Below are 110,412 nucleotides of genomic sequence, written 5' to 3'. Positions count from 1 at the left end.
TGCCCGGGGCGAAGGGGGCGGGGGCGTCGTAGCCGAGCCCGGTGCGCTCGACGATGCGGCGCACCAGCGAGAAGCCGTTCGAATGCACGCCGGAGGAGGGCAGGCCGATCGCCACGTCGCCCGGGGCGATGCCCGGCCGCGGCAGCAGCGTGCCGCGCTCGGCCGCGCCGACGGCGAAGCCGGCGAGGTCGTAATCGGCGCCGTCGTAGAGGCCGGGCATCTCCGCGGTCTCGCCGCCGATCAGGGCGCAGCCCGCCTGCCGGCAGCCCTCGGCGATGCCGCGCACGATGTCGGCGCCGACGCCCGGCACCAGCTTGGCCGTGGCGTAATAGTCGAGGAAGAACAGGGGCTCGGCGCCCTGAACGATGATGTCGTTCACGCACATCGCCACGAGGTCGATGCCGATCGTGTCGTGGCGCCCGGTCAGGATGGCGATCTTCACCTTGGTGCCGACGCCGTCATTGGCGGCGACCAGGATCGGATCCTTGAAGCCCGCCGCCTTGAGGTCGAACAGGCCGCCGAAGCCGCCGATCTCCGCATCCGCGCCCGGCCGGCGCGTGGACCGCACCAGCGGCTTGATCGTCTCGACCATCGCGTTGCCGGCATCGATGTCGACGCCCGCCTGCGCGTAGGTCAGCCCCGTCCCGTCCTGCGCCGTCATCACTGTCCCATTGTCCGGCTGTCGTCGATCCTGCGCCTTCCGCTGCCACATCGCGGCCGGAATGACCACCACCTCCCGCGCCGGGCCACGGCCTCATCCGCCGCGCGCGACGAAGATTCCCGCGAAAAGCACCACCGTCGGGCCTGCCCCGCCACCGGCCCCGCCTCCACGCGAAGCGCGGCCGGTGCCTTGACCGGCGCCCCCGCGCTTCCCACTCTCCCCCGCGACGGACGGGGGCAGAAGGGGACTCGATGCGCGGGCGGGCAATCATCGGGCTCTCGGTCCTCGCGGTCCTCGTCTTCCTGCTCTACGCCCTGCGCGAGGTCATCCTGCCCTTCGCGGCGGGGCTCGCCCTGGCCTATCTGCTCGATCCCCTGGCCGACCGGCTGGAGCGCCTCGGCCTCGGGCGGCTCGCCGCCACGCTGCTGATCCTGGCCGCCTTCGTCGTCGGCTTCGTGGTGCTCCTCATCATCGTGGTGCCCCTGGTCGCGGGCCAGATCGCCGGGCTGGTCAACGCCCTGCCGGGGATGGTGTCGAAGCTCCAGGGCATCCTGGTCGAGCGGGCCGGGCCGCTCCTCCAGAGGATCGGCGGCAGCGACGTGGTCAGCGAGCTGCAATCCTCGGTGGGCACCCTGGTGGGGCAGGGGGGCACCTGGTTCCTGGCCTTCCTGAAATCGGTCTGGTCGGGCAGCCAGACCCTGATCTCGATCGCCTCGCTGCTGGTGGTGACGCCGGTCGTCGCCTTCTACCTGCTGCACGACTGGGACCGGATGATCGCGGCCCTCGACCGCTGGGTGCCGCCCCGCCACCGCCCGACCGTGCGCCGGCTCGCGGGCGAGATCGACGGGGCGGTGACGGGCTTCGTGCGCGGGCAGACCCTGGTCTGCCTCATCCTCGGCAGCTTCTACGCGGTGGGCCTGTTCTTCGTCGGGCTGAATTTCGGCGTGCTGATCGGGATGATCGCGGGCTTCCTCACCTTCATCCCCTATGTCGGCACCCTGACCGGCTTCCTGCTCTCCATCGGCGTCGCCCTGGTGCAATGGTGGCCCAGCGGCGACTGGCTGCAGATCGGGCTCACCTTCGGCGTCTTCGTGGTCGGCCAGTTCCTCGAAGGCAACATCATCTCGCCCAAGCTGGTGGGCGATTCGGTCGGCCTGCATCCGGTCTGGCTGATGTTCGCCCTGCTCGCCTTCGGCTCCCTGTTCGGCTTCCTCGGCCTGCTGATCGCCGTGCCCATCGCCGCCTCGATCGGCGTGATCGTGCGCTTCGGCGTGGAGCGCTACCTGCAGAGCCGGCTCTATCTCGAGGGGGACTCGCCGGTGCTGCTGCCGGAGCGCGAGGTGTGACGGGGCCGGGGACGACCGGCCTGCGGCTCCTCACCTACAACATCCGCCATTGCCGGGGCACGGATGGCCGGGTCGATCCCGACCGGGTCGCGGCGGTGATCGCCGACGCGAGACCCGACGTGGTGGCCCTGCAGGAGGTCGATGTCGGCCGGGCCCGCACCGGCGGGCACGACCAGGCCGAGACCCTCGCCCGCATCCTGCGGATGACGCACCATTTCCACCCGGCCCTGCATGTGGAGGAGGAGCGCTACGGCGACGCGATCCTGACCGCCTTGCCCTCGCGCCTCGTGCGGGCGGGGGCGCTGCCGGGGCTGCACCGGCGGCCCGGCCTGGAGCCGCGGGGGGCGCTCTGGATCGAGATCGCCACCGCGGCCGGCCCGGTGCAGGTGCTCACCACCCATCTCGGCCTGCTCGGCGGCGAGCGGATCGCCCAGGCCGAGGAACTGCTCGGGCCGGACTGGCTCGGCGCGCCCGCCTGCCGGGGGCCGACCGTGCTGCTCGGCGACTTCAACGCGACGCGCTGGTCGCGGGCCTATCGCCGCCTGACCGGCCGGCTCGACGATGCCGGGCGCCTTGCCGGCAACCGCGGGGAGGCGACCTTCCCGAGCCGCTGCCCGATCCTGCGGATCGACCACGTCTTCGTGGGCGGCGGCCTCGGCGTGGGACGGGTGCGGGTGCTGCGGGGGCGGGGGCCGCGCCGGGCCTCCGACCACCTGCCGCTCCTGGCGGAGATCCGCGTCCCCGCCTCGGCGCGCCCCGCCGCCGCGGTGGCGGCGGGCGGGACGGTGACGGCCTCCGGCGGTCAGGCCGCCTGACGGGCCGGAGACGAGCGCGGCCAGGTCGGGCTTGGGCCCGCTCGGGTGCACGGGGAGGCGGGCCCGCTGACCCCCGTCTGACGGGGAGAGCCTAATCCGGCGCCCGGCGCAGGGCCTGCGGGCGGCGCCAGGGCCGCCAGGCATCGGCGGCCCCGACGGGATCGCCGAGATGCCAGCCCTCGACGAAGCGCGCCAGCGGCCCGCGCCGGGAGGGGACCACCCGGCAGAGCCGCCCGGGCGCGGCCGCGAGGCGGTCGTCGAGCACCTGCCTCAGGCTGCCCCGCGCGGCGACGGCGGCGGAGAAGGCGTCGCGTTCCAGGCCCGCATGATGGGCGAGCAGGCCGTGCAGCACCTGCGTGATCCGCGCTGCGCCCTCCGGGATCTCGAGGGCGAGGTCGCATTCGGTGTCGTAGCCCAGGGAGCGGTTGTTCAGGTTGGTCGAGCCGACGCGCAGGATCCGGTCGTCGAAGATCGCGACCTTGGAATGCATCAGGATCGGCCGGGACCGGGCGGTGTGCGGCGAGACGATGCGCAGGCGGTCGAAGCGGTCGGCCCGGCGCAGGCGCAGGATCAGGCCGCGGCGGGCGCTGTCCATGGTGAGCCGGTCGAAGGCGTTGGGGCTGTGCTCGGAGACGACGACGACCACCTCCGGCCCGTCCGGCTCGGCGAGCCGCGCGGCCAGCGCCGCGCCGATGGCCGGCGCCGTGAAGTACTGGTTCTCGAGATAGATCACCCGCCGGGCGGCGGCGATCGCTGCCTGGTAGAGCGCCGCGCTCTCGCGCAGGGCCGGGCGCCCGCCGCAGGCCGGCACGGTGCGCGCCACGGCGACCGCGACATCCTCCAGGGCCGGGGCGAGCCCCTCCGGCCAGGGATCGCCCCCGGGGCCGGGCGGCACGGCCGGGGCCAGGACCTCGCCGGTGCCCTCCTGCCAGCGCTGCCGGGCGAGGGCGGCGAGCAGCCGGGCGGCCGGCCCGTCCACCGCCATCATCACGTCGTGCCGGGGCGGATAGCCCTCGCCGCTGGGCAGGCGCCGGCGGGCGTCGCGGTCGCGATGGGCCGGCGTGTCCCAGCGGTTGGCCTCGAAGTCGCTGCCGCCGCAGAAGGCGAGGCGGTCGTCGATCAGCAGGATCTTCTGGTGCTGGCAGGCGCCGAAGGGCAGGCTCGCATCGGGCCGGTAGTCGATGCCGGGGCCGAGCAGGGCGCGGATTCGGTCCGGCTTCATCTCGTTGCCGAGGGAGAAGGCCCAGGGCATCCGCCAGATCAGCAGGCGGATCGCCAGCTCCGGCCGCGCGGCCTTCAGGCCCTGCAGGAAGGCCGCCAGGGTCTCCTGCCCGGCCGCGCCCTCCGCGTCGGGCGTCAGGCGCACCCGCGGATCGAGGCTCCAGCCGATCAGGGTGATGGAGGCGCGCGCCCGCAGCATCGCCGCACGGGCGGCCCGGAAATAGGCCGCCCCGTCATGGAGCAGGGCGACCCGCCCGGCCCGCGCCATGCGCCAGCAGGTCTCGCCGGGCCGCAGGATCCCGATCGGCCCGGCCGGCCCTTCGGCGAAGAGGTCGTGCTCCATCCTCATGCCCGCGCCCCGATCGCCCGGGCCCGCAGCTTGGCCTGGACCCGCCGCCGGGTCAGCATCACCGCCGCGACCGTGGCCGCGAGCCCGAGGCCGAGCATCAGCCAGTGGGTCGGCTCGTCGCTGCCGGCGGCGCGGCCGATCACGCCGAGATAGACGCAGACCACGGTGCCCGGCAGCATCCCCACCATGGTGGAGACGAGATAGGCCCCCGTCGTGATCCCGGTCGCCCCGAGCGCGTAGTTCTGCGCGTTGAAGGGCACGAAGGGGCTGAGCCGCATCAGGGTGAGGAGCCGCCAGTCGCCGTCCCCCACCGCCTCGAGGGTGGCGCGCAGCGCCGGCTTGCGCGCCACCAGGCGGCGCACCCGCTCGCGGAAGAGGTGGCGCCCCGCCACGAAGGCGAGCCAGGAGGCGAGGGTGGCCGAAGCGAGCGTGATCGGCAGCGCCCACCAGCCGAAGGCCAGGGCCCCGGCGATGGTCAGCGGCGTGCAGGGGATCACGAGCAGGGTCGCGGCCACGAAGAGGCCGGCATAGACCGCCGGCCCGAGGGGGCCGAGCCCCCGGGCCCAGTGGCCGAAGGCCCGGAACCACTCCTCGACCGGGAGCAGGAACCAGGCGGCGAGCGTTGCGGCGACGGCGGCCCCCACGAGCAGCCCGTATCGAAGGTCGTCGCCGGCCAATCGCACACTCCAGACGGGAAGATTTCTGAATCTTTCGCTCTCTCGGCGTCTGTCAACGCATCGGACCGCAAGCTTGGCACCGATCAGGGGGTACGGGTGAATTGCGCGGAACGCGCGGCTCGGCGGGCTCGAAATCTTCACCGCCCGAGATGTATGATTCGCCCATGCGCGAAATCGCCCTCCCGAAGCAGCTCGCCTTCGAGCTGCCCCTCGATCCCCGCTACGGCCGGGAGGATTTCCTGGTCAGCCCCTCGAACGAGGTCGCCTATGGCCTGATCGAGGCCTGGCCCGACTGGCCCGACACCGTGTTCCTGCTCTCCGGCCCGCCCGGCAGCGGCAAGAGCCATCTCGCCTCGATCTGGGCGAGCCGCGCCCGGGCCTGGACGGTCACCGCCGCGGAGGTGAGCGCGGGCCGGGTCACGCATCTGATCTCCAACGGCGCCCTGGTGATCGAGGATGTGGACCGGCCGGAGGGCCGCGACGAGGCCGCCCTGTTCCATCTGCTCAACCTCGCCCGGGAGCGGCGCTGCCCGGTGCTGCTCACCGCGGGCGGCCCCGTGGACGGCTTCGGCCTGCAGGTGCCGGATCTGCGCTCGCGGCTGCGGCTCGCCCCCGGCGCCAGCATCCTGCCCCCCGACGACGCGCTGCTGCGGGCGGTGATCGTGAAGCTCTTCGTCGACCGCCAGCTCGTGGTCGACCTGCGCGTGATCGATGCCCTCGCCCTGCGGATCGACCGTTCCCTCGCCCGTGCCCGGGAGGTGGTGGCCGAGCTCGACCGGGACGCCCTGCAGCGCCGCCGCCGCATCACCCGGCCCCTGGCCCTCGACGTGCTCGCCCGGCTCCCCGGCGCGGTCGCCGCCGACGAGGATCCCGATGACGGAGAGTAAGCCCCGACCCGCCGCGCCGGGCGGAGGTTTACGAACAGGGAACACCGTCACGAAAACGTCAAACGGCACGGCGGCGCCTGTGCTAGGGAGCCGCCCCCGCAGGCGGAAGACCGGAGGATCGGCGTTGCAGGACACGGAAGCGGATGCGCCCTTGAACGAGAGGGAGACCGCCGAGGTCGAGGAGACGAGCCTCGCCACCGAGCGTGGCGTGCGCAGCGAGACCGCCCGCGCCCGCACGGCCCGGGCCGCGCGCATCCTCGCCGCCGAGAAGGCCGCCGAGCCCGCTCCCGCCACGGCGGAGCGCGGCACCGCCGGGGAGGCCGCCCGCGAGCCGGTGATCGAAGCGGGGCGCCATCTGCGCCACTCGCCCGAGCGCTTCGTGAACCGCGAATTGTCCTGGCTCCAGTTCAACCGCCGGGTGCTGGAGGAGGCCTCCAACCCGAATCACCCGCTGCTCGAGCAGCTGCGCTTCCTCTCGATCTCGGCGAACAATCTCGACGAGTTCTTCATGGTGCGCGTGGCCGGCCTGCACGACCAGGTCCGGGCCGGGCTGACCGTGCCCTCCCAGGACGGCCTCTCCCCCTCCGAGCAGCTCGCCCGCATCGCCAGCGAGGTCTCCCGCCTGGCCCTCGACCAGCAGGAGCGCTGGCGCAGCCTGCGCGTCGACCTGCAGGGCGCCGGCATCGAGCTCGTCGATCCGAACGACCTCTCCGAGGCCCATGCCGCCTGGCTCGACGACTACTTCCTGCAGCACGTGTTGCCGGTGCTGACCCCGCTGGCCATCGACCCGGCCCATCCCTTCCCCTTCATCCCGAATCTTGGCTCGACCGTCGCGCTGATGCTGTCGCGGCCCCGGGACGGGCGCACCCTGCGGGCGCTGATCCGCCTGCCGGCCCTGCTGGAGCGCTTCGTGCGCCTTCCGGAGGTGGAGGGCGACCCCACCGCCCGCTTCCTCGCCATCGAGCAGGTGATCGTGAAGTTCGTCGGCCGGCTCTTCCCCGGCTACACGGTGAAGGGGCAAGGCGCCTTCCGCGTCGTGCGCGATTCCGATCTCGAGATCGAGGAGGAGGCCGAGGACCTCGTCCTGCATTTCGAATCCGCCCTGAAGCGGCGCCGGCGCGGCGTCGTCATCCGCCTGGAGATCGAGGCGGGCATGGCGGAGGAGCTGCGCGCCTTCGTGATCGACGAGCTGGAGATCGCCGCCGACGCGGTCTTCCTGGTGGAGGGCATGCTCGCGCTCAACGAGCTCTCCCAGATCGTCGGGATCGACCGGGCCGACCTCAAGTTCAAGCCCTACAACCCGCGCTTCCCCGAGCGCATCCGCGAATCCGGCGGCGACGTCTTCGCGGCGATCCGCCAGAAGGACTTCATCGTCCACCACCCCTACGAGTCCTTCGACTCGGTGGTGCAGTTCCTGGCCCAGGCCGCCCGCGACCCGAACGTGGTCGCGATCAAGCAGACGCTCTACCGCACCTCCTCCAACTCGCCGATCGTGGCGGCTTTGGCCGAGGCCGCGGAGGCCGGCAAGTCGGTCACCGCCCTCGTCGAGCTGAAGGCCCGCTTCGACGAGGAGGCCAATATCCGCTGGGCGCGCAACCTCGAGAAGGCGGGCGCGCAGGTGGTGTTCGGCTTCGTCGAGCTGAAGACCCACGCCAAGCTGTCGATGGTGGTACGCCGCGAGGGCGACCGTCTCGTCACCTACTGCCACGTGGGCACGGGCAACTATCACCCGATCACCGCGCGCATCTACACGGACCTGTCCTTCTTCACCGCCGACCCGGCCATCGCCCGGGACGTGTCGCGCATCTTCAACTTCATCACCGGCTACGCCGAGCCGGCCGAGCTCGAGCGCATGTCGGTCTCGCCGCTCACCCTGAAGGCGAAGCTGCTGCAGCATATCGAGGACGAGATCCTGCATGCCCGGGCCGGGCGGCCGGCGGCGATCTGGATCAAGTGCAACTCGCTGGTCGACCCGCAGATCATCGACGCGCTCTACGATGCCAGCGCGGAGGGCGTGCAGATCGACTGCGTGGTGCGCGGCATCTGCTGCCTCCGGCCCGGCATCCCCGGCCTGTCGGAGACGATCCGGGTGAAGTCGATCGTCGGGCGCTTCCTGGAGCACGGGCGCATCTACGCCTTCGGCAACGGCGCCGGCCTGCCCCACCCCAAGGCCATCGTCTACATCTCCTCCGCCGACCTGATGAGCCGCAACCTCGACCGGCGCGTCGAGGCGCTGCTGCCGATCCTCAATCCGACCGTGCATCAGCAGGTGCTCGACCAGATCATGCTCGCCAATCTCCTCGACAACCGGCAGAGCTGGCGTGTACTGGCGTCGGGCGCCAGCGAACGGATCATCCCCGCCGAGGGCGAAGAGCCGTTCAACGCGCACAAGTACTTCATGACGAATCCGAGCCTGTCCGGGCGCGGCAAGTCGTCGAAGAAGTCGAGCCCCCGCGCGCTCAGCCGCCGTGCGCAGCGCGCCTGATCCAACGGCGAGGCGGACCATGGCAGCCGACGCGACCCGCAGGCGTGACGCCCGCCTGCCCTGCGGCCCCCTCCTCGGCTAGGCCATGCCCATGGGACAGACCCGCCCCCACCTCGCCCTCGCCCATCTTTCCGAAGAGCCGGCCGCCTTGCGCATCGCTCCCGTCGCGATTGTCGATATCGGTTCCAACTCGGTCCGCCTCGTCGCCTATGACGGGCTCACGCGGGCCCCCGCCCCGCTCTACAACGAGAAAGTGCTGTGCGGCCTGGGCCGCAACGTGCTCTCGACGGGCCGCCTGAACGGGGAGGCGGTGAAGCGGGCGCTCGCGGCGCTGGCCCGCTTCCGGGTGCTGTGCGACACGATGAAGGTCGGGCAGCTCTTCGTGCTCGCCACCGCCGCCGCCCGCGACGCGGAGAACGGGCCCGCCTTCATCGAGGCGGCGGAGGCCGCGATCGGCTGCCCCATCGAGCTGCTCTCCGGCCGGCGCGAGGCCGAGCTCTCGGCCCTCGGCGTCGTCTCCGGCTTCCACGCCCCGGACGGGGTGGTGGGCGATATGGGCGGCGGCTCCCTGGAGCTCGTCGACGTGCGCGGCGCCACGGTGGGGCAGGGGGTGACGATGCCGCTCGGCGGCCTCGCCCTGCAGGACCTCTCCGGCGGCTCCCTCAAGAAGGCCGCCAAGATCGTCCGCGAGAACCTGAAGAAGGCCGAGCCGCAGCTCGAGACCCTGCGCGGGCGCTCCTTCTACGCGGTGGGCGGCACCTGGCGGGCGCTGGCCCGGCTGCACATGGCCGCCCGCGGCTATCCGCTCCACGTCATGCACGGCTACAGCGTCGAGCCCTCGGACGAATTGAGCTTCCTGGAGATCGTCGAGCGGGTCGATGCCGCCCAGCTCCAGGACGTGGACGCCATCTCCGAGGCGCGCCGGCCGCTGCTCGCCTACGGCGCCGTGGTGCTGGAGGAGATCATCCGGGCCGGGCGCCCGCGGGAGGTGGCGATCTCGGCCACCGGCGTGCGCGAGGGCCTGCTCTACGAGCGGCTCGACCGGGATGCCCGCGCCCTCGACACCCTGATCGTCTCCGCGCAGGAGCTGAACCGCCAGCGCGCGCGCTCCCCGGGCCACGGCGAGGAGCTGCGGGCCTGGACCGACGCCTTCGTCGCCACCCTCGACGGGCCGGAGACCGCCGACGAGCGCCGCCTGCGCCACGCCGCCTGCCTGCTCTCGGACATCAGCTGGCGCGCCCATCCCGATTACCGGGGCGAGCAGGGCCTCAACGTCATCGCCAACGCCACCTTCACCGGCATCGACCATCCGGGCCGGGCCTATCTCGCCCTGTCCGGCTTCTTCCGGCACGAGGGCATCGCCCCGGAAAAGGCGAGCGCGACCCTGCGCGCCATGGCCGGCCCCCGCCTGTTCGAGCGGGCGCGGCTGATCGGCGGCCTCCTGCGGGTCGCCTTCCCGATCTCCGCCGGGATGGAGGGGACCCTGAGCCGCATCCAGCTGACGATCGAGGACGGCAAGGTGGTCCTGCGCCTGCCCGCGGAATGGCGCGCCCTCTCCGGCGAGCGCCTGCTCAACCGGGTGCGGGGCCTCGGCCGCGTGGTCGGCCTGGACGGACGCGTCGACATCGCGTGAATCGGCATCGCGTGAGCGGCGGGGCTGCCCCGCCGCCTCGCGCGATGATTTTGAATAATCCGAAAATTCGAACAGCTTCGCGCATTTCTCTCAGAACGAATTGCAAGGTCGCGCGTTCAGCGAGCGCACAATGCTCGGCCCGGGACCCCACGCTCCCGGCCGCCGGCATTCGGGCGCTCCGGGGGCGCGATCCCGCCCCTCCGGCCGCCCGGTCCTGACGATCCGACTGGGAGTTCGTTCTTTGGCTGTCTCAACACCCCTCGCCCCGGCCGCGGAGACGCGCCTGCCCCTGATGCATTCGGTCTCCTGGGGAGCCATCTTCGCCGGCGCGGCGACGGCCCTCGTCGCGCAGATCGTCATCAACCTCGCCGGCGTCGGGCTCGGCCTGTCCGCCCTCGACGTGGACGGCGGCGGCAATCCGAGCGCCGGCACCGCCTCCCTCGCGGCGGCGGGCTGGTGGGTCGGCTCGGGCATCGTCGCGGCGCTGATCGGCGGCTACCTGGCCGGGCGCCTCTCCGGCCGCCCCTCGGCCTCGACCGCGGCCTATCACGGCCTCGTCTCCTGGGCGGTGACGACGCTCTTCGTGCTTTACCTCCTGACCTCGGCCTTGAGCGGCCTCGTCGGCGGCGCCTTCGGCACCCTCGGCAGCGTGCTGGGCGGAGCCGGCCAGGCGGTCGGCGGGACGGTGCAGACGGCGGCCCAGGCCGCGGCCCCCTCCCTGTCCAAGATCTCGAACCCGATCGAGAGCATCGAGCAGCAGGTGCGCCAGCAGGCCGCCGGCCAGGATCCGCAGGCCGCCCGCGACGCCGCGGTGAGCGCCATCCGCGCCCTGCTGACCGGCGACCAGGCCCAGAAGCAGCAGGCCGAGGACCGGGCCGCCGACGCCCTCGCCAAGGCCCAGAACATCCCGGTCGATCAGGCCAAGACCCAGATCCAGACCTACGAGAAGCAGTACGCGCAGGCCCTGGCCGACGCCAAGCAGAAGGCCAAGGCCACGGCCGAGGAGACCCGCCGCGCCGCCGCGCAGGGCGCCCTCTACGCCGCCCTCGCCCTGGTGCTCGGCGCGCTGGCCGCCTTCTTCGGCGGCTTCCTGGGCACGGTGCGCAGGCTCCACGCCTGAGAGCGCCCCGCCTCACGCCCCGTCACGCTGCGCGCAGCCCCCGGATCCCGGATCCGGGGGCTGTCGCGTCTCAGGCGGTTTCCGCAACGGGCATCGCCTCCGGCAGGCGTGACGCCGGCGAGGCCGTCGCGAACAGCGCATCGAGCCGCGCCCGCTCCGCCCGCTCGTTCGGCAGCCAGAGCGCCGCCGCGAGATAGATCGCGAGATTGACGACGAGCCCGACGAAGCCGGAGGTCAGCCCGTAGGCCCAGGGGATGCCGACCGGATAGAGCCCCTGCAGCAGGGCGACCGTGACGATGCCCGCGACCATGCCGGCGAGTGCCCCCGCCGCGGTGCCGAGACGGGAGAAGATGCCGAGATAGAGCGGCACCGCGATCTGCACCATCACCTGGAACGCGAACAGGGCGATCGAGAACAGGGAGGGCAGGGGCAGGCAGGCGATCAGCGCCGAGATCCCGGTGATCGCCGCCATCGCCCCTTGCGAGACGCGCACCAGCCCGTGCTCGCTCAAGGCCCGGTAGGGGGCGACCACGTCGTTGGCGATCTGCGCGCCCATCGACTGCACGGTGGCGTCGATATTGCCCATGGAGGCGGCGAAGACCACGACGCCGGCGAAGGCCAGCAGGGGCACGCCGCCGGCCGCGCGGTTGAGGGTGAACCAGGCGGTCTCCGGACTCGCCAGCACGTCCGGGCGGGTCGAGGCGAGCAGGGCCAGGAAGCCGAGGCTCGTCACGAAGACCAGGGCGAGGGGCGCGCAATAGGCCGAGGAGCGCTTCACCGCCTCGATGCCCGAGCCGGTATAGAGCCGGATGAACAGGTCCGGCCAGCACAGGGAGCAGAGGAGCGGCAGCAGGGTCAGGGAGAAGAACAGCAGCGGCTGGTCCGTGCCCAGATCCGGCAGGGCGAGCTTCTCGGCGGGCAGCGCGTCGAGGGAGGCGCCGGTGGCGAAGAGCCAGACGATCAGCCCGATCATCAGGGCGCTGCCGGCGAGATAGGCCACAGCGCCCTGGAAGACGTCGGAGATGACGATGCCGCGCATGCCCATGCGGATCGTCCAGACCTGGCGCACCGACATCACCACGACCCCGAGCACCACGGCGGCGGTGAAGCCGAGATACCCGAGGGACAGGGCGTGGAACACCGCCCCCAGGGACTGCATGCCGAGCACCATCCAGGGAAACAGCCCGAGCACGCCGATCAGCGCAGCGACGACGCGGATGCCGCGCGAGCGGTAGCGCAGGGCCATCAGGTCGGGCTGGGTCTTGAGGTCGTGGGTCGCGCCCCAGGTCCAGACCCGGGCGGCCATCAGATACATCACCACCGGGGCGAGCAGCGTCGAGACGCCGAGGCCGACCACGCCGCTGCCGACGATGAAGCCGAAGGCGCCGAGGAAGACCGTGCCCGGCTGGTAGGTGTTGAAGAAGGCCATGGCCTGGAAGAAGCCGCCGAAGGAGCGGCCGGCCACGGTGAAATCGGAAAAGTCCCGGTCGGCGACGTAGGAGCGCTGCAGGATCAGCACGACCAGGGCGAAGAACAGCGCCAGGGCGCCGTAGGTGACGAGGAGGCCCATGCTCAGGCCTCCCGCCGCTCGGCGAGATAGGCGGCGACCGTGCTCGCGGCGATGAACAGGCTCGTGCCCCAGAGATAGGCGAGCACCGGCGGCAGGCCGAGGACGGGGGCGGCCCCGTTCAGGCGCCAGTGCAGGGGCGGGGCCAGCGCCAGCACCACGTCGAGGGCGAACCAGAGCCGGAGGAATCCGGGCAGGCGGGCGGGCATCGGCGGTCTCCTCACGGTGTCGAGACCGGGGAGGATCGGCGGCGCGCGCGGCCCCCGCACGGGCAGCGCGCCCGGAAGAGGCCGGGCAATTTGCCCGAGCGCCGCGATCGGCGCTTGCCAAGCCCGCACGGCCCGGCTCCAACTTCCCCGAAAGAGACCGGGAGGACCGCGCCGATGCGCCTGCTCGCCCACCTGATCCTGCGCCTCGTCGGCGTGGTGCTGCTCTGCCTCGCCTGCGCGATCGGCTGGATCGTCTACGAGGCGGACCGGGGCATCCGGGCGGAGACCCAGGCCTCCGCCGCGCGGGTGACCCGCGACCTCGCCAATCTCTACTGGCGCGACCTGCTCTGGCGCGACGGGCTCGACCGCCGCACGATCCTGCCGCGGCCGGACTGGCAGACGGTCTCGACCCTGCGGGTCGTCTCCCCGGGCATCTGCGTCACCTTCGCGGTTCAGGGCCGCGACCCCGCTCCCCTGTGCAGCCAGGTCGAGGGCCTCGGCGCGGCGCCGCCGGACTGGTTCGCCACCCTCTACGGCGCCGCCTTCGGCGCGCATCCCGCGGTGAGCCTGCCGCTCACCGTGCGCCAGCGCCGGGCCGGCACGGTGAGCGCCGCGCCGGACCGGGACGCCGCCCTGCGCCAGGTCTGGGGGCAGGTGCGCATCGTGGTCGGCCTCGCCGGCGCCATGGCGGCGGGCATCGCGCTGCTCGCCGCGCTCCTGATCGGGCAGGCGGTGATGCCGGCCCGGACGATCGTGCGGGCCCTGCGCCGGCTGGAGACGGGGGATTACGCCGCGCGCCTGCCGCGCTTCGCCGGGGAGGAGTTCCGGCACATCGCCCGCGCCGTGGAGGACCTCGCCGAGCGGCTGGCCCGCACCACGGCCGAGCGGGCGGCGCTGACCAAGCGCCTGTTCCAGGTGCAGGAGGAGGAGCGCCGGGCGCTCGCCCGCGATCTGCACGACGAGTTCGGTCAATGCCTCACCGCCAGCGCGGCGCTGGCCGCGGCGATCGAGGCGGGCGCCGAGGAAGGGCGGCCGGACCTCGCCGCCCAGGCCCGCTCGATCTCCCGGGTCACCGCACGGATGATGGGCAGCCTGAAGGAGGCACTGGCCCGGCTGCGCAGCCAGGATCTCGACGAGCTCGGCCTGGAGGCGAGCCTCGCCCAGCTCGTCGCCGGCTGGAACGCCCGCGACGCCAAGCGCTCGGTCTACCGCCTGGACGTGGCCGGCAATCTCGGCGCGGTGCCGGCGCAGGCGGCCCTGAGCGTCTACCGCATCGCCCAGGAATGCCTGACCAACGCCGCCCGCCACGGCCGGCCGCGGGCGGACGGGCGCCCGGCGGAGGTGCGGCTGCGGGTGGAGCATGCGGGCCAGGGCCTGCCCCAGATCCGCCTCACCGTCGAGGACGAGGGCGGCGGCGACCCGGCCCGGGTCGAGGGCGGGGGCGGCCACGGCATCCTCGGCATCCGCGAGCGCATCGCGGCGCTCGGCGGCTCGCTCGCCATCGGCCGGGCCGAGCGCGGCCTGCGCATCGCCGCCATCATCCCGCTGGCCGGCCCCCGGCTGGTGCCCCAGGTCGCCGCCGCGTGAGGCCGGAGCGATGAGCCTCGCGATCCTCCTCGTCGACGACCATCCGGTGGTGCGCGAGGGCTACCGCCTGCTCCTGGAGCGCCAGCCCGGCTACCGGGTGGTGGCGGAGGCCGAGGACGCGGCCGGTGCCTACCGCGCCTACAAGGCGGCCAAGCCCGACCTCGTCGTCATGGACATCGCCATGCCCGGCCCGAGCGGGATCGAGGCCCTGCGCCACATCCGGCAATGGGACCCGCAGGCCCGCATCCTCGTCTTCAGCATGCATGGCGGCGCGGCCTTCGCCCTCAAGGCCTTCGAGGCCGGCGCCTCCGGCTACGTGACCAAGAGCAGCGCGCCCTCCGAGCTGGTGCGGGCGGTGGCCACCGTCGCCCGGGGCGGACGGGCGCTCAGCGAGGACATCGCCCGCGAGATCGCCGCCGACCGCCTGTCGAGCGGCTACGACGCGATCCGCGACCTCGGCCCCCGGGAGGTCGAGATCCTGCGCCTGGTCGCCTCCGGCCAGACCAGCGACCGCATCGCCCGGGCGCTCAACCTCAGCCAGAAGACGGTGCAGAACTACCATTACGCCATCAAGGCCAAGATCGGCGCCCGCACCGACGCCCATCTCGTCTGGCTCGCCATCGGCGCCGGCCTCCTGGCGATCGAGCCGGCGCCGTGAGGGCGCAGCCCCATCCCCCTCCGGTCGATCCCTTCGGGAGGGCGGAGGGGGGCTTCGCTCAAGGGCCGCGCCGGTTTGCCGTTTCGCTCGCGTCCGAGCGGAATCGGCCTCACTCGCCCTCGGCCCGCTCCAGGGTGACGATGCTGCGGGTCTCCCCGTGCTGGGCCCAGTTCGGCATGATCCGCCAGGGGGTCAGCACGCGCAGGCGCTTGCCGTCGAGGGTGAAGCGGCGGGTCTGGGCGGTGCCGACCCAGGCCGGGTTCCAGGCCACGTCGAGCTTGGCCGTCCAGCTGTCGCCCTCGGTGGTGAAGGTGCCCGTATAGGCGACCATGGTGTCGAGGAGCTTCGCCCGCCCGGCCTCGTCGCCGGCCGGCTTGCGGCCCTCGCCGGTGAGATTGAAGAACACCCGGCCCTCCGGCGTGAAATAGGCGTAGCCGGTCGGGTGCTCGCCCATCACCGGCTCGGTCTTGCCGGTCTCCTTCACCTCCACGACGTAGGAGACGAGCTTCCACAGCCCGGTGAGCCGCGCATCCCCCGCCGCCAGGGCCGGCCCCGGAAGCAGCGCGAGCGCCACAAGCGCCGCGGCGCCACGGCTGATCGTCCTCGTCATCGACAGTTCCCCGTTCCCACCGCCTCCCGTCGGGCGGTGAGGCATGATGGACCGGACGCGGGACAAGTCATCGACCGGACGTGACAATCCGGCCCGGTCTGTCGGCGCTTCGAGCCCGGCAGGGCAGGGGACGAGGAGAATACACGGCGACGGCTTCCCGCATCCGGAAGCGGCCTCACTCCTGCGGCGGATCGACGAGGTCGGTCAGCACGTCGAAGGGCACGAGCACTTCGTTGGAGACCCTGTACACGAAGCGCGTCCCCCGCCGGTTGACGATGTCGATGATCTGGGCGGGGACGCCGCGGCGGATCAGGAAGGCATCCGTCGGCACATCGATCAGCGCCGCCTCGAGATCGTAGCCGAACAGCACCAGCCGCTCGCTCCGCGCCCGGATGTCGGAGCGCGCATGGAAGCCGAGGGTGCTCCCCTTCGGCGCCAGGCGGCGCGTCCCGCCCATCAGCACGACGATGCAGCCGCTGTCGCAGGTCTCGCCCGCCACCACCGTGGCGCCGGGGCGCTGCTCGATGGCGAGGGCCGCCTCCAGCGCCTCGCCGGCGAGGCCGCCGGGGCTGTCGATCTCGATCCGCACCGGGTCGGGCGCCCGGTCGAGGGCCTGTCGCATCGCCCGGCCGAAGCCGCGGCCGATCACGCCCCTGACCACGATCCGCGACGGATCGGGCCCGGTCTCGATCGTGTAGGCCTCCGCCCCGAAGGCGGTGGCGTCCTGCGGCAGCAGCGCGGTCGCGCCGATCAGGCCGCCGCCCAGCAGGACGGCGCACATCACGGCGACGCCCGTCCCCAGGCGGAGGGCCCGCGCCGCTCCCGGCCGGCCCCGCAGGCGCGCCGCGCAGAGGCGGCCGAGGCGGCACAGGGCGAGGGCCACCGCGACGATCACCAGGGCCTCGCCGACCAGGGCCGCGCGCGGCAGCCAGGTCGCGGCCGGCGCGACTGCCTCGGCGAAGGCGACGAGGCTGCCCATCCGCAAGCCCGCGAAGACCATCGCGCCGAAGGCGAGGGCCGCGACGGCCAGGGCGAGCAGGGGAGGCCGGGTGGCGCGGTCACCGTCGAGGAGCGGCGTCCGTTCGAGCGCCGCCCAGGCGCCGGTCTGCGCCGACCAGACCGGATCCGCGCACCAGATCCGGCCGCGGCGCAGCAGCGCCCGGATCTCCGCGGCGAGGAAAGGCCCCTCGGGCTGCCCGTCCGGCCCGATCCGCCACCAGACACCTTCGTTCGTCATCGCAGCAGGGCCGTGATCTGGAGGAGGGCGAGGGGAAGGATGACGGCGAGCCAGAGCGCGACGGCCCAGTCCCGCGGACGGTGATGCACCGTCAGGGCCTGGGCCTCGTCCCAGGCCGTGCGGCCCGTCTTCGTCAGGCGCCGATAGGCCAGCGCCGTGGCCACCCCGTCGAGGACGGGCAGGCCGACCGCCTGCCCCCGCAGCGCGACGGAGAGCTCCCGGCGCAGGGCCGTGCCGCGATCGATCCGCCGCCCGTCCCGCAGCACGCGGAGGCCGAGCAGCGCCTTGCCGGGCGTCGCGCCGAACCGGACCAGGAGCTCGGCATTCAGCGGGATCGCCAGAACGAGCGCCGCGAACCCGATGAGGAAGCCGCCGGCCTTCGTGCCCGCGAAGGCCTTCAGCGCCGCGAAGCGATCGGGGCCGAGCAGCACCGACACCGCCAGGAGCAGGAGCAGCAGACAGACCGCAGCGAGGTTGAGGTCGAGGAGGCGGGCCGCATAGCGCCGCCAGGGATGGGGGCTCGTGTCCCGGAAATCGAGGCGGGCCGGCAGGCTGTCCGGCGGCGGCGGCCGCTGGAACAGGGCGGGCAGGAGCTCACCGGCCGGGCTGCCCGCCGTCCCGCCCGGCGGGACGAGCAGGGTGTCGGGCCCGATGCGTTTCTCGCGGACGCCGCGCGGCAGGTCGTCCGCATCGAGGGGGGCGGCAGGGCCGGCCTCCGCGAAGGCCCAGGCGGCGCCGGTCACGGCCGGCCCGGCGCCAGGACGGGATCCCTACCGAACGCGGAGCCTGCGCGAAGCATGATCGACCGATTCGCTTTTCGAGGGCGGGACCTCAGCTTATTGCAGCGCACACAAGCGGCAAGCCGGAGTCTGCGCGGATCCCGCCCCGAAGCCTCGGATTACTCCGAGATCGGCCCCGCCCCCGGCTCGGCAGCGTCGGTCAGGAGGGCGGTGTCGCTCGCCTGGGCCTCCACCACCGCCGCCGCCGTGACATTGACGATGCCGCGGGCCGTCACCGAGGGGGTGAGGATGTGGGCGGGCTTGGCCGGGCCGATCAGCAGCGGGCCGACCGGCAGGGCATCGGCCAGCACCTTGGCGAACTGGAAGGAGATGTTGGCCGAGTCGAGGTTGGGGAAGATCAGCACGTTGGCCGCTCCCTTCAGGTTCGAATTCGGCAGCACCCGGTCGCGGATCAGCTCGGACAGGGCACAATCGGCCTGCATCTCGCCCTCCGCCTGGAGCTGGGGCGCGCGGGTATGGATCAGGTCGAGGGCGCTGCGCATCTTGCGGGCCGACTCGCTGTCCGACTGGCCGAAATCCGAGTGGCTGAGCAGCGCGATCTTCGGCGTCAGCCCGAAGCGGGTGACGTGGTCGGCGCAGGCGACGGCCACGTCCGCGATCTCCTCCGCCGAGGGGTTCGGGCGGACATGGGTGTCGGCGAGGAAATAGGCCCCCTTCTTCGTCACGATCAGGCTCATCGCGGCGAAGTCGAGCACGCCCGGGCTCAGGCCGATGATGTCGCGGATCACCCGCAGGCGCGTCTCGAACCGGCCCTCCAGGCCGCAGATCAGGGCATCCGCCTCGCCGCGGCGCACGGCCAGGGCGCCGATCACCGTGTTGTTGGTGCGCACCAGGGTGCGGGCGAGATCCGGGGTGATGCCGCGCCGGCCGGCGACCTCGAGATAGGTCGCGACATAGGCGCGGTAGCGGGGATCGTCCTCGGGATCGATCAGGTCGAAATGCTCGCCCTGGCGCAGGGACAGGCCGAAGCGCTTGATCCGGGTCTCGATCACCCGGGGACGGCCGACCAGGATGGGCTTGGCCACCCCGTCCTCGACCACCACCTGCGCCGCGCGCAGCACGCGCTCGTCCTCGCCCTCGGCGTAGATGACCCGCTTCGGGGCCTCCTTCGCCTTGGAGAAGAGCGGCTTCATGATGAAGCCGGAGCGGTGCACGAAGCGGTCGAGCGACTCGGTATAGGCCTGGATGTTCTCGAGCGGGCGCCCGGCGACGCCGGACTCCATCGCGGCCTTGGCCACGGCGGGGGCGATGCGCAGGATCAGGCGCGGGTCGAACGGGCTCGGGATCAGGGAGCGGGGGCCGAAGGGTCGGGCCTCGCCGCCATAGGCGCGGGCGACCACGTCCGAGGGCGTCTCGCGGGCGAGCGCGGCGATCGCCTTCACGGCCGCCTTCTTCATCTCCTCGTTGATCTTGCTCGCGCCGACATCGAGCGCGCCGCGGAAGATGTAGGGGAAGCAGAGGACGTTGTTGACCTGGTTCGGGAAGTCCGAGCGCCCGGTGCAGATCATCGCGTCCGGGCGGGCCTTCTCGGCGAGATCGGGCATGATCTCCGGATAGGGGTTGGCGAGCGCCATGATCAGCGGCTTCTCGGCCATCTTCTCCAGGTATTCGGGCTTGAGCACGCCGCCCGCCGAGAGGCCGATGAAGATGTCGGCCCCGGGGATCACCTCGGCCAGCGTCCGTGCCTCGGTCTCCTTGGCATAGACGTTCTTCCAGCGGTCCATCAGCTCGGGCCGGCCCTTGTAGACCACGCCCTTGATGTCGGTGACCGTGATGTTCTCGACCCGGGCGCCGAGGGAGACGAGCAGGTTGAGGCAGGCCAGCGCCGCCGCGCCCGCGCCGGAGGTGACGATCTTGGCGTCCTCCAGCTTCTTGCCCGCGAACTCGAGGCCGTTGAGCACCGCGGCCGCAACGATGATCGCCGTGCCGTGCTGGTCGTCGTGGAAGACCGGGATGTTCATCCGCTCCCGGCAGCGCTCCTCCACCTCGAAGCACTCGGGGGCCTTGATGTCCTCCAGGTTGATGCCGCCGAAGGTCGGCTCCAGGGCGCAGACGACGTCGACGAGCTTGTCGACCTCCTTCTCGTTCACCTCGATGTCGAACACGTCGATGCCGGCGAACTTCTTGAAGAGGACGGCCTTGCCCTCCATCACCGGCTTCGAGGCCAGCGGGCCGATATCGCCGAGGCCGAGCACGGCGGTGCCGTTCGAGAGCACGGCCACCAGGTTCTGGCGGATGGTGAGGGTCGCGGCCTCCTGCGGGTCGTCGTGGATCGCCATGCAGGCGGCGGCCACCCCCGGGGAATAGGCGAGGGCGAGGTCGCGCTGGTTGCCCAGGGGCTTCGTCGCCTGGATCTCGAGCTTCCCGGGCTTCGGCAGGCGGTGGTAGACGAGCGCGCCGGATTTCAGGTCCTCGGACATGTTTTCGGCCATCGCTTCGGCATCCTCTCCGGGTCGTGCGCCTGCGCCGGCCCTGCGCTCAAGGCGGGACCCGCATCGTTGAAGGCTCTGTTGCAACGCCTGAAGCGGGGGCGCAACCCGCACAACGAGACGCGGCGGCATCTCGAAAAACTCGCCAAGCGCTGGAATTTCTCAATCGGCGCTTATTCTTACGGCCGTCCGAAGGTGCGTTTCCCCGAATCGGGGCGCCGCCTGACGATCGGCCGCTATTGTTCCATCGCCGACAAGGTCGAGATCCTGCTCGGCGGCGACCACCGCCTGGACTGGGTCTCGACCTATCCCTTCGCGGCGATGCGCGGGCTCTGGCCGGAGGCGCAGGCGCCCGAGGATTACCATGCCTCCCGGGGCGACGTGACGATCGGGAACGACGTCTGGCTCGGCTCGGGCTGCATGATCCTGTCCGGCGTCACCATCGGCCACGGCGCCGTGGTGGCGGCCCGGGCCGTCGTCACCCGCGACGTGCCGGCCTATGCGGTGGTGGCCGGCAACCCCGCCCGGGTGGTGCGGATGCGCTTCGACCCGGCGACGGTGGCGGCCCTGGTCGAGACGGCCTGGTGGGCGTTTCCGCACGAGACGGTGACGCGCTGGGTCCCGCTGCTCCAGAGCGGACGGGTGGAGGAGGTCGTCGCGGCGGCGCGGGCGGCGAGGGCAACGTAAGAGCCTGGCCTGCGGGGCGCCGTCACGCGCCCCTCATCTCATGCCGCGGCTTTCCAGGGATCGACGACTCTCACCCCGGCGGCCTCGAACGGGCTCGTGTCGCGGCTGGCGACGATGAAGCCCCGTGCCGCGGCGATGGCCGCGATGTGGCCGTCTGCCTGGGCAATTGCCCGTCCCGCCGTCTTCGCCTGTGCCATGAAGTCCGCGTAATGCCGCGCGGCATCGAGGTCGAAGGGAAGCACGCGACCGGCAAAGGCAGGCAGCACCTCCCGCTCCAGCCGATCCCGATAGGTCCTCTGCCGCTTGCCGGCCGACATCACCGCGATGCCGAGACGGAGTTCGGCAACGGTGACGGCCGAGAGGTAGAGGGTCTCGACGACCTGGGCATCGATCCAAGCCCGCACGGCGGGATCGGGCACCACCCTCCACAATTCGGAAATGACGTTGGTGTCGAGGACGATCATTCGAAGCGGAGCGGCTCGACCGGCTTCCTGTCGCGAAGCTGATCGAAATTCTCCGCCTCTTCCTCCGACAAGGGTCCGGCCTCGCGGGCGATGGAGGTCAGCAGCGAACCGAGTTTCAGGCGGCCTTCGGGCTTGGCCGCCTGCTCGAGGATGTCCCGGATCTCGGCCTCGGTGCTGCGCCCGTGCCGCGCGGCCCGGACCCGCAGCGCACGGTGGACGTCCTCGGGAATATTGCGAATGGTGACGGAGCGCATCGATGGCATCCCGGCGCGAGGACAGCCATGCCATCATAGCAGCCGATCGATATCAAGATCGCGACGCCTGCCCCCGAGCGGCATTGCCCGTCCGGCTCGATTGCCGTAACCGGCCGGCTCGTCCGCCAGGAAGTCACGCCGCCATGTCCGACACGCCCCCCGACCGCCTCTCGGTGAACCCGAACAGCCCCTTCTACGACGAGGCCGCGCTGGCCCGCGGGGTCGGCATCCGCTTCAAGGGCGTCGAGAAGACCAATGTCGAGGAATATTGCGTCAGCGAGGGCTGGGTGCGCCTCTCCGCCGGCAAGGCCCTCGACCGGGCCGGCAACCCGATGACGGTGAAGCTGAAGGGCAGCGTCGAGCCCTATTTCCGGGACGATTCCGCGGAGGCCTGATCGGCCGGCGCGCTCCTTCGGAGCCGCATCGCCGAAAAATCGCGGATCGCGGCGGCGACCATCGCCGCGACCTGCGGCGCGGTCTTGGGCGTGCGCAGGATCAGGCTCGCCAGCACCTCGGGATGGCCGCGCCGCTGCTTCGGCCGGCGCGCATGGTTCGAGACGCGCAGGGACCAGTCCTCGCCGGGGCGGGTCAGGTAGAGGCTGTCGCCGCGCTCGTTGCAGGCGGCGAGGGCGAAGCCCTCGGCTTCGAGGAGGCGCAGGGCCAGCGCCCGCGCGGCCTCCGGGGACAGGGCGCTCACGGGCCTCGCCTCACGGCCCGGCCGGCTCGATCGTGCCGAGGGTGCGCCGGCCCATGGCGCGGGCCTTGATCCGCAGGGCCGGCTTCTCGACCGCATACCAGGACAGGGCCGCGACGAGCAGGGCGAGGACCAGCGAGGGCCCGAGCAGGACGGAGGCGGACAGGGCCGGGACCAGGGCGTGCAGCGTCTGCTGGATCGGCCAGCCGTAGAGATAGACCCCGTAGGAGAGGTCTGCCGGCGGGTCGAGGAGGGCGCGGCCGAGGAAGGGCGCGAGGCCGAGCCAGATCGCCGCGTAGCTCTCCGCCAGGAACAGGGTCGCCCGGTAGAACGGCGTTCCCTGGAGCAGCGGGGCGAGGGCGAGCAGGAGCAGGGGCCAGGCGACGAGCCGGACCCTGGCGCGCCAGAGATAGAGGGCGGCGCCCGCGGCGAAGATCAAGGGCAGGCGCAGGCTCGTCTCGATGTGCTTGGGAAGGTCCGGATGGGCGATCTCGGCCCCGACGAGCCCCAGGGCGAGGCCAGCCGCCAGCAGGGCCACGGGCCAGCGGGCCCTGAACGCGCCGAGGAGCCCCGCGGCGAGCACGCCGCAATAGCAGATCACCTCGTATTTCAGGGTCCAGACCGTGCCGAGGGGGCTGCGATAGGGATTGCCCTCGAACACCCCCGGCAGGGCGGTGTTGCTCTTGAGGCTGAGGAGGGTGCCGGTGAGGAAGCGGCGCAGGTCCGGCGCGGCGAGGTACTCGCCCACCGGCAGCCGCGTCAGGGCGGGGCCGAGGACGAGGCCGGCGACGAGCGTCGCCGCCACCAGGCCCGGCAGGATGCGCAAAGCCCGGGCGAAGACGTAGTCGCGCCAGCCCCGCCGGTCGAAGCTCATGGTGACGAGGAAGCCCGAGACGGCGAAGAAGCCGTTCACCGCATGCTCGCCGAGGGTGAAGCCGGTGGAGCGCGCCAGGGGTTCGTCGAGGCCGATCCCCGTGGTCACGCTGAAGGCGTGGGAGACGACGACGGCGAGCGCCAGGGCGAGGCGCAGGGCGGAGAAGCCGTTATGCGGCCGGGCGAGCGCCTCCGCGACGGTCTCAGCGCGCATGGTCGAGCCCCTCCCGGGCCAGCGCCCCCCGGCCGCGCAGGGCCGCCAGCGCCCCGGCCGCCGAGCCGCCGTAGCGCTCCATGCCGGCCCGCCGCAGCACCAGCGCCGAGAGCGCGGCCTTGGGCGCGTTGACCGCGAGCATGCCGAGGCTCGGGTCCGGCAGCCCGTATTTGCGCGACACGTAGGCCCGCGACCAGGCCTGATGCCAGCGGCTGCGGAAGACCCGGCCGGGCTCCGGCGCCGAGGAGCGCCCGCGCCCGTGCAGGGCCACCGCCCCGTGGACATGGACCAAAGCGCGCCCCGCCTCCGCCACCCGCCGGCAGAGGTCGTCGTCCTCGTAGAACAGGAAGATCGCCTCGTCGAAGCCGCCGAGATCGAGGAAGAAGGCGCGCTCCGCCATCAGGCAGGCGCCGGACAGGAAGGGCGCGCAGGCATCGCCCTCGGGATAGGCCCGAACCCCCTTCGGGTTGGTGAGGTAGGGGGCGAGCAGGGAGCGCGGCTGGTAGAAGAAACGCCCGTCCGGCTCGTGGATGCGCGGGGCCAGCAGCCCGGCATCGGGCCAGGCGGCCGCGGCGGCGCGGAGGGCGGCGGCGGCGCCCGGCTGCAGCACGAGATCCGGGTTCAGGATGAGGACGTGGCTCGCCCCCTCGGCGGCGCGCACGCCGCGATTGTTGGCCCGGCCATAGCCCTCGTTGCGGTCGTTGCGGATCACCCGCGCGCCGTGCGCCCGCGCCACCGCCACCGAGCCGTCGCGGCTCGCATTGTCGACGACGATGGCCGGGATCTCTTCGCGGGCGAGGGCGCCGAGGCAGTCCGGCAGGACCTCGGCGCTGTCATGGGCGACGACGATGGCGGTGAGGGACATGCCGGGGTCTCCTGGCCGCACCGGTCGATCCCTCCCCCTTCCGGGGCTCTCGGGGTCAGGCTCTGCGCCGTGCTGGATGGAGCGCCTCTCCTCGCCCCCGGGCGAGGGGGAGGAAAGGCCCGCCGGGATCGAACCGGTCGACCGGAACCGCGGGGGAGGGCTTCCGGGACTACCCCTTCTTCTCGGGCAGGTTCAGGCGGATATGCAGCTCGCGCAGCTGCTTCGGGGTCGCCTCGGAGGGCGCGCCCATCATCAGGTCCTCGGCGCGCTGGTTCATCGGGTAGAGCACGACCTCGCGGATGTTGGGCTCGTGGCAGAGCAGCATCACGATGCGGTCGACGCCGGGCGCGATGCCGCCGTGGGGCGGGGCGCCCATGCGCAGGGCGTTCAGCATGCCGCCGAACTTCGCCTCGAGCACGTCACGTCCGTAGCCGGCGATGGCGAAGGCCTTCTCCATCACGTCGGGGCGATGGTTCCGGATCGCGCCCGAGGAGAGCTCGATGCCGTTGCAGACGATGTCGTACTGGAACGCCTTGATGCCGAGGATCTTTTCCGCGTCCTCCTCGCCGAGGGCCAGGAAGGCGTCCCGGTCGAAATTCGGCATCGAGAACGGGTTGTGGGAGAAGTCGATCCGCTTCTCGTCCTCGTTCCACTCGTACATCGGGAAGTCGGTGATCCAGCAGAAGGCGAACTGGTCCTTGTCGCAGAGGCCCAGATCGTCGCCGATGCGGATGCGGGCCTTGCCGGCGAGCGCCGCCGCCTTGGCCTCGGGGCCGGCGGCGAAGAACACCGCGTCGCCCGCCTTGGCGCCGGCCTTGGCCGCGATCCGGGCCTGGATCTCCGCGGGGATGAACTTGGCGATCGGGCCCTTGCCGGTAAGCTGGCCGCCCTCCTCCTCGAAGACGACGTAGCCGAGCCCCGGGGCGCCCTCGGAGCGCGCCCAGTCGTTGAGCTTGTCGAAGAAGGAGCGGGGCTGGCTGGCCGCGCCGGTGGCGGGGATCGCGCGGACCACGCCGCCCGACTTGATCACGCCCTTGAACGCCTTGAACTCGACCGCGTCCTCGCCGAACTCGTCCGTCACGTCGGCGATGATGAGGGGGTTGCGCAGGTCCGGCTTGTCGACGCCGTATTTCAGCATGGCCTCGGCATAGGGGATGCGCGGGAATGCCTTGGTCACCCGCCAGCCGTCGGCGAATTCCTCGAACACGCCGCGCAAAACCGGCTCCACCGCCTGGAACACGTCCTCCTGCGTGACGAAGCTCATCTCGATATCGAGCTGGTAGAACTCGCCCGGGGAGCGGTCGGCGCGGGCATCCTCGTCGCGGAAGCAGGGCGCGATCTGGAAGTAGCGGTCGAAGCCCGCGATCATCGTCAGCTGCTTGAACTGCTGCGGGGCCTGCGGCAGCGCGTAGAACTTGCCGGGGTGGACGCGGGAGGGGACCAGATAGTCGCGCGCGCCCTCGGGGCTCGACGCGGTCAGGATCGGCGTCTGGAACTCGAAGAAGCCGCCCTCGCGCATGCGGCGGCGGAGCGAGTCGATGATCGCGCCGCGCTTCATGATGTTGGCGTGCAGCTTCTCCCGGCGCAGGTCCAGGAAGCGGTACTTGAGCCGCGTCTCCTCCGGATATTCCTGGTCGCCGAAGACCGGCAGGGGCAGTTCGCCCGCGGGGCCGAGCACCTCGATCTCGTCGAGATAGACCTCGATCTGGCCGGTCGGCAGCTCCGGGTTCTCGGTGCCGGCGGGGCGCTGGCGCACGCGGCCGTCGAGGCGGATCACCCATTCCGAGCGCACGGTCTCGGCGAGCGGGAAGGCCTTGGAATCGGAATCCACCACGCACTGCGTCAGGCCGTAATGATCGCGCAGGTCGATGAACAGCACGCCGCCATGGTCGCGGATGCGGTGGCACCAGCCGGAGAGGCGGACGGTCTGCCCGACATCGGACGGGCGGAGCGCCCCGCAGGTGTGGGAACGGTAACGGTGCATGACGGGCTCTCGGAAACGAGGCCGGCACCATTCACGGGAGGGCGGGCAAGTCAACCGGCAAGTCAACCCAGAGCTTCGGAGCAGACTTGCGGAGGGCCTCCCGCCGGGCGGCCGAGGCGGCGCCCGGGCCGGCGGAGGAGGGGGTCGGAAGACGACGGCCACGCTTGTGACAGAGGATGAGAATCCCCATATCAAGCGCATGAAATTCCACGATTTTCTCGACGTCTCCGGGCTGCCGTCCCCCGGTGCCCGCGCCGCCCCGGCGGGCTGGCAGGCTCTCCCCCTCGAAGGCCTCTTCGAGATCGTCTACGAGGATTCCCGCGGCGCCTGGAGCACGCGCCTCCTCGACGCGCGCGAGCTCAAGCTCGGGCCGGGGCGCACCCTGCTCGGCGGCATCGACCGGCGCCACGGGCTCTACCGGGGCCTGCGGGCGGACCGGATCCGCCGCCTGGTCGAGCCGGAGACCGGGACGCGGCTGGAGACGGGCATCCTCGACTGGCTGCTCGCCCGGGCCCGGGCCCAGCGCCGCCGCCGGAAGCCTGCCGCGCCCCCGCAGGCGCCGGCGCGGCAGGCTGCGTGAGAGACATGACGAATTCCGGTGATCGCTGCGCGCAAACCTCGCGACGGCGCGAAACCTTCGGTATAGCCGGGGCATGAATCTGATCTCGACCACGCAGGCCCTGGCGGAAGCCTGTGCAGGTTTCGCCGCCCAGCCCTTCGTGACCGTCGACACGGAGTTCATGCGCGAGACGACCTATTATCCCAAGCTCTGCCTGATCCAGATGGCGGGGCCGGACGGGTCGGCCGCCCTGGTGGACCCGCTGGCGCCGGGCATCGACCTCAAGCCCTTCGTGGACCTGATGGCGCATGAGGGCACCGTGAAGGTGTTCCACTCGGCCCGGCAGGATCTCGAGATCGTCTGGATGCTGGGCGGGCTGCTGCCGCACCCGTTCTTCGACACGCAGGTCGCGGCCATGGTCTGCGGCTACGGGGATTCGGTCTCCTACGAGCAGCTCGTCAACGACCTGGCCAAGGCCAAGATCGACAAGTCCTCCCGTTTCACCGACTGGTCGCGCCGCCCCCTCACCGACGCGCAGCTGGAATACGCGCTCTCCGACGTCACCCATCTCGTGAAGATCTACGAGGTGCTCGCCGGCGAGCTGCTGCGGACCGACCGCGGCCTCTGGCTCGACGAGGAGATGGCGGTGCTGACCTCGCCCGACACCTACCGGGCCGATCCCGCCGATGCCTGGAAGCGCCTCTCCGGCCGCCTGCGCAAGCCGCGGGAGATCGCGGTGCTGATGGAGGTCGCCGGCTGGCGCGAGGCGGAGGCCCAGGGCCGCAACGTGCCCCGCGGGCGCATCCTCAAGGACGAGGCGGTGATCGACATCGCCTCCAGCCTGCCCCGCAGCGTCGAGGCGCTCGGGCGCCTGCGCAGCATCCCGGCGGGCTTCGAGCGCTCGCGCACGGGCAGCGAGATCCTCGCCGCGGTGGAGCGCGGCATGGCGCGGGACCTCGCCGGCATCCGCATGCCGGAGCGCGGCCGGGCCCGGGGCAACAACGGCGCCGTGACCGAGCTCCTGAAGGTGCTGCTCAAGGCGGTGGCTGAGGCCGAGGGCGTCGCGCCCAAGATCATCGCCACGGTGGACGACCTCGAGGCGGTGGCCGACGACGACGCGGCCGACGTGCCGCTGCTGCACGGCTGGCGCCGCACCCTGTTCGGCGAGAAGGCCCTCGCCCTCAAGGCGGGGCGGCTCGCGCTCTCGACCGAACGGGGCAAGGTGGTGGTGCGGGAGCTGGCCTGATCCGGGGCCGCCTCAGGCGGCCGCGGCCGGCGGCCCGCCGAGGCTGAAGTGCTTCTTCACCGGCCTCCGCACGTCCCAGGTGCCGGAAAAACCCGCGGGCGTCACGAAGGCGTCGCCGGCCCGGTAGGTCTTGGCCCGGCCGTCCCCGTCGGTGACCACCACCTCGCCCTCCAGGATGTGCACGAACTCGTCCTGCTCGAAATCGATGCGCCACTTGCCCGGCTGGCAGGTCCAGATGCCCGCCGAGACGCTGCCATCCGCGTTCCGGTAGACGAAGCTGACCGTCTGGGCCGGATCGCCGGAGAGGATGCGCGCCGGCTCGGGCCGGTAGGGCCGGCACGGGGGCGGGGCGTCGGCGAAATCGACGGTGCCCCTGTCCTGGCCGAGCCCCGGCATCAGGCGCCCCGCCGCGCGCAGGCCCACCCCGCCGAACAGGGCCAGCACCGGCGCGCCGAACATGTGCAGCAACCGGGCGATCTCCATCGCATCCCTCCCTCGCGAACCGTCCGAAACCGGCGCGGTCCCGAGGCCGCCCGACAGAACAAGGACGATCCCGGACAGGGACGCATTCCGCGGCATGGCGCGGGACGTCGAAAGACGGTTAAGGCGCGGGACGAAGCGGGCCGCGCCCGCGGTCAGGCCGCCTGCAGCCGCCGGATCTCGTGGATCGCCGCGCGCCGGGTCGCGTGCAGGCGCTCGACCAGCGCGCCGTAATCGGCCCCCGAGACGCAGGCGGTCTCGACCTCGCGGCAGAGCTGCGCCAGTTCCCGGAAGCCGAGCAGGCCGGTCGCCGAGACCATGGCATGGGCGCCGTAGGCGAGGAGCGCGCGATCGGGCAGGGCGCCCTCCTCGCCGAGGCGCTTCTGCAATTCCTCCGCGAGGGTGCCGAGCAGGCGGTTGACCTGCTCCCGCCCCATCATCTCGGCCACCTCGTCGAAGACGCCGCGATCGAGCTGGCTGCGCGGCGCGGAGGCCGCTTCGGGCCGCTTCAGCGCCCAGCGCGCGACGATGGCGTGGAGGGCGTCGCGCTTGAACGGCTTGCCGATATGGTCCTGCATGCCGGCCTCGCGGATCGCCGCGATCTCCTCCGGCAGCACGTTCGCCGTCATCGCGACGATGGGGAGGCCGGCGCTCGGATGGGCCAAGGCGCGGATGGCGCGGGTCGCCGCCATGCCGTTCATGCCGGGCATCTGCACGTCCATCAGGACGAGGTCGTAGGCGCGCGCCTGCACCGCGGCGATCGCCGCGGCGCCGCTCGCGGCGACGTCGACCCGGTGCCCGGCGAGTTCGAGGACCGCCAGCGCCAGTTCCTGGTTCAGGGGATTGTCCTCGACGAGGAGCAGGCGGCGGCATGCCGGCGCCGTGGCCCGTCCCGAGGCGGCGGGCGCGGCCAGCGCGCGCGCCGCGAGCGGCAGGGCGAGCTCGAACCAGAAGGTCGAGCCCCGGCCCTCGCAGCTGTCGACGCCGATCCGGCCGCCCATCCGCTCGATCAGCCGCTTGGAGATGGCGAGGCCGAGGCCGGTGCCGCCATATTCCCGCTGGATGGTGCCGTCGACCTGGCTGAAGCGCTCGAAGAGCAGGTGCTGCTTGGCCGCGGGCACGCCGATGCCGGTATCCTGCACGCAGAAGCGCAGCCACGCCCGGCCGTCCCCGTCGCCCGCGGCGGTGGCGGAGAGCAGGACGCCGCCCGCGGGCGTGAACTTGATGGCGTTGTTGAGCAGGTTCAGCAGCACCTGGCGCAGCCGGTCCCGGTCGCCGAGGAAGCCGGCGGTGTGGAGGGCGGGGTCGATCTCGACCCGGGCGGTCAGGTCGAGCCCCTTGCGCTCGGCCCCGGTGCGCACGATCGCCGCCGCCTCGTCGACGAGCTTGCCGAGGGCGAAGGGCTCGCAGACGAGGTCGATCCGGCCGGCCTCGACCCGCGAGAAGTCGAGGATGTCGTTGACGATGGTGAGCAGGGCGGAGCCCGCCGCCTGGATGCGCTCGCCGTGGCGGCGCACCGCCTCCGAGAGGCCGGGCTCCTCCAGCAGGAGGTCGGTATAGCCGAGGATGCCGTTCAGGGGCGTGCGGATCTCGTGGCTCATCGTGGCCAGGAAGTCGGATTTGGCGCGGCTCGCCGCCTCGGCGACGGCTTGGGCCGCCTGCGCCTCGCGGGTGCGCGCGGCGACCCGCTCGGCCAGCGTCGCGTTCAGGTCGCGCAGGTCGCGCTCCGCCGCCTCCCGCCGGGTGTCGTCGCGCAGGGTCAGCACGGCGCCGACCTGGGCGCCGGCCCCGTCCCGCAGGGGCTGCGCCGAGCCGATGGCCAGCACCTCGGTGCCGTCCGGGCGCAGGATGCGCCAGCGGGCATCCCGCACGGTCTCGCCCCGCACCGCGCGGGCGAGGGGCAGGTCGAGGGGTGGGTAGAGCCGGCCGTCCTCGGTGTAGAGGTGGTAGGTGTCGCTATAGGCGTCGGGCTCGACGTCGAGGCGCAGGACGCCGTGGATCGCCGCGGCGGCCTCGTTGACGAAGGAGATGCTGCCGGCCCCGTCGGTGACGATCACGCCCTCGGCGAGCTGCCCGAGGATGGCGGCGTGCCGCGCGGCGGCCTCCTGCGCCCCGGCGGCGTTGGCCTCGTAGAGCTTCAGATGGGCGACGACGACGCTCGCCATGTCCTGCAATTGCCGGCGCTCGGCCTCGGAGAAGCGGCGGGGCCGGGTGTCGATGACGCAGAGCGTGCCCAGGCGCAGGCCGGGCGCGAGGCTGAGGGGCGCGCCCGCGTAGAACCGGAGATGGGGCGCCCCCGTCACCAGCGGGTTGTCGGCGAAGCGCGGATCCGCCTGCGCGTCCTCGATCACCAGGACCTCGTCCGCGAGGATCGTGTGGGCGCAGAGGGCGACCTCCCGGGGATCGCCGTCGCCGCTCACGCCGCATTTCGCCTTGAACCATTGCCGGTCCGCGTCGACCAGCGTCACCGTGGCGATCGGAACCGAGAACAGGGCCGCCACCGTCCGGCAGACCGCGTCGAAATGCGGTTCCGGCGGCGTGCCGAGGATGCGCAGGCTGCGCAGCACCGCGAGCCGTTCAGCCTCGTTGGGCGGGAGGGGGGCCATGCAGGAAATGTCCCGGAACAATCGGCGGCGATCGCGGCGGCGGCGATTCGGTTCTTAACGAGGACAACTTACCGTCGCGTGAAGCGGCCGACACGCGCCAACCAGATCCGGCGAGGCCGGAGGCGCGGGACCCCAGATGGCAATCTCAGGTATTTTCACTCGCAAAGAATCTCGGGTCGACGCGCCAATAGATACGATTTCCAGTTGTCATTCCGGTCGTCGCGTCAGGCCGCTCTGCGCCGCTCCGGATAGAGGGCGAGCAAGCCTTCTGCGCTGGCCGGGCAGACGCCGCGCTCGGTGATGATGCCGGTGACGAGGCGGGCCGGCGTCACGTCGAAGGCCGGGTTCGCCACGGGGCTGCCGGGAGAGACCACCTGGATCGTGGCGAAGCCGCCCCCGTCGAGCCGGCCGGTGAGGTGGGTGACCTCCCGGGCCGCGCGCTCCTCGATCGGGATCCCGGCGACGCCATCGTCGAGGGTCCAGTCGATCGTCGAGAAGGGCAGGGCGGCGTAGAAGGGCACGGCGTTGTCGCGGGCGGCGAGGGCCTTCAGATAGGTGCCGATCTTGTTGCAGACGTCGCCCGAGGCCGTGGTCCGGTCCGAGCCGACGATGCAGGCATCGATCTCGCCGTGCTGCATCAGGTGGCCGCCGGCATTGTCGGCGATCACGGTGTGGGGCACCCCGTGGGCGTTGAGCTCGAAGGCGGTGAGCGCCGCGCCCTGGTTGCGGGGCCGGGTCTCGTCCACGAAGACATGGACCGGCACGCCGGCATCGTGGGCCACGTAGATCGGCGCCAGGGCGGTGCCCCAGTCGACGGTGGCGAGCCAGCCGGCATTGCAATGGGTCAGCACGTTGATCCGCCCGCCCTTCGCCTGCGCGAGTTCGGCGAGGAGCCGGGCGCCGTGCTCGCCGATGGCGCGGCAGCTCGCCACGTCCTCCTCGGCGATGCGGCCGGCCTCGGCATAGGCATGGGCGGCGCGCTGGCCCGGGGGGAGGGGGCGGAGATGGGCCGCGACCCGGTCGAGGGCCCAGCGCAGGTTGATCGCAGTCGGGCGGGTGGCCGTCAGCGTCGCCACCGCCTGGTCGAGCCCGGCATCGGAGGCGTCGGCGCGCAGGGCCAGGGCCAGCCCGTAGGCGGCGGTGACGCCGATCAGCGGGGCGCCGCGCACCACCATGGTGCGGATCGCATCCGCCGCCTCCTCCAGGGTGGCGAGGCGCTTCAGTTCGAAGGCGAAGGGCAGGCGGGTCTGGTCGATCACCTGGACCGAGACGCCGTCGGCATCGGGAAAGATGGTGCGGTAGGGGGTGCCGTCGATCTTCATGGGGCGGGTGTCGCACGAAGCGTCCGGGCGGGCCAGTCCCGCGCCGCCGCGCCCCGCCCGTCCCGGTCGCCACGTCCTCCCATGCCGGCTGCACGCTGTGCTGGTGCTTCCCCGGTCGGGGAGCCGGAAAGTCAGTCCTCGGCGAGGGCGGGCCGATCTATTGTGGAAGAACCGCCCGGCCTCTGCCATACAGCCAAGAATTGTATCATTCTGGAACGGCCGCCCGCGAGGACAGGCTCGCCCCACGGCTGAGAAGGAGGACGCCGCGATGTCGGACCATCTCGAGGATGTCAAGAAATACGCGAAGAAGCCGGTCAACGAGGCCGCCGTGGCCGGCCTGGAGAAGACGTACCGACTCGTCCTGTCGAAGCCCGACACGCGCTATGTCGCCTGCTCCGACAAGGCGGAGCTGGAGACCGTGCGCAAGAACTTCCTGGAGAAGAAGCTCGGCCTGTCCGGCGACGGCCTCGACGCCTCGATCAAGTCCGTCTGCGAGGCGATGAAGGCGAGCCGGGCCAAGTCGCGGCTCACCTTCTACTACCTGCTCGCCGAGCATCACGGGAAGCTCGACGCCCTCGCCTGACGCGCCGTCCCGGGGGCGGTGCCCGCCGCCCCCGCGCGCTCAGCGGGTGACCCGCTCGACGAAGACGTCGATATAGGCGTCCGGCGCGAGGCCGAGCAGGTCGCGGACATTGCCCGGCAGGTCGCACATCAGCGCCTGCATCGTCGGCCCCTGCGCGGCGAGCCCGGGCAGGGACGAATCGGACACGACGTAGAGACCCGCCGCCTCGTCCCAGGCGCAGCGAACGGTGACACGGCATCCCATCATGGCCTGCTCGGGCTCGGGGGTGGGGGCAGCCGGCGCGGCCTCGGTCGCGCCGTCGGGCTCGGGCCGGCCATCGGGGCCGGCGGCGGGCGCCGTGCGCGGCTCAGAACTGGACGGGTCGAACACGCTTCACCTGCGGGATCGCCTCGATCGCCTTGAGCACGTCGCCGGAGACGGGCCCGTCCACCGCCACGAAGGCGATGGCGTTGCCGCCCTCCGCCTCGCGGCCGAGGGCGAAGGTCGCGACGTTGACGCCGGCCTCGCCCAGCACCGAGCCGAAGCGGCCGATGAAGCCCGGCTTGTCGTGGTTGCGCACGTAGAGCATGTGCGGCGCGAAGGCGGCGTCGATGTCGATGCCGCGGACCTCGATGACCCGGGGCTTGCCGTCGTGGAAGACGGTGCCGGCGGCGTCCCGCGGCATGTCCTCGGCATCGACGGTGATGCGCACGACCGATTCGTAGTCGCTCGCCCCGCCCTCGCGCTTGACCTCCTCGACGACGATGCCCCGCTCCTTCGCGATCACCGGCGCGGAGACCATGTTCACGTCCTGGAGGATCGGGCGCAGCACGCCGGTCACCGCCGCGGAGGTGAGCGCCCGGGTGTTCATGGCCGCGACCGTGCCCTCGTAGGTGATGCGGATGCCCTTGATCGGCGCCTCGGTGAGCTGGCCGAGGAAGGAGCCGAGCTTTTCGCAGAGCGCGACGAAGGGCTTGAGCCGGGGCGCCTCCTCCGCCGAGATCGAGGGGAAGTTGATCGCGTTGGTGATGGCGCCCGAGAGCAGGTAATCGGCCATCTGCTCGGCGACCTGCAGGGCCACGTTCTCCTGCGCCTCGGAGGTCGAGGCGCCGAGATGGGGCGTGCAGATCACGTTGGGGTGGCCGAAGAGCGGGTTCTCGGTGGCCGGCTCGGTCACGAACACGTCGAAGGCCGCCCCCGCCACGTGCCCGGATTCGAGCGCCGCGCGCAGGGCGACCTCGTCCACGAGGCCGCCGCGGGCGCAATTGACGATGCGCACGCCGCGCTTCGTCTTGGCGAGGTTCTCGGCCGAGAGGATGTTGCGTGTCTTGTCCGTCATCGGCACGTGCAGGGTGATGATGTCGGCCCGGGCCAGCAGCGGGTCGAGCTCCACCTTCTCGACGCCGATCTCCAGCGCCCGCTCCGGAGTGAGGTAGGGGTCGTAGGCGATCACCTTCAGCTTCAGGCCGATCGCCCGCTCGGCGACGATGGCGCCGATATTGCCGCAGCCGATCACGCCGAGGGTCTTGCCGGTGAGCTCGACGCCCATGAACCGGTTCTTCTCCCACTTGCCGGCCTGGGTGGAGGCGTCGGCCTGCGGGATCTGGCGGGCGAGCGCGAACATCATGGCGATGGCGTGCTCGGCGGTGGTGATGGAATTGCCGAAGGGCGTGTTCATCACGATCACGCCGCGCGCCGTCGCGGCCGGCACGTCGACATTGTCGACGCCGATGCCGGCGCGGCCGATCACCTTGAGGTTGGCGGCCTCCGCCAGCAGCTTGGCGGTCGCCTTGGTGGCCGAGCGGATGGCGAGGCCATCGTACCGGCCGATGACCTTGGCCAGCGCCTCCTTGTCCTTGCCGAGGTCCGGCTGGAAGTCGACGTCGATGCCGCGATCCCGGAAGATCTGCACGGCGGCGTCGGAGAGGGCGTCGGAGATGAGGACTTTGGGTTGAGCCATGGGGGCACCTGTCGGGCAGGCGCGCAGGATCTCTGGCCATTCACGGGCGCGACCGGTCGCAACGGTACGGAGGGACCGGCGGATCGCTGAACGCGCAGGCAGATAAGGAAACGGCCGGTCACGCGGGACCGGCCGTCGAGATCACGGGACGATCAGGCCGCCGCGGCGGCGAGCGCCGCCTTTTCCTGGGCGAAGGCCCAGTCGAGCCAGGGCGTGAGCGCCGCGAGGTCCGAGGCCTCCACCGTGGCGCCGCACCAGATCCGCAGGCCGGCCGGGGCGTCGCGATAGGCCCCGAAGTCGAAGGCGACGCCCTCGTTCTCCAGGCGCGAGACGATGCCCGCGGCGACCTTCTTGACCACCGCGTCGCCCTTGGCGAGGACGTCCGGATCCGTGAGCACGAGGCAGACGCCCGTGTTCGAATAGGTCGACGGGTCCACCGCGAGATGGCCGATCCAGGGGGTGCGGGCGACCCAGTCGTGGATCACCTTGGCATTGGCGTCCGCACGGGCGTGCAGGGCGTCGAGGCCGCCGATGGACTGGCCCCACTTGAGGGTGTCGAGATAGTCCTCGACCGCGATCATCGAGGGCGTGTTGATGGTGTCGCCCTTGAAGATGCCCTCGATCAGCTTGCCGTCCTTGGCGAGGCGGAAGACCTTCGGGATCGGCCAGGCCGGCGTATGGCTCTCGATGCGCGCCACGGCGCGGGGCGAGAGGATCAGCATGCCGTGCGCGGCCTCGCCGCCCATCACCTTCTGCCAGGAATAGGTGACGACATCGAGCTTGTCCCACGGCAGCGGCATCGCGAAGGCGGCCGAGGTCGCGTCGCAGATGGTGACGCCCTCGCGGTCGTCGGCGATCCAGTCGCTGTGCGGGATCTTCACGCCGGCGGTGGTGCCGTTCCAGGTGAAGACGACGTCGTTGTGCTTGGTGTCGATCGCGTCCAGCGCCGGCAGGATGCCGTGCTCGGTGGTGCGCACGATCGGCTCGATCTTCAGCTCGGTGAGGGCGTCGGTGACCCACTCGGCCCCGAAGGAATCCCAGGCCATGACCTCGACGGGCTTCGGGCCGAGCATCGACCACATCGCCATCTCGACGGCGCCGGTATCCGAGCCGGGAACGATGCCGATGCGGTAATCGGCGGGCACGCGCAGGACCTTGCGGGTCAGCTCGATGGCCTCGGCGAGCTTGGCCTTGCCGGCGGCGGAGCGGTGCGAGCGGCCGAGGGCGGCGCCGGACAGGGCGTCGAGGGTCCAGCCGGGACGCTTGGTCGTGGGGCCGGACGAGAAATTGGGCACGCGCGGGCGCGCGGTGGGCTTCTGAGCCGTCATGTCAACCATCCTTCCAGATGAGCGCCTCCCGTTGGGGGGAGGTGTCCCGCCGCGGGGAATGACGGATCGCGCGGCGGAACGCAAGGACTTTTCGACACCACCGCAGGACGCCGGCACATCAATAGAGCGCCAGTAGAAGAGTGTTCTTTGCTTCCGCCGCCCGAGAACACACGCTCAGGTTACATCACGATCCGTTGAGGCCCCGTTCCCTCCGCAGCGCCTCTCCGCGGCCCCGGGGCGAGAAGAACCGCGCGCAGCGCGGTCGAGGGGGGGAAGGCGGCGCCTACCGCTCGTCGCCGCCCAGCAGATCCGGGCGTCGCTCGCGCGTGATCCGCTCGGCCTCCGCCTGGCGCCAGCGGGCGATGGCGGCGTGGTTGCCGCCCATCAGCACCGCGGGGATGGCGCGGCCCTCCCAGTCCCGCGGCCGGGTGTAGTGGGGGTATTCGAGGCGCCCGCCCTCGAAGCTCTCCTCGACCCCGGATTCGTGCTTGCCCATCACCCCGGGCAGCAGGCGCACGCAGGCATCCATCAGCACCAGGGCCGCGATCTCGCCGCCGGAGAGCACGTAGTCGCCGATCGAGACCTCCTCCAGGCCGCGCCCCTCGATCACCCGCTCGTCGACGCCCTCGAAGCGCCCGCACACGATCACCACGCCCGGCCCCGCGCCGAGGGCGCGCACCCGCGCCTGCGTCAGCGGCGTACCGCGGGGCGACATCAGCAGGCGGGGGCGGGGATCGCCCGGGGGCGCGGCGGCGTCGATGGCCGGCCCGAGCACGTCGCAGCGCAGCACCATGCCGGCGCCGCCCCCGGCGGGCGTGTCGTCCACGCTGCGGTGCCGGCCGAGGCCGTGCTCGCGGATCTGGCGCGCCTCCAGGCTCCAGGCGCCGCGGGCGAGCGCGTCGCCCGACAGCGACAGGCCGAGGGGCCCGGGAAACATCTCCGGATAGAGGGTCAGGACGGTGGCCCGCCAGGGTGAGGCCGCACCGGGCAGAGGGCTGTCGCGCATGCCGCTTGATGACGGGGCCGGCCGGTCCGGTCAACGCAGCCGTGACCGGGGCGCGGCACGATGCGGCCTCCGCCGGATCCGGGATGGCCGGCGGCTCGGCCGCTTCGGCGTCTCTCCTGGGGAGGGACCGGGGCGCCTTTACCGAATGGGAACGGGCGCAACGTCACGTAGCGGGCAGTTCCTGCTCCGATCGATCCTGCGATGTTCCTCAGCTTCTGGCTCAACCAACCGGTCTGGTTGATGTTCACCCTCCTGACGGGGGGCTTCCTGGCGTTCTGCGGGCTCCTGATCCTGCTCACCGTCCTTCCCCGGACGCGGTCCGTCATTCGTCGGGTCGCGCCCGGCATCGTGCCGACCTACATCAGCATCATTCCCGTGCTGCTCTCCCTGCTGACCGGCTTCGTCGCCAGCGATGCCTGGGAGCGCCAGCGTCAGGCGGGGCGCGTGGTTCTGGCCGAGCGGACCCACGCCTTCGCCATCTTCGATCTGAGCATCGCCGCGGCGCCGGACATGAGCCAGCTGCGCGCCCAGCTCTTCGCCTATCTCGATGCGGTGGTGAAGGACGAATGGCCGTCCATGGCCAAGACCGGGGCCGCCTCGCCCCTGGCGGGCGACGCCATCGGCCGCCTGCTCCAGGCGGCGGCGGCGCCGGGCATCGCCGCGGAGGCGGGCCAGGCCACCCATGCGGCCCTGCTCGAAGCGGTGATGCAGCTGCGCTCGGCCCGGAGCGAGCGTCTGGCGCTGAGCGCCGCCCGGAGCGACGAGACCAAGTGGCTGACCCTGCTGGTCCTGGCCGCGCTGACGCTGACGGCGCTCGCCCTGGTCCATTGGGAATCCCCGCTGGCGCAGACCGCGACGCTCGCCCTGTTCTCCATCGCGATCGTGACCACGCTCGGGGTGATCGCGCTGCACGAGCGTCCCTTCGACGGGCCGCTGGCGCTGTCCTCCGATCCGATCCGGCTCGCCCACGTCACGATGGTCTCGCACGGCCCCTGACCGGCCGCCCGGGGGGCCGGCGGCCCGAGGCAGGGTCAGGCCGGCTCGTCGGCGGGCTTCGGCCCGGGCGGGGCGAAGAGATCGTCGGGCGCGGCGACCACGACATGGCCCTCGGCCAGCGCCAGCACCGGCACGAAGGCCTTGGTGAAGGGCAGGAGCGCGGTGGCGCCGCCGGATGCGGGACGGATCTCCAAAAGGTCGCCGCCGCCATAATTCGGCACGGCGACGATGGTGCCGAGGGTCGCGCCGCCGCCGTCGCGGACGGACAGGCCGATCAGGTCGGCGAGGAAGACCTCGTCCTCATCCGCCGCCGCGCCGAGGCGCGCCCGGGGAATGGCGAGGGTGACGCGGTTCAGGGCTTCCGCGCCCGTGCGGTCGGAGACGCCCTTCACCCGGGCGATCAGCAGGTCGGCGGCGCTGCCCGGGGCGGGGCGGACCTCCGCGAGCTCGAGCGTGCGCCCGTCGGAGGCGTGCAGGGGGCCGTAGCCCGCGATGGCGAGGGGATCGCCGGTATAGGATTTCAGCCGCACCTCGCCGTGCAGCCCGTGCGGCCGGCCGAACTCGCCGAGCAGGACGAGGCCCGGATCGGAGGAGGCGGGCGGTGGGGCCTTCGCGGCTTTGGCGGCGTCCGGCTTTCGGGCCGAGGTGACGGCCTCGGGGCCGAGCGGCTCGGGCCGCGCGGGTCCGCGCGATGAGGATCCGGGGCGGCGGGCCATGCGGTGCCTGTCGATCTCCGCGAAAGAAATGCCCTCCCCCCGGGCGGGGGAGGGCAGCCCTCCCCATAAGGGGGAGGGGGGGACGGATCAGGCCGCGGCGTCTTCGGCCGGGGCGGCGGCCTTCTCGGCGCGCTTGGCGGCACGCTCCTTGGCCTTGTCGCCGGGCTCGGCCTTCTTCGGGTTGTTGCGGGCCGGGCGCTTGGCCAGGCCGGCGGCGTCGAGGAAGCGCAGGACGCGGTCGGTCGGCTGGGCGCCCTTGGCGAGCCAGGACTGGATCTTCTCGTTGTCGAGCACGATGCGGGCCGGATCGTCCTTGGCCTTCATCGGATCGTAGGCGCCGACCTTCTCGATGAAGCGGCCGTCGCGCGGGGCGCGGGCGTCGGCGACGACGATGCGGTAATAGGGGCGCTTCTTGGCGCCGCCGCGGGTGAGGCGGATCTTGAGGGACATCTAGTCTTTCCTTTCGGTCTGTTTCTGGAGATCGGCGTTCAACGCGATCGTCTGGTGGTGCCGGATGACTTCCCGCACCACGAAGGCGAGGAATTTTTCGGCGAAATCGGGGTCGAGCTTGGCCTCGACCGCGAGATTCCTCAGGCGTTTGACCTGACGCGCCTCCCGGTCCGGATCGGAGGGAGGCAGGCCCTTGCGGGCCTTCAGCTCGCCGACCCGCTGCGTGCAGCGGAAGCGCTCGGCGAGCAGATGGATCAGCGCGGCATCGAAATTGTCGATGCTGTCGCGCAGGCGGGCGAGCTCGGGGTCGACCCCTTGTGCGGAGAGGATCGTCATTTCTTCTTGCCCGGCAGGAAGCCGCTCAGGCCCGGCAGCTTCGGCGCGCCGAGGCCCGGAAGGCCCGGCATCTTGCCCCCGCCGAGGCCCGGCGGCATCGGCGGCAGCTTGCCGCCGAACTGCTTCTCGATCTGCGCGATCTGCTCCGGCGTCGGCTCGGGCATGCCCGGGGGCAGCTTCATGCCGCCCGGCAAGCCGCCGGGCATGCCGCCGCCGAGACCGAACATGTTGCCGAGCGCCTGGCCGATGCCGCCGCGCTTGCCCGAGCCCATCGCCTTCATCATGTCGGCCATGGTCCGGTGCATCTTGAGGAGCTTGTTGATCTCCTCGACCTTCACGCCGGCGCCCGCCGCGATGCGCTTCTTGCGGCTGTTCTTGAGGAGGTCGGGGTTCCTGCGCTCCTGCGGCGTCATCGAGGAGATGATCGCCCGCTGGCGCTTGAACATCTTCTCGTCGAGATTGGCGCCCTCGACCTGCTTCTTGATCTGGCCCATGCCGGGCAGCATGCCCATCAGGCCGCCGATGCCGCCCATCTTCTCCATCTGGGCGAGCTGCATGGACAGGTCCTCGAGGTCGAACTTGCCCTTGCGCATCTTCTCGGCGGTGCGCATCGCCTGCTCGGCGTCGATGGTCTCCGCCGCCTTCTCGACGAGGGAGACGATGTCGCCCATGCCGAGGATGCGGTTGGCCACGCGCGCCGGGTGGAACTCCTCCAGGGCGTCGACCTTCTCGCCGACGCCGACGAGCTTGATCGGCTTGCCGGTGACCGCGCGCATGGAGAGCGCCGCGCCGCCGCGGGAATCGCCGTCCATGCGGGTGAGCACGATGCCGGTGACGCCGATGCGGCTGTCGAAGGCGCGGGCGGTGTTGACCGCGTCCTGGCCGGTCAGCGCGTCGGCGACGAGGAGCACCTCGTGCGGGTTGGTCGCCGCCTTCACCTCGGCGGCCTCGGCCATCAGGGCCTCGTCCACCGTGGTGCGGCCGGCGGTGTCGAGCATCACCACGTCGAAGCCGCCGAGGCGGGCCGCCTCCATGGCGCGCCGGGCGATCTGCACCGCCGACTGGCCGGCGACGATCGGCAGGCTCTCGACCTCGACCTGCCGGGCCAGGACCGCGAGCTGCTCCATCGCCGCGGGGCGGCGCGTGTCGAGGGAGGCGAGCAGGACGCGGCGGCGGTCGCGCTGGTTGAGGCGCCGGGCGATCTTGGCGGTGGTGGTGGTCTTGCCCGAGCCCTGCAGGCCGACCATCAGGATGGCGACGGGGGCGGGGGCATTGAGGTCGACGACGCTCGCCTCGGTGCCGAGCATGGCCACGAGCTCGTCGTTGACGATCTTCACGACCATCTGGCCGGGGGTCACCGACTTGAGCACGGTGGCGCCCACGGCCTTCTCGCGGACCTTGTCCGTGAAGCCGCGCACCACCTCCAGGGCCACGTCCGCCTCGAGCAGGGCGCGGCGCACCTCGCGCATGGCGGCGGTGACGTCGGCCTCGGTCAGCGCGCCGCGGCGCGTCAGCCCGGAGAGGATGCCGGAAAGGCGGTCGGACAGGCCTTCGAACATGCGGTCTCGCCCGTCCCTACTGGTGGAGGCCGGCCTTGAGGACGCGGCGTGCCCGCAGCGCGTCCTCGAAGCCGGCGATGGCCCGGGCGAACTTGTCCCGGCATTCGGGATTGCAGAAGCCCACGACGGCGCCGTTGTAGAGGGTGAGCGAATCCGCGGCGATCGGCTTGCCCGACCACGGGCACAGCTCGTTCACCGCATCCTCGATGCGCAACGCCGTCGCGTTGTGGGCCGTCTCGGTCTTGGCAGGCGCCATGCGGGCTCACCTCGGGTTTTTCCGCGGATCACGCCAACGCGAAGCACGCCCGAGGGCGCGGACGCGCTGTCGGGCGTTGACCTCCGGCCCCTCGGACCGGTCGGCGGCTCGCATGACGATGAATCGTCGGAATGTGGAGGGCGGCGTTAAGCCGGGGACGGGCGCAAGTCAAGGGAGGGCGCGGCGGCGCGACCCGGCTCCGGGGGCGGCCGGGGCCTGCCGCCCCGGCGCGCGCGCCGGACCGCCGCGGTGCGGGAGGAGACCAGCCTCGGCCCCGACATTTGCGGCGCCCGGTGCCCGATGCTTGGATGAGCCCGGCCGCGCCGAATCGGCCGCGCGAGGGAGAAGCCGTCATGGCCACCAAGAACGCCGAGACCGCCAAGAACACGATCTGCCTGTGGTACGACAAGGAGGCCGAGGCGGCCGCCCGGTTCTACGTCGAGACCTTCCCCGACAGCGCGATGGGAGCCGTCCATCGCGCCCCGACCGACTTCCCGTCCGGGCGGGCGGGCGACGTGCTCACGGTCGCGTTCACCGTGGCCGGCATCCCGTGCCTCGGCCTGAACGGCGGCACGGCCTTCCGGCACAGCGAGGCCTTCTCCTTCCAGATCGCCACGGACGACCAGGCGGAGACGGACCGCCTCTGGCACGCCATCGTCGACCATGGCGGCCAGGAGAGCGCCTGCGGCTGGTGCAAGGACCGCTGGGGCATCTCGTGGCAGATCACGCCGCGGGTTCTCACCGACGCCCTGGCGGCGGGGGGCGAGGAGGCGAAACGGGCCTTCACGGCCATGATGACCATGCGAAAGATCGACGTCGCCGCGATCGAGGCGGCCCGCCGCGGGTGAGGATCGGTCTCTAGCCCCGGGGCCCTCCGTCACGCCCCGTCCGGGTCGCGCACGAAGAGCAGCCCGGCCAGGACGAGGGCCGGCACGAGGGCGCACCAGAACGACCAGGCGGCGACGGCGAACGCCCCCGCCAGGGCCCCCGACGCGAAGGCCAGCACCGCCGAGAGCGTCCGCCGCAGCCGGGCGCCGGCCTGATCGCCGAGGCGCACGCCGCAGAGGCGATCGGTCAGGTCGATCACGGCCTGGGTGACGTTGACGGTCATGACGGTCGTCGCCGCCAGGTGGCCGATGACCAGGCGGCCGATCCCGTTCTGGATCCCCATGGCGGCGACGCCGAGCATGCCCACGGCGATCGCCCGTGCGCCGTCCGGCGAGCCGAGGGGAGACAGGGCCATGCCCGCGACCGCGAAGGCGACCAGGACCGCGGCCTCGAGCGCCAGCAGGGGCCGCAGCGGCGGCGTCCCGGTGCGCTCCAGGAGGCGCGTGATCAGCCGGGTGGCGGCCACGGCCAGGACGAAGACGGGCAGGGCGAGCAGCTTGGCGAGGACCCCCGTCGAGGCGGAGACGAGTTCCGCGCCGATCAGGACGAAGTTGCCGGTCACATGCGCGGTGAACAGGCCGGTCAGGGCGATGAAGGCCGCGGCGTCCACGAAACCCGCGACGAACGACAGTCCGACGCCGATCAGGACATCCCGGTTCGCGGGAAGGGGCATGGCGTGTCGGTCTCCTCGCCGGCCCGGCGCCGACGGCGCGCGGATCGCATGACGCGCCCCACCCTCGCGGAAAGGCCGCGGCTGCGCGATACCGGCACCGCCCGCGACGCGCCAGCGGAGACGGGGGCGTCCGGCCCCGATGCGATTCCTCGATGAGGCACCCGCCCCGAAGCCGGAGCGGCACGGGAGCCGGAACGGGCGACCGACGATCACGAAGGCGCGGGACAGGGCGTCGGCAGGACCACCGGGCCATTGTATTAACTTATATCAATTATTTCGGCGGCTCAAGAAAATCGGAGCAGCTCTTAGGAATGTTTTCTATTCGATTTCGTGTGATTGCGGCCCTGGGCGGCTTGTTCGCCGCCCTGGCCCTCACCGCAGGACTTGGCTGGTACGCTTCCAGCACGGCCAATCGCGGCATGGACACCATCTACGCCGATCGCGTGGTTCCGCTGCGAGATTTGAAAATCGTTGCCGACATGTACGCGGTGAACATTGTCGACACCTCGCACAAGGTGCGTAACGGCAACATCCCATGGCCGGCGGGCCTCAAGGCCGTCGCGGAGGCGCAGGTCCGCATCAAGCGGAAATGGGCCGAATACGTCGACACGGCCATGGGCGACGAGGAAAAGGAGCGCGCGCAGACGGCGAAGAACGCCATGTCCACCGCCGACATCGACGTGGATCGCCTACTGACCATCCTGAAGGACAAGGATGACGCGGCCCTCGACCACTTCGTGAAGGCGAACCTCTATCAGGCCATCGATCCCGTGAGCGAGGCCATCAGCCAGCTCATCGACCTGCAGATCAAGGAGGCGGACGCGGTCCACGGCCACAGCTCCGCCGCCTACAGAGTGGCGGAGGCCATCGGTCTCTGTGCGCTCGTCTTCGGCCTGGTGGCCGCCGGCTTCGCCTTGACGACGATGGTGAGGGGGGTGCTCGCTCCGCTCTCGGCCATCACCGCGATGATGCGCCGCCTCGCCACCGGCGACGTGACCCAGGCGGTTCCCGGCATCGGCCGGCGCGACGAGATCGGCGACATGGCGGCCTCCGTGCAGGTCTTCAAGGACAACATCGTCCGGACGCGGCAACTGGAGGCGGAGACGGCCCTGGCCCGCGCCTCGGCGGAGGAGCAGCGCAAGGCCGCCCTGCGCCAGATGGCCGACGGCTTCGAGGCCGCGGTCGGCGGCGTCATCGGCATGGTCTCCTCCTCGGCGACCGAGCTTCACGCCACCGCCCGGACCATGAGCGCCACGGCAACCGAGACGGCCACCCAATCGACCACGGTCGCCGCCGCCGCCGAGCAGGCCGCCGGCAACGTCGGCACCGTGGCCGCGGCGGCCGAGCAATTGGGCACCTCGGTCCAGGAGGTCGGCCGACAGGTCGCCGGCTCGGCCGAGCTGGCGCAGCGGGCCGTGCGCGAGGCCGATCAGACCGGCGCGCTGGTGCAGGCGCTGCGGTCCGCCGTGTCGCGCATCGGCGACGTGGTCGGGCTGATCTCGGACATCGCCGGCCAGACCAACCTGCTGGCGCTGAACGCCACGATCGAGGCCGCCCGCGCCGGCAGTGCGGGCAAGGGATTCGCCGTGGTGGCCTCGGAGGTGAAGGCCCTGGCGGAGCAGACCGAGAAGGCCACCGGCGAGATCGCCGGGCAGATCCATCAGATCCAGGCCTCGACCGGCGAGGCCGCGGCGTCGATCGCCGGCATCACCGGGCGGATCCGCGAGATCAGCGACGTGGCGACCTCGATCGCGGCGGCGGTGGAGGAGCAGGGTGCGGCCACCCAGGAGATCGTGCGCAACGTCAGCCAGGCGGCGCAGGGCACGGGGGAGGTACGGCACAACATCGCCGGCGTCGCGGGGGCCGCGGAGGAAACGGGCGCAGCGGCCAGCCAGGTGCTCGGAGCCGCCTCGGAGCTGTCGCGGCAATCCGAGCATCTGGCGGCCGAAGTCGGACGCTTCCTCGCCACCGTCCGGGCGGCCTGAGGCGGGGCCGGCGACGCCCGTCCCTGCGGGAAGCGCGTCGCCGCGCGCCCTGCGCTTCAGCGCCGGATCAGCACGACCCCGCCGATCAGCAGCGCCACGCCGATCAGGCGGGGCAGGTCGATCGCGCGCTGGGTGAGGCCGAACAGCCCGAAATGGTCGAAGGCGATCGAGGCGAGCATCTGGCCGGTCACCAGCAGGGCGAGGAAGGTCGCCGCGCCGAGCTTGGGCACCAGCAGGATCGCGAGCCCGATGAAGAGCGTGCCGAAGGCGCCGCCGGCCCAGGCCCACCAGGGCACCCGCGCGGCCACGCTCGCCGAGGGGAGGGGATCGCGCAGGGCCAGCGCCAGGGCGGACATGCAGAGGACGCCGACGAAATAGCTCGCGAAGCCCGCCCAGGTCGCCGAGTCGAGGCTCTCCTTGAGGCTGGAATTGAGCACCTGCTGCGTCACGACGCTCGCCCCCGCCAGCAGGGCGAGCAGCATGTAGGGCATGGCGCTGAGCATCACGGATCCTTCCCGGGCCGTTCCGGAATCGGGTCCCGGGCCGGCCGCGGAAGGCCATGCCCGGATTTCGGACAGGGTCAAGCGGGCGCCTCCTCCGGGGGCGGCACCGGGCCTCGCAACTCCGTTAACCTTTACCGATCGTTAAGCATGTTCGGGCGAGATGCGGCCATCTGATCCGAGGACGCCGCCATGTCGGAACCCGCCCGCCAGCACCCCGCGCCGGACAGCGCCCCCCGCTCCCCCGGCGCGCCGGGGCCCCTGCGCGACTGGCTCGCCGCCATGCGGGCGGCGGCGGCCGAGCAGCGCGACGCCGCCCAGGCCGCGCCCTCCCCGGCCAAGCCGCAGCCGCCCGCCCGCGAGATCGGCATGGCCGAATCCGGTTTCGGCGGGGAGCCCGTGCAGAGCCGGGCGCCGCGCCGCGTCATCCCGCCGGCGGCCGAGGCGGAGCCGGAGCCCGACGACGAAATCTCCGAGCTGATGGCCGAGAACATGCTGCTGAAGGCGCGCCTGCGCCTGGAGGCGGAGCGCCAGGACGAGCTGCAGCGCATCCTGGCCCAGGAGATCCGCGAGCTGCGCCAGCACGTCCAGGACGAGATCGCCAAGCTCGACGGCCTGCGCGCCGAGCGCGACCTCTGGATGGCCCGCTGCGAGGCCCTCGCCACGCCGCTGTTCCAGCCGGGGCCGAAGCGCTGAGCCCCGCCCGGCTTCCACGGCACAGCTGAAAGACCGAAGGGCCGCCCCGGTGGGGGCGGCCCTTCCATTGTCGAACCGTGTTCGTCCGACGAAACCTGCCGTGATCCTGCGAATGCGTCAGGCGCACACGCCGGAGGCAACGGTCCAGGTCTTGGTCGCCGGCGACGGCTGATGACAATGAGACACTGGATCACCTCCTTTCGTTCGTTGCGGGAGACCCCAAGGTAGGCAGCCTTTCGCGTCTGCGAAAGGGCGCCGGCTGCGCCCTCTCGCCGCAATGCACAGCCGGCTCGGCATCACGCCCCGGCGGGGGCGGGCAAGGCCGCCGGGTCGGGCCGCCGGCCCACGAACAGCGCCATCAGCGCCGCCACGAGGCAGAGCAGCCCCGCCGAGACGAAGGCGGCGAAGTAGTCGCCGGTGCCGGTGCGGATCGTCCCCGCCCCCCAGGCCGCGAGCGCCGCGCCGACCTGATGCGCGGCCGCGATCCAGCCGAACATCAGCGCGGCGTTCTCCTCGCCGAAGCTCTTGCCCGCGAGCGCCACGGTGGGCGGCACGGTCGCGATCCAGTCGAGCCCGTAGAACACGGCGAAGAGCGACAGGCCGTAGAACGACACGTCGAAGGAATAGGGCAGGAACATCAGCGAGAGCCCGCGCAGGCCGTAATACCAGGCGAGGAGCTTGCGGGCGTCGAAGCGGTCGGTGAGCCAGCCCGAGGCGGTGGTGCCGACGAGGTCGCACAGGCCCATCAGGGCGAGCAGCCCGGCCGCCGTCACCTCCGGGATGCCGTGATCGATGCAGGCCGGGATCAGATGCGTGCCGACGAGGCCGTTGGTCGAGGCGCCGCAGACGAAGAAGGTGCCGGCGAGCAGCCAGAAATCCCGGGAGCGCAGGCCCAGGGCGAGGCCCTGGAGCGCCCGCCGGGCCGGGTTCCCGGCGGCGGCGGGGGGCGGCTGCAGCTGCGTCTCGCCGTAGCGCGGCAGGCCGAGATCCGACGGCCGGTCCCGCATCAGCCAGGCGACAGGCAGCACCAGGGCCAGAGCCGCCCCGGCCACGGCGAAGGACACCGCCCGCCAGCCCTGGCTCACCACGAGCTGGGCCAGCACCGGCAGGAAGACGAGCTGCCCGGTGGCGCTGCTCGCGGTGAGCAGGCCGATCACCAGCCCGCGATGGCGGACGAACCAGCGATTGGCCACGGTGGCGCCGAGGACATTGGCGACCATGCCCGTGCCGAGGCCGACCACCAGCCCCCAGAGCAGCACCATCTGCCAGGGCGCGCGCATGAAGGCGGTGGCGGCGGTGCCGGCGGCGAGCAGGAGGAGCGCACCGCAGACCGCCCGGCGCAGGCCGAAGCGCTCCATCAGCGCCACGGCGAAGGGCCCGACCATGCCGTAGAGGAAGATGTTGACGGCGATGGCGAAGCTGATCGTGGCCGTCGACCAGCCGAATTCCCGCTCCAGGGGCACGATCAGCACGCCCGGGGTGGCGCGCAGGCCCGCCCCGACCAGCAGCACCAGGAAGGTCATGCCCGCCATGATCCATCCGTAATGGATCGGGCCGCGGGGTCTCTGCATGGCAACGTCTCCTGCGATGGTCCCGGCGCTCTGTCCGGCACGCTTCGGCACTGTCTTCCACAATCCTGGCGGGCAGCTGCGGGCATATACCCGCTTCACGGCCCGCGAAACCGGTCGGGCGGGGCGGTTCAGGGCGCCTCCATCGCGCCGACGCCCTCCACGAGCACCCGGACCGCCGCTGGCGGCAGCCGCCCGGCGAGATCCGCCTGCGTGGCCCGCCAGGCGGGGGTGGCGGCCGCCAGGGCGTCGCGGCCGGCCTGGGTCAGGTGGACGACCCGCACGCGCTGGTCCCTCTCCCCCACCTCCAGCCGCACGAGGCCGCGCCGCTCCAGCGGGTCGAGGTTGCGGCCCATGGTCGAACGGTCGAGGGCCGCCTCCTCCGCCAGCCGCGTCACCGGCACCGGGCCGAGGCGGGTGAGGATGCGCAGGAGCGAGAACTGGGTGATGCGCAGGCCCGAGGGACGCAGGGCCTCGTCATAGGCCGCCGTGACCACGCGGGTCAGCCGCCGCAGCTGGGTGCAGACGCAGGGACCGTCGATGGCGCGCTCGGACGACATGATTTACGTGCATATACCCTTTTCCGCGCGCCGCAAGGGGTCGGAGCGCTCGTCGGCACCACCCGTGTCCCGGCCGCGCCGGCCCAAGCGCCCGCCTATTCGCCCAGTGGAGCGGCGCGTGATCGGGTGTGACGCAGCACCTAACTTCCGTTCAGGCTCGTGCATGACATTCGTGTCGGCAAAACACCGCCGACACCAAGACGAACAAGAGAAAAACAGATAAATTTTTAAGTAACCAATCGGAAACGATCTTCGCATCTGACAGAACAGCGAAGAGAAACGCTTCCGTAATAGATACAGCTTATCAGACAAACACAGACCAGACACACCCTATTCGAAGGAGCCGTACATGTCTCAGGAAACCTATCCGCTCGACGATGCCGCCCTGGACGCCGTGTCCGCCGCCGGCGGCCACTGGGTCGTCAATGCCAAGGGCATCGGACAGTGGCACTACAACGACGTCGTCGCCTCGGGGAACAACGTCAAGTGCGCGGCTTCGGGCGAGAGCGGCTCCAGCTCCGTGCGATCCGAGATCCGCGGCAACCAGCGGTACGTGTTCGGCTACGACACCGCCAAGGGCGGAGAGTACCTCAAGGGTGTCCGCCCGGTCTGACCGATCACCCCTCGGATCGGCGAACCGGACTCTTCCTCCAACGAACATCCCCCAACCGAAGATCAGTCAAAGGAGATCATCATGTCCCAGGAAACCTACCCGCTCGACGATGCCGCCCTGGACGCCGTGTCCGCCGCCGGCGGCCACTGGGTCGTCAATGCCAAGGGCATCGGACAGTGGCACTACAACGACGTCGTCGCCTCGGGGAACAACGTCAAGTGCGCGGCTTCGGGCGAGAGCGGCTCCAGCTCCGTGCGATCCGAGATCCGCGGCAACCAGCGGTACGTGTTCGGCTACGACACCGCCAAGGGCGGAGAGTACCTCAAGGGTGTCCGCCCGGTCTGACCGATCACCGCCTCCGAACGGAGAATCCGAGCCGCGTCCGATCGCCTAGGGCGGGGGCGGCTCCGGCATGAGGGACCGCCGGCACGGCGGTCCAAAGACGAGGGAGACGTCACGTGATGCGTAGGGTCCCGGTCGCCGTCCTGTTGCTGCTGTCCGTCTCGGCCGCCGCCGCGCGCGATCACGGCTGCAGCGACAGGGCCCAGAAGGGCAAGGTCGCCCAGGCAAGCTCGCACTACAGCAAGTCCTACCTGGACGAGCATCTCGCGGTGCGCGGCAACGGGGATTGCCTGGTCGCCAAGCCGGCCGACAGGCTGACGCGGGGCTATACCACCAACACGGGAAGTTACGTCCTGCCGCATTACTCCACCAATCCGGGCGGCGACCCGCCCGGCGCGTCCCAGGGCGGCTTCATGCCCGGCATGGCCTCGGGGGGCCTGCGCAACGAGGGCAATCCCTTCGTCGGAACCCTGGGCACCCGCCGCTGACCGGCGGCTAGGACTCGAGGCGGAGCGGGCGAAGCCCCTTCGCCGCATTTCGGTTCCGGGCCGGAGGCGGCTAGACAGGCCTTCCGCGGTTCCCGCCCACCCGACGCGATGCCCAGTCCACAGACCGTCTTCACGATCTCCCCCGGCGTGCCGTTCCTGCCGGCCCTGGCCGACGCCCTGCTCGACGGGCGGCTGGTGGGGCCGGTCGGGACGGATCCCCTCGCCCTCGCGGGCGTGACCCTCTACCTGCCGACCCGGCGGGCGGCCCGGGCCTTCGGGGCGGTGCTGTCGCGGCGCCTGCCGGGGCGGGCCGCCCTGCTGCCGCGGATGATCCCGCTGGGCGAGGCGGACGAGGCGGAGTTCGACCTCGCCGCGAACCCGCTGCTCGAAACCGCCGAGGACGTGCTCCACCCGCCGATCCCGCCCCTGGAGCGCCGGCTGATCCTCGCCCGCCTCGTCCAGCGCTGGGCGGAGGAGGTCGACCGCCGCCTGCTGCCCATCGACGACGACGTGCCCTTCCTGGTGCCCTCCTCACCGGCGGACGCGATCGGGCTCGCGGGCGATCTCGAACGGCTCATGGACGCGCTGACCGTCGAGGGCCTGCCCTGGGAGGAGATCGGCGCCGCGGTCGAGGCGGAGCATTCCCGCTATTTCGGCCTCACCCTCGACTTCCTGAAGATCGCCGCCGAGTACTGGCCGAAGATCCTGCACGAGCGCTCCCTGAGCGATCCGGTCTCCCGGGCCCGCGCCCTGATCCTGGCGGAGGCCGAGCGCCTGCGGCGGGAGCGGCCCGGGGATCCGGTGATCGTGGCGGGCTCGACCGGCTCCGTGCCGGCGACCGCCCGGCTGATCGCGGCCATCGCCGCCCTGCCGCGGGGCGCCGTGGTCCTGCCCGGGCTCGATCTCGGCCTCGACGCGACCGGCTGGGACGCCATCGAGACGGGGGAGGGGGAGTCCCGCGAGATCGCCCATGGCCATCCCCAGGCGATCCTGCACCGCCTGCTCGGCCCCGGCTGCCTCGGCCTCGACCGGAGCGCGGTGACGCCGCTCGGCGCCCCCGATGCCCGGGGCGCCGCCCGGGAGCGCATCCTGTCCGAGGCCCTGCGCCCGGCCGACACCACGGATGCCTGGGCCGAGTTCGACGCGGCGGCGCGGGAACGGCTCGCCGGCGAGGGCCTGGCCGGGCTCGCCGTGGTGGAGGCGACCGACGAGCGCGAGGAGGCCCTGATCATCGCGCTGGCCCTGCGCGAGACCCTGGAGGACCCGCAGGCCTGCGCCGCCCTCGTCACCCCCGACCGGGGGCTGGCCCTGCGCGTCTCCGCGGAACTCGCCCGCTGGGGGCTGCGCGCCGAGGACACGGCCGGGGAGGGCCTCGCCCGCAGCCCGGCCGGACGCCTCGCCCGGCTCGCGGCGGAGCTCGCCGCCGAGCCGGCGCCCGCGCGGGTGCTGGCGCTGCTCGCCCATCCCGATGTCCGGCTCGGCCTGACCCGCAGCGCGGTCCTGCGCGGGGCTGCGGCCCTGGAGATCGGGGCGTTGCGGGGGCCGGCCCCGAAGCCGGGCTTTGCCGGGATGCGGGCCGCCGTGGCCGGGGAGCGGGAGGCGCAGGGCCGGGTGCCCCGGGCCAAGCGCCGGCTCACGGCCCTGGACTGGGACCTCGCCGCGGAGCTGGTCGACCGGCTGGAGGCGGCCTTCGCGGGCTTCGCCGACGATCCCGCCCAGACCTGCAACCTCGTGGCGGTGGCCGGCGCCCACCGCGTCACCTGCGACCGGCTGCTCGACGGGCCGGAGCCGGTGGAGGATCCCTCCCTCGATTGCCTCGACGCCCTGTTCGACGAGCTGGCGCTCGCGGGCGAGGAGGCCCTGCCCGGCCGCTTCGGCGACTATCCGGCCTTCTTCACCGCGCTCACCCGCGAGCGGATCGTGCCCTGCGCCCAGCGCGACGCCCATCCCCGCCTGCGCATCCTCGGCCTCCTGGAAGCGCGGCTCCTCGGCTTCGACCGGGTGGTGCTCGGCGGCCTCGACGAGGGCGTCTGGCCGATGGCCGCCAGCACCGACGCCTTCCTCAACCGCCCGATGCGCGAGCGCGTCGGCCTCAACCCGCCCGAGCGGCGCATCGGCCAGAGCGCCCACGACTTCGTCCAGGCCCTGGGCTGCCGCGACGCGGTGATCACCCGCGCCGCCAAGCGGGAAGGGGCCCCGACCGTGCCCTCGCGGTTCCTGCAGCGCCTGCGCGCCTTCGTCGGGCCGGCTTCGTGGGACGGGGTTCTTCAGGCAGGGCTTTCGCTGAGGCGCCTCGGAGCCGGTCTCGAAGCCGCTTCGGAGCCGGCTCCGAGGCGCTCGAGCCAGCCGAAGCCGAAACCGGACCCGGCGCTCTTCCCGCGCAGACTCAGCGTCACCGAGATCGAGACCCTGGTGCGCGACCCCTACGCGATCTTCGCCAAGCACGTGCTCGGGCTCGAAGCCCTGGAGCCGCTCGCCGCCCCGCCCGGCGCGAGCGAGCGCGGCACCCTGATCCACGCGATCCTCGGCGCCTTCTGCGAGGCCTATCCCGGCGCCCTTCCCGATCGCGACAAGGCCCGCCTCGCCCTGGCCGAGATCGCCGCCAACGCCTTCGGCGACCTCTCCGACACCTATCCCGAGCTCTATGCGGAGTGGTTCCCGCGCTACGAGCGCATGGCCGAGCATTTCCTGGCCTGGGAGGCGGAGCGGCGCGGGCAGCTCGCCGCCGTGCACACGGAGCTCTCCGGGCGCTGGACCATCCCCCTCGGCCAGGAGACCTTCACCCTGACCGCCCGGGCCGACCGGATCGAGGCGCGCCGGGACGGCGGCTTCTGCATCGTCGACTACAAGACCGGCCAACCCCCGAGCAACAAAGAGGTTTTCGCGGGCTTCGCGCCGCAGCTCACCCTGGAGGCGGCGATGCTGATGCAGGGGGGCTTCCCCGGCCTCAAGGCGGCGGAGGTGCCGGACCTGCTCTACGTCCACGCCTCGGGGGGCCGGAAGCCCTTCGAGCCCGCCGAGCTGAAGCCGCCCCGGGGCGAGGCGCGCACCCTCGTCGAGATCGTCGCCGAGCATCAGGCGCGGCTGCGCGGCCTGATCGCCCGCTTCCTCACCGGCGAGGCGGCCTATACCTCGCGGCCCTACGCCAAATACGCCAAGCGCTATTCCGACTACGACCACCTCGCCCGGGTGAAGGAATGGTCGCTCGCCGGAGACGGGGAGGGGGAGGCCTGAGCCATGTGCGGCCGCTACGTCATCGCCCAGGCGCCGGAGACCTACCGGGCCTTCTACGGCTATCCCGAGCGGCCGAACTTCCCGGCCCGCTACAACGTGGCCCCGACCCAGCCGGTGCCGGTGGTGACCGCCGACCACGGCGCCCGCCACATCCGCCTGGTCCGCTGGGGCTTCTGGCCAGCCTGGCTCAAGGACCCGCGGGACTTCCCACTCGTGATCAACGCCCGGGTCGAGACCCTGCGCGAGAAACCCACCTTCCGCGGCGCCCTGCGCCACCGCCGCTGCATCTTCCTCGCCGACGGATTCTACGAATGGCGGCGGGACGGGCAGGGCAAAACCGCCGTGAAGACGCCCTTCGCGATCCGCCGGGCCGACGGCGCCCCGATGGCGCTGGCCGGATTGTGGGAGCCCTGGATGGGGGCGGACGGCTCGGAGGTCGACACCGCGGCCATCGTCACCTGCGGCGCCAACGGCACCCTCGCCGCGATCCACCACCGCATGCCGGCGATCCTCTCGCCGGAGGGCGTCGCCGCCTGGCTCGATACCGACCATGTCGACGGGGGCGCGGCGGCCGCCCTGTGCCGGCCCTGCCCGGATGAATGGCTCACCCTCGACGCGGTCAGCGACCGCGTCAACAGCGTGCGCAACGACGATCCCGATCTCCTCACCCCCGTGGGCACGCCGCAGCCCGAGCCGGCGAAGCGGGCCGACGCGCAGGGGCCGGCCCGCTCCAGCGACGAGGACGCGCAGGGCCGGCTGTTCTGATCCCCCGCGTCAGGCCGGCGTGAAGCGCAGCGGGAAGGCGCCGGGACGGAACACCACCTTGCGCGGGGCGAAGCGCCAGAGCCGCTCGGCGCCCGCGACCCGCCCGATCTCCGGCCCGTCGAGGACTACGTCCGCCTCGCCCGTCATCTGGACGAGGTCGCCGGTGGTGAAATCGGCGAAGACCAGTCCCGCCCGGGGGTTCGCCAGCATGTTGCCCAGCGTGTTGAAGAAGCGGTTGCCGGGATAATCGGGGACCGTGAGCATCCCGTCCTCGTCGATCCGCACGAAGCCGGCCGGACCGCCGCGATGGGAGACGTCCACCTGCCGGCGCCCGTCCTCCCGGTCGAGAGAACTCGCCACGAAGAAGGTCTCGGCCGCAGCCACGATCGCCCGGGCCGGCCCTTCGAGGCGCTCCGAGAGCGTAGGGCCGGGCCTCGCATCCCCTGCATCCGGCGCGGGCCGGCCCAGCCGCGGACGGATGTATTGCGGGCAATTCCCGAAGCTCTCCGCCACGGACACGTCGAAACCCCGGGCATCGCGGCGCCGGAGCGTGCCGTTGAGGCGGTTGCGGCGGCGCGTGGCGAGGTCGATGCCGAGGAGCCCCACGGCCGCCCCGTCCTCGAGCCCGGCCTCGGCCGGATCGGCGGGGTCGCGCGTCAGCGCGGCGTGCAGGTGGAGCGGATCGGGCGACCGGAGGAAGCCGGGCTCGCCGGCCCGCAGGCTCGCCCAGACGTCGCCAGCCGGATCCACCGCCCCGAGCACCACGAAGGAGAGCAGGGAATAGAAGTCCCGGTGCTGCGGGATCAGGTGATCGCGGATCACCCGCGGGCCGATCTCGGCCATGCGCTCCGCCACGCCGGCGCTGCGCTGGATCGCGCGCTCGCCCCGATGCCAGGGAGCGGCCTGCGCCGCCTCGGGGATCATCGCTCGGCCTCCCTGGCGGCGTTCAGGCCCACCGCGCTCTTCGGGAAGGGCTCGAAGCCGGGCAGCGCCTCGACACGGGACAGCCAGCCGCGGACATGGGCGTAGGGGGCCAAGTCGACATTCCCCTCCGGCGCGGCGGCGACGTAGCTGTAGGCCGCCACGTCGGCGATGGTCGGGTGATCGGCGGCGAGCCAGTCGCGGCCGGCGAGCTCCGCCTCGATCAGGCGCAGGATGGCATGGGAGCGCGCGATCACCTCCTCCGGGTCGAAGGAGGCGCCGAACAGGGTGACGAGGCGGGCCGCGCAGGGACCGAAGGCGATCTGGCCCGCGGCCACGGAGAGCCAACGCTGCACCCGGGCCGCCCTGACCGGATCCTCCGGCAGCCAGTCGGTCCGGCCGAGCTTCCTGGCCAGATAGACCAGGATCGCGTTCGAATCCGGGACGACGGTGCCATCGTCGTCGAGGACAGGCACCTGCCCGAAGGGATTGATCCTCAGGAAGGCGGGCGCCTTGTGCGCGCCCGCCGCGACGTCGACCTCGACCCGCTCGTAGGGCAGGCCGAGCAGCGACAGGAACAGGCGGGCCCGGTGGGCATGGCCCGACAGGGTGAGATCGTAGAGCTTCACGGGGTCGTCCTCCGGGATCCGGCCGGCCCGATCGCCGGTCTCGGACCACTCAAATCCTTTCCTTCCACCGGGAGAACCGGCATTCTCGGCAATCGACTGTTCCGTTGAACGGAACAATCGTGGGAAAGAGGGCAGGGCGAGATGGACCGCTGGCAGGCGATGCGGGTCTTCCTGCGCGTTGCGGAGAGCGGCGGCTTCGCGAGCGCGGCGCGCGCCCTCGCCCTGAGTCCGCCGGCGGTGACCCGCGCCGTCGCCGCACTGGAGGACACGATCGGGACGCGCCTCCTCACCCGGACCACGCGCTCGGTGAAGCTCACCGAAGCCGGCGCCCGCTACCTGGAGGATTGCCGGAGGATCCTGGGGGAAATCGAGGAGGCGGAGGCCGCCGCCGCGGGCTCCTACCGGCAGCCGACGGGCCTGCTCACCGTGACGGCCCCGGTCCAGTTCGGCCGGATCCACGTGCTTCCGATCCTCACCGCGTATCTCGCGCAGCACGAGGGCGTGACGGCGCGCGCCCTCTTCCTCGACCGCATCGTCAACATGCTCGAAGACGGCGCCGATGTCGGGGTGCGGATCGGGCATCTGCCCGATTCCGGGCTCAGCGCGATCCGCGTCGGCCGCGTGCGCCAGGTGGTCTGCGCGGCGCCGGCCTATCTCGACCGGTATAGCGCACCGGATACGCCGCACGCCCTGCAGGACCACACCATCATCGCCTCGACCAACCTCTCCGCCACCCCAGAATGGCGCTTCGGCCGGGAGCGCAGGACGAGCGTAGCTTTGCGCCCGCGCCTGATCTGCAGCACCATCGACGCGGCGCTCGCCGCGGCCCTGGACGGGCAGGGCATCGCCCGCCTCCTGTCCTATCAGGTCGCCCCCGCCGTGGCGGAGGGGCGCTTGCGGCTCCTGCTCACCGACTACGAGGAAGAGCCACGGCCCGTCCATGTCGTGAGTCCGGAGGGACGGCGGGCACCGGCCAAGACGCGCGCTTTCATCGATCTCGCCGTGGAGCGGCTGCGCGCCAATCCGTGGATCAATCCCGAGGGGTAGAGCTCAACGGCGGACCTTGCCCGCCGTCAGCGAACGCCCGCGTCCGGCGGGCGGGCGGCGGAAGAAGCCGACCATCTCGACATGGGCGGAATAGCGGAACTGATCGACCGGCACGACCCGCTCCAGGCGATAGCCACCCTCAACAAGGGTTGCGGCATCCCGGGCGAAGGTGCCCGCATCGCAGGACACGCCGACGACGAGGGGAACCTTGGATTCGGCGAGCCGGGCCGCCTGGGCCTGAGCGCCGGCCCGGGGGGGATCGAACACCACGGCGTCGAAGCGGTCGAGCTCCAGCGGCAGGAGCGGTCGACGGAACAGGTCGCGCCGCTCGGTGGTGATCCGGCGCAGGCCCTGCGACGCCCGGAAAGCGCGGTCGAGGGCCGCGAGCGGGGCGGCCTCCCCCTCGACCGCATGCACCTCATGCGCTCGGGCGAGGGCGAGGGCGAAGGGGCCGCAGCCGGAAAACAGGTCGGCGACACGCTTCACGCGCTTGTCCAGCGCCGCCAGGACCAGCTCGGTCAGCGCCGCCTCGCCCGCCTCCGTCGCCTGCAGGAAGCCGCCGGGAGGCGGCACCACCGCCGCTCCGCTGGAGGCAAGCACGGGCGGCCGGCGCTCGACGACGATGTCGCCGTGGAGCGAGAGGCGGGCGAGGTCGAGCTCGGCGGCAAGCCGGGTCAGGGCGGCCCGGACACCCTCGTCGACGGGACCATGACCGCGGATGTCGATATCGAGGCCGGCACGGCTCGCCGTCGCCTGCACATCGAGGGGCTTGGCGCCGCGCCCGAGCGGCACGGCGAGCGCCTCCGCGACGGCCGGCGCCCGATGCAGGGCCGGCACCGTGATGGGGCAGTGGTCGATCGGCACCAGGTCATGGCTGCGGGCCGCCATCAGGCCGGCCCGGGCCGCGCCCTCGATGCGACGCACATGGAGAATCAGCCGGCGCCGTCCCGCCCCGTGGGCGTCGCGGAGCGAGGCGAGATCCGTCTCCAGGCCGGCTTGGCCCAACGCCCTCGCCACGCCCTCCTGCTTCCAGGCCGCATAGGGCTCGGAAGCGAGATGCTGCATCACGCAGCCGCCGCAGCGCGCATAATAGGGGCAGAAAGGCGCGACGCGCTCGGGCGACGCGCTTTCGATGGCAAGGAGCCGGGCGCGGTTCCCGGCCCGTTCGATGCGCACGTGCTCCCCCGGCAGAGCCCCGGGTATGGCGAGCCCCTCCGCGGCAAGTCCGTCACCGCGGATGCCGAGACGGTCGATTACCACGATGTCCGGGTCGGCTTGGGGATCAGACATGGGAGAGTTTGCGGGCACCGATCAGGAATTCACGATTGCCGTCCCCCCCCTCCACGGGAGAGGGGATCAGGCCGAGGATCTGGAAGCCAAGCCCTTCGATGAAGCGGCGGATCTCCGCGCATACCGCGGCATGCACCGCCTCGTCGCGCACGATCCCGCCGCGGCCGATCCGCTCGCGGCCTGCCTCGAATTGCGGCTTGATCAGCGCGACGAGAGCCGCCCCGGGGGCGCTCAGGGCGGCGAGCGCCGGTAGCACCAGCCGCAGGGAGATGAAACTCACATCGACGCTGACGAGGGCGGCTGCGAATCCCACGGTCTCGCCAGAGAGGGCACGCAGGTCCGTGCCCTCCAGGCTCATCACGCGGGAATCGGCGCGCAGGCTGGGGTGAAGCTGATCCCGCCCCACATCGACCGCGACGACCCGGATCGCGCCCCGGCGCAGCATCACATCGGTGAAACCACCGGTCGAGGCGCCGGCATCGAGGCAAGCGAGCCCGGCCGGGTCGATGCCGAAGGCGTCGAGCGCAGCGGCGAGCTTGAGGCCGCCGCGGGACACGTAAGGATGGGGGGCGTGCGCCTCGATCCGAGCCTCGAGGGGCAGCAGGTCGGATGCCCGCACGACCGTGCGGCCGTCGGCAGCCACGAGACCCGCCTCGATCGCGGCCTGCGCCCGCGCCCGGCTCTCGAAGAAACCGCGCTCGACCAGAAGCCGGTCGGCGCGCTGGCGCTCGCGCGTCATCGTCGATCGTTCACTGTCTCGGGTGGTGGGGCGCCATCGTCCTCGGCCCTGCCCCTGGGCTAGGATCGGCCGGAACCTACCTAAACCATCGCGGAGAGGAGTGTCAGCCCGTGAGAGAACTCGCCATCATCCCCGTTGCCCTCGGTCTTGCGGTCGCAAGCGTTGCGGGGCCCGCCTCGGCCCAGGACAAGGAAGCGGCGGCGCCCGCCGTGCCACAGACCTACGAGAGCCCGGTCACCAACGGCAAGGGCGAGACCATCGGCAAGATCGCCATCCGCGACGGCGCCAATACCCTGGTGCTCCGCGTGACGATTCAGCCCGGCGGCCTGCCTCCGGGCTGGCACGGCATCCATTTCCATGCGGTCGGCGACTGTTCGGACACGGAGAAGTTCGAGAAGTCGAAAGCGCATGTGAACCACGACCAGAGCAAACATGGCTTGCTCAACCCGGATGGCCCGGACGAGGGCGACCTGCCCAACATCTATGCGGCGGCAGACGGCTCGGTGAACGCGGAAGTGTCGAGCGAGACGCCGCTGACCGGTGAGGGCGGCCTGAAGGACGCCGACGGCTCGGCCCTGATCATCCATGCCAACGAGGATGATCACAACACCCAGCCCATCGGAGGCGCCGGCCCGCGCATCGGCTGCGCAGTGATCAAGTAGGCCGCCGAGGCCGTACCCGAATAAACGAAAGGGCCGGCCGCTCATGCGGCCGGCCCTTTTCTCATAAGGCCCCTTGCGGGGCCGGGCGGCTCAGCGGCCGGAGTGGAGGCGCTCGCCGCGCGGGGCGCGGACGGTACCGGTGGCGATGCCGTCGTCGTAGCCGCGGGCAGCGACGCCCGGCAGCAGGCCACCATTGGCCTCGGCCAGGTTCGGGAGGGCGGCACGGCCCTGAAGGCCGCCCGGGGCCACAGCCGGAGCGATGCCGGCGGGAGCGTTGTAGCTCTGAGCGAAAGCGGTGGCGCCGGACAGTCCGAGGGCGAGGCCAAGGGCAGCGGCGGTGAGCGTGCGTGCGGTCATGATAGCATTCCGTTGGCGGGATCGAGCGCCGCATGAATGCGGCTCAGGTTGCCCGTCATGTTGTCTAGTTGGGCAGGAATGCCTTTTCAATCAACAGGTTCCGCACGTTTTCTATGCAGTTTCACAGCAATATAAGCACAAATAAGACAAAATTCTTACAACCAACCATTCGGACGAGACAACCGAGCGCCAGAATGTGAGGTTTTTCAGTCACTTCAAGACATGCATCTGCGTCATGCCGCAGAAAGTGGCAATCCGCACGCAGGCGAGGGTGAGCGTGCGATTCCGCACGCCGAGGCGAAAACGCGAGTGACACCAATGCGTTCTTGCGCGCAGACCGACCGCGCTGCGCTGCCTACCAAGCAGCGGATTCCCCATCCAGAGCCTCGTAGGACGGCGCCTCCGCACGCAGGCGGCGGCCGTTGGTGAGGATGAGGCGGTTGGCGTGCGGACGGGCCAGCACCTCGTTGAGGGTGCGTGCGGCCAAGAGGATAAGGTCTGCCGGCCCCCCCTCGCGCACGGAGCCGGCTTCGAGGCCCATGATGGCGGCCGGGAGGGGGCCGACCATCGCCGGCGCGTCGGCGAAGGGGTGGTCGAGATGCAGGATCCGCACGCCCATGCGGAAGGTGTCGAGCACGTCGTGATCGCCGTAGGCGTAGAAGGCGTCGCGGCAATTGTCCCCGGCGATGGCCACCGGCACCCCGGCCGCCTTCAGCTCCTGCACCGGGGCGACGCCGCGCCAGCGCGGGGTGCGGCCGCGGCTGCGGTCCTGGAGATACAGGTTCACCGTGGGCAGGGTGACGATGCGCAGGCCGGCCTGCGCCACCAGGGCGATGGTGGCGGCCGCGGTCTCCGGATCCTGCACGGCGAGGCTGCAGCAATGCCCGCAGGTCACGCGGCCCTCGTAGCCGTTGCGCAGCACCGCCCGGGCGATCGCCGCCAGCGAGGCGGCCTGGGGATCGCCGGTCTCGTCGACATGGAGATCCACGTCGAGATCGCGCTCCCGGGCGAGGCGGAAGAGATCGTCGAGGAGCCCGTCCATCTCGTCGAGCGCCTGCCCGTGCAGGCCGCCGGTCGGCCGGGTGACGCCGCCGATCAGGCCGCCCGATTCGGCGATGAGGTCGGCGAGCCGGATGCCGTAGGGGGTGGCATAGGCGTCGATCGGGGTGAGGCCGACGCCCTGCAGGGTGATCCGGCCGGCCCAGGCGTCGCGCATCTCGCGGAACACGCCCCAGGTCACCGCCGCCTGGTCGCGGGAGGAGCCCTCGCCCGCCCCGCTCTCCTGGCTGTCGAGATGGGTGCGGATCGCCGCCACGCCGTGGGCCTCGGCGCAGGCGAGGCCGAATTCCATGCGCCGGCGCAGATCCTCCGCGGTCCAGTAGCGGGTGCGGTCCGCGGTGGTGGCGTCGCGCGCGCCCGGGAAATCGCCGTCCGGGTTCGGCGTGCGCGCCACCGTATGGCCCTTGTCGAGATGGGTGTGCACGTCGATCAGGCGCGGCCAGGCCTGGCGCCCCTTCAGGTCGAAGGCGGGCAAGTCCGCGGGCCCATGGCCCGCGGGAACGATCCGGGCGAGCTTCCCGTCCGCCACGACGAGGTCGAGGAGGGGGCTCCCGTCCGCGTCGGTCGCAGCACCCTCGGGCACGCCGCCGGGCAGGAAGACGCCCGGAACGCGGGCATTGCGCAGGAGATAGGCCGCAGCGTCGGGCAGCATCGTGGGTTCGGGTCCTTGATGGGTAGAAGAGGGGGTCAGTCGACCGCGCTGTGCTTCTCGAAGGCCGCCTCGAGGCGGCTCGCCAAGAGATGCGCAGGCCCGTCCAGGGAGGCGCGGGCGCGCTGGGACAGGGTCACCTTCTGGGTGATGGCGGCGGCGTCCGAGAGGGGCGTGAAGGCCAGCACCCCGCGGCGGATCTCCTCGCCGACATCGGACAGGTTCACGAAGGTGATGTGCGGCGGCGTCTGGGCGAGCCGCTTCATCAGCTCGATGGAATTGGTCTCGACGGCGGGGGTGAAGGTCGCGCCCTGCGGCACCAGCATCTCTAGCACGTCGCGCAGGGTCATGGAGCGGTCGGCCGTGACGATCGGGTATTCGAGGCAATCGGTCATGCGCACGTGGAAGCGCCCGTTGAGGGGATGCTCGGGCGCCATCACCGCGCCGAGCCGGTGCTCGAACTCGGCGATCCGGTGGAGGCGGGGATTGGGCGGCATGCGGTAGGCGAGCGCCAGATCCGCCTCGCCCGCGAGCACGGCCTGCACGATGTCGTCCACCGGCAGCACCGCGACCTTGACCACGATGCGGGGATTGGTCTCGCGGAACTCGCGGATCACGCCGGCCAGCACCCCCGCGGCGAGGCTCGCCATGGTCGCGACCGTCACCTCGCCGCGGGTCAGGCCCTTGAGGGAGGCGACCTGGGCGAGGACGCGGTCGTGCTCCTTCAGGGTCTCGCGCACGTGGCGCATCAGCACCTCGCCGGCGGCGGTGAGGCGAAGGCCCCGGGGGAGACGTTCGAAGAGCGGCGTGCCCATCTCCTCCTCCAGCGCGAGGATCTGACGGTTGATCGCGCTGGAGGCCACGTTGAGGCGGGTCGCCGCCCGCCGGATGGAGCCGCTGCGGGCGACCTCGTCGAGGTAGCCGAGCAGGCGATGATGCAACATGGACCCTCGCGACCCTCGTCCCGCCTTCCGGCGATGTGCTGCGACATCCGCGCGACCGTCCCGCGAGGCGGATATCGACCAAGCCCGCGTCTCTCGTGAACGCCAAGCCCCCGCGCAGGCCCTTAGCAGGGACCTTGCCAATCTCGGATCCGCATCACCGACGGCCGTCGCGCCCGCTTTTTGAGAACGCTTCGAAGAGAGCGTCTAACCCCTTGCGGCATCGAGCTTGTGCAAACGCCCGGAGCCGCATCAGCGACCTCAAAACGCGCACACGCCGTCCGAAAAACGGTGCTTTCCAAGCAGCGATACGGCCGCCACCGTTCGGGCATCGACTCGGCACGGCCTGTGCGTCCGAAGGGCAGGCGGCAATGTCCGGGCTATGGGGGTTCCACATGCGGGCGTTCGGTTATCCTCGGCCTTCTGATGCGGTGCGGTCCCGTCCGGGCCGGCGCGTTCTGCTGGCCGGCTTCGCCTCCGTCGCCGCGCTAACCCTGGCCGGCCCGGCCTCGGCGGCAGAGAAGATCGTGTTCCTCACGAGCTGGTACGCCCAGGCCGAGCATGGCGGCTTCTACCAGGCCAAGGCGACGGGCCTGTACGAGAAGGCGGGCCTCGACGTCGAGATCCGCATGGGCGGCCCGCAGGTCAACGGCATGCAGCTCCTGCTCGCCGGCGAGGCCGACGCGATCATGGGCTTCGACTTCCAGGTCCTCCAGGCGGTCGAGAAGGGCCTGCCGGCGGTCACCGTCGCCGCCTCCTTCCAGTACGACCTCCAGGGCATGATGACCCACGAGGACGTGAAGAGCCTGGCCGGGGTCAAGGACAAGACCATCCTGGTCGCGGGCTCGGGCATGACCTCCTGGTGGCCCTGGCTGAAGAAGAAGTACGCGCTCTCCGACGCGCAGGTGAAGGCCTATACCTTCAACCTGCAGCCCTTCTTCGCCGACAAGACCGTCGTCCAGCAGGCCTATCCCTCCTCCGAGCCGTTCCAGGCGCAGGAGAAGGGCGTGCCGGTGAACTTCTACCTCTTCGCGAAGGACGGCTATCCGCCCTACGGCACCACGATCGTCACCACCCGCAAGCTGATCGAGTCCAAGCCCGACGCGATGCGCAAGTTCGTGGCCGCCTCGATGGAGGGCTGGAAGAGCTACATGGCCGATCCGGCGCCGGGCAACGCGCTGATCAAGAAGGACAACCCGAAGATGACCGACGGCCAGATCGCCTTCGGCATCGCCAAGCTGAAGGAACTCAAGGTGCTCGGCGGCGACGCCAACGTCCCGATCGGCACCATGACCGAGGCCCGTTGGAAGACCAGCTACAACTACCTCGTCGAAGCCGGCCTGCTGAAGCCCGAGACCGACTGGAAGAAGGCCTTCAGCCTCGCCTTCATGCCCGTCCTGACCGCAAAGGCCGAGTGAGGACCCCGATGGCGGCGCTCGCCCGATCCTCCTCGCCGCGGCCCATGGAGGCGATCCCGCCCCAGCCGGCGCCCGAACGGATGAACCGGCCGGCCGCCAACGCCGCGCCGGCAGTGGAAGTGCTGTCCGCGGAAAAGGTCTTCCCGGACGGCACCCGCGGCCTGGCTCCGGTCAGCCTGACCGTGCGCGAGGGGGAGTTCATCTCGCTGATCGGCCCCTCGGGCTGCGGCAAGAGTACCCTGCTCTCCCTCATCGCCAACCTCGCCGAGCCGAGCGACGGCCGCCTGCTGTGGTGGCGCGGCGGCTTCGACGGGGTCGGTGCCGAGGGCCGGCGCATGTCGGTGGTGTTCCAGGATGCCACCCTGATGCCCTGGCTGCGCATCGCCTCGAACGTGCGCCTGCCCCTCGACCTCGCGGGGACGAAGAAGGCGGATTCCGCCCCCCGGGTCCAGGCCGCGCTGGAGATGGTCGGCCTCGGCCAGCAGGGCCGGAAATATCCGCGCCAGCTCTCGGGCGGCATGCGCATGCGCGCGGCCATCGCCCGCGGCCTCGTCACCGAGCCGAACCTGCTGCTCATGGACGAGCCCTTCGGGGCGCTCGACGAGTTCACCCGCAACAAGCTCGATTCCGACCTCGTCGACCTGTGGTGGCGGCGCTCGCTCACCGTGCTGTTCGTGACCCACTCGATCTACGAGGCGGTGTTCCTCTCGACCCGCATCGTGGTGATGGCGGCCCGGCCGGGCCGGATCTTCGCCGAGATGACCATCGACGAGCCCCATCCCCGCGGCGACGCCTTCCGGCGCAGCCCGCGCTTCGCCGAATATTGCCAGCGGCTCTCCAGCCTCCTGACCGAGGCCTCCCTCGCCAGCGACCCGGCGAGCGCCGCCGCCCCGGAGGCCGAGGCATGACTCCGCTGTCCAAGAATCCCCGCTTCCAGGCGGTGATGCCGCCGGTCGTGGTCGGGCTCTGCGTGCTCGGCCTGTGGGAGGCCCTGTGCCGCGGCTTCGCGATCCCGGAATACCTGTTCCCGGCGCCCAGCGTGATCGCGGCCTCGCTCGTCCAGAACGGGCCGGACCTGATGCACGCCCTGTGGAGCACGATCCGCGTGACGCTGATCGCCTTCGCCCTCTCCACGGTGCTCGGCACCCTGATCGCCTTCCTGTTCGTGCAGAGCCGCTTCATCGAGCGCGGCTTTTTCCCCTACGCGGTGATGCTGCAGGTCACCCCCGTGGTGGCGGTGGCCCCGCTCATCATCATCCTGGTGCGCGACACCCAGATCGCCCTCGTGATCTGCGCGACCATCATCGCGATCTTCCCGATGATCTCGAACACGACGGTGGGCCTGCGCAGCGTCGATCCGGGCCTCGTCAACCTGATGCGGGTCTACCGGGCCAACCGCCTGCAGACGCTCCTGCGCCTGCGCATCCCGAGCGCCCTCGGCTATTTCTTCGCGGGGCTGCGCATCTCCTCGGGCCTGGCGCTGATCGGCGCCGTCGTGGCGGAATTCGTGGCCGGCACCGGCGGGCGCAGTGCGGGGCTCGCCTACGAGATCCTTCAGGCCGGTTTCCAGCTCGACATTCCCCGGATGTTCGCCGCGCTCTCGCTGATCACCGCGGCCGGCATCCTCCTCTTCCTCGCCATGAGCGGACTGAGCCGCCTCGCGCTCGGCTCGTGGGGGGATCCCGAGCGGGCCTGAGCGGCCCGCCCGTGCCAGGACGCGCCCCCGCCCACCGATCGACGGGGCGCGCCTCTCAACCACCGCATGCCGGAGGGCTTCACGCCGGGCATCATCGAAGGAGACTTCCATGCTGACGACTCGTCAGAAGCTCTGGCGCCATTACTGGTACGCGACCCTGCGCATCGAGGAGCTGAAGGAGGGGCCGAAGCCCTTCACCCTGATGGGCGAGAAGATCGTGCTGTTCCTCGACGGGAACGGCGAGCCGGCGGCGATGATGGACCGCTGCTGCCACCGCACCGCCAAGCTCTCCAAGGGCTGGTGCGACAACGGCCTGATCGTGTGCGGCTATCACGGCTGGGCCTATGACCGGCACGGCGCCCTCGCCCGCATCCCCCAGTTCAACCCGGACCAGGTGGTGCCGCGGCTCGCCGTGAAGGCCTATCACTGCACGGAGCGCTACGGCTACGCCTGGGTCTGCCTGGAGGAGCCCCGCGCGGCGATCCCCGAGATCCCCGAGGACACGATGCCCGGCTACCGGCGCATCCAGCAGTTCCACGACGTGTGGAAGACCTCGCCCCTGCGCCTGATGGAGAACTCCTTCGACAACGCGCATTTCGCCTTCGTGCACAAGAACACGTTCGGGCAGATCGACCAGCCGATCCCGGAAAAATACGAGATCACCGAGACCGATTACGGCTTCGAGGCGGAGACGATCATCACCATCGCCAACCCGCCGATGGCCCACCGCATCTCCGGCACCACCGAGCCGACCACCAAGCGCCACATGCGCAACAAGTGGTTCATGCCGTTCTGCCGCCGGCTCGACATCGCGTATCCGTCGGGGCTGCGGCACATCATCTTCAACTCGGCGACGCCGATCGACGACGGCACCATCCGGCTCGCGCAGATCCTCTACCGCAACGATTCGGAGGCGGACTGCTCGACGCAGGAGCTGATCGCCTGGGACGCGGCGATCATCGAGGAGGATCGCGACATCCTCGAATCGACCGATCCGGACGCGACCGTCGACATGAGCCGCAAGGTCGAGAGCCACATGCCCTCCGACCGCCCGGGCATGATCATGCGCCGGCGCCTGCTCGCCCTCCTGCGGGAGCACGGCGAGGACGAGGTCTCGGAGGCGGTGCCCGCCGTCTCGGTACCCGTCGCCCCGACCCTGACGCCCCACGAGCAGATGGTCTGACGCGCGCTTCCCGCCCCGTTCCCGGGACCCCGGCCGGTTGCCGGGGTCTCCCGCACCCTGCCTCTCACCCCCCTGGAGATCCCCCTCGATGCCTGCTGCCGTCCCCTCCGCCGCTCGCCGCGCCCGGCGAACGAGCCGCCTCCTCGCGGCGCTCGCGGTGGCGACAGGGCTCGCCGCCTCGCCGGCCCGCGCCCTGGAGAAGGTCAGCTTCGGCCTCAACTGGGTGCCGGAGGCGGAGCATTGCGGCTTCTTCCAGGCCAAGGCCCGGGGCTATTACGAGGCGGCGGGGCTCGACGTGGAGCTCAAGCCCGGCAACCCGAACGTGAACATGCCGCTCCTCGTCGCCTCGGGCGAGGTGAACATGGGCATGGGCTCGAGCTTCACCACGCTCAACCTCGTCGCCAAGGGCGTGAAGGCGCGCACCGTCGCCTCCTTCTTCCAGAAGGACCCGCAGACCCTCGTCGCCCATGCCGGCCAGGGCGTGGCGACGCTGCAGGACCTCAAGGGCAAGCCGATCATGATCGGCGGGTTCTCGCGCAACGAGTTCTGGCAGTTCCTGAAGGCGGCCTACGGCTTCGACGACGGGCAGCTGCGGCCCTACGCCTATTCCGCCGCGCCCTTCCTCGCCGACAAGAAGGCGGTGCAGCAGGGCTACATCACCGACGACGCGGCGACCCTCGGCAAGGTCCTGCCCGAGCCGCCGGTCTCGATCCTGCTCGCCGATTACGGCTACAACAATTACGCGACCACGGTCTTCGCCACCGACGCCTATCTCGACACCCACAAGAAGACCGTGCAGGCCTTCCTGGATGCGAGCCGCAAGGGCTGGACCGAGTGCATGAGCGGCGACTACGCGCCGGCCATGAAGGCGGTGCTCGACCTCGTGCCGACCGGCGGCGAGGAGCTGTTCCACTTCAAGGTGGACCAGATGAAGAAGCGCGGCCTCGTCGAGGGCGGCGACGCGGAGACCCTTGGCATCGGCGCCATGACCGATGCGCGCTGGAAGTCCTTCTTCGACGTGATGGTCAAGGCCGGCATCTACCCGGCCTCCCTCGACGTCACCAAGGCCTACACCCTCGAGTTCATCGGCAAGAAGTAGACCCGGAGAGGCCGAAGATGGACCTGCCGATCGTCGACATCGCCCCCTTCCTGCATGGGGACGCCGCCGCGCGGCGCTCGGTCGGTCGCGCCTTCGGCCACGCCTTCGAGACGACGGGCTTCGCCGTGGTCACCGGCCACGGCGTGCCCGAGCGGCTCGCCACCGAGCTCTACGGGGCGATGAAGCGCTACTTCGCCCAGGACCTCGCGGCGAAGCTGAAGGACATGCCGCCGGAGAAGACCAAGGGGCGGGGCTACCTGCCCATGGGCATCGAGAGCGTCGCCAAGACGCTCCGGGGCGAGACGCCGCCGGATCTCTGCGAGGCCTTGGTCTTCTCCGCGCCCCACCGCGAGGGCCGGGGCGGGCGCCCCAATCTCTGGCCGGAGGAACCGCCGGAGCTCGCCGCCCTCGTCGCGGCCTGGCGGGACGAGATTTTGGGCCTGTCCGCCCGGCTGACCCAGCTCTCGGCGCTGGCGCTCGACCTGCCGGAGGACCATTTCGCGCCCTTCTTCGCGGACCCGGCCCTGGTGCTGCGCTTCGTCCACTATCCCGACCAGCCGGAGCCCCCGGCCCCGGGCCAGCTGCGCTACGGTGCGCATCACGATTACGGCGGGCTGACCATCCTGCGCCAGGACGCGGCGCCCGGCGGCCTGGAGGTCGCCGACCGCGACGGCACCTGGCACGAGGCCCGGGTCGTGCCGGATTCCTTCGTGATCAATGTCGGGGACCTGATGTCCCGCTGGACCAACGGCCGCTGGCGCTCGACCCTGCACCGGGTCTCGAACCCGGACCGGTCGCTCACCGGCTCCACGGCGCGCCTGTCCATGGTCGCCTTCACGGGGCCGAACGAGGAATCCGAGGTGGCCTGCCTGCCGAGCTGCTGCGACGCGGCGCATCCCGCCCGGTTCGAGCCGGTGAAGGCCGGCGACTACATCATGGCCAAGCTGGCCGCCTCGATGGACCTGACGGCCTGCCCCGCCTCCCCGAAACCGGGTGCGTGACGGGGCGCGAGGCGCCTGTCTTGCATCGCCCGTCCCGAAAGCCGCCCCCCTTCCGGGACGATGGGCGACACCCGCGGCGCGGCCGTGAGCCCGGCCCGCACCTTCCGACGAAGAGCCATAGCCTATGACCCGCCATCCCTCCTCTGAAGCCCTGGCCGCCCTGCGCAGCGAGCTCGCCGGCCGCGTCGCCCTCGTGGAGGAGCCCTCCCGGGTCCGGAAGCGCTCGCGGGACTTCTTCTGGTACTCGCCGGTGCTCAACGCCCAGCTCAACGGCCTGTCCGCGGATGTCGTGGTCGAGGCGGGAAGCGAGGCGGACGTGATCGCGGTGGCCTCGGCCTGCGCCCGCCACGGCGTGCCCCTGACCGTGCGCGGCGGCGGCACCGGCAATTACGGTCAGGCGGTGCCGCTCCAGGGCGGCGTGCTCCTCGACACGAGCGGGCTCGCCACCATCGAATGGCAGCGGGACGGGGCGGTGCGCACCGGCCCCGGCATCAAGATGAACCGGCTCGACGCGGAACTCGCCCCCGGGGGCGAGGAGATCCGCATGCATCCCTCCACCAAGCGCACCGCCACCATCGGCGGCTTCATCGCCGGGGGCTCGGGGGGCATCGGCTCGGTGAATTACGGGCAGCTGCGCGAGCGCGGCAACATTCGCGCCGCGCGGGTGGTGACCCTGGAGGCGGAACCGAAGGTGCTGGAGCTGACCGGCGACCGCGTCCACGGGGTCGCCCATGCCTACGGCACCACCGGCATCATCACCGCGCTGGAGATGCCCCTCGCCCCCGCCCGCCCCTGGATCGACGTGATCGTCGCCTTCGACGACTTCCTCGCCGCCGCGGAATGCGGCCTGGCGGTCGGGCGCGATGCCGCGATCGGCAAGAAGCTGATCACCCCGATCGCCTGGCCGCTGCCGCAATGGTTCACGGGCCTCAAGGCCTATTGCCCCGAGGGCCAGGCGATCCTGATCGCGATGATCGCGGAGGACACGCTGCCCGCCTTCCGGGCGCGGGTCGCCGAGGCCGGCGGGCGCATCACCCTGGAGACGCCGCTGGACGACGGCCCCGGCAGCGTGCCGCTCTACGAGTACACCTGGAACCACAGCACCCTGCAGGTGCTCAAGACCGACCGCAGCTGGACCTACCTGCAGAGCCTGCATCCGGCCGAGGGGCTGATGGAGAGCGTCGCCGCGATGGCCGCGCGCTTCCCCGGCGAGATCGTGCCGCATCTCGAACTCATCGAGTTCGCCGGCAAGCTCACCTATGCCGGCATCCCGCTCCTGAAATTCACCACCGAGGAGCGGCTGAACGCGATCATCGCCGAGCACGAGGCGAGCGGCGTCTGGATCGCCAATCCCCATGTCTACACGCTGGAGGACGGCACGAGGCACAAGCGGGCGGAGACCGACCAGCTCGGCTTCAAGCGGCTCACCGACCCGGCCGGCCTGATGAATCCCGGCAAGATGCGCAGCTTCACCCCAGCGGATGCCGAGGCAAGCCTTCCGGCATGACGACCCCCAAGAACGTCCTGTACGTCTACTGCCATCCCCTGCCGGAGAGCTTCCACGCGGCGATCCGCGAGGCGGCGCTGGCGGGGCTGCGGGAGGCCGGGCACCGGGTCGACCTGCTCGACCTCTATGCGGAGGGCTTCGATCCCGTTCTCTCGGCGGAGGGGCGGCGCCACTACCACGACACAGCCGTGAACCGGCGCGGGCTCGAAGCCTACGTGGCCCGGCTCCAGGCGGCGGAGGTGCTGGTGGTGCAATTCCCGACCTGGTGCTTCGGGCCGCCGGCCATGCTGAAGGGCTTCGTCGACCGGCTGATGATGCCCGGCGTCGCCTTCGACATGTCGGATCCGCGCCATGTGCGCCCGATCCTCGACAGCCTGAAGCGGATCGTCGGCGTGGTGACCTATGGCCGGCCGCGCTGGATGGCGCTCGCCATGCAGGATCCGCCGCGCCGGCTGGTGACGCGCTACCTGCGCTGGTTCGCGGCTTCGCGGGCGCGGGCCGAGTACCTCGCCCTCTACCACATGAACGTGGCGACTGACGCCAAACGCCGCGCCTTCCTGGAGAAGGTGCGGTTGAAGATGTCGAGACTGTAGGAGGCTGTCGCGGGAGACCGCGGCGGAAGCGGCCCAAGGCGGGGCATGTCGCGTGTTCGAAGTCGCGCCGTATCGGCCGCTTCTGCGCCCCTGGGAGCCGCTTCCGTCCGGTGGCTCGTGTCGCTTGCCGCTAGGCTTCGGGCCGAACCGGTTCCGAAGTGGTCGTGACGGCTTTTTGCTGCGGTGGAGTCATTCCTGTCTCCCTCAGCGTCTTTCCACGCGGGCAGGATCGATCTGCCCTGCGGATGTGCTTGCATCGCGAAGCACAGGGAAATACTGCGTCCGCCTCCCCGAGGCGTCAACCCCGAATTCGCGCCGAGCTTGATCGAATTTGCTCGCACGAATTCGTTTTCGCGCCGCATCCGTTGCCGCTCAAGCACTTGCACCCGACACGGACGCGGCGCAAAAATTTCCGGGGAGACAGATGTCCTACGGCGCCCGTTCCAGGAACTGATTCTTCACGAGATACCGGATGCCGCGGTCGAAGGACTCGTCGGTGTTGCCCCGCAGATCGACGCTGTAGGCCCGCTCGGGGGCCTCGCCCTGGAGCGGCTTCACGTAGATGTTGATGTTGAGGATGAGGTTGGAGACCTTCTGCACCTCGCCGATCACGGCGGCCTGGGCGCCCAGGCTCTTGGCCGCCGCCTCGGCGCAGCCGCCGCAGGCGCGCAGGTCCTTGCCCGCGAGATCCTCGGCGACGCTCTCCGTCGGGACCAGGGTGTAGCGGCCGCTCTCCGTCAGCAGCTTGCGGAACGCGTCCCCGGTGCGCTTGAGCCGGGCGAGATCGTCCTCGGTCGGCGGCGTCGGGGCACCCCGGGCGAACTGGAAATCGAACACGGCGAGCTTTTCCGGCTCGGCCCGGGCCGCGCCGGCCGCGAGGCTGAGGGCGAGCAGGGAGACGGCGAGGGCGGCGGCGGACCGGCGCGGCGTCATGGGGTTGCTCCTGGGATCCGGACGCGGGTCGAGGCCCGCCCATCCCAGGGGCAACGCCCGAGACGCGCCGATCGCCCCCCGAATTCCCCGACGCCCCTTCAGGCCGCCGGCCGCAGGTCGGACAGAAGGGACAGGGTCGGGGGGTGGCCCGTCCACGCGATGTAGGCGGCGGCGAGCTCCGCGGCGCCGCGCAGGGCTCCCGGCTCGTCCTGGTAGCCGTGGCTGCCAGAGATCGCAGCGCCCTGCCAGGTCCGCTCGATCGCCGCGCGCTGGGGCGTGGTGCAGAAGCGCTCGATGAAGGCGTCGGCCGCCATCAGCAACCGGCAGGAGGCGGGGTGATCGGCCACCGCCGCCGCGTAGTACCAGGGCGCCGGGGCGAGGTTGCCGGGGACGATCTCGATGCGGCCGCGCCAGGGACTGTCCGGGCTGGTGCAGGCCCAGTGCATGATCGGCGCGTCGATGGCGAAGGCATCGACCACCCCATCGGCCAGGGCGTCGTGGATGCGGCCCTGATCGGTCATCGGCACGAGGCTGCCCAGCGTCGCCACGCGCCGCCCCTTGGCGTGGAGATTCTGCGCCCAGCGCAGGCCCACTGTCTCCAGGGTGGCGTAGGCGCCGGGATCGTTGATGATGCCCAGGGTGCGCCCCTCGAGGTCCGCATGGCTGCGGATGCGCGTGTCGCCCGCCCGCCGCGCCAGCACGTAGTGGAGATAGGTGTAGGCGCGGGAATAGGCGATGCCCTCGTAGGCCGCGCTCGGGGCGAGGGCCGACCAGACGATGTCCACGGGCGGCTCGGCCGCCTTCGGCCCCGCCTCCAGCAGCTCGGTGCACTGGTCCCAGGGGCATTCGACGAACTGCGCCCTGACGCCGAGATGGTCGGCGAAAGCCTTGGCGTAGTCGATGTCGAGGCCGATGAGGGGCGCGCCAGGCTGGAGCCGGAAGGAGAGGCCCTTGAAGGCGGGCTCCACGGCGATGCGCAGCACGCCGCGGGCGCGCACGTCGTCGAGCCGGTCGTAGCCCGGCGGCAGGCGGGCGAGCCCGTGGCGGGCGAGGTCCAAGCCTGACCCGCCCTCCGCCGCCGCGAGCGTGTCCGCGGCGAGGGCCAGGGCACGGCCGGCCTTGGCCTCGGTGCGGTCGATGCAGGCCTGCATGGCCCCGAGCGCCTCGCCGATGGTGGCGTTGCTCATGCTGATCGCCGCCAGCTCGTTGCCGACGCCGCCGAGCAGATCCTCGATGCGGTCGGCGGTGGCCCGCACCGCGCCGCCGAGCCCGTCGAGGGCGCGGTCGGTGGAGCTGCGAAGGGCTCGGAGCTCGTTGCGCACGTCGGAGAAGTCGATCACGGAGGCCGCGTTGCGGGCGCTCTCGCGGGTCTGTTCGGCGAGCGCCCGCACCTCCTGCGCCACCACGGCGAAGCCGCGGCCATGCTCCCCGGCCCGGGCCGCCTCGATGGTGGCGTTGAGCGAGAGCATGCGGATCGTAGCGCCGATGCCGTCGATGACGGTGACGATGCGGGCCGCCTCCGCCGCCTTGGCGTCGATGCGCGCGCCGATCCGCTCGACCTCCGCCGTGATGGCGTTCATCGCCTCGGCCACCGCGCCGACCAGCTCGCCGCGCAGCCGCTCGGCGGTGCCGGCGGCGGTGTCGCGCCCGACGCTGCCGCGGGTGGCGGCGAGCGAGGCCTCGACGCCCGCGCTCTGGCGGCGGATCTCGCGGGTGAAGCCGCCGGCCTGGCCATTGGCCCGCGCCGCGTGCCGCAGCAGCGTCCCGACGCCCGCCAGACCCTCGGCACAGACGCGCGCGCCCTCATCGGCGGGGCGGGACGGGTCATGCTCCATCGGCAACTCCAGCAGGCCAGCAGATCTCTCGCGGCCAAGCTTGCCGAAGCCGGCTTAAGTCTCTGCTAAACCGAACAAAACAAGCCGACCGAGTTTTCGGCAGCGACTGCCGCGGAAGCAGGCGGGGCTGCCCGCGCGGCGTTCATTTGCCGCTCGCGGCGGCAGGCGAGAGGGGTCCGGAGCGGTCCCGCGCCGGGTCGAGCCAGCCGAGCACCGCGCCGCGCAGACCGGCGATCCAGGGCGGCATGGCGCCGACGCCGTCGCCCACGACCACGGTCGCGGTCATGCCGGCCACCAGCGTCACCTCGGGGGGCACGTGGTCGATGCGGATGCGCACCGGCACCCGCTGGGCGAGCCGGACCCAGGTATAGACGGGATCGACGTTCGGCAGGCCCTGCGTGCTCGGCGCGGCATTGGCCGTGGCGATGCCGAGCGTGATGCTCTCCACCGTCCCCCGCAGATGCGTCGCGTAGCCCATCAGCGCCATCTCGGCGGGGGCGCCGGCGCGGATGCCGGCCATCTTGGTCTCCTCGAAATAGCCGTCGACCCAGAAGGAATCGGTGTCGATCACCCGCACGTTCGGGCTGCCGGTGGAAGCGTAGTCGCCGACGCGCAGCAGCAGGTTGGTGACGCGCCCGTTCACGGTGGAGCGCACCTGCGTGCGCTCCAGATTCACCTTGGCCTGGGCGCGCTGGGCCTTGGCGGTGGCGAGCGCCGCCTCGGCGATCTTGGCCGTGCCGGCATATTGCTGCTTCTCCTCGACGGAGGTGGAGACGGTGGAGAGCGCCTGCCGGCGGGCGGACTGGGCCTGCTTCACCTGCAGGTCGGCCTCGCGGTTGGCGAACTCCGCCTCGGCGGACCGGACCGCGACCTCGAAGTCGAACGGGTCGATCACGTAGAGCACGTCGCCCTTGGCCACCGGCTGGTTGTCGGCGACCCGGATCTCCACGATCTGGCCCGAGACCTGGGGCGCGATGTTGGCGACCTGCACCCGCACCCGCCCGTCCCGGGTCCAGGGCGCGGTGACGTAGAACTGCCAGACCACCACGGCCGCCACGACGGCGCAGGCGAGGATCACGGCGGTCGCGAGGAGGCGGAGGATCCGCCCCGACCGCCCGCGCCGCGCCGGCGCCGGGCGCTCGACCGTCAGCGCCGGGGGCACCGCGCGGGGGGCGTCCGCGGCGTCCGGGTTCGCCTTGGGATCGTCCTCGTCCGCCATCACGCCAGCACGATCAGGAGGGCGAGGAGGCAGACATAGATCCCGGCCTCCGCCAGGGGGGCGTTCGCCACGTAGCGGCTGAACCGGATCCGCCGGAACAGCGCCCGCAACAGGATCAGGAGGGCGAAGGCGCCCAGGGCGTCGGCGACGAAGGGCGAGACGAGGATCCCACCGATCTCGAGTTCTTGGCGCATCGTCAGGAGCTTGGAAGTTCGAGCCGCCGGAAGAAGCGGCCGTGGCGCTCGACAACGCGCGAGGCGGTCGCGAGATCGCTGGCCGCGCGCGCGACCGTCATGCGGGTCGCGCGGTCCTCCGGGGCCGCCGCGCGGACGAGGTCGCGGGCGACGTCGTCGAGGCTCCAGGCCTGGCCCCGGGCGAGCGCCGCCCGGGCGCGCTCGACGAGGGGCCGCAGCGCCGGCACCCGCCAGAGCAGCCGCAGCTGGGCATGGGCGCGGGCCGCGGCGGCTTCGAGCTGCGCCATGGCGAAGGCATGGGCGAGGCTCGCCCGGCGCACGGCGCCGCTGCCGGAGTTCCAGGCGGAGAACTGCCGCAGGCGGTCCGCGTTCAGGCTGGTGCGGGTGGTGGCGTCGCCCCCCGCGCCGACCAGGGCGTCGGCGAGGTCGCGCCGGGCCTCGTCCAGGGCGAAGGCCCGGTGGCGCGCGGGCGAGATCGGCAGGACGAGGCGGACGGTGAGGAACAGGATCACCGCGGAGAGGGTGACGAGCAGGCCGTTCATGAGAACGGATTCGGGGTCGTAGCCCTGCGGATTCGCCGGGGCGAGCAGCACGGGGAAGAACACGAGCAGGATGAACCCGACGCCGAAGGTCGGCGGGTTCAGCGACAGGAAGCAGGCGACGAAGATCACCGGCGCCATGGCGATGGCGAGCAGGGGGAAGCCCTGCACCCCGTTGAGCAGGACGAACAGGACGAGCACCGCGCACAGCGCCGCCAGCGGCATGCCGATCAGCACGCCCAAGGCGAATTTCCGCGGATCGGGATTGACCGAGGAGAGGGCGCCGGTCGCCGCCACCTGGACCAGGGCGAAGGACGTGTCGGGCAGACCCGTGGCGATGAAGAAGGACGCGGTGAGGGCGAAGGCGATCACCACCCGGAAGGCGCCGCGCAGGGCCACCTGGAAGTCGCGATGGGTGGGCAGGGCCACGTCGCGCAGCGGCTTGCGGCCGTCGGCGACCGCCCGCAGCCCGTCCTGCGCGAAGGTCGCCGCATTGACGAGGTCGAGGGCGCGCTGCAGCGCCATCACCTCGTCGATCGGCCGGCGCCCATCGCGGATCGCCGCATCGACCTGGTCGCGCAGGCGCAGGTCGATGGCGTCGAGCCGGGCGGGGGAGGGCGCTCCGACGCCGCCCGCGGTCACCTCCCGGAGCAGGGACCGCGCCTCCTCGACCGCCGGGCCGGGCCGACGCAGGCGGCCATGGGCAGCGGCGAAGGCCCGGCTCGCCGCCGCCATCACGTAGAGCGCGGCGATGGCGCTGCGGGCGCCCGCGGCACGATGCTTTCCGTCGTCGAGTTCCCCCGCGATGGCGCTCGCATCGGCGCGCAGGGCCGCGACCCTGTTGATGAGGGCGGCGGCGCGCTCCGGGCCGGGATCGCCCCGGCCGATCGCCTCGGCCGCGAAGGTCTTGGTGGCGACGAAAACCTCCGCGAGTTGCCCGCGCATGGAGCGCCAGGTGCTGGGGGAAGCGAGCGCGTCGTTGATGAAGGTGATCGAGACGATGCCGAGCGCAATCGCCGCGAGCCGCCCCACCGCCGCGTCGAAACCCGTCTGCGGGGCGTCGATATGGGCGAGCGCGATGATCGCGACGGTGTAGCCGGACAGCATCGCCCCATAGGCGCGGGTGTCCTGCAGGAACTGCGCGGCGAAGACGCAGAGCCCGAGCCAGAGGCCGAAGGCGACGAGAAGCAGCACCCGATCCTGCCCGAACAGGCCGAGCATCACGATCGCGACGAGTCCGCCGAGGATCGTGCCGAGGAAGCGGTAGGCCGCCTTGGACAGGGCTTGGCCGCGCTTCGGCTGGGCCAGGATCGCCACGGTGACGGCGGCGGAGGAGGCGCTGTCCAGTTGCAGCCAGAAGCCCGCATAGAGGGCGAGCATCATGGCGAGCCAGATGCGCAGGGCGAAGGCCCAGGCGGCGGGCTTGGGCACGATGGCGTCGATTCGGTCGAGCAGGCGGTCGGCGAGGGCGGGGCGCGCCCCGGCCGGGGCGCCGCTCACAGCGGAGCCTCCCGGGTGAGGTCGACGGTGGCCGGCCCCTCGTTCCAGGCGAGATGGGCGACCCGCATCTGCCAGAGGCAGAGGAGGGGCGTCACCACGAGCTCCATGCCGAGGGCCGCGAGCATGGTCAGGGAGGGCACGCCGGTCAGGTAGAGGCCGAGCAGGCGGGCGAGGCCGCCCAGCACCACGACCAGGGTGAGGAAGCGGAATAGGCCGGTCTTGGTCTCGATGGCCGGCACGCAGGTCCAGAACAGGATGCCGATGCCGGTGAGCAGACCCGAGAGATAGCGGAAATGGCTGTCGGCGGAGACGTTCACGGCCGGGTTGGAGCCGATCCCGTCGATGCCGAACAGCACGCCGTAGAGGCCCGCCGCGACCGGAACGATCGCGGCGAGCGTCACCACGCGCTGCAGCAGGCGCCGCTCACCCTTCATACCCCGCCCCGGTCACGCTCGGCTGTTTCGGACCTGCTCCAACACGCGAGGGAAGGCTGCGGTTCGCGGCCCAACCGCTCAGGCCTTCTGTTCCTTCAGGCGCTTGACGCACTTGCTGTAATATTGCGGCCATTTCGGCCCCTGGGCCGCCTTCTCCGTGGCGGAGAGGGCGCGCCACTCGGCGCCGCATTTCTTCTGCCGCTCGCGCGCGGCGGATTGGGCGAGACTCGGCTCCTTCTTCGGCGCCGACTCGGTCGCAGCGGGGGGTGCAGCCACCGGCTCCTTGGCCTGGGCAGCACCGGAGACGAGGAGCGGAGCGGCGAGGAGCGCCGCGGCGAGAAAACGGGCAAGCATGGCGGGATGGGGACTCCGGCGGGGGCCGGGCTCCCGGCCACGCTCGGCATCTCAGCTCGCGCCTGCGAAAAGCGCAAGCGCGCCACGCGGCTTGCGCACGGCCTTCCCGGCCACAGGGCCTCGGATTGTCGCAGACGGCACGCGACGCTCAAGCTTGAGCGCAGCGCGGGATCCGGGCTACTCCAGAGAAAGCGGCCCCGGACGGCATCGGGGGGCCAGCCCGGAGCCTTCGCCCATGGCCTCATCGACGGGAAAACCGATCGACGTCCATACCTGGAGCACGCCGAACGGCTGGAAGATCCCGATCATGCTGGAGGAATGCGGTCTGCCCTACCGCATCGTGCCGGTGAATATCGGCAAGGGTGAGCAGATGGCGCCCGACTTCCTGGCGCTCTCGCCCAACAACAAGATCCCGGCCATCGTCGATCCGGAGGGGCCGGGCGGCCAGCCGATCTCGGTCTTCGAATCGGGGGCGATCCTGCAATATCTCGGGCGCAAGACCGGATGCCTCTACCCCGCGGACGAGCGGGCCCGGGTGAACGTCGACGAGTGGCTGTTCTGGCAGGTCGGCGGCTTCGGGCCGATGCTGGGCCAGGCCCACCATTTCCGCATCTACGCCACCGAGAAGATTCCTTACGCGATCGAGCGTTTCAGCAAGGAGGCGGAACGCCTCTACGGCGTCCTCGACCGCCGGCTCGCCGATCACGAATATCTCGCCGGGGCCTATTCCATCGCCGACATCGCGGTCCTGCCCTGGGCCAAGTTCCACGAGAAGCAGGGCATCGATGCCGCCCGCCTGCCGAACGTCAAGCGCTGGCTCGACGCGGTGCTGGCCCGGCCGGCGGTGCAAAGGGGCCTGGCGGCGATCTGACAGGCATCGTGCGCCTCGGGCAGGACGGCACCGGCGCGCTCCACGTCGACGGGCCGCAGCGCGAGAGCGCCGGGCCCGCCGGTCGCGGACCGCCCGGAGGTGATCGGGCTTCGAGCGGGACGACGCTGTGACCTTATCACACCCCTAGACTGTAAACGCGCGTGCTCTGACAGCTTGAACGCGATGTCATCGGGTCCGGATCAGGCTGGGCCCGTCGCCACGGGACGGGCCGGGTCGCTGCCCCATTCCGACCAGGAGCCGTCATAGAGCGCCCGGGGCGGACGCCCGAGGGTCTCCAGCGCCAGGGACACGATCGCCGCGGTGACGCCGGAGCCGCAGGTGGTGATGACGGGGGCGTCGAGATCGACGCCGGCTTCGGCGAAGGCGGCGCGCAGGGACGCCTCGTCCTTCAGGCGGCCATTGGCCTGGAGGGCGGCGTAGTGGACGTTGCGGGCGCCGGGCATGTGGCCGGGGCGCACGCCGGGGCGCGGCTCCGCCTCCTCCCCGCGGAAACGGGGGCCGGAGCGGGCATCGACGAGCTGGGCGCTGCCGCGCTCCAGCGCTCGGGCGACGTCCTGCGCATCCGCCACGGCGCCATGGTCGAGGCGGGCGGTGAAGTGGCGGCGCTCCCGAGGAGGCGCGTCGCCCTCCTCGGTCGGATAGCCGGCGGCGATCCAGGCCGGAAGGCCGCCCTCGAGGATGGCGACGTCGCGCACGCCGTAGGCGCGCAGCATCCACCAGACCCGGGGCGCCGAGAACAGGCCCATGCCGTCATAGACGACGATCTGGGCACCGTCCCCGACCCCGAGGGCCCGCATACGGGAAGAGAACACCTCCGGCCGCGGCAGCATGTGGGGCAGGGGGGAGGTCTCGTCGCTCATCGCGTCGATGTCAAAGCGGATCGCGCCGGGGACATGGGCGGCCCGGAACTCGGCCTCGGCATCGCGGCCCTGCGCCGGGAGGTACCAGGACGCGTCGAGGACGACGATGTCCGGCGCCGCCAGGCGCTCCTTGAGCCAGTCGGCAGTGACGAAGGGCGAAGTCGCCATCATGCAGAATCCGTCGCACAACCAGGCCCCGGCAAGGTCGTCCTCCCGGGTTTCCCGGGCGATTGCCCTACCGGCGCCTTAAGTCAACCACATCCAGGCGTTTGTTGCATCCCGGACATCGCGCGGCGGAGCCCGATGCCCTGCGGCAGGTTGCCGTGGACGAATTCCCACCATCCAATACAGGTGGTGGCCATCGGGAGAGATCCGTCCCAAAGTTGTGCGATGCCGAAACGTAACCATTCAAAGTGTAACCATTCAAAGTCAGGTCTCCCGGTCGCGCCCGCAGCCGACTCTGCCCCTTCGCTCGCGGGCAAGCTCGCGAAGGCGCCCTCCTCGAAGAAGTCCTCCGGCAAGAAGGCGGCGGCACAAGCCAAGCCCAAGGACCGCGCCAAAGGCGGGACGCGGCGTACGGGCCCCGAGACCGCGCCCCCCCGCGGCAAGGCGGCCAAGGCCAAGGGAGCCGCCGGAGGCCCCGCGAAGGAGGGACCTTCGCAGAAGGCGGCCCCTCTTGCCCGCCGGAAGACCTTCCTGGTCGCCGTCCGCCTGCCCCAGGCCGACGCGCCCGCGCTCCTGCGGGTCTATGCCGCGGTCAAGCGCAGCGCAGCGGACGCCCTCATGGCGGTGCAGGACGAACTCGGCGCGGAAGCCGCCGTGGAGCTCACCGGAAGCCTCTCGACCCGCATGGCCCGCACCCTGGGGCTGAAGGCCGAGGAGGTGCGCCTGATCTGACCCGCGCTTCCGCCGGGGCGGCGGAGCGCCTATCTGCGCAACCGATCCTGCAACCGGAGAGCGGGCGGACCTTGGCCTTTCGTGAAACCTTCCACATCGAGGTCGTCGGCGCCGAGGGGCAGGGCGAGGGGGTGCTGCAGCGGATCTCGGTCCGCACCACGGGACTCGAGGCCGCCCGCGAGAAGGCGCTGGGGCTGTTCGCCCGCGCCCGGGTGCCCCAGCGCAACGGCCCCGTCGCCGAGGCTGTGCGGGTGATCGACGGCGCCGGCACCGAGGTGTTCCGCTGGAGCCGCTTCGACGCGGCGGAGACCTGAGGGCGCCCTACCGCCGCCAGCGCAGGCGGACCCGGGCGACGAGGGCCCGCAGGGATTCGAGCCGGGCCGCGAGGGGGAAGAGCGGGTCGCCGCCCCCGGCCTCGATCAGCGCATGGGCGAGGAGGCGCCGGCCCTCCCAGGCCGATTCGATCATCCGGAAGCCCGGCGGCGCGCAGGAATCGGCCCCGGCGAGGCGCGCGTCGGCGCGGAGGCTGCGGGTGACCTCGCGGACGAGCTGCACGCCCGGGGAGTTCCGGGCCTCGGCCTCGTCGTGGGAGATCTTCAGGTACCAGAGCGTGCCGCCGGTGCGGATCGCCAGGGAGGCGGCGAGGCTTTTCCCGTCCTTCCCCTCTCCGCGCCGCAGCCGGTCGATGCGCACGGCGCCCCGCGCGCCGTAGGCCGCGACGAGGGCGTGGAGGAAGCGGGCCTCCGCCGGGTGCTGGCCCAGGGCGGTGCCCGCCCGCCCCTTCCAGCCGGCGGTTTCGAGGGCGATGTAGTCGTCGAGCGCCGGCCCGAGGGCGTCCCGGTCCGTCACGGTCTCGAAGCGGGCCGGGGCGAGGCGGCGGCGCAGCCGGTCGAGCTGGCGCGTCCTGCGCGGCGAGAGCGACGCCTCCCCCCGTGCGTCCACGCCGAGATCGAGCCAGCCGCGCGCATGCGCCCAGTGATTGGCCCGGCGAAGGCCGCGGCGGGCGCGATGCGCCTCGACGAGGGCGGCCAGGGGTCCGTCCAGGGGGAGATAGGGCATCATCATCCGGCGCGGCAGCCCGAGGGGCCGGGGGGCGTCGAGGAGCGCCGCGAGGGCGGCCGGCGCCGCGGCGGGGTCGAGAAGCGGCGCGCCGAAGATCGCGAAGCCGTGGCTCCAGCCCATCAGCACCGGCAGGGGCAGCCCCCAGCGCCGGACGATCCGGCAGGGCCAGAGGGCGAGCAGGCGGCAGCCCGCCGCCTCCGGCGGGCGGTCGGCGACGAGGAGGAGTTCGACCCCCTCGCCGAAGGCCGGCGCCGCCGCGAGGGCGAAATCGGGCTCGAAGAACAGGTTGTCGACGAGGGCATTCTCCGCCAGCGCCCGCCAGGCCGGCCGGAACGGCCCGGCCTCGTCCAGGCGGCGCAGGGCGACGACGAGCCCGTCCGGCCGCCGGACGGTGCGGGAGGGGGAAGCGCTCACGCCGCGCGCCGGCTCCGGCGCGCGAGGCCATCGGCGATGCCGATGATGTTGAAATGCCAGGCCGCCGCCGCGCCGGCGATCGCGATCAGGGCGAATTGGAGGGCCTCCCCGAACACCCCGTCCCCCCCGGGCAGCCGGCTCACCCCGGACAGGATGGCGGAGGTGCCGAGCGCGCAGAGCACGATCAGCACGATGTCGACCACCGGCACCGGCATGCGGATGCCGCCCTTCGCGCCGAGGATGAAGGCGAGGCAGGCGACCGCCTGGCCCACGGCCACGGCGATCGCCGCGCCCATCACGCCGTGGGTCGGGATGAGCAGCAGGGACAGGCCGGCGACCACGACGAGCAGGAGCAGCGAGGCCACGGCGTCGAGATGGCTGGTGCGGGCGAAGTAGATCACCTGCCCGAAGTAGTAGGCGCGGAACATCTGGCAGAGGCTCGCCGCCACCAGGATCGGCGCCAGCTCCAGGGCGGTGCCGCGGTATTCCGGCCCGAGCAGCACCGAGACGAGCACCGCGTCGAAGCTCAGGTAGAACACCGTGCCGAAGGCGCCGACCAGGGTCAGCGCCCGCGCGGCGTCCCTCAGCACCGGCCGCGCGGCCGGCATGCCGCCGTCGCGGGCGTCGCGCTTGGCGATGGAGATCATCGACAGGGCGATGCTCTCCCCGAACACGACGAAGCTCTGGCGCAGGAAGTCGCCGATGGCGCCGTAGGCGCCGAGCTCCTGCGCGCCGATGCTCTTGCCGATGATCAGCCGGTCGAGGGTCTGGGCCAGGGCCGCGAGCCCGAAGGACAGCACCAGCGGCCAGCCATAGGCGAGGAGGCGGCGGGCCTCCGCGACGCTGCCCCGGCCCCGCAGCAGCGGCCCGACGGAGCGTAAGGCGGGCAGGGCGGCGAGCGCGTTGGCCAGCGCCACCGCCAGGACGAGGTCGATCGGATCGCGCGTGCGGGCGAGGACGAGGCTGCCGAGGCCGAGCACGAGCACGCCCCGGGCGACCACCGAGGCCGCCACCGAAGCGGCCGCGAGCCGGGTGCGCGCCACCTCCAGCGTGCCCTCGAAGATCGCCATGCCGAGGACGGCCGCCACCACCGCGGCGGCCATGGGCGGGGCGAGCAGGCCCGCGGCGGCCGCGCCGGCGGTGACGAGCCCGGCCAGGACCAGCATGCCCATCAGCAGGCGCACCAGGGTGCCGACCTGTTCCGGCGCGCGGGTCTCGTCATAGAGGGCGAAGAACGCGAATTTCGGCCATTGGCAGGTCGCGCCGTAGACGAGCAGCGCCCAGGACAGCACCCACAGATAGCTGCCGTAGACCTCGACCGGGGCCAGCCGGGTGAAGACGGCGAGGGAGGCCATGTTCAGCGCCGCCGCGACGCCCCGCGAGCCGACATAGGTGAGGGTGTGGCGCGCGATCATCCCGCGACCCGCGCGGCCGCGCCGTCCGTAAACCGGACGCGCCGCCCGGCGCGGGCCGGACGCATGCCATTCTGGAACGCCGCACGCACACCCAGTCTCCCAACGGACAGGACGACGCAGCCGCCATGCCGCCGCCCGGCGCCCACCTCCGGAAGGGGCAGGGCCGGCCCTCCGGTTCATCGCATGCCCCGCCCGGCCGCCCAAGCATCCGTCCGGCCGCAGGGAGGCGCTGGCCACCGGATTCCGCCGTTCATCCCCATCGGCGAAGGCGGAATCCGCCCGCCGGCCCCACAAAGGTCGCTCATTGACTTGCCGAGGCAGCGGGCGCATATGTGCAGCGCAGCGTCAGCGGCCGAATGAGTGCCGCTTGAGGGGGCTGCGTGACGGCGCGCTTCTCCGCTTTCCAGCCCGAGACGCGAACCGGCCCCTCTCTTCAACGTGCATGCATCTTCGACCGCCCCATCACGCGGGCAGTCCCTCGCAAACTGACCGGCCTGATCCCGTCGCGAACGCGCGACGCCGGTGGCCGGACATCGCTGCCCGAAAGATACGACTTGACCCAGTTTTCCGATTTCGGACTCGCGGAGCCCGTGCTGAAGGCGCTTGCCGAGGCCGGCTACGTGACGCCGACCCCGATCCAGGCGCAGGCGATCGCGCCCGCCATGGAGGGCCGGGACCTCTGCGGCATCGCCCAGACCGGCACCGGCAAGACGGCGGCCTTCGCCCTGCCGATCCTGCACCGCCTCGCCCAGGACAAGCGCCGGGCGCCCCGCCGCGGCTGCCGGGCGCTGGTGCTGTCGCCCACCCGTGAGCTCGCCAACCAGATCGCCGACAGCTTCTCCGACTACGGCAAGCATCTCGCCCTCACCAACACCGTGGTGTTCGGCGGCGTCACCATCGGCCGCCAGGAGCGGGCGGTGGCGCCGGGCGTCGACATCCTCGTCGCCACCCCCGGCCGGCTCATCGACCTCGTCGACCGCCGGGCGCTGACCCTCGAGGGCGTCGAGATCCTCGTCCTCGACGAGGCCGACCAGATGCTCGACCTCGGCTTCATCCACGCCCTCAAGCGCATCGTGAAGATGCTCCCGGCCCAGCGCCAGAGCCTGTTCTTCTCGGCCACCATGCCGCGGAACATCGCCGACCTCGCCGGCCAGTACCTGCGCGATCCCGTGCAGGTCGCCGTCACCCCGGTGGCGACCACCGCCGAGCGGGTCGAGCAGCAGGTGATCTTCTGCCATACCGGCGCCAAGCAGGCGCTGCTCGGCCACATCCTGCGCGATCCCTCGATCGACCGCGTCCTCGTCTTCACCCGGACCAAGCACGGTGCCGACCGGGTGGTGCGCGGCCTCGACAAGGTCGGCATCGCCGGCGCGGCGATCCACGGCAACAAGTCCCAGCCGCAGCGCGAGCGGGCGCTCGCCGCCTTCCGCGACGGTTCCTGCCGGGTGCTGGTGGCGACCGACATCGCCGCCCGCGGCATCGACGTTGAGGGCGTGACCCACGTCGTCAATTACGACCTGCCGAACGTGCCGGAATCCTACGTCCACCGCATCGGCCGCACCGCCCGCGCCGGGGCGGCGGGCCTCGCCATCTCCTTCTGCAACGACGAGGAGAAGGCCTACCTGCGCGACATCGAGCGGATCACCCGCCAGAAGGTGCCGGTGGCCGGCTTCCCCGAGGGCTTCGTGCCTCCGACCCGCCAGGAGGCCCAGGAGAACGCCGCCGAGGAGGCCCGCCGGCCGCCGCGTCAGCCCCAGGGCCGGCCTGGCCAGCGCCAGGGTCGCCCGGGCGGCCGCCCGGCCCAGCACCAGGGGCAGCGCCCGGCCCAATCCGCCGGCCAGCACCAGGGCCGGCCCGGCCAGGGTCGCGACGGGGAGGCCCGCGGCGGCCGTCCCGGACGTCCCCAGGGCCTGCCCGGCGGCCAGGGCCGCCCGGAGCGGACCGAGCGCAATGGCGCGCCCCGCGACCAGCGCGCCGAACCGCGCGGCGAGAACCGGGGTGCGGGCCGCCCCGAGCGGCGCGGGCCGCGCCCCGGCGGCAACCGCCCGGGCCAGGGCGGCGAGGGCCGCGCCATCGGCTGGCTCGAGCGCGCCCCGCGCTCCTGACCCGGGCTCGGCTCGCAAAGAGCCGATCCGACACGCGAAACGAGGCCGGTCCCCCTGGGGCCGGCCTTTTTCGTGCCGCGGCCCCCTCTCCGGGATTGCCGCCGCGCCCGCCGCCCCCATCTCGGCCAGACCCAGCTTGTGGAGGATGCGATGCGGTTCGAGCTCTACCGGGATGCCGCCGGCGAATGGCGCTGGCGCCTGCGCGCCAGCAACGGCAACGTCATCGCCGATTCGGGAGAGGGCTATGTCCGCCGCGAGGATTGCGAGCACGCGATCGAACTCGTCCGTCGGAGCGGGGAGGCGCGGGTCGTCGACATGACGACGCAGATCGCCTGACCGGCTCGGCTGCCCTTCGGGGCAGCCCCCCCCTGATAGCGGGGCGCGGGGCAAGTCTTCATGGGACCGGCCACAGCAAGAACTGCTTTCAGCTTGGGCATGCCCTGTTTTTACGCAAGACCACGGCACCCCTAAGCGCCTGAAAGGACACGATCATCTTCCGAAAACTGCTTCGCCTTTCGGTTGTGCTGTCCTAGGATGATCGCGGCAGACGGCCCGCACGAGACGGGCCAGGCCGGAGGAAATCCGATGTTCAGAACCGCCAGCCAGGCGCGGCGGGCCGATGCGCCGGCCCGCGATCTCCTGCAGCATGTGCCCCTGGAATGGGCCATGGCGGCCTTCGCCATCATCCTGGCGGCCGGCCTGAAGCTTGCGGGCATCCTGCCCTGAGCACAGGCCTGGCACGGATCGGCGGCGCATCGGCACGGGAGAGGGGCATGGAGGAGGCGGAGGCACCGCAGGGCAACCTGACGGTGCGCACCATCGCGATGCCGGCGGACACCAACGCCAACGGCGACATCTTCGGCGGCTGGGTGATGTCGCAGATGGACCAGGCCGGCGGCATCGCCGGGGTCGAGCGGGCGCAGGGCCGCGTGGTCACGGTGGCGGTCGACGCCATGACCTTCATCCGGCCGGTCAAGGTCGGGGACGTGCTCTGCGTCTACACCCGCATCACCGCCGTCGGCCGCACTTCGATGAAGATCGAGGTCGAGGCCTGGGCCCGACGCTTCCGCACGCAGCTGCGCGAGAAGGTGACGCAGGCGCGCTTCACCTTCGTCTCGATCGACGACCAGGGCCGGCCGCGGCCGGTGCCGCCGGAGGTCGACGCCGTTTCCGCCTGATCAGTACTGGACGGTGGCGCGCAGGCCGAGCACGGCGGCGTTCTTGATCCGGGCCCCGTTCGGATCGCGCGGGTTCGGGATGCCGCCGCCGGGATGCAGGATCATCTGCACGTCCGGCTGCACCGTGAATCCCGGCACCACGACGGCTTGGTAGGTCGCCTCGATCACGGTCTCGCCCCGGCGCCGGGGCAGGGCGGTGCCGGCAAAGCGGATCATGTCGGTGTCGGCGCCGCGAGAGGCGTCGCTGATGCGGGCATGGGCGAGGCTGATGCCGATCGTGTCGTCGTCGCGCCCCGGGAACAGGCCCTTATAGGCGAGCCCAGTATCGACATAGGCATCGATCAGGCTGGAGCGGGTGGGCGAATAGGCCGCCCGCAGGAAGAAGCCGAGACCCTCGTCGTCCTTGTCCGATTCCCGGTAGAGCGTCTGATCGAACACCGCGTAGATCCCGGCATTGCCGCGCAGGCGACGGCCGATGCCGGTCGAATTCGGGTCGGCCAGGAACAGCCCCGTCTGGTCGATGCGGGGATCGTCGAAGCGCCCGAAATGCTGCCAGCCGCCCAGCGTGACATCGCCCGGCAGGCCGGTCGCGTCCTTGTCCGTGTTGTAGCCGTAGGAGGCCTCGGCGATGAGGAGGGCCGGGTCGTGCACCCGGAAATTCGTGCCCGTGCGGTTGAGCCGCTGCGCCTCCGGATCGTCCCCGGGACGGTTCGCGCCGGCTGGGTCGCCGTCATAGAGGCCGACCTGGAGGGAGAAGCCGTTGCCCGGCACGTATTTGGCCCGGATCGCCGGGGCGGCGAGGGGATAGGCCGGACCGCCGCTCGGCAGGTCGAAGGCGTTGATCGCCGGCCAGCCGAAGCTCGAATTCACGAACAGCGTCGCCGACTGGCTCACGAAGAACTCGGTGTCCGCCGCCTGCTGGCCGAGGCGCAGGCCGAGCTGGCCGTCGAAGAACAGCTGCTCGAACCAGAGCACGTAGAGGCGGCTCGACGGCAGCGCCTCGATCACGCTCGCCGCCAGGAGGTTGCCGACATTGTAGCGCGACAGGCCGGTGCCGTGGATGAAATAGGCGTTGGCGTGGACGCTCGCCCCCTCCCAGCCGACGAGCTTGTGCAGGTCGAGATTGAGCCGGAGGTTGAGGCGGTCCTCGACGACGGCCCCCTGCCGGATGCCGCCGACGGGATTGCCGAGGATGTCGACGATGTAGGTGAGGCTGTACTCGATGCCCGCCGCCTTGAGCGGGGGGCGCAGCCCGAGGGGATCGCCCAGGGGGCCGAGGAAGGGCTCGACCGAGCGGACATAGCCGCCGGAGGCCTGGCTCGTCGTCTCCGGCTGCGAGACGGAGGTGCGCGGGTCGCCGCCCGCGCCCTCCACGACGGGCTTCGGCGCAGGCGCCTGGGCCGCGGCGGCCGTGGCGAACAGCAGGCCCAGCAGCCCGGAGGCGCGGCGGAGCATGCGGCGCCCTGCGCTCATCCCCGGCCGCTCAGCCCTTGAGACAGGTGCTCATGAAGGTCTTGCGGGCATCGCCCTTGAGCCCCTTCGTGCCGGCCTCCGCGTTGCAGCTCTTCATCTTCTCCTGCTGCGGGGTGAGTGTGCTCGCCGGCGCCGCGGTCTTGCCGGCGAGGCAATCGGCCATGAAGGTCTTGCGGGCATCGCCCGAGAGCTTCTGCGTGCCGGCATCGGTGTTGCAGGTCTTCATCCGGTCGCGCTGGGCCGTCTGCGCCGCGGATTGCGCGGCAGCCGGGAGGGCGAGGGGCAGCGTGAGCAGGGCGGCGAGGGGAAGAGCGAGGCCGAGGGCGCGCATATCGAAAGTCTCCCGAAGAGGAGGGCGAACCTAGCAGTTTGCGCTCCCGCGAACAGGCACCGGAAATGATTGTTCCGCATCTTTCGGGAGGCACGGCGCGTGCCTGCTCAAAGAAGCGGCTTTACGAAGCGACGCTTCGCTGCGACGCTCGCGCCATAAAAAGACCGAGGGGAATCAACGATCGGAGCTGCGGCCCGATGTCGAAGATCAACATCCGCCGCGACGAGCGCGGCTTCCAGGCGGTCTATAGCGGCACGCTCCTGCTGATGGACGGGCTCGCGCCCGCCGATGCCGAGAACTTCGCCGCTTTCTTTCGTGCCTCGGCCCGGCAGCAGGGCCTCCGGGCCGGACACCTGCCGCAGACCCCCGCGACACGGAGCACGGCGAACCGTCTCGGGGCGACGCGTTAAGGCCACGGCGCAGGCGGGCGCTCACACGATCCCGCTCAGGGTGTAGGGCCAGGGCTTGCCGAGATGCGCAGCGACCCGCGCCGGGTCGTCCCCCACGGTCGCGACCGCGGACCGGACCTGCTCGACGGGCACCTGGAATCGCCGCGCCCAATAGGCTGCGGCCCGCGCATCCTCGACATTCACCCGGGCCGGCTCGTGCTCGCCCTCGCCCCCGGCGCTCTCGTTCTGCATGGAATCCTCCTCGACAGATAACGGGGAGGGCTCCGAAGGGTTCGCGGGCGACGGCGCGCCGTCGCATCCTGCCGAAGATCGGGCGTGAGGAAGGGGTCGGAGCGACGGAATCACGATCGCGCCCATCGCGGAAGAGGGCGCCGAAAGCGTTTCGATCCGAGGGATTTTATAGGAGGGATGGCTCCCCGAGCAGGACTCGAACCTGCGACAAGGCGATTAACAGTCGCCTGCTCTACCAACTGAGCTATCGGGGATCGCCGCGCCGTCTCCGGCGGTGGCGGGCTCATAGCGCAAGGAACCGAGCCGGCGCAAGTCTCGGATGCGAATTTCTGCGGCGGAGCCCCGGCGGCAGGGGCGGAGGCCGGGAAAGGCCGCCCCCGCCACCGGGGAGACGAGAAAGGGCGTTGCCCATCGGGGCAGGGCTCTGCTAGAGACGCCCGACCCCGGATCGGCCGTCGGATCCGGAGGGACCGCGAAACGCCCTTATCGGCTTTGCGGACGAGGCCTCGTGGCGGAGTGGTTACGCAGAGGACTGCAAATCCTTGCACCCCGGTTCGATTCCGGGCGAGGCCTCCACAATCTACGGCGTCCCGATAATCCCGCGGATGACATGCGCGCGACGCCGGCCACGGCGGCGGCCGGCTGAGCCTTGCAATTCGCGGGGCGATCCACGACAAACCGCCCGGCCCGGCCCGGATCTCCGCGAGGAAGCTCCGCGTGCGGGCGTGGATGTCGAGAGAAAGACCGCCCGCATGCTCGATTTCGCACAGGCTCGGCGCCTCATGGTCGACTGCCAGTTGCGGACCTTCGACGTGAACGACAACGCGGTGCTCGATGCCTTCGACAGCGTGCCCCGCGAGCGCTTCATGCCGCAGGGACGTGAGGGCTTCGCCTATATCGACCAGACGATTCGCCTCGGCGAGGCCGAGGGGGATGTGCGCGTCATGCCGGCCCCCATGGTGCTCGCCCGCATGATCCAGGCGCTACAGGTGCGCCCGGGCAGCCGCGCCCTCGACGTGGCGACGGGCCACGGCTACGGCGCGGCCATCCTCGCCCGGCTCGGCGCCCGCGTCGTCGCCCTGGAGCCGGTAGCGGCGCTCGCCGCGGTGGCGCGGGAGCGCCTGGGCGACCAGGCCACGCTGATCGAGGGCGCGGTGGAGACGGGTGCGGCCGCCGAGGCGCCGTTCGACGCCATCCTGGTCGAGGGCCGGGTCGAGACGCGGCCCCAGGCCCTTCTCGACCAGCTCGCCGACGACGGCCGGCTCGTCTGTGTCCTCGGGCCGGAGCGCGGCGCCAAAGCCACGCTGTTCGTGCGGGCCGGTAACGCCTTCGGATCCCGCCCCCTCTTCGACGCCGCCCTGCCGCCCCTCAAAGCCTTCGCGCCCGCCCCCGGCTTCGCCTTCTGAGCGCCGAGTCGGCCACCCGACAGCCGGGCCAACCCGGCGATCGAGCGAGGCCCCATCCGCTCGCCGGAAGGAACCGGCCGGATCCGACATCAAGGCGCCACACCCAGGCCCTGCAACCACCGCGAGCGCACCTCCGCGCATGAGGGCGCGGCGGGCCAAGTGTCGCCTTTTTGAGCCACCCCTTCAGCAATCGTAAGTGGATGCCGCGCGCCCCCTGTCCCGGGCTGCGGCAGCTCGGCTAAGATTTCGCCCGAGGCGGGCATGCCGGAACGCGCGAGAGTGCGTGCAACGGTCGCATCCAGGAGCGGCCGGACGGCGCATCGAGAAACCGCAAGGGCTGATCGACGTGAGAGACTGCAAACCTGCCGCTCGGCTTGTGCTCGGGGCTGCCTGCGCGACCGCGCTGGCGCTCGTCATGGCGCGGCCGGCCGCGGCGGAGACTCTGGAAAGCGCCCTGTCGCGCGCCTACGCGGCCAATCCGACGCTGAACGCGCAGCGCGCCAATGTGCGCTCGACCGACGAGAACGTCGCCATCGCCCAGTCGGGCTATCGACCCACCGCCAGCATCACCGCCGATATCGGCGCCCAATATTTCGAGGGAAAGCTGCAGGGGCAAAGGATCGCCGGGCTCAACACCAATCCCGGTGGGGCAGGGCTGACCGTCAACCAGACCCTGTTCAACGGCTTCCAGACCGACAACCAGACCCGCCGGGCGGAATCGGGCGTGCTCAACGCCCGCGAGACCCTGCGGCTCAGCGAGATGCAGACGCTGTTCGGCGCCGCCCAGGCCTACATGAACGTCCTGCGCGACACCGCCACCCTCGAGCTCCAGCGCAACAACGTCGAGGTGCTCGAGGAGCAGCTGCGCCAGACCCGCGACCGCTTCAACGTCGGCGAGGTCACCCGCACCGACGTCGCCCAGGCCGAGGCCCGCCTCGCCGGCGCCCGCTCCCAGGTCAGCGCCGCCGAGTCCAACCTGCGCTCCTCCATCGGCGTCTACCGCCAGGCCATCGGCGTCGAGCCGCGCCAGCTCGCCCCCGGACGCCCCCTCGACCGCTACGTGCCCGCCAGCCTCGACACCGCCGTCACCATCGGCCTGCGCGAGCATCCCCAGATCCTGGCCGACCTGCACGCGGTCGATGCCGCCGAATTGCAGGTCAAGGTGCTCGAAGGCGCGCTCGCCCCGCAATTCGGCATCCAGGGCAACGTCCAGCAGCGCTACGACCAGACCCTGCCCGGCGACAACGGCGTCACCGCCTCCATCGTCGGCCGCCTGACCGTGCCGCTCTACCAGGGCGGCCAGGAATACGCCCAGATCCGCCAGGCCAAGGAACTCGTCAGCCAGGCCCGCCTGCTGGCCGAGCGCGACCGCGACGCCGTGCGCGCGGCCATCGTCCAGGCCTGGGGCCGGCTCGAGGCGGCCAAGGCCCAGGTCATCGCCTCCCAGGCCCAGGTCCAGGCCAACGAGGTCGCCCTCAACGGCGTGCGCGAGGAGGCCCGGGTCGGCCAGCGCACCACCCTCGACGTGCTCAACGCCCAGCAGGAGCTGCTCAACGCACGGGTCAACCTGATCCTGGCCCAGCGCGACCGCGTCGTGAATTCCTACGACGTCGTCCAGGCCGTCGGCCGCCTCACCGTGCGCTTCACCGCCCTCCCCGTGGCCGCCTACAGCGCCAAGGAGCATTACGACCAGGTCAAGGATCTCTGGTTCGGATTGCGCACACCCGACGGACGCTAGGCACCGGACGCTCTTTCCCTCGGGATGGAGCGTCGTTTCCTGTTCGGTGAGTCTTTCGCGCGCTTGTCTCCGCCAAGACGCGTGAAATACTGGCCACCGTCGCAGAGCGCGATCCGCGTGTCAGGACTTCCCGGCGGAGGTCCGCAGCCTGCCCGAGCGTTCCCGGTATGAGTGCAGCCAACCCGAAGATGCCGGATTCCGCGCAGGAACCCTCCATGGAGGAGATCCTCGCCTCGATCCGTCGCATCATCGCCGACGATCAGGCGCCCAAGCCGCCTGAGCCCGCGCCCCGCGCGCCTGCGCCGCCCCCGCCCGAACCCGAGGAAGAGGACGTGCTCGACCTCGCCGAGGTCGCGCAGCCCGTACGCCGTCCGGAGCCCGTCCCCTTTGAGGAGATCGACTTCCTCGAAGAGGAGCCGGTGCCCGAACCGGAGCCGGAACCCGAGCCGACCTTCTTCGAACCGCCCGCGTTCGAACCGAAAGCCTTCGAGGAGGAGCGCCTCGTCTCGAAGGCGACGGACGAGACCGTCGGCCAAGCCTTCGGCCTGCTCTCCCATACGGTGCTGACACAGAACAGCCGGACCCTCGAAGACCTCGTCAAGGACATGCTGCGGCCGATGCTGCGCGCCTGGCTCGACGAGAACCTGCCGCACATGGTCGAACGCCTCGTGCGCGCGGAGATCGAACGGGTCACGCGCGGCCGCTGAGACGCGATCCCGGCGCCGGGCAGACGTGCGCCCGGCAGGCGATCTCGGCGTCTGCTCGGTTGACGGGGAGGCGGCGGCGGGTTGAAAGCGGCGCGAGCATTCTTCCGCGACGTGCGCACGACCGGCCGTAACGCCCCATGATGGACAAAACCTTCGATCCCGCCCCCGTCGAGGCGCGCATCCGCGCCGCCTGGGAGGACGCGGACGCCTTCCGCGCCGGCCGGCCCGAGCGCGCCGGCGCGCAACCCTACTGCATCGTGATCCCGCCGCCGAACGTGACGGGCTCCCTGCATATGGGCCACGCCCTCAACAACACCCTGCAGGACATCCTCTGCCGCTTCGAGCGCCTGCGCGGGCGGGACGTGCTCTGGCAGCCGGGCACCGACCATGCGGGCATCGCCACGCAGATGGTGGTCGAGCGCAAGCTCATGGAGACGCAGCAGCCCGGCCGGCGCGAACTCGGCCGCGAAGCCTTCGTCGAGAAGGTCTGGGCCTGGAAGGCGGAATCCGGCGGCGCCATCGTCGAGCAGTTGAAGCGCCTGGGCGCCTCCTGCGACTGGTCGCGGGAACGCTTCACCATGGACGAGGGCCTGTCCAAGGCCGTCCTGAAGACCTTCGTCGACCTGCACGCCCAGGGCCTGATCTACCGCGACAAGCGCCTCGTGAACTGGGACCCGAAGTTCCAGACCGCGATCTCCGATCTCGAGGTGCTGCAGGTCGAGGTGAAAGGCCATCTCTGGCACTTCGACTATCCCGTGGTCGATGCGGACGGCGCGCCGACCGGCGACATCATCACCGTGGCCACCACCCGGCCCGAGACCATGCTCGGCGACACCGCGGTCGCGGTGCATCCGGAGGACGAGCGCTACACGGCGCTGGTCGGCAAGCGCGTGCGCCTGCCCCTGGTCGGCCGCCTGATCCCGATCGTCGCCGACGAATATTCCGACCCCGAGAAGGGCACCGGCGCGGTCAAGATCACCCCGGCCCACGATTTCAACGACTTCGAGGTCGGCCGCCGGCACGGCGCGCCCGCGATCAACGTGCTCGACACCGAGGCCCGCATCGCGATCGCCGGCAACGCCGCCTTCCTGGAGGGCGCCGCGCCCGAGCCGGAGGCGCTGGCCCTGCACGGGCTCGACCGCTTCGAGGCGCGCAAGCGCGTCGTCGCCCTCATGGAGGAGCGGGGCCTCTGCCGGACGATCGAGCCGAACACCCATGCGGTGCCCCATGGCGACCGCTCGAACGTGGTGATCGAGCCCTACCTGACCGACCAGTGGTACGTGAACGTGAAGCCCCTGGCCGAGCGCGCCCTGCAGGCGGTGCGCGACGGCCAGACCAAGTTCGTGCCCGAGAACTACGAGAAGATCTTCTTCCAGTGGCTCGAGAACATCGAGCCCTGGTGCATCTCGCGCCAGCTCTGGTGGGGCCACCAGATCCCGGTCTGGTACGACGAGGAGGGCGGCATCTACGTCGCCGGCAGCGAGGCGGAGGCGCAGGCCAAGGCCGCGGCGGCGCGCGGGCGCGCGGTCACCCTCACCCGCGACGCCGACGTGCTGGACACCTGGTTCTCCTCCGCGCTGTGGCCGTTCTCGACGCTCGGCTGGCCGGAGGCGACGCCGGAGCTGTCGCGCTTCTACCCGACCAACACCCTGGTCACCGGCAAGGACATCCTGTTCTTCTGGGTCGCCCGCATGATGATGATGGGCCTGCACCTGACCGACCGGGCGCCCTTCGACACGGTCTACCTGCACACCCTGGTGCGGGACGCCTCGGGCGCCAAGATGTCGAAGTCCAAGGGCAACGTGGTCGATCCCCTCGGGCTGATCGACCAGTACGGTGCCGACGCCCTGCGCTTCACCCTCGCCGCCATGGCTGCGCAGGGACGCGACATCAAGCTCGCGGTGAACCGGGTCGAGGGCTACCGCAACTTCGCGACCAAGCTCTGGAACGCCTCGCGCTTCGCCGAGATGAACGGCTGCCGGCTCGACCCGGCCTTCGACCCGGGCGCCTTGAAGGAGACCCTGAACGCCTGGGCGATCACCGAGGCCGGCAAGGCCGTGCGCGAGGTCGCTTCGGCGCTCGAAGCCTACCGCTTCAACGACGCGGCGGCCGCGGCCTATCGCTTCGTCTGGAACATCTTCTGCGACTGGTATCTCGAGCTCGCCAAGCCCGTCCTGCAGGGGGAGGGGGCGGATCCCGCCGCCAAGGCGGAGACCCAGGCCTCCATCGCCTTCCTGATCGACCAGATCGCCAAGCTCCTGCACCCGTTCATGCCCTTCCTCACCGAGGAGCTCTGGGCGATCAAGGGCGAGGGGATCCCGGATCGCGGCCTGCTGGCGCTCGCCGCCTGGCCGGATCTCGACCGCTTCGCCGATGCCGGCGCGGAGGCCGAGATCGGCTGGGTCGTCGAGCTGATCTCCGAGGTGCGCTCGGCCCGCTCCGAGACCAACGTGCCCGCCGCGGCGCAGGTGCCCCTGGTCCTGGTCAAGGCCGATCCGGCGACCCGCGCCCGGGCCGAGCGCTGGGGCGAGACCCTGCTGCGCCTCGCGCGCCTTTCCGCCCTGACCTTCGCGGAGGCCGCGCCGAAGAATTCGGTGCAGCTCCTCGTGCGGGGCAGCGTCGCCGCCCTGCCGCTGGAGGGGATCGTCGATCTCGCGGCCGAGGTGGCGCGCCTCCGGAAGGAGGCCGCCAAGGCCGAGGGCGAGATCGCCAAGCTCGACGCCAAGCTCGGCAATGCCGACTTCGTCGCCCGGGCGCCGGAGGAGGTGGTGGAGGAGCAGCGCGAGCGCCGCGACGCGGAAGCCGCGCGGCTCGACAAGCTGCGCGAGGCCCTGGCCCGGCTGACCGAGGGGTAAGCGGCGGCCCCCAGGCCGCCACCTGTCCAAACCGTAATCTTCGCGCCACGGGCGGGTCAGGGAGCGCCCCGTAGAAACCGGATCACGGTCCGCCGTCCGGAAGGGTTTTCGGAGGGCGGCGCCCTGCCCATCCGGAGAGTTCCATGACCCTGACCTTCCGCCGCCGCGCCCTCGCCTCCGTCGCCGCGGCCGCCCTCGTCGCGGGCGGTGCCGCCGGCGTCGGCTTCGTCGATGCGGGCCATCCGGCCTTCGCCCAGGCCCTGCCCAAGACCCCGATCGAGACCCCCGACCATCCCCCGGGCTCCTTCGCCGGCATCGTCAACAAGGTGAAGCCCGGCGTCGTCTCGGTGAAGGTGAAGCTCGACGACAGCGCGGATGCGGACGACGAGGACGGCTCCGGCGGCCAGAACCTGCAGCAGGTGCCCCCGCAGCTGCGCGAGTTCTTCAAGCGCTTCGGCCAGAACGGCGCCCCGGGCATGCCGCAGCAGCGCCGCGGCCAGCGCGGGGCGGTGGGCTCCGGCTTCATCATCTCGGCGGACGGCTACGTCGTCACCAACAACCACGTCGTCGACCATTCCAAGACCGTGCAGGTCACCCTGGACGACAACCGGACCCTCGAGGCCAAGGTCATCGGCAAGGACGCCAAGACCGACATCGCCCTCCTGAAGATCAACGAGGCCGGCAGCTATCCCTACGTGCAGTTCGGCAAGGCCGCGCCGCAGGTCGGCGACTGGGTGGTGGCGATCGGCAACCCGTTCGGCCTCGGCGGCACGGTGACGGCGGGCATCGTCTCGGCCCGCGGCCGCGACATCGGCGCCGGCCCCTACGACGACTTCCTGCAGATCGACGCGCCGATCAACAAGGGCAATTCCGGCGGCCCGACCTTCAACGTCAACGGCGAGGTCGTGGGCGTGAACACGGCGATCGCCTCGCCCTCCGGCGGCAGCGTCGGCCTCGCCTTCGCCATCCCCGCCGAGACCGTGCAGGCGGTGGTCGACCAGCTGCGCACGGACGGCAAGGTGGTGCGCGGCTATCTCGGCGTGCAGATCCAGCCCGTGACCAAGGACATCGCCGACGGACTCGGCCTCGACAAGGCCAAGGGCGCCCTCGTCGACCACGCCGAGGACGGCACGCCCGCCGCCAAGGCGGGCCTGAAATCCGGCGACGTGATCGAGGCGGTCGACGGCACGCCGATCAACGACGCCAAGGAGCTCTCGCGCAAGATCGCCGGCCTGAAGCCGGGCACCGCGGTGAAGCTCGCCTATCTGCGCAACGGCAAGAGCGACACCGCGACCGTCGAGCTCGGCGCCCTGCCCACCGACGGCAAGGCGGCGACCAGCGGCGGCAGCTCCTCCTCGAACGGCCAGCCGCGCCTCGGCCTCAGCCTGGCCCCGGCCGGCGATGTCGGCCTCGGCGACCAGGGCGTGGCGGTGATGGAGGTCGATCCCGACGGCCCGGCCGCGGCCAAGGGCATCGAGCAGGGTGACGTGATCCTGGACGTCGCCGGCACCGCCGTCACGAAGCCGTCCGAGGTCGCCGCCCAGATCCGCGCCGCGGAATCGAACGGGCGCAAGGCGGTTCTGATGCGCGTGAAGAGCCAGAAAGGTCAGACCCGCTTCGTCGCGGTCGCCCTCAACGCCAAGAACGGCTGACGACCGGCGGCCGATCGGCCGCCCCTCCCGGCGCGGGATGCATTCCGTCCCGCGCCGATCCTCCGCTCTCCCCTCCGACTTGCGCGCCGGCTCCCCCGAGCCGGCGCGTTTTCGTTGGGTCGATGCGATCGCTCCGGGAAAGCCGGTTCCGACGCGAACCTCAAGTTATGCCATTAAAAGTAGAAATACTGACAATCAATCAACTTGAGAGATGTATGAAAATTTTGCGTTAATTCGCATCACAGGTCAGACTCAACAGATCTTGTCTGGACATCGATTCCGCTTGGCAGGCAAAGCTGCCGCCAGGGGCGGCCTGCCGCCGACATGCAAACAAGCCTGCCTGCTGAACGAAGAATTTGAGACATGCGCAGAATCAAGCTTGTCATCAATGGCCTGTTTGCAGAAGTCCAGCAGCTGAAGATGCTTCTGGAGGCCAGCCCGTCGGGCGCGAAGGGCTACACGATCGGGGACGTGCGGGCCGCCATCAAGATCATCGACAAGCTCGACAAGCTCCCGGAGGAGGGCGGCCGGCTGGCCCTCGAGGAAGCCGAATGGTCGTGGCTGTGCAAACGCATCGCCGAGCAGGAATGGACCGTAGCCCGTCCGGAGATCATCGCCCTGGTGGACAAGATCGAAGGCGCGCCGTCGGTCGAGGCGGTATAAGCTCTCCCGCTCCCCGGGCGGAACGACGGCCCGTCGCCGCCCCGCGTGCTCCGGGATCCGGCCAGGCCGCGCGCGGTTGACGCCAGGAGGGAGCGCAGCCGCGAGAGCAGCATGACCGCACAGCCCATCACCGCACAGGCCTCCGGCACCTTCGCCATCGGCGGCGACCTGACCGTCCATCGCCTCGGCTTCGGCGCCATGCGCATCACCGGCCCCGGCATCTGGGACGAGCCTCCGGACCGGGAGAAGGCGAAAGCGGCGCTCGCAGCGGTGCCGGGCCTCGGCATCGACCTGATCGACACCGCCGACAGCTACGGCCCCTTCGTCAGCGAGGACCTGATCCGGGAAGTGCTCCACCCCTATCCCGGCCTCGTCATCGCCACGAAGGGCGGCCTGACCCGGCACGGGCCGGATATCTGGCGGCCGGTGGGCAACCCCGATTACCTGCGCCAATGCGTGCTGATGAGCCTACGGCGGCTCAAGCTCGAGCGGATCGACCTCTGGCAGCTCCACCGCATCGGCCCGGACTGCCCGATGGAGGTGCAGTTCGAGGCCATCGCCGCGATGCGCGAGGAAGGGCTGATCCGGCATGTGGGCTTGAGCGAGGTCTCGGTCGCCGAGATCGAGGCGGCCCAAAACTTCTTCCCCGTGGCCACGGTGCAGAACCGCTACAACCTCGTGGACCGGGCCAGCGAGGACGTGCTCAATTTCTGCGAGCGCCAGAACATCGGCTTCATCCCCTGGGCGCCCCTCGACAAAGGCACCCTGACCAAGGGCTCGGCGCTTTCCGGCATCGCCGCGCGGCACGGGGTGGGGGAGGGTGCCGTCGCCCTCGCCTGGCTCCTGAAGCGCTCCCCCGTGATCCTGCCGATTCCCGGCACCGGCGACCCGGTCCATCTCGCTGAGAACGTGGCGGGGGCCGGTATCGCGCTGAGCGACGGGGATTTCGCCGCCCTCGATGCGCAGGGCCGGAGTGGCTGACCGGCGGCACGCCCGTGGCGGCCCGGGACGGCCGCGCTAGATCACGGGCCGTCATGCTGCGCGCCGCCACCCTCCTCCTCTGCCTCGCTGCGGGCCCCGCCGCCGCACAATCCTGCGACGCGCTCACCGCGCGCACGATCCGCGTGACCGGGGCGTCGCTCGCCGGGCGCACGGGATCGCTCGCGATGTTCCGCGCGGCGGATGCCCAGCGCATGAGCCTCGATTGCCGCGCGCCGCGCCGAATCCTGCTCTGGACGCCGGCCCGGGAGCCGGCCCGGGCCTTCTTCATCCTGGTCGGGCTCTCCGCCAAGGCGCTGGCGGGGGCGGATGCCCGGCGCGCGGAGGAGATCGCCCTGCGCCTGCATCAGGACGCGCTCCTCACGGGCCTGCCCCAGCGCGCCGCCGCGGGGCGCGCCCTGATCCAGTGCGAGCCGGGCGACCGCTTCGATGGCGTCAGCGCAGGCAGCCTGTGCCGCCTCGTCCCGGCGCAGGGAAGCGTGCTGCGCCGCTACGGCTTCCGCAGGGGTGCCCTTCCGGGCTAAAGCGGCGCCCATGTCCGAGACCGCCCGCACCACCGGCGCCACCGTCCAGGTCGGCCCCGTCGCCTTCGCCAACCACCTGCCCCTGGCCCTGATCGCCGGGCCCTGCCAGCTCGAGAGCCGCGACCACGCCCTCGAAGTGGCGGAGGCGCTCAAGGCCGTCACCGAGGCGCTCGGGATCGGGCTCGTCTTCAAGTCGTCCTTCGACAAGGCGAATCGCACCTCCGGCAGCGCCGCCCGCGGCATCGGCCTGGCGGGCGCGCTGCCGATCTTCGCCGAGATCCGCGAGCGCTTCGGCCTGCCCGTGCTCACCGATGTGCATGCCGCCGAGCAATGCGCCCCGGTGGCGGAGGCCGTGGACGTGCTACAGATCCCGGCCTTCCTCTGCCGCCAGACCGACCTGCTCGTCGCCGCCGCCGCCACGGGCCGGGCGGTGAACGTGAAGAAGGGGCAGTTCCTCGCCCCCTGGGACATGGCCCATGTCGCGGCCAAGGTGACGGCGGCCGGCAACCCGAACGTGATCGTCACCGAGCGCGGCGCCTCCTTCGGCTACAACACCCTCGTCTCCGACATGCGCAGCCTGCCGATCATGGCGCAGGTGACGAACGGCGCACCGGTGGTGTTCGACGCGACCCATTCCGTGCAGCAGCCGGGCGGTCAGGGGGCGAGCTCCGGCGGCCAGCGGGAATTCGTGGCCGTCCTCGCCCGGGCGGCGGTGGCGGTCGGCGTCGCGGGCGTGTTCATCGAGACGCATCCCGATCCCGACCGGGCGCCCTCCGACGGGCCGAACATGGTCGCGCTCCGGGACATGCCGGGGCTTCTGGCCGAGCTCCAGGCCTTCGATCGCCTCGCCAAGGCCCGCCGGGCGGAACCAGCTTGAGCGGGACGGCGTTGGTTTCCTAACGATTTCCAGAATCGAAAGGACGCCATGCGCAAGATCGCCCTCCTCACCGCCGCTGCCCTGACGGCGAGTTCCCTCGCTGTCACGACGGCCGATGCCCGCCCGCGGGGCCACGGTTACGGCTACGGCCACCATCATGGCGGCTACGCCTATCGCGGCGGCCGGCGTGGCATCGGGACGGGGGCCGCGGTCGGACTCGGCATCGCGGGTCTCGCGGCCGGCGCCATCGCCGCCGGCGCGGCGCGCGACGCCTATTACCGCGACCGCTACTATGGCGGCCCCGGCCCGGGCTACGGCTACTACGATTACGGCTACTGAGCCGATCGACGATCAGAACGAGAAAGCGGCCCGGAGACCGGCCGCTTTTTCTTTGCCGTCAGCGCCCGCGATAGGGGGCGACGCCCTGATCGGGCAGCCAGACGGATTTCGGCGGCTCGCCGGTCTGCCAGAACACGTCGATCGGGATGCCGCCGCGCGGGTACCAGTAGCCGCCGATGCGCAGCCAGCGCGGCGCCAGCAGCGCGGTCAAGGTCCGGCCGATGCCCACGGTGCAATCCTCGTGAAAGGCGCCGTGGTTGCGGAACGAGCCGAGATAGAGCTTCAGCGACTTCGATTCGACGAGCCAGTCCCCCGGCACGTAGTCGATCACCAGGGTCGCGAAATCCGGCTGGCCCGTCACCGGGCAGAGCGAGGTGAATTCGGGCGCCGTGAAGCGGGCGAGATAGTCCGTGTCCGGATGGGGATTGGGGACGCGGTCGAGACGCGCCTCCTCCGGCGAGGCGGGGAGGGAAGTCGGGCTGCCGAGCTGAAGGTCCCGGCCGGAAAGATCTGTGGTCATGCCACCGCTATAGCGCGCGCGACTCCCCGCTGGCATCTCCCATGCGGAAAGGCGGCTGCGCGGCGGGCACAGACCGGAGAACGCCTCCAACCCGCTCCACACGGGAGATGCCAGCTGGACTGGTCGACCGTATTCGGGGCCCCAGGCGCTCCGGAACCCGTTCTGCCCGCTTGCCCGGGGCCGTGCGTTGGCGGATAAGCCGCCGAGGTAACGGATGATAAGCCGCAACGCCCCGGCGTCGGCGGCCTCAAGGCTGCAGGGCCGACGTCTCGGGGCCCGACGGACCTCCCGCGACGCCTGACGAAGGACGTTCCATGACCGCGATCACCAACATCGCCGCCCGCGAGATCCTCGACAGCCGGGGCAACCCCACCGTCGAGGTCGACGTGCTCCTCGAGGACGGCTCCTTCGGCCGCGCCGCCGTGCCCTCCGGCGCCTCCACCGGCGCCCACGAGGCGGTGGAGCTGCGCGACGGCGACAAGGGCCGGTTCGGCGGCAAGGGCGTGCGCAAGGCGGTCGAGGCCGTGCAGACCGAGATCCTCGACGCCATCGGCGGCATGGATGCCGAGGATCAGGTCGCCATCGACGAGACCCTGATCGAGCTCGACGGCACCCCGAACAAGGCCCGGCTCGGCGCCAACGCCATCCTCGGCGTCTCCCTCGCCGTCGCCAAGGCCGCGGCCGAGACCGCCGGCCTGCCGCTCTACCGCTATGTCGGCGGCGTGCAGGGCCGCGTCCTACCGGTGCCGATGATGAACATCGTCAACGGCGGCGCCCATGCCGACAACCCGATCGACTTCCAGGAATTCATGGTGATGCCGGTCGGCGCCTCCTCCCTCAGCGAGGCGGTGCGCACCGGCGCCGAGATCTTCCACACGCTGAAGAGCGCGCTCAAGAAGGCCGGCCACAACACCAACGTGGGCGACGAGGGCGGCTTCGCCCCCAACCTCCCCTCGGCGGAGGCGGCCCTCGACTTCGTCATGGAATCGATCCAGGCCGCGGGCTTCAAGCCGGGCGACGACGTGGTGCTGGCCCTCGACTGCGCCTCGACCGAGTTCTTCAAGGACGGCGCCTATCACTACGAGGGCGAGGGCACGACCCGCTCCATCGAGCAGCAGGTCGACTATCTCGCCAAGCTGGTCTCCGACTACCCGATCTTCTCGATCGAGGACGGCATGGCCGAGGACGACTGGGAGGGCTGGCGGCTCCTCACCGAGAAGATCGGCCAGCGCTGCCAGCTCGTCGGCGACGATCTCTTCGTCACCAATGTCGAGCGCCTGTCCCGCGGCATCGCGGCCCAGACCGGCAACTCAATCCTGGTGAAGGTGAACCAGATCGGCTCGCTCACCGAGACGCTCGCCGCCGTCGATATGGCCCAGCGCGCCGGCTACACCGCGGTGATGTCGCACCGCTCCGGCGAGACCGAGGATTCGACCATCGCCGACCTCGCCGTCGCCACCAATTGCGGGCAGATCAAGACCGGCTCCCTCGCCCGCTCCGACAGACTGGCCAAGTACAACCAGCTGATCCGGATCGAGGAGGGTCTGGGCGCCCAGGGCCGCTATGCCGGCCGCAGCGCGATCAAGCAGTTCGCCGGCCGCTGACGCGCCGACGACGCACGGGGCCGGCAGCCGCCGGCCTCGCCCTGTTCCTGCCGCTCCTTGCCGGCGGCTGCGCGGGGACCTGGGCCGACACGGGGCCGGGCGGGACCTGCCCTACCGTCGCGGCCACCCCCGTCCTGTCCGCCCAGCTCCTTCTGGGCGGCCGGCGCCGGGACGGCAGCCGTATCGGCGAGGCCGCCTGGCGCCGCTTCCTCGCCACCCGGATCACCCCGCGCTTTCCCGCCGGGCTGACGGTGCTGCCGGGGCAGGGGCAATGGACCGGCCCGGACGGGCGCCTCCTGCGCGAGCCTGCCCGCGTCGTCCTGATCGTGACCGCCGCCAGCCCGCAGGCGCTCGCCGACCTCGACGCGATCCGCGAGGAGTACCGCACCGCCTTCGACCAGAACTCGGCGGGCCTCGTCCTCACCCCGGGCTGCGCCCGCTTCTGAGGGCGCCGGCAACCCTTTCTTCACCCTGTTGCGCGATGAAGGCGGCATGGTCATCCGCCGCCGCGTCCGCGCCATCGTCGTTCCCGCCGTCCTCTGGACGGTGTCGGCGCTCGTCTGCGGCTACTTCGTGCAGCAGGCCGAGAGCGGCAATCGCGGCCTCACCGCCAAGCGCGCCCTCAAGATCGAGGCCTACGGCCTGACCCGGGAGCTCAACGCCGCCAAGGCCGAGCGGGCGACCTGGGAACACCGGGTCTCCCTGCTGCGCAGCGAGCAGATCGACCGCGACCTCTTGGAGGAGCGGGCGCGTGTGGTGCTCGGCCGCGTCCACGCCAACGACGTGGTCATCATCGATCCCTGATCGCTCCGACCGTCCGATACGGAAAATCGAGCCGGCACAGAAGGATGAGCCGCGCGCAAAAGCCGCGCCGACGCTGAGCCGCGACCGAAAAAGCGTGGCGGTGACAGGGTGCGCGGGCTGTCAGCCCGCCCCTCGATTTCCGGAGGACCCTGTCCTAGAACCCCGAGGAACAGGTCAACGCCCGGGAGGTCGCCGATGGATGCTGGCAACGAAGCGGGCAAGCCCGCGCCCGGAAAGGATGCGGCCCACAAGCCCGCCCCCAACATTCCGCAATTCACCAGGGACGAGGATCTCCACGCCTACCGGGAGATGCTCCTGATCCGGCGCTTCGAGGAGAAGGCCGGCCAGCTCTATGGCATGGGCCTGATCGGCGGCTTCTGTCACTTGTACATTGGTCAGGAGGCGGTGGTCGTCGGCGTGCAGATGGCCGGCGAGGACGGTGACCAGAACATCACCGGCTACCGCGACCACGGCCACATGCTGGCCTGCGGCATGGACGCCAAGGGCGTGATGGCCGAGCTGACCGGGCGCCGGGGCGGCTATTCCCGCGGCAAGGGCGGCTCGATGCACATGTTCAGCCGCGAGAAGCAGTTCTTCGGCGGCCACGGCATCGTCGGCGCGCAGGTCGCGCTCGGCACCGGCCTCGCCTTCGCCGACGCCTATCTCAAGAACGGCAAGGTCAGCTTCACCTATATGGGCGACGGCGCAGCCAACCAGGGCCAGGTCTACGAGAGCTTCAACATGGCGGCCCTGTGGAAGCTGCCGGTGGTCTACATCATCGAGAACAACCGCTACGCCATGGGCACCTCGGTGGCCCGCGCCTCGGCGCAGACGGATTTCTCCAAGCGCGGCCTCTCTTTCGGCATCCCGGGCGAGCAGGTCGATGGCATGGATGTCCGCACGGTCCGCGAGGCGGCCGCCCGCGCGATCGCGCATGCCCGCTCCGGCCAGGGCCCCTACATCCTGGAGATGCAGACCTACCGCTATCGCGGCCACTCGATGTCCGACCCGGCCAAGTATCGGTCGAAGGACGAGGTCTCCAAGATGCGCGAGGAGCACGACCCGATCGAGATGGTGCGCAAGCGCCTGGTCGAAGCGCATGGCGTGCCGGAGGCGGAGCTGAAGGAGACCGACGCCAAGGTGCGGGAGATCGTCAACGAGGCCGCCGATTTCGCAACCCACGATCCCGAGCCCGACGTGTCCGAGCTCTGGACCGACATTCTCCTGGAAGCCCGCGCCTGAGGCGTGTGAAGCGCCTTCTCCCGGGAAGGCCATCCTCCCGAGCGGCACGGGCGCGGTGGGAGCCGGCAAGCGGCTCCCCTTCGCCCGAGTGCCGACGCAACCGGATCGATAGAGCAGCGCGACCATGGCGACCGACATCCTGATGCCCGCCCTCTCTCCGACCATGGAGGAAGGCAAGCTCGCCAAGTGGCTCAAGAAGGAGGGCGATCCGGTCAAGTCGGGCGACGTGCTCGCCGAGATCGAGACCGACAAGGCCACCATGGAGGTCGAGGCGATCGACGAGGGCGTGCTCGCCAAGATCCTGGTGCCGGACGGGACCGAGAACGTCGCCGTCAACACGCCGATCGCGATCATCGCCGCCGAGGGCGAGGACGTCTCCGCCGCGGCCGCAGGCAGCGGCAAACCCAACGGCAAGGATGCCGGCGGGCCGCCCGCCCCGACTCCGCAGATGCAGGCCGAGGGCATGGCGGAGAAGGCTTCGGCCACCGCCAAGTCCGGCGACGACGCCCCCAAGGCACCGGCCGCGCCCGCCGTCATCAGCAACAAGGCCGCCGAGCCGGTGATGGCGGAATATCCCGCCGATACGCCCATGGAGACCCAGACCGTCCGCGAGGCCCTGCGCGACGCCATGGCCGAGGAGATGCGCAAGGACGAAGCCGTCTTCGTGATGGGCGAGGAGGTCGCCGAGTACCAGGGCGCCTACAAGATCACGCAGGGCCTGCTGCAGGAATTCGGGGCGCGCCGGGTGGTCGATACCCCGATCACCGAGCACGGCTTCGCCGGCATCGGCGTCGGTGCGGCCTTCATGGGCCTGAAGCCCATCGTCGAGTTCATGACCTTCAACTTCGCCATGCAGGCGATCGACCACATCATCAACTCGGCGGCCAAGACCCTCTACATGTCCGGCGGCCAGCTCGGCTGCCCGATCGTGTTCCGCGGGCCCAACGGCGCCGCCGCCCGCGTCGGCGCCCAGCACAGCCACGACTATGCCGCCTGGTACTCGAACGTGCCCGGCCTCAAGGTGATCGCCCCCTACACGGCGGCCGACGCCAAGGGTCTGCTCAAGGCGGCGATCCGCGATCCCAACCCGGTGATCTTCCTCGAGAACGAGATCCTCTACGGCCAGTCCTTCCCGGTGCCGAAGCTCGACGACTTCGTGCTGCCGATCGGCAAGGCCAAGGTGCACCGGCCGGGCAAGGACGTGACCCTCGTCTCCTTCTCCATCGGCATGACCTACGCCCTCAAGGCCGCGCAGGCGCTCGCCGAACAGGGCATCGAGGCGGAGGTGATCGACCTGCGCACGATCCGCCCGATGGACACCGACACGGTGGTGGAATCGGTCAAGAAGACGGGCCGCTGCGTCACGGTGGAGGAGGGCTTCCCGCAATCCGGCGTCGGCGCCGAGATCGTCGCCCGCCTCATGGTCGATGCCTTCGACTTCCTCGACGCTCCCGTGCTGCGGGTGACCGGTAAGGACGTGCCGATGCCCTACGCCGCCAATCTTGAGAAGCTGGCGCTGCCGAGTGTGGCCGAGGTCGTCGAGGCGGCCAAGGCCGTCTGCTACAAGTGACGCGCCGCCGCGGGGTCGCGCCATGACGGGCAAGTTCGAGGAGCTCGACATCCCGCCCGATGCCCTGGAGCAAGGCGGGATCGAGATCGTGCGCGCCTCCATCGTCGACGGGGCCGTGAGCGTGGCGCTCCGGCGTGCCTTCGACGATCCGGCGACCTGGGGGCGGCTGCTCAGCGACCTCGCCCGCCAGGCCGCCCGCGCCTACGCCGTCGAGACGGAGATGTCGGAAGAGGAGGCGTTCGAGCGCATCCGCGCCGGGATCGAGGCTGAGTTCCTCGGCGGGAGCGGCGCGAACACCTTCAATTGACCTCTCAAGAACCCCTTCCAACCCTCTTAGGCCGCTCGGGATTTTTGAAGCCATGCCGATCAACGTCCTGATGCCCGCCCTCTCTCCGACCATGGAGAAGGGCAACCTCGCCAAGTGGCTCAAGAAGGAAGGCGACGCCATCAAGTCCGGCGACGTGCTCGCCGAGATCGAGACCGACAAGGCCACCATGGAGGTCGAGGCGGTCGACGAGGGCGTGCTCGCCAAGATCCTGGTGCCTGAGGGCACGGCGGACGTGCCGGTCAACGACCTGATCGCGCTGATCGCCGAGGAGGGCGAGGACCCGAAAAGCATCCAGGCCCCGAAGGGAGGCGCCGAGGCCCCGGCCGCCAAGGCCGAGCCCGCCAAGACCGCGATCGAGCCCGCCAGCGCGGCGGACACCAATGCCGCGCCGGACGGGACCCACGCCTCCTATGCCCGGGTCGACACCGCGCCGGAGGGCGCCAAGCCCGCGGGCGGCACCGCCCCCTCCGCAACCGGTGGCCGCGTCTTCGCCTCGCCGCTCGCCCGCCGAATCGCCAAGCAGGAGGGCATCGACCTCTCCGCGCTGAAGGGCTCCGGCCCGCATGGCCGCGTGATCCAGCGCGACGTGCAGGACGCGCTGGCCAACGGCACCGGCAGGGCCCCGGCCCCGCAGGCCGCCGGCGAGGCACAGACGGCCGCCCCCGCTTCGAAACCCGCGGCCGCCGCGCCGGCCGGGCTCTCGCTCGATCAGGTCAAGGGCTTCTTCGCCAAGGACGCCTACGAGGAGGTGCCCCTCGACGGCATGCGCAAGACCATCGCCAAGCGCCTCACCGAGGCGATGCAGGTGGCCCCGCACTTCTACCTCACCGTCGATTGCGAGCTCGACGCGCTGATGACGCTGCGCGAGACGCTGAACGCCTCCGCGGGCAAGGACAAGGACGGCAAGCCGCTGTTCAAGCTCTCGGTCAACGACTTCGTCATCAAGGCGATGGGCCTGGCGCTCACCCGCGTGCCGGGGGCCAATGCCGTCTGGGCCGAGGACCGCATCCTGCGCTTCAAGCATGCCGAGGTCGGCGTCGCGGTGGCGATCGACGGTGGCCTGTTCACCCCCGTCATCCGCCGCGCCGACGAGAAGACGCTCTCCAGCATCTCCAACGAGATGAAGGACTTCGCCGCCCGCGCCCGCGCCAAGAAGCTGAAGCCCGAGGAGTACCAGGGCGGCGTCACCTCGGTGTCGAACCTCGGCATGTTCGGCATCAAGCACTTCACCGCGGTGATCAACCCGCCCCAGTCGACGATCCTGGCGGTCGGCGCCGGCGAGAAGCGCGTCGTGGTCAAGGACGGCGCCCCGGCGGTCATCCAGGCCATGACCTGCACCCTCTCCTGCGACCACCGCGTCCTCGACGGGGCGCTCGGCGCCGAACTGATCGCGGCGTTCAAGAGCCTGATCGAGAACCCGATGGGGATGCTGGTCTAAGCGTGGCGACCGAGAGCCCGGAGAGCTGAATGTCCGACACCTACGACGTCCTCATCATCGGCGCCGGCCCCGGCGGCTACGTCACCGCGATCCGCGCGGCGCAGCTCGGCTTCAAGACGGCGGTGGTGGACCGCGAGCATCTGGGCGGCATCTGCCTCAACTGGGGCTGCATCCCGACCAAGGCGCTGCTGCGCTCGGCCGAGATCTACCACTACATGCAGCACGCCGCCGATTACGGGCTCTCCGCCAAGGAGGTCTCGTTCGATGCCGCGGCCATCGTAAAGCGCTCCCGCGGCGTCTCGGGCCGGCTCAATGGCGGCGTCGGCATGCTGCTGAAGAAGAACAAGGTCGACGTGATCTGGGGCGAGGCCGCCATCGACTCCGCGCCCAAGGGCGATACCCCCGGCACGGTAGCGGTGAAGGAGACGAAGCGGGCCGAGGCTCCGAAGGGCGCCAAGGGTGCGGGCACGTACAAGGCCAAGCACATCATCGTCGCGACCGGCGCACGGCCCCGCGTGCTGCCCGGCATCGAGCCCGACAAGAAGCTGATCTGGACCTATTACGAGGCCATGGTGCCCGAGACGATGCCCAAGAGCCTGCTCGTGATGGGCTCGGGCGCGATCGGCATCGAGTTCGCCTCGTTCTACCGCACCATGGGCGCGGAGGTGACGGTGATCGAGCTGCTGCCGCAGATCCTCCCCGTCGAGGACGCGGAGATCGCCGGCCTCGCCCGCAAGCGCTTCGAGAAGCAGGGCATCAAGATCCTCACCGGCGCCAAGGTGACCAAGGTCGAGAAGGGCGCCGATTCCGTCACGGCCACGGTCGAGGACGACAAGGGCAAGACCCAGACGCTCACCGCCGAGAAGCTGATCTCCGCCGTCGGCGTCGTCGGCAACATCGAGAATCTCGGCCTCGAGAAGCTCGGGGTGAAGATCGAGCGGGGCATCATCGCCAATGACGGGTTGGGCCGCACCAACGTGCCGGGCCTCTACGCCATCGGTGACGTGGCCGGGCCGCCCATGCTCGCCCACAAGGCCGAGCACGAGGGCGTGATCTGCGTCGAGACCATCAAGGGCCTGCACACCCATCCGATGGACAAGGGCAAGATCCCCGGCTGCACCTATTGCCAACCGCAGATCGCCAGCGTCGGCCTCACGGAGGCGAAGGCCAAGGAGCAGGGCTTCCAGATCAAGGTCGGCCGCTTCCCCTTCGCAGGCAACGGCAAGGCCATCGCGCTCGGCGAGCCGGACGGCCTCATCAAGACGATTTTCGACGCCAAGACGGGCCAGCTGCTCGGCGCCCACATGGTCGGCGCCGAGGTCACCGAGCTGATCCAGGGCTACGTCGTCGCCATGACCCTGGAGACCACCGAGGAAGAGCTGATGCACACGGTCTTCCCGCACCCGACCCTGTCGGAAATGATGCACGAGAGCGTGCTCGACGCCTACGGGAAGGTGATCCACACCTGACGATTAGGAACCGCGAAAACCCTCACGAAACAAGCCTTTAGCAAACCAAGGCTAAGCGCTGCAGTTCGTGAGGGTCAAGTTCGGGGCAGTCACACCGAAACGGCATTGCCGCTCTGCTCTCGGCGCGGAAAAGTGGTCCATCTCCTAGATTTCGAGCAATGCTCTTTTCCGACAGGTCAACTCAGCCGGCTACGCTCACCCTCAATTTTCGTGGGGTTCAGAGATGCGTACCGCTGTGATCCTCGGGATCGTGATCCTGTCAGCGACGAGCTGGCAAAGCGCAGCTGAGGCTCGAGGCGGGGGCGGTGGGGGCGGCTACGGAGGCAGTTCGATCGTCTCGGTTCGAGGTCATAAGCTGTGTGACAGAGATGGCAGAGCTTGGCTTTGGTGGCTAACCAAATAATTGCATGACCACATAATATAACTTGCTAAAAAAATTTTTATTTAATGGGTGAGTGATTTTGTTTAAATTTTAATACTCATTAATATACACTATTACAGAAGAAAGTTTTTGAAAATTTCGAATTTAAGCCTCATGATAACTGGGAAACGATCTTCTATCTGGATCGGCAATCAGCCGTTGGCTGGTT

General features: G+C 71.3%; 110 protein-coding genes and 2 tRNA genes (1 of these 112 running past the window's edge). 59 read left to right on the top strand and 53 right to left on the bottom strand.

Translation table 11 applies throughout. The annotated features are described in order from the left end of the window. Positions 1–661, bottom strand: the 5' portion of a protein-coding gene (purM, locus tag MMB17_RS20975; protein ID WP_241100157.1) for a phosphoribosylformylglycinamidine cyclo-ligase. It extends 407 nt beyond the left edge of the window; only the first 661 of its 1,068 coding nucleotides appear in the window; the start codon lies at positions 659–661; its stop codon lies beyond the left edge, outside the window. Between the two features lie 251 nt (positions 662–912). On the opposite strand from purM, the gene MMB17_RS20970 reads away from it, so the two are divergent. Both MMB17_RS20970 and MMB17_RS20965 read left to right on the top strand, forming a co-directional pair. Continuing rightward, positions 913–2,007, top strand: a complete 1,095-nt coding sequence (locus tag MMB17_RS20970; RefSeq protein WP_238310742.1) for an AI-2E family transporter — start codon at positions 913–915, stop codon at positions 2,005–2,007. Then, positions 2,004–2,822 (top strand): endonuclease/exonuclease/phosphatase family protein, encoded by an 819-nt coding sequence (locus tag MMB17_RS20965; RefSeq protein ID WP_241100156.1) that lies wholly within the window; start codon positions 2,004–2,006, stop codon positions 2,820–2,822. Before MMB17_RS20970 ends, MMB17_RS20965 begins: the two co-directional genes overlap by 4 nt. Before the next feature lie 91 nt (positions 2,823–2,913). On the opposite strand, the gene MMB17_RS20960 is transcribed toward MMB17_RS20965, so the two are convergent. Both MMB17_RS20960 and MMB17_RS20955 read right to left on the bottom strand, forming a co-directional pair. After that, complete coding sequence (locus MMB17_RS20960; protein WP_241100155.1) at positions 2,914–4,386, bottom strand: phospholipase D-like domain-containing protein; 1,473 nt, start codon at positions 4,384–4,386, stop codon at positions 2,914–2,916. 2 nt (positions 4,387–4,388) lie between these two features. Continuing rightward, the gene (locus MMB17_RS20955) at positions 4,389–5,042 is read right to left on the bottom strand and encodes a TVP38/TMEM64 family protein (protein ID WP_420847384.1); all 654 of its coding nucleotides are present in this window, start codon (positions 5,040–5,042) and stop codon (positions 4,389–4,391) included. Between the two features lie 191 nt (positions 5,043–5,233). Between MMB17_RS20955 and MMB17_RS20950 the strand changes: the two genes are divergently transcribed. From MMB17_RS20950 to MMB17_RS20935, 4 genes are all read left to right on the top strand, one after another. After that, positions 5,234–5,956, top strand: coding sequence for a P-loop NTPase family protein (locus MMB17_RS20950; RefSeq protein ID WP_238310746.1), 723 nt, complete (start codon positions 5,234–5,236; stop codon positions 5,954–5,956). Positions 5,957–6,107: 151 nt separating this feature from the next. Next, entirely contained in the window at positions 6,108–8,441 is a 2,334-nt protein-coding gene (locus MMB17_RS20945) for an RNA degradosome polyphosphate kinase (RefSeq protein ID WP_241100153.1), read from the top strand. A gap of 91 nt (positions 8,442–8,532) precedes the next feature. Further along, positions 8,533–10,074: an exopolyphosphatase gene (ppx, locus tag MMB17_RS20940; protein ID WP_241100152.1), complete on the top strand. Its 1,542-nt coding sequence runs from the start codon at positions 8,533–8,535 to the stop codon at positions 10,072–10,074. A 241-nt stretch (positions 10,075–10,315) separates the two neighbouring features. After that, positions 10,316–11,194: a PhnA-like protein gene (locus MMB17_RS20935; RefSeq protein WP_241100151.1), complete on the top strand. Its 879-nt coding sequence runs from the start codon at positions 10,316–10,318 to the stop codon at positions 11,192–11,194. A gap of 70 nt (positions 11,195–11,264) precedes the next feature. Here the strand turns inward: MMB17_RS20935 and MMB17_RS20930 are convergent, their stop codons facing one another. Together MMB17_RS20930 and MMB17_RS20925 are read right to left on the bottom strand one after the other, a co-directional pair. Beyond that, complete coding sequence (locus MMB17_RS20930) at positions 11,265–12,764, bottom strand: sodium:solute symporter family protein (protein WP_241100150.1); 1,500 nt, start codon at positions 12,762–12,764, stop codon at positions 11,265–11,267. Between the two features lie 2 nt (positions 12,765–12,766). After that, positions 12,767–12,970: a hypothetical protein gene (locus MMB17_RS20925; protein WP_238310751.1), complete on the bottom strand. Its 204-nt coding sequence runs from the start codon at positions 12,968–12,970 to the stop codon at positions 12,767–12,769. 174 nt (positions 12,971–13,144) lie between these two features. Between MMB17_RS20925 and MMB17_RS20920 the strand changes: the two genes are divergently transcribed. Both MMB17_RS20920 and MMB17_RS20915 read left to right on the top strand, forming a co-directional pair. Continuing rightward, a complete protein-coding gene (locus tag MMB17_RS20920; protein ID WP_241100149.1) occupies positions 13,145–14,557 on the top strand; it encodes a sensor histidine kinase in 1,413 nt (470 codons plus the stop codon). A 10-nt stretch (positions 14,558–14,567) separates the two neighbouring features. Continuing rightward, a complete protein-coding gene (locus MMB17_RS20915) occupies positions 14,568–15,215 on the top strand; it encodes a response regulator (RefSeq protein ID WP_241100148.1) in 648 nt (215 codons plus the stop codon). A 109-nt stretch (positions 15,216–15,324) separates the two neighbouring features. Here MMB17_RS20915 and MMB17_RS20910 read toward each other — a convergent pair whose 3' ends face one another. From MMB17_RS20910 to MMB17_RS20895, 4 genes are all read right to left on the bottom strand, one after another. Then, positions 15,325–15,825, bottom strand: a complete 501-nt coding sequence (locus tag MMB17_RS20910; RefSeq protein ID WP_238310754.1) for a lipocalin-like domain-containing protein — start codon at positions 15,823–15,825, stop codon at positions 15,325–15,327. A 175-nt stretch (positions 15,826–16,000) separates the two neighbouring features. Continuing rightward, complete coding sequence (locus MMB17_RS20905; RefSeq protein ID WP_241100147.1) at positions 16,001–17,062, bottom strand: DUF4339 domain-containing protein; 1,062 nt, start codon at positions 17,060–17,062, stop codon at positions 16,001–16,003. Beyond that, positions 17,059–17,805, bottom strand: coding sequence for an RDD family protein (locus tag MMB17_RS20900; RefSeq protein ID WP_241100146.1), 747 nt, complete (start codon positions 17,803–17,805; stop codon positions 17,059–17,061). Before MMB17_RS20900 ends, MMB17_RS20905 begins: the two co-directional genes overlap by 4 nt. A 155-nt stretch (positions 17,806–17,960) precedes the next feature. Next, the gene (locus MMB17_RS20895) at positions 17,961–20,294 is read right to left on the bottom strand and encodes an NADP-dependent malic enzyme (RefSeq protein ID WP_241100145.1); all 2,334 of its coding nucleotides are present in this window, start codon (positions 20,292–20,294) and stop codon (positions 17,961–17,963) included. A gap of 78 nt (positions 20,295–20,372) precedes the next feature. Here MMB17_RS20895 and MMB17_RS20890 point away from each other — a divergent pair, with 78 nt between their 5' ends. Continuing rightward, complete coding sequence (locus MMB17_RS20890) at positions 20,373–20,978, top strand: CatB-related O-acetyltransferase (protein ID WP_241100144.1); 606 nt, start codon at positions 20,373–20,375, stop codon at positions 20,976–20,978. Between the two features lie 38 nt (positions 20,979–21,016). Here the strand turns inward: MMB17_RS20890 and MMB17_RS20885 are convergent, their stop codons facing one another. Together MMB17_RS20885 and MMB17_RS20880 are read right to left on the bottom strand one after the other, a co-directional pair. Further along, a complete protein-coding gene (locus tag MMB17_RS20885; protein ID WP_241100143.1) occupies positions 21,017–21,442 on the bottom strand; it encodes a type II toxin-antitoxin system VapC family toxin in 426 nt (141 codons plus the stop codon). Then, a complete protein-coding gene (locus MMB17_RS20880; RefSeq protein WP_238310760.1) occupies positions 21,439–21,696 on the bottom strand; it encodes a FitA-like ribbon-helix-helix domain-containing protein in 258 nt (85 codons plus the stop codon). The genes MMB17_RS20885 and MMB17_RS20880 overlap by 4 nt, the downstream gene beginning before the upstream one ends. 143 nt (positions 21,697–21,839) lie before the next feature. Here MMB17_RS20880 and MMB17_RS20875 point away from each other — a divergent pair, with 143 nt between their 5' ends. After that, complete coding sequence (locus tag MMB17_RS20875) at positions 21,840–22,091, top strand: DUF3297 family protein (protein WP_238310761.1); 252 nt, start codon at positions 21,840–21,842, stop codon at positions 22,089–22,091. On the opposite strand, the gene MMB17_RS20870 is transcribed toward MMB17_RS20875, so the two are convergent. From MMB17_RS20870 to aspS, 4 genes are all read right to left on the bottom strand, one after another. Beyond that, entirely contained in the window at positions 22,061–22,393 is a 333-nt protein-coding gene (locus tag MMB17_RS20870; protein WP_241100142.1) for a hypothetical protein, read from the bottom strand. The two genes, MMB17_RS20875 and MMB17_RS20870, sit on opposite strands and share 31 nt — an antisense overlap. 10 nt (positions 22,394–22,403) lie before the next feature. Next, a complete protein-coding gene (locus tag MMB17_RS20865) occupies positions 22,404–23,477 on the bottom strand; it encodes an acyltransferase family protein (protein WP_241100141.1) in 1,074 nt (357 codons plus the stop codon). Beyond that, entirely contained in the window at positions 23,467–24,342 is an 876-nt protein-coding gene (locus tag MMB17_RS20860; RefSeq protein WP_238310764.1) for a glycosyltransferase family 2 protein, read from the bottom strand. Before MMB17_RS20860 ends, MMB17_RS20865 begins: the two co-directional genes overlap by 11 nt. 169 nt (positions 24,343–24,511) lie before the next feature. Next, on the bottom strand, positions 24,512–26,326 hold the full coding sequence (aspS, locus tag MMB17_RS20855; protein ID WP_238310765.1) for an aspartate--tRNA ligase: 1,815 nt from the start codon (positions 26,324–26,326) through the stop codon (positions 24,512–24,514). Positions 26,327–26,525: 199 nt separating this feature from the next. Between aspS and MMB17_RS20850 the strand changes: the two genes are divergently transcribed. Both MMB17_RS20850 and rnd read left to right on the top strand, forming a co-directional pair. Next, a complete protein-coding gene (locus tag MMB17_RS20850) occupies positions 26,526–26,906 on the top strand; it encodes a hypothetical protein (protein WP_241100140.1) in 381 nt (126 codons plus the stop codon). A 73-nt stretch (positions 26,907–26,979) separates the two neighbouring features. Continuing rightward, positions 26,980–28,131 carry a ribonuclease D gene (rnd, locus tag MMB17_RS20845; protein ID WP_241100139.1) on the top strand — a complete coding sequence of 384 codons (1,152 nt, stop codon included), beginning with the start codon at positions 26,980–26,982 and terminating at the stop codon, positions 28,129–28,131. A 12-nt stretch (positions 28,132–28,143) separates the two neighbouring features. Here the strand turns inward: rnd and MMB17_RS20840 are convergent, their stop codons facing one another. The 3 genes from MMB17_RS20840 to mtnA form a co-directional block, all read right to left on the bottom strand. Next, positions 28,144–28,614, bottom strand: coding sequence for a cupin domain-containing protein (locus MMB17_RS20840; protein WP_241100138.1), 471 nt, complete (start codon positions 28,612–28,614; stop codon positions 28,144–28,146). Between the two features lie 152 nt (positions 28,615–28,766). Then, complete coding sequence (locus MMB17_RS20835) at positions 28,767–31,217, bottom strand: hybrid sensor histidine kinase/response regulator (protein ID WP_241100137.1); 2,451 nt, start codon at positions 31,215–31,217, stop codon at positions 28,767–28,769. Positions 31,218–31,441: 224 nt separating this feature from the next. Further along, on the bottom strand, positions 31,442–32,539 hold the full coding sequence (gene mtnA / locus MMB17_RS20830; RefSeq protein WP_241100136.1) for an S-methyl-5-thioribose-1-phosphate isomerase: 1,098 nt from the start codon (positions 32,537–32,539) through the stop codon (positions 31,442–31,444). 268 nt (positions 32,540–32,807) lie between these two features. Between mtnA and MMB17_RS20825 the strand changes: the two genes are divergently transcribed. Beyond that, on the top strand, positions 32,808–33,122 hold the full coding sequence (locus MMB17_RS20825) for a DUF2853 family protein (RefSeq protein WP_238310771.1): 315 nt from the start codon (positions 32,808–32,810) through the stop codon (positions 33,120–33,122). A gap of 39 nt (positions 33,123–33,161) precedes the next feature. Here the strand turns inward: MMB17_RS20825 and MMB17_RS20820 are convergent, their stop codons facing one another. The 4 genes from MMB17_RS20820 to trmD form a co-directional block, all read right to left on the bottom strand. Continuing rightward, the gene (locus MMB17_RS20820) at positions 33,162–33,491 is read right to left on the bottom strand and encodes a DUF1902 domain-containing protein (protein ID WP_241100135.1); all 330 of its coding nucleotides are present in this window, start codon (positions 33,489–33,491) and stop codon (positions 33,162–33,164) included. Further along, the gene (gene serA, locus MMB17_RS20815; protein WP_241100134.1) at positions 33,469–35,061 is read right to left on the bottom strand and encodes a phosphoglycerate dehydrogenase; all 1,593 of its coding nucleotides are present in this window, start codon (positions 35,059–35,061) and stop codon (positions 33,469–33,471) included. The genes MMB17_RS20820 and serA overlap by 23 nt, the downstream gene beginning before the upstream one ends. 152 nt (positions 35,062–35,213) lie before the next feature. Beyond that, positions 35,214–36,389, bottom strand: a complete 1,176-nt coding sequence (locus tag MMB17_RS20810) for a phosphoserine transaminase (RefSeq protein ID WP_241100133.1) — start codon at positions 36,387–36,389, stop codon at positions 35,214–35,216. A 283-nt stretch (positions 36,390–36,672) separates the two neighbouring features. Then, positions 36,673–37,395 (bottom strand): tRNA (guanosine(37)-N1)-methyltransferase TrmD, encoded by a 723-nt coding sequence (gene trmD, locus MMB17_RS20805; RefSeq protein ID WP_238310775.1) that lies wholly within the window; start codon positions 37,393–37,395, stop codon positions 36,673–36,675. Between the two features lie 201 nt (positions 37,396–37,596). Between trmD and MMB17_RS20800 the strand changes: the two genes are divergently transcribed. After that, complete coding sequence (locus MMB17_RS20800) at positions 37,597–38,391, top strand: bestrophin-like domain (protein WP_238310776.1); 795 nt, start codon at positions 37,597–37,599, stop codon at positions 38,389–38,391. 35 nt (positions 38,392–38,426) lie between these two features. Here MMB17_RS20800 and rimM read toward each other — a convergent pair whose 3' ends face one another. The 5 genes from rimM to MMB17_RS20775 form a co-directional block, all read right to left on the bottom strand. After that, entirely contained in the window at positions 38,427–39,107 is a 681-nt protein-coding gene (rimM, locus tag MMB17_RS20795) for a ribosome maturation factor RimM (RefSeq protein ID WP_241100132.1), read from the bottom strand. Between the two features lie 87 nt (positions 39,108–39,194). Then, the gene (gene rpsP / locus MMB17_RS20790; protein ID WP_238310778.1) at positions 39,195–39,557 is read right to left on the bottom strand and encodes a 30S ribosomal protein S16; all 363 of its coding nucleotides are present in this window, start codon (positions 39,555–39,557) and stop codon (positions 39,195–39,197) included. Further along, positions 39,558–39,893 carry a chorismate mutase gene (locus tag MMB17_RS20785; protein WP_238310779.1) on the bottom strand — a complete coding sequence of 112 codons (336 nt, stop codon included), beginning with the start codon at positions 39,891–39,893 and terminating at the stop codon, positions 39,558–39,560. After that, positions 39,890–41,452 carry a signal recognition particle protein gene (gene ffh, locus MMB17_RS20780; RefSeq protein ID WP_238310780.1) on the bottom strand — a complete coding sequence of 521 codons (1,563 nt, stop codon included), beginning with the start codon at positions 41,450–41,452 and terminating at the stop codon, positions 39,890–39,892. The genes MMB17_RS20785 and ffh overlap by 4 nt, the downstream gene beginning before the upstream one ends. A 16-nt stretch (positions 41,453–41,468) precedes the next feature. Further along, entirely contained in the window at positions 41,469–41,708 is a 240-nt protein-coding gene (locus MMB17_RS20775; protein WP_238310781.1) for an eL24 family ribosomal protein, read from the bottom strand. A gap of 353 nt (positions 41,709–42,061) precedes the next feature. On the opposite strand from MMB17_RS20775, the gene MMB17_RS20770 reads away from it, so the two are divergent. Beyond that, positions 42,062–42,556 carry a VOC family protein gene (locus MMB17_RS20770; RefSeq protein ID WP_241100131.1) on the top strand — a complete coding sequence of 165 codons (495 nt, stop codon included), beginning with the start codon at positions 42,062–42,064 and terminating at the stop codon, positions 42,554–42,556. 29 nt (positions 42,557–42,585) lie between these two features. On the opposite strand, the gene MMB17_RS20765 is transcribed toward MMB17_RS20770, so the two are convergent. Next, a complete protein-coding gene (locus MMB17_RS20765; RefSeq protein ID WP_241100130.1) occupies positions 42,586–43,269 on the bottom strand; it encodes a YoaK family protein in 684 nt (227 codons plus the stop codon). Positions 43,270–43,580: 311 nt separating this feature from the next. Between MMB17_RS20765 and MMB17_RS20760 the strand changes: the two genes are divergently transcribed. Next, a complete protein-coding gene (locus tag MMB17_RS20760; protein ID WP_241100129.1) occupies positions 43,581–45,254 on the top strand; it encodes a methyl-accepting chemotaxis protein in 1,674 nt (557 codons plus the stop codon). A 56-nt stretch (positions 45,255–45,310) separates the two neighbouring features. On the opposite strand, the gene MMB17_RS20755 is transcribed toward MMB17_RS20760, so the two are convergent. Further along, positions 45,311–45,757 carry a DMT family transporter gene (locus MMB17_RS20755; RefSeq protein WP_238310784.1) on the bottom strand — a complete coding sequence of 149 codons (447 nt, stop codon included), beginning with the start codon at positions 45,755–45,757 and terminating at the stop codon, positions 45,311–45,313. 189 nt (positions 45,758–45,946) lie between these two features. Between MMB17_RS20755 and MMB17_RS20750 the strand changes: the two genes are divergently transcribed. Then, complete coding sequence (locus MMB17_RS20750; protein WP_241100128.1) at positions 45,947–46,450, top strand: hypothetical protein; 504 nt, start codon at positions 45,947–45,949, stop codon at positions 46,448–46,450. 296 nt (positions 46,451–46,746) lie between these two features. Here MMB17_RS20750 and MMB17_RS20745 read toward each other — a convergent pair whose 3' ends face one another. Continuing rightward, on the bottom strand, positions 46,747–48,021 hold the full coding sequence (locus tag MMB17_RS20745; RefSeq protein ID WP_241100127.1) for an MFS transporter: 1,275 nt from the start codon (positions 48,019–48,021) through the stop codon (positions 46,747–46,749). Between the two features lie 128 nt (positions 48,022–48,149). Continuing rightward, positions 48,150–48,578 (bottom strand): MarR family winged helix-turn-helix transcriptional regulator, encoded by a 429-nt coding sequence (locus MMB17_RS20740; RefSeq protein WP_238310787.1) that lies wholly within the window; start codon positions 48,576–48,578, stop codon positions 48,150–48,152. 349 nt (positions 48,579–48,927) lie between these two features. Between MMB17_RS20740 and MMB17_RS20735 the strand changes: the two genes are divergently transcribed. The 5 genes from MMB17_RS20735 (at position 48,928) to MMB17_RS20715 (ending at position 54,020) form a co-directional block, all read left to right on the top strand. After that, entirely contained in the window at positions 48,928–49,191 is a 264-nt protein-coding gene (locus tag MMB17_RS20735; protein ID WP_238310789.1) for a hypothetical protein, read from the top strand. An 81-nt stretch (positions 49,192–49,272) separates the two neighbouring features. Beyond that, positions 49,273–49,536: a hypothetical protein gene (locus tag MMB17_RS20730; protein ID WP_238310789.1), complete on the top strand. Its 264-nt coding sequence runs from the start codon at positions 49,273–49,275 to the stop codon at positions 49,534–49,536. Between the two features lie 116 nt (positions 49,537–49,652). Beyond that, positions 49,653–50,021 carry a hypothetical protein gene (locus MMB17_RS20725; protein ID WP_241100126.1) on the top strand — a complete coding sequence of 123 codons (369 nt, stop codon included), beginning with the start codon at positions 49,653–49,655 and terminating at the stop codon, positions 50,019–50,021. Between the two features lie 108 nt (positions 50,022–50,129). Further along, complete coding sequence (gene addB / locus MMB17_RS20720) at positions 50,130–53,255, top strand: double-strand break repair protein AddB (RefSeq protein WP_241100125.1); 3,126 nt, start codon at positions 50,130–50,132, stop codon at positions 53,253–53,255. A gap of 3 nt (positions 53,256–53,258) precedes the next feature. Continuing rightward, positions 53,259–54,020: an SOS response-associated peptidase gene (locus MMB17_RS20715; protein ID WP_241100124.1), complete on the top strand. Its 762-nt coding sequence runs from the start codon at positions 53,259–53,261 to the stop codon at positions 54,018–54,020. Between the two features lie 9 nt (positions 54,021–54,029). On the opposite strand, the gene MMB17_RS20710 is transcribed toward MMB17_RS20715, so the two are convergent. Both MMB17_RS20710 and MMB17_RS20705 read right to left on the bottom strand, forming a co-directional pair. Next, a complete protein-coding gene (locus tag MMB17_RS20710; protein ID WP_241100123.1) occupies positions 54,030–54,944 on the bottom strand; it encodes a pyridoxamine 5'-phosphate oxidase family protein in 915 nt (304 codons plus the stop codon). Beyond that, complete coding sequence (locus MMB17_RS20705) at positions 54,941–55,570, bottom strand: glutathione S-transferase family protein (protein WP_241100122.1); 630 nt, start codon at positions 55,568–55,570, stop codon at positions 54,941–54,943. The genes MMB17_RS20710 and MMB17_RS20705 overlap by 4 nt, the downstream gene beginning before the upstream one ends. A 141-nt stretch (positions 55,571–55,711) precedes the next feature. Between MMB17_RS20705 and MMB17_RS20700 the strand changes: the two genes are divergently transcribed. Continuing rightward, entirely contained in the window at positions 55,712–56,617 is a 906-nt protein-coding gene (locus MMB17_RS20700) for a LysR family transcriptional regulator (RefSeq protein ID WP_241100121.1), read from the top strand. 3 nt (positions 56,618–56,620) lie between these two features. Here the strand turns inward: MMB17_RS20700 and MMB17_RS20695 are convergent, their stop codons facing one another. Both MMB17_RS20695 and MMB17_RS20690 read right to left on the bottom strand, forming a co-directional pair. After that, a complete protein-coding gene (locus MMB17_RS20695) occupies positions 56,621–57,907 on the bottom strand; it encodes a class I SAM-dependent RNA methyltransferase (protein ID WP_241100120.1) in 1,287 nt (428 codons plus the stop codon). After that, on the bottom strand, positions 57,900–58,646 hold the full coding sequence (locus tag MMB17_RS20690; protein ID WP_241100119.1) for a TlyA family RNA methyltransferase: 747 nt from the start codon (positions 58,644–58,646) through the stop codon (positions 57,900–57,902). Before MMB17_RS20690 ends, MMB17_RS20695 begins: the two co-directional genes overlap by 8 nt. Positions 58,647–58,756: 110 nt before the next feature. Here MMB17_RS20690 and MMB17_RS20685 point away from each other — a divergent pair, with 110 nt between their 5' ends. Further along, positions 58,757–59,308 (top strand): superoxide dismutase family protein, encoded by a 552-nt coding sequence (locus MMB17_RS20685; RefSeq protein ID WP_241100118.1) that lies wholly within the window; start codon positions 58,757–58,759, stop codon positions 59,306–59,308. Between the two features lie 90 nt (positions 59,309–59,398). Here the strand turns inward: MMB17_RS20685 and MMB17_RS20680 are convergent, their stop codons facing one another. From MMB17_RS20680 to MMB17_RS20670, 3 genes are all read right to left on the bottom strand, one after another. Beyond that, entirely contained in the window at positions 59,399–59,665 is a 267-nt protein-coding gene (locus MMB17_RS20680; protein ID WP_238310799.1) for a hypothetical protein, read from the bottom strand. Positions 59,666–60,020: 355 nt separating this feature from the next. Continuing rightward, entirely contained in the window at positions 60,021–61,376 is a 1,356-nt protein-coding gene (locus MMB17_RS20675; protein WP_241100117.1) for a cytosine deaminase, read from the bottom strand. 35 nt (positions 61,377–61,411) lie between these two features. Further along, complete coding sequence (locus MMB17_RS20670) at positions 61,412–62,317, bottom strand: LysR family transcriptional regulator (protein WP_241100116.1); 906 nt, start codon at positions 62,315–62,317, stop codon at positions 61,412–61,414. 428 nt (positions 62,318–62,745) lie between these two features. On the opposite strand from MMB17_RS20670, the gene MMB17_RS20665 reads away from it, so the two are divergent. The 8 genes from MMB17_RS20665 (at position 62,746) to MMB17_RS20630 (ending at position 70,811) form a co-directional block, all read left to right on the top strand. Next, the gene (locus tag MMB17_RS20665) at positions 62,746–63,732 is read left to right on the top strand and encodes an ABC transporter substrate-binding protein (RefSeq protein WP_241100115.1); all 987 of its coding nucleotides are present in this window, start codon (positions 62,746–62,748) and stop codon (positions 63,730–63,732) included. Between the two features lie 8 nt (positions 63,733–63,740). Continuing rightward, positions 63,741–64,640, top strand: a complete 900-nt coding sequence (locus MMB17_RS20660) for an ABC transporter ATP-binding protein (RefSeq protein ID WP_241100114.1) — start codon at positions 63,741–63,743, stop codon at positions 64,638–64,640. Continuing rightward, positions 64,637–65,428 (top strand): ABC transporter permease, encoded by a 792-nt coding sequence (locus tag MMB17_RS20655; RefSeq protein ID WP_241100113.1) that lies wholly within the window; start codon positions 64,637–64,639, stop codon positions 65,426–65,428. Before MMB17_RS20660 ends, MMB17_RS20655 begins: the two co-directional genes overlap by 4 nt. 109 nt (positions 65,429–65,537) lie before the next feature. Then, complete coding sequence (locus tag MMB17_RS20650; RefSeq protein ID WP_241100112.1) at positions 65,538–66,611, top strand: aromatic ring-hydroxylating dioxygenase subunit alpha; 1,074 nt, start codon at positions 65,538–65,540, stop codon at positions 66,609–66,611. Positions 66,612–66,699: 88 nt separating this feature from the next. Further along, positions 66,700–67,710 (top strand): ABC transporter substrate-binding protein, encoded by a 1,011-nt coding sequence (locus MMB17_RS20645; protein WP_241100111.1) that lies wholly within the window; start codon positions 66,700–66,702, stop codon positions 67,708–67,710. A 17-nt stretch (positions 67,711–67,727) separates the two neighbouring features. Further along, entirely contained in the window at positions 67,728–68,711 is a 984-nt protein-coding gene (locus tag MMB17_RS20640) for an isopenicillin N synthase family dioxygenase (RefSeq protein ID WP_241100110.1), read from the top strand. A gap of 124 nt (positions 68,712–68,835) precedes the next feature. Then, a complete protein-coding gene (locus MMB17_RS20635) occupies positions 68,836–70,218 on the top strand; it encodes an FAD-binding oxidoreductase (RefSeq protein ID WP_241100109.1) in 1,383 nt (460 codons plus the stop codon). Beyond that, a complete protein-coding gene (locus MMB17_RS20630) occupies positions 70,215–70,811 on the top strand; it encodes an NAD(P)H-dependent oxidoreductase (protein WP_241100108.1) in 597 nt (198 codons plus the stop codon). Before MMB17_RS20635 ends, MMB17_RS20630 begins: the two co-directional genes overlap by 4 nt. A 429-nt stretch (positions 70,812–71,240) precedes the next feature. Here MMB17_RS20630 and MMB17_RS20625 read toward each other — a convergent pair whose 3' ends face one another. The 7 genes from MMB17_RS20625 to MMB17_RS20595 form a co-directional block, all read right to left on the bottom strand. Further along, positions 71,241–71,744 carry a DUF3280 domain-containing protein gene (locus tag MMB17_RS20625; protein WP_241100107.1) on the bottom strand — a complete coding sequence of 168 codons (504 nt, stop codon included), beginning with the start codon at positions 71,742–71,744 and terminating at the stop codon, positions 71,241–71,243. Positions 71,745–71,842: 98 nt separating this feature from the next. After that, positions 71,843–73,579 (bottom strand): methyl-accepting chemotaxis protein, encoded by a 1,737-nt coding sequence (locus MMB17_RS20620; protein ID WP_241100106.1) that lies wholly within the window; start codon positions 73,577–73,579, stop codon positions 71,843–71,845. Positions 73,580–73,721: 142 nt separating this feature from the next. Continuing rightward, complete coding sequence (locus tag MMB17_RS20615; RefSeq protein ID WP_241100105.1) at positions 73,722–74,798, bottom strand: HlyD family secretion protein; 1,077 nt, start codon at positions 74,796–74,798, stop codon at positions 73,722–73,724. Next, positions 74,798–74,992 carry a DUF1656 domain-containing protein gene (locus MMB17_RS20610; protein ID WP_241100104.1) on the bottom strand — a complete coding sequence of 65 codons (195 nt, stop codon included), beginning with the start codon at positions 74,990–74,992 and terminating at the stop codon, positions 74,798–74,800. Before MMB17_RS20610 ends, MMB17_RS20615 begins: the two co-directional genes overlap by 1 nt. Positions 74,993–74,994: 2 nt before the next feature. Beyond that, positions 74,995–77,031 (bottom strand): FUSC family protein, encoded by a 2,037-nt coding sequence (locus MMB17_RS20605; protein ID WP_241100103.1) that lies wholly within the window; start codon positions 77,029–77,031, stop codon positions 74,995–74,997. Further along, positions 77,028–77,465, bottom strand: a complete 438-nt coding sequence (locus MMB17_RS20600) for a DUF4345 domain-containing protein (protein ID WP_238310815.1) — start codon at positions 77,463–77,465, stop codon at positions 77,028–77,030. Before MMB17_RS20600 ends, MMB17_RS20605 begins: the two co-directional genes overlap by 4 nt. Before the next feature lie 78 nt (positions 77,466–77,543). Then, a complete protein-coding gene (locus MMB17_RS20595; RefSeq protein ID WP_241100102.1) occupies positions 77,544–77,819 on the bottom strand; it encodes a hypothetical protein in 276 nt (91 codons plus the stop codon). Positions 77,820–78,054: 235 nt separating this feature from the next. Between MMB17_RS20595 and MMB17_RS20590 the strand changes: the two genes are divergently transcribed. Next, the gene (locus tag MMB17_RS20590; RefSeq protein WP_241100101.1) at positions 78,055–78,690 is read left to right on the top strand and encodes a glutathione S-transferase family protein; all 636 of its coding nucleotides are present in this window, start codon (positions 78,055–78,057) and stop codon (positions 78,688–78,690) included. Positions 78,691–78,890: 200 nt separating this feature from the next. On the opposite strand, the gene sseA is transcribed toward MMB17_RS20590, so the two are convergent. Then, positions 78,891–79,739 (bottom strand): 3-mercaptopyruvate sulfurtransferase, encoded by an 849-nt coding sequence (sseA, locus tag MMB17_RS20585; RefSeq protein ID WP_241102255.1) that lies wholly within the window; start codon positions 79,737–79,739, stop codon positions 78,891–78,893. 222 nt (positions 79,740–79,961) lie between these two features. Here sseA and MMB17_RS20580 point away from each other — a divergent pair, with 222 nt between their 5' ends. Next, entirely contained in the window at positions 79,962–80,468 is a 507-nt protein-coding gene (locus MMB17_RS20580; RefSeq protein ID WP_241100100.1) for a hypothetical protein, read from the top strand. A gap of 71 nt (positions 80,469–80,539) precedes the next feature. After that, positions 80,540–80,782 (top strand): hypothetical protein, encoded by a 243-nt coding sequence (locus MMB17_RS20575; protein ID WP_241100099.1) that lies wholly within the window; start codon positions 80,540–80,542, stop codon positions 80,780–80,782. Between the two features lie 7 nt (positions 80,783–80,789). Here the strand turns inward: MMB17_RS20575 and MMB17_RS20570 are convergent, their stop codons facing one another. After that, on the bottom strand, positions 80,790–81,944 hold the full coding sequence (locus MMB17_RS20570) for a GNAT family N-acetyltransferase (RefSeq protein ID WP_241100098.1): 1,155 nt from the start codon (positions 81,942–81,944) through the stop codon (positions 80,790–80,792). Beyond that, complete coding sequence (locus tag MMB17_RS20565) at positions 81,941–83,359, bottom strand: lipopolysaccharide biosynthesis protein (RefSeq protein ID WP_241100097.1); 1,419 nt, start codon at positions 83,357–83,359, stop codon at positions 81,941–81,943. The genes MMB17_RS20570 and MMB17_RS20565 overlap by 4 nt, the downstream gene beginning before the upstream one ends. Positions 83,360–83,913: 554 nt before the next feature. On the opposite strand from MMB17_RS20565, the gene MMB17_RS20560 reads away from it, so the two are divergent. The 4 genes from MMB17_RS20560 to MMB17_RS20545 all read left to right on the top strand — a co-directional run bounded on the left by MMB17_RS20560 (position 83,914) and on the right by MMB17_RS20545 (position 86,642). Continuing rightward, entirely contained in the window at positions 83,914–85,464 is a 1,551-nt protein-coding gene (locus MMB17_RS20560; protein WP_238310822.1) for a DEAD/DEAH box helicase, read from the top strand. A gap of 150 nt (positions 85,465–85,614) precedes the next feature. Continuing rightward, complete coding sequence (locus MMB17_RS20555; protein ID WP_238310823.1) at positions 85,615–85,800, top strand: YegP family protein; 186 nt, start codon at positions 85,615–85,617, stop codon at positions 85,798–85,800. 249 nt (positions 85,801–86,049) lie between these two features. Beyond that, positions 86,050–86,190 carry a hypothetical protein gene (locus MMB17_RS20550; protein ID WP_238310824.1) on the top strand — a complete coding sequence of 47 codons (141 nt, stop codon included), beginning with the start codon at positions 86,050–86,052 and terminating at the stop codon, positions 86,188–86,190. Positions 86,191–86,237: 47 nt separating this feature from the next. After that, complete coding sequence (locus MMB17_RS20545) at positions 86,238–86,642, top strand: acyl-CoA thioesterase (protein WP_241100096.1); 405 nt, start codon at positions 86,238–86,240, stop codon at positions 86,640–86,642. Here MMB17_RS20545 and MMB17_RS20540 read toward each other — a convergent pair whose 3' ends face one another. Together MMB17_RS20540 and MMB17_RS20535 are read right to left on the bottom strand one after the other, a co-directional pair. Beyond that, complete coding sequence (locus MMB17_RS20540; RefSeq protein WP_420847383.1) at positions 86,643–88,097, bottom strand: carbohydrate porin; 1,455 nt, start codon at positions 88,095–88,097, stop codon at positions 86,643–86,645. Between the two features lie 28 nt (positions 88,098–88,125). Further along, on the bottom strand, positions 88,126–88,446 hold the full coding sequence (locus MMB17_RS20535; protein WP_238310827.1) for a PsiF family protein: 321 nt from the start codon (positions 88,444–88,446) through the stop codon (positions 88,126–88,128). Positions 88,447–88,643: 197 nt separating this feature from the next. Here MMB17_RS20535 and MMB17_RS20530 point away from each other — a divergent pair, with 197 nt between their 5' ends. Beyond that, positions 88,644–88,856 carry a hypothetical protein gene (locus MMB17_RS20530; protein WP_238310828.1) on the top strand — a complete coding sequence of 71 codons (213 nt, stop codon included), beginning with the start codon at positions 88,644–88,646 and terminating at the stop codon, positions 88,854–88,856. A gap of 21 nt (positions 88,857–88,877) precedes the next feature. Here the strand turns inward: MMB17_RS20530 and MMB17_RS20525 are convergent, their stop codons facing one another. Together MMB17_RS20525 and MMB17_RS20520 are read right to left on the bottom strand one after the other, a co-directional pair. Beyond that, on the bottom strand, positions 88,878–89,087 hold the full coding sequence (locus tag MMB17_RS20525; RefSeq protein ID WP_241100094.1) for a DUF3606 domain-containing protein: 210 nt from the start codon (positions 89,085–89,087) through the stop codon (positions 88,878–88,880). Positions 89,088–89,265: 178 nt separating this feature from the next. Next, positions 89,266–89,341, bottom strand: a tRNA-Asn gene (locus MMB17_RS20520). 248 nt (positions 89,342–89,589) lie between these two features. On the opposite strand from MMB17_RS20520, the gene MMB17_RS20515 reads away from it, so the two are divergent. The 11 genes from MMB17_RS20515 (at position 89,590) to MMB17_RS20465 (ending at position 100,847) form a co-directional block, all read left to right on the top strand. Continuing rightward, a tRNA-Cys gene (locus MMB17_RS20515) sits at positions 89,590–89,663 on the top strand. Between the two features lie 176 nt (positions 89,664–89,839). Then, positions 89,840–90,493: a protein-L-isoaspartate O-methyltransferase family protein gene (locus MMB17_RS20510; protein ID WP_241102254.1), complete on the top strand. Its 654-nt coding sequence runs from the start codon at positions 89,840–89,842 to the stop codon at positions 90,491–90,493. A gap of 415 nt (positions 90,494–90,908) precedes the next feature. Next, entirely contained in the window at positions 90,909–92,231 is a 1,323-nt protein-coding gene (locus tag MMB17_RS20505) for a TolC family outer membrane protein (RefSeq protein ID WP_241100093.1), read from the top strand. A 167-nt stretch (positions 92,232–92,398) separates the two neighbouring features. Further along, the gene (locus MMB17_RS20500) at positions 92,399–92,938 is read left to right on the top strand and encodes a PopZ family protein (RefSeq protein WP_241100092.1); all 540 of its coding nucleotides are present in this window, start codon (positions 92,399–92,401) and stop codon (positions 92,936–92,938) included. A gap of 137 nt (positions 92,939–93,075) precedes the next feature. After that, positions 93,076–95,793: a valine--tRNA ligase gene (locus MMB17_RS20495; RefSeq protein WP_241100091.1), complete on the top strand. Its 2,718-nt coding sequence runs from the start codon at positions 93,076–93,078 to the stop codon at positions 95,791–95,793. Positions 95,794–95,936: 143 nt separating this feature from the next. Then, positions 95,937–97,445 carry a Do family serine endopeptidase gene (locus MMB17_RS20490; protein WP_241100090.1) on the top strand — a complete coding sequence of 503 codons (1,509 nt, stop codon included), beginning with the start codon at positions 95,937–95,939 and terminating at the stop codon, positions 97,443–97,445. Positions 97,446–97,808: 363 nt separating this feature from the next. Further along, positions 97,809–98,108 (top strand): hypothetical protein, encoded by a 300-nt coding sequence (locus tag MMB17_RS20485; RefSeq protein WP_241100089.1) that lies wholly within the window; start codon positions 97,809–97,811, stop codon positions 98,106–98,108. Between the two features lie 111 nt (positions 98,109–98,219). Next, a complete protein-coding gene (locus tag MMB17_RS20480; RefSeq protein WP_241100088.1) occupies positions 98,220–99,089 on the top strand; it encodes an aldo/keto reductase in 870 nt (289 codons plus the stop codon). 53 nt (positions 99,090–99,142) lie between these two features. Continuing rightward, positions 99,143–99,631 carry a hypothetical protein gene (locus MMB17_RS20475; protein WP_238310837.1) on the top strand — a complete coding sequence of 163 codons (489 nt, stop codon included), beginning with the start codon at positions 99,143–99,145 and terminating at the stop codon, positions 99,629–99,631. 10 nt (positions 99,632–99,641) lie between these two features. Continuing rightward, positions 99,642–100,508: a 3-deoxy-8-phosphooctulonate synthase gene (gene kdsA / locus MMB17_RS20470; RefSeq protein WP_241100087.1), complete on the top strand. Its 867-nt coding sequence runs from the start codon at positions 99,642–99,644 to the stop codon at positions 100,506–100,508. Positions 100,509–100,556: 48 nt separating this feature from the next. Then, on the top strand, positions 100,557–100,847 hold the full coding sequence (locus tag MMB17_RS20465; protein WP_238310839.1) for a hypothetical protein: 291 nt from the start codon (positions 100,557–100,559) through the stop codon (positions 100,845–100,847). Positions 100,848–100,905: 58 nt separating this feature from the next. Here MMB17_RS20465 and queF read toward each other — a convergent pair whose 3' ends face one another. Continuing rightward, positions 100,906–101,367 (bottom strand): preQ(1) synthase, encoded by a 462-nt coding sequence (gene queF, locus MMB17_RS20460; protein ID WP_241100086.1) that lies wholly within the window; start codon positions 101,365–101,367, stop codon positions 100,906–100,908. Between the two features lie 314 nt (positions 101,368–101,681). Here queF and eno point away from each other — a divergent pair, with 314 nt between their 5' ends. The 8 genes from eno (at position 101,682) to lpdA (ending at position 109,822) form a co-directional block, all read left to right on the top strand. After that, positions 101,682–102,971, top strand: a complete 1,290-nt coding sequence (eno, locus tag MMB17_RS20455) for a phosphopyruvate hydratase (protein ID WP_241100085.1) — start codon at positions 101,682–101,684, stop codon at positions 102,969–102,971. Beyond that, the gene (locus MMB17_RS20450) at positions 102,968–103,417 is read left to right on the top strand and encodes a DUF3574 domain-containing protein (RefSeq protein WP_241102253.1); all 450 of its coding nucleotides are present in this window, start codon (positions 102,968–102,970) and stop codon (positions 103,415–103,417) included. Before eno ends, MMB17_RS20450 begins: the two co-directional genes overlap by 4 nt. A 46-nt stretch (positions 103,418–103,463) precedes the next feature. Beyond that, positions 103,464–103,775 (top strand): FtsB family cell division protein, encoded by a 312-nt coding sequence (locus MMB17_RS20445; RefSeq protein WP_238310842.1) that lies wholly within the window; start codon positions 103,464–103,466, stop codon positions 103,773–103,775. 195 nt (positions 103,776–103,970) lie between these two features. Beyond that, the gene (gene pdhA, locus MMB17_RS20440) at positions 103,971–105,017 is read left to right on the top strand and encodes a pyruvate dehydrogenase (acetyl-transferring) E1 component subunit alpha (protein ID WP_238310843.1); all 1,047 of its coding nucleotides are present in this window, start codon (positions 103,971–103,973) and stop codon (positions 105,015–105,017) included. A 124-nt stretch (positions 105,018–105,141) separates the two neighbouring features. After that, entirely contained in the window at positions 105,142–106,587 is a 1,446-nt protein-coding gene (locus MMB17_RS20435; RefSeq protein WP_241100084.1) for a pyruvate dehydrogenase complex E1 component subunit beta, read from the top strand. Positions 106,588–106,609: 22 nt separating this feature from the next. Further along, positions 106,610–106,894 (top strand): DUF5076 domain-containing protein, encoded by a 285-nt coding sequence (locus MMB17_RS20430; RefSeq protein ID WP_241100083.1) that lies wholly within the window; start codon positions 106,610–106,612, stop codon positions 106,892–106,894. Between the two features lie 52 nt (positions 106,895–106,946). After that, the gene (locus MMB17_RS20425) at positions 106,947–108,353 is read left to right on the top strand and encodes a pyruvate dehydrogenase complex dihydrolipoamide acetyltransferase (protein WP_241100082.1); all 1,407 of its coding nucleotides are present in this window, start codon (positions 106,947–106,949) and stop codon (positions 108,351–108,353) included. 29 nt (positions 108,354–108,382) lie between these two features. Continuing rightward, positions 108,383–109,822: a dihydrolipoyl dehydrogenase gene (lpdA, locus tag MMB17_RS20420; RefSeq protein WP_241100081.1), complete on the top strand. Its 1,440-nt coding sequence runs from the start codon at positions 108,383–108,385 to the stop codon at positions 109,820–109,822. Positions 109,823–110,412: the final 590 nt, after the last annotated feature.

It is taken from the genome of Methylobacterium organophilum, from assembly GCF_022533465.1.
Classification (GTDB): Bacteria; Pseudomonadota; Alphaproteobacteria; order Rhizobiales; family Beijerinckiaceae; genus Methylobacterium; species Methylobacterium organophilum.
Note: the sequence above shows the minus strand (reverse complement) of the source record. Positions and strands in the feature narration are given on the sequence as shown.

Excerpts from the sequence above, each read along its gene's own strand:
- MMB17_RS20970 (WP_238310742.1), top strand. The coding sequence starts at position 913 with ATGCGCGGGCGGGCAATCATCGGGCTCTCGGTCCTCGCGGTCCTCGTC.
- MMB17_RS20960 (WP_241100155.1), bottom strand. The coding sequence starts at position 4,386 with ATGGAGCACGACCTCTTCGCCGAAGGGCCGGCCGGGCCGATCGGGATC.
- MMB17_RS20950 (WP_238310746.1), top strand. The coding sequence starts at position 5,234 with ATGCGCGAAATCGCCCTCCCGAAGCAGCTCGCCTTCGAGCTGCCCCTC.
- ppx (WP_241100152.1), top strand. The coding sequence starts at position 8,533 with ATGGGACAGACCCGCCCCCACCTCGCCCTCGCCCATCTTTCCGAAGAG.
- MMB17_RS20930 (WP_241100150.1), bottom strand. The coding sequence starts at position 12,764 with ATGGGCCTCCTCGTCACCTACGGCGCCCTGGCGCTGTTCTTCGCCCTG.
- MMB17_RS20925 (WP_238310751.1), bottom strand. The coding sequence starts at position 12,970 with ATGCCCGCCCGCCTGCCCGGATTCCTCCGGCTCTGGTTCGCCCTCGAC.
- MMB17_RS20920 (WP_241100149.1), top strand. The coding sequence starts at position 13,145 with ATGCGCCTGCTCGCCCACCTGATCCTGCGCCTCGTCGGCGTGGTGCTG.
- MMB17_RS20915 (WP_241100148.1), top strand. The coding sequence starts at position 14,568 with ATGAGCCTCGCGATCCTCCTCGTCGACGACCATCCGGTGGTGCGCGAG.
- MMB17_RS20910 (WP_238310754.1), bottom strand. The coding sequence starts at position 15,825 with ATGACGAGGACGATCAGCCGTGGCGCCGCGGCGCTTGTGGCGCTCGCG.
- MMB17_RS20905 (WP_241100147.1), bottom strand. The coding sequence starts at position 17,062 with ATGACGAACGAAGGTGTCTGGTGGCGGATCGGGCCGGACGGGCAGCCC.
- MMB17_RS20895 (WP_241100145.1), bottom strand. The coding sequence starts at position 20,294 with ATGGCCGAAAACATGTCCGAGGACCTGAAATCCGGCGCGCTCGTCTAC.
- MMB17_RS20885 (WP_241100143.1), bottom strand. The coding sequence starts at position 21,442 with ATGATCGTCCTCGACACCAACGTCATTTCCGAATTGTGGAGGGTGGTG.
- MMB17_RS20880 (WP_238310760.1), bottom strand. The coding sequence starts at position 21,696 with ATGCGCTCCGTCACCATTCGCAATATTCCCGAGGACGTCCACCGTGCG.
- MMB17_RS20875 (WP_238310761.1), top strand. The coding sequence starts at position 21,840 with ATGTCCGACACGCCCCCCGACCGCCTCTCGGTGAACCCGAACAGCCCC.
- MMB17_RS20865 (WP_241100141.1), bottom strand. The coding sequence starts at position 23,477 with ATGCGCGCTGAGACCGTCGCGGAGGCGCTCGCCCGGCCGCATAACGGC.
- MMB17_RS20860 (WP_238310764.1), bottom strand. The coding sequence starts at position 24,342 with ATGTCCCTCACCGCCATCGTCGTCGCCCATGACAGCGCCGAGGTCCTG.
- aspS (WP_238310765.1), bottom strand. The coding sequence starts at position 26,326 with ATGCACCGTTACCGTTCCCACACCTGCGGGGCGCTCCGCCCGTCCGAT.
- MMB17_RS20850 (WP_241100140.1), top strand. The coding sequence starts at position 26,526 with ATGAAATTCCACGATTTTCTCGACGTCTCCGGGCTGCCGTCCCCCGGT.
- rnd (WP_241100139.1), top strand. The coding sequence starts at position 26,980 with ATGAATCTGATCTCGACCACGCAGGCCCTGGCGGAAGCCTGTGCAGGT.
- MMB17_RS20840 (WP_241100138.1), bottom strand. The coding sequence starts at position 28,614 with ATGGAGATCGCCCGGTTGCTGCACATGTTCGGCGCGCCGGTGCTGGCC.
- MMB17_RS20835 (WP_241100137.1), bottom strand. The coding sequence starts at position 31,217 with ATGGCCCCCCTCCCGCCCAACGAGGCTGAACGGCTCGCGGTGCTGCGC.
- mtnA (WP_241100136.1), bottom strand. The coding sequence starts at position 32,539 with ATGAAGATCGACGGCACCCCCTACCGCACCATCTTTCCCGATGCCGAC.
- MMB17_RS20825 (WP_238310771.1), top strand. The coding sequence starts at position 32,808 with ATGTCGGACCATCTCGAGGATGTCAAGAAATACGCGAAGAAGCCGGTC.
- serA (WP_241100134.1), bottom strand. The coding sequence starts at position 35,061 with ATGGCTCAACCCAAAGTCCTCATCTCCGACGCCCTCTCCGACGCCGCC.
- MMB17_RS20810 (WP_241100133.1), bottom strand. The coding sequence starts at position 36,389 with ATGACGGCTCAGAAGCCCACCGCGCGCCCGCGCGTGCCCAATTTCTCG.
- trmD (WP_238310775.1), bottom strand. The coding sequence starts at position 37,395 with ATGCGCGACAGCCCTCTGCCCGGTGCGGCCTCACCCTGGCGGGCCACC.
- MMB17_RS20800 (WP_238310776.1), top strand. The coding sequence starts at position 37,597 with ATGTTCCTCAGCTTCTGGCTCAACCAACCGGTCTGGTTGATGTTCACC.
- rimM (WP_241100132.1), bottom strand. The coding sequence starts at position 39,107 with ATGGCCCGCCGCCCCGGATCCTCATCGCGCGGACCCGCGCGGCCCGAG.
- rpsP (WP_238310778.1), bottom strand. The coding sequence starts at position 39,557 with ATGTCCCTCAAGATCCGCCTCACCCGCGGCGGCGCCAAGAAGCGCCCC.
- MMB17_RS20785 (WP_238310779.1), bottom strand. The coding sequence starts at position 39,893 with ATGACGATCCTCTCCGCACAAGGGGTCGACCCCGAGCTCGCCCGCCTG.
- ffh (WP_238310780.1), bottom strand. The coding sequence starts at position 41,452 with ATGTTCGAAGGCCTGTCCGACCGCCTTTCCGGCATCCTCTCCGGGCTG.
- MMB17_RS20775 (WP_238310781.1), bottom strand. The coding sequence starts at position 41,708 with ATGGCGCCTGCCAAGACCGAGACGGCCCACAACGCGACGGCGTTGCGC.
- MMB17_RS20770 (WP_241100131.1), top strand. The coding sequence starts at position 42,062 with ATGGCCACCAAGAACGCCGAGACCGCCAAGAACACGATCTGCCTGTGG.
- MMB17_RS20765 (WP_241100130.1), bottom strand. The coding sequence starts at position 43,269 with ATGCCCCTTCCCGCGAACCGGGATGTCCTGATCGGCGTCGGACTGTCG.
- MMB17_RS20760 (WP_241100129.1), top strand. The coding sequence starts at position 43,581 with ATGTTTTCTATTCGATTTCGTGTGATTGCGGCCCTGGGCGGCTTGTTC.
- MMB17_RS20755 (WP_238310784.1), bottom strand. The coding sequence starts at position 45,757 with ATGCTCAGCGCCATGCCCTACATGCTGCTCGCCCTGCTGGCGGGGGCG.
- MMB17_RS20750 (WP_241100128.1), top strand. The coding sequence starts at position 45,947 with ATGTCGGAACCCGCCCGCCAGCACCCCGCGCCGGACAGCGCCCCCCGC.
- MMB17_RS20745 (WP_241100127.1), bottom strand. The coding sequence starts at position 48,021 with ATGCAGAGACCCCGCGGCCCGATCCATTACGGATGGATCATGGCGGGC.
- MMB17_RS20740 (WP_238310787.1), bottom strand. The coding sequence starts at position 48,578 with ATGTCGTCCGAGCGCGCCATCGACGGTCCCTGCGTCTGCACCCAGCTG.
- MMB17_RS20735 (WP_238310789.1), top strand. The coding sequence starts at position 48,928 with ATGTCTCAGGAAACCTATCCGCTCGACGATGCCGCCCTGGACGCCGTG.
- MMB17_RS20730 (WP_238310789.1), top strand. The coding sequence starts at position 49,273 with ATGTCCCAGGAAACCTACCCGCTCGACGATGCCGCCCTGGACGCCGTG.
- MMB17_RS20725 (WP_241100126.1), top strand. The coding sequence starts at position 49,653 with ATGCGTAGGGTCCCGGTCGCCGTCCTGTTGCTGCTGTCCGTCTCGGCC.
- addB (WP_241100125.1), top strand. The coding sequence starts at position 50,130 with ATGCCCAGTCCACAGACCGTCTTCACGATCTCCCCCGGCGTGCCGTTC.
- MMB17_RS20715 (WP_241100124.1), top strand. The coding sequence starts at position 53,259 with ATGTGCGGCCGCTACGTCATCGCCCAGGCGCCGGAGACCTACCGGGCC.
- MMB17_RS20710 (WP_241100123.1), bottom strand. The coding sequence starts at position 54,944 with ATGATCCCCGAGGCGGCGCAGGCCGCTCCCTGGCATCGGGGCGAGCGC.
- MMB17_RS20700 (WP_241100121.1), top strand. The coding sequence starts at position 55,712 with ATGGACCGCTGGCAGGCGATGCGGGTCTTCCTGCGCGTTGCGGAGAGC.
- MMB17_RS20695 (WP_241100120.1), bottom strand. The coding sequence starts at position 57,907 with ATGTCTGATCCCCAAGCCGACCCGGACATCGTGGTAATCGACCGTCTC.
- MMB17_RS20690 (WP_241100119.1), bottom strand. The coding sequence starts at position 58,646 with ATGACGCGCGAGCGCCAGCGCGCCGACCGGCTTCTGGTCGAGCGCGGT.
- MMB17_RS20680 (WP_238310799.1), bottom strand. The coding sequence starts at position 59,665 with ATGACCGCACGCACGCTCACCGCCGCTGCCCTTGGCCTCGCCCTCGGA.
- MMB17_RS20675 (WP_241100117.1), bottom strand. The coding sequence starts at position 61,376 with ATGCTGCCCGACGCTGCGGCCTATCTCCTGCGCAATGCCCGCGTTCCG.
- MMB17_RS20670 (WP_241100116.1), bottom strand. The coding sequence starts at position 62,317 with ATGTTGCATCATCGCCTGCTCGGCTACCTCGACGAGGTCGCCCGCAGC.
- MMB17_RS20660 (WP_241100114.1), top strand. The coding sequence starts at position 63,741 with ATGGCGGCGCTCGCCCGATCCTCCTCGCCGCGGCCCATGGAGGCGATC.
- MMB17_RS20655 (WP_241100113.1), top strand. The coding sequence starts at position 64,637 with ATGACTCCGCTGTCCAAGAATCCCCGCTTCCAGGCGGTGATGCCGCCG.
- MMB17_RS20650 (WP_241100112.1), top strand. The coding sequence starts at position 65,538 with ATGCTGACGACTCGTCAGAAGCTCTGGCGCCATTACTGGTACGCGACC.
- MMB17_RS20645 (WP_241100111.1), top strand. The coding sequence starts at position 66,700 with ATGCCTGCTGCCGTCCCCTCCGCCGCTCGCCGCGCCCGGCGAACGAGC.
- MMB17_RS20640 (WP_241100110.1), top strand. The coding sequence starts at position 67,728 with ATGGACCTGCCGATCGTCGACATCGCCCCCTTCCTGCATGGGGACGCC.
- MMB17_RS20635 (WP_241100109.1), top strand. The coding sequence starts at position 68,836 with ATGACCCGCCATCCCTCCTCTGAAGCCCTGGCCGCCCTGCGCAGCGAG.
- MMB17_RS20630 (WP_241100108.1), top strand. The coding sequence starts at position 70,215 with ATGACGACCCCCAAGAACGTCCTGTACGTCTACTGCCATCCCCTGCCG.
- MMB17_RS20625 (WP_241100107.1), bottom strand. The coding sequence starts at position 71,744 with ATGACGCCGCGCCGGTCCGCCGCCGCCCTCGCCGTCTCCCTGCTCGCC.
- MMB17_RS20620 (WP_241100106.1), bottom strand. The coding sequence starts at position 73,579 with ATGGAGCATGACCCGTCCCGCCCCGCCGATGAGGGCGCGCGCGTCTGT.
- MMB17_RS20615 (WP_241100105.1), bottom strand. The coding sequence starts at position 74,798 with ATGGCGGACGAGGACGATCCCAAGGCGAACCCGGACGCCGCGGACGCC.
- MMB17_RS20610 (WP_241100104.1), bottom strand. The coding sequence starts at position 74,992 with ATGCGCCAAGAACTCGAGATCGGTGGGATCCTCGTCTCGCCCTTCGTC.
- MMB17_RS20600 (WP_238310815.1), bottom strand. The coding sequence starts at position 77,465 with ATGAAGGGTGAGCGGCGCCTGCTGCAGCGCGTGGTGACGCTCGCCGCG.
- MMB17_RS20595 (WP_241100102.1), bottom strand. The coding sequence starts at position 77,819 with ATGCTTGCCCGTTTTCTCGCCGCGGCGCTCCTCGCCGCTCCGCTCCTC.
- MMB17_RS20590 (WP_241100101.1), top strand. The coding sequence starts at position 78,055 with ATGGCCTCATCGACGGGAAAACCGATCGACGTCCATACCTGGAGCACG.
- sseA (WP_241102255.1), bottom strand. The coding sequence starts at position 79,739 with ATGGCGACTTCGCCCTTCGTCACTGCCGACTGGCTCAAGGAGCGCCTG.
- MMB17_RS20580 (WP_241100100.1), top strand. The coding sequence starts at position 79,962 with ATGCCGAAACGTAACCATTCAAAGTGTAACCATTCAAAGTCAGGTCTC.
- MMB17_RS20565 (WP_241100097.1), bottom strand. The coding sequence starts at position 83,359 with ATGATCGCGCGCCACACCCTCACCTATGTCGGCTCGCGGGGCGTCGCG.
- MMB17_RS20555 (WP_238310823.1), top strand. The coding sequence starts at position 85,615 with ATGCGGTTCGAGCTCTACCGGGATGCCGCCGGCGAATGGCGCTGGCGC.
- MMB17_RS20550 (WP_238310824.1), top strand. The coding sequence starts at position 86,050 with ATGTTCAGAACCGCCAGCCAGGCGCGGCGGGCCGATGCGCCGGCCCGC.
- MMB17_RS20545 (WP_241100096.1), top strand. The coding sequence starts at position 86,238 with ATGGAGGAGGCGGAGGCACCGCAGGGCAACCTGACGGTGCGCACCATC.
- MMB17_RS20540 (WP_420847383.1), bottom strand. The coding sequence starts at position 88,097 with ATGCTCCGCCGCGCCTCCGGGCTGCTGGGCCTGCTGTTCGCCACGGCC.
- MMB17_RS20535 (WP_238310827.1), bottom strand. The coding sequence starts at position 88,446 with ATGCGCGCCCTCGGCCTCGCTCTTCCCCTCGCCGCCCTGCTCACGCTG.
- MMB17_RS20530 (WP_238310828.1), top strand. The coding sequence starts at position 88,644 with ATGTCGAAGATCAACATCCGCCGCGACGAGCGCGGCTTCCAGGCGGTC.
- MMB17_RS20525 (WP_241100094.1), bottom strand. The coding sequence starts at position 89,087 with ATGCAGAACGAGAGCGCCGGGGGCGAGGGCGAGCACGAGCCGGCCCGG.
- MMB17_RS20510 (WP_241102254.1), top strand. The coding sequence starts at position 89,840 with ATGCTCGATTTCGCACAGGCTCGGCGCCTCATGGTCGACTGCCAGTTG.
- MMB17_RS20505 (WP_241100093.1), top strand. The coding sequence starts at position 90,909 with ATGGCGCGGCCGGCCGCGGCGGAGACTCTGGAAAGCGCCCTGTCGCGC.
- MMB17_RS20500 (WP_241100092.1), top strand. The coding sequence starts at position 92,399 with ATGAGTGCAGCCAACCCGAAGATGCCGGATTCCGCGCAGGAACCCTCC.
- MMB17_RS20495 (WP_241100091.1), top strand. The coding sequence starts at position 93,076 with ATGATGGACAAAACCTTCGATCCCGCCCCCGTCGAGGCGCGCATCCGC.
- MMB17_RS20490 (WP_241100090.1), top strand. The coding sequence starts at position 95,937 with ATGACCCTGACCTTCCGCCGCCGCGCCCTCGCCTCCGTCGCCGCGGCC.
- MMB17_RS20485 (WP_241100089.1), top strand. The coding sequence starts at position 97,809 with ATGCGCAGAATCAAGCTTGTCATCAATGGCCTGTTTGCAGAAGTCCAG.
- MMB17_RS20480 (WP_241100088.1), top strand. The coding sequence starts at position 98,220 with ATGACCGCACAGCCCATCACCGCACAGGCCTCCGGCACCTTCGCCATC.
- MMB17_RS20475 (WP_238310837.1), top strand. The coding sequence starts at position 99,143 with ATGCTGCGCGCCGCCACCCTCCTCCTCTGCCTCGCTGCGGGCCCCGCC.
- kdsA (WP_241100087.1), top strand. The coding sequence starts at position 99,642 with ATGTCCGAGACCGCCCGCACCACCGGCGCCACCGTCCAGGTCGGCCCC.
- MMB17_RS20465 (WP_238310839.1), top strand. The coding sequence starts at position 100,557 with ATGCGCAAGATCGCCCTCCTCACCGCCGCTGCCCTGACGGCGAGTTCC.
- queF (WP_241100086.1), bottom strand. The coding sequence starts at position 101,367 with ATGACCACAGATCTTTCCGGCCGGGACCTTCAGCTCGGCAGCCCGACT.
- eno (WP_241100085.1), top strand. The coding sequence starts at position 101,682 with ATGACCGCGATCACCAACATCGCCGCCCGCGAGATCCTCGACAGCCGG.
- MMB17_RS20445 (WP_238310842.1), top strand. The coding sequence starts at position 103,464 with ATGGTCATCCGCCGCCGCGTCCGCGCCATCGTCGTTCCCGCCGTCCTC.
- pdhA (WP_238310843.1), top strand. The coding sequence starts at position 103,971 with ATGGATGCTGGCAACGAAGCGGGCAAGCCCGCGCCCGGAAAGGATGCG.
- MMB17_RS20435 (WP_241100084.1), top strand. The coding sequence starts at position 105,142 with ATGGCGACCGACATCCTGATGCCCGCCCTCTCTCCGACCATGGAGGAA.
- MMB17_RS20430 (WP_241100083.1), top strand. The coding sequence starts at position 106,610 with ATGACGGGCAAGTTCGAGGAGCTCGACATCCCGCCCGATGCCCTGGAG.
- MMB17_RS20425 (WP_241100082.1), top strand. The coding sequence starts at position 106,947 with ATGCCGATCAACGTCCTGATGCCCGCCCTCTCTCCGACCATGGAGAAG.
- lpdA (WP_241100081.1), top strand. The coding sequence starts at position 108,383 with ATGTCCGACACCTACGACGTCCTCATCATCGGCGCCGGCCCCGGCGGC.